Annotated in this window: 97 protein-coding genes and 1 pseudogene (2 of these 98 running past the window's edge); 59 read left to right on the forward strand and 39 right to left on the reverse strand. The window is 63.6% G+C overall.

The window, feature by feature from the left end; translation table 11 throughout:
* Positions 1-60, reverse strand: the 5' end (the start) of a protein-coding gene (locus tag FDT80_RS13095) for a tyrosine-type recombinase/integrase (protein WP_246039946.1). The gene continues 1,131 nt to the left of window position 1, outside the view; only the first 60 of its 1,191 coding nucleotides appear in the window; it begins with the start codon at positions 58-60; its stop codon lies beyond the left edge, outside the window.
* 148 nt (positions 61-208) lie between these two features.
* Positions 209-808, reverse strand: coding sequence for a hypothetical protein (locus tag FDT80_RS13100; RefSeq protein WP_138662761.1), 600 nt, complete (start codon positions 806-808; stop codon positions 209-211).
* Between the two features lie 135 nt (positions 809-943).
* Between FDT80_RS13100 and FDT80_RS13105 the strand changes: the two genes are divergently transcribed.
* Positions 944-1,909 (forward strand): hypothetical protein, encoded by a 966-nt coding sequence (locus tag FDT80_RS13105; RefSeq protein WP_138662762.1) that lies wholly within the window; start codon positions 944-946, stop codon positions 1,907-1,909.
* A 152-nt stretch (positions 1,910-2,061) separates the two neighbouring features.
* Here the strand turns inward: FDT80_RS13105 and FDT80_RS13110 are convergent, their stop codons facing one another.
* The gene (locus FDT80_RS13110; protein ID WP_138662763.1) at positions 2,062-4,905 is read right to left on the reverse strand and encodes a UvrD-helicase domain-containing protein; all 2,844 of its coding nucleotides are present in this window, start codon (positions 4,903-4,905) and stop codon (positions 2,062-2,064) included.
* Positions 4,906-5,612: 707 nt separating this feature from the next.
* Between FDT80_RS13110 and FDT80_RS13115 the strand changes: the two are divergent.
* A pseudogene (locus tag FDT80_RS13115) lies at positions 5,613-6,339 on the forward strand (IS5 family transposase).
* Positions 6,340-6,740: 401 nt separating this feature from the next.
* Here FDT80_RS13115 and FDT80_RS13120 read toward each other — a convergent pair.
* The 3 genes from FDT80_RS13120 to FDT80_RS13130 form a co-directional block, all read right to left on the reverse strand.
* Positions 6,741-7,816, reverse strand: a protein-coding gene (locus tag FDT80_RS13120; RefSeq protein WP_138662764.1) for an IS3 family transposase whose coding sequence is annotated in 2 segments (ribosomal slippage) — positions 6,741-7,567 and positions 7,567-7,816 — 1,077 coding nt in all. Because the reading frame shifts where the segments join, the coding sequence is not laid out codon by codon here.
* Positions 7,817-8,019: 203 nt separating this feature from the next.
* Positions 8,020-11,508: a hypothetical protein gene (locus FDT80_RS13125; protein ID WP_138662765.1), complete on the reverse strand. Its 3,489-nt coding sequence runs from the start codon at positions 11,506-11,508 to the stop codon at positions 8,020-8,022.
* Between the two features lie 57 nt (positions 11,509-11,565).
* Positions 11,566-14,415, reverse strand: coding sequence for a DUF3427 domain-containing protein (locus FDT80_RS13130; RefSeq protein ID WP_246039947.1), 2,850 nt, complete (start codon positions 14,413-14,415; stop codon positions 11,566-11,568).
* Between the two features lie 296 nt (positions 14,416-14,711).
* Between FDT80_RS13130 and FDT80_RS19210 the strand changes: the two genes are divergently transcribed.
* The gene (locus tag FDT80_RS19210) at positions 14,712-14,942 is read left to right on the forward strand and encodes a DUF6538 domain-containing protein (protein WP_342777651.1); all 231 of its coding nucleotides are present in this window, start codon (positions 14,712-14,714) and stop codon (positions 14,940-14,942) included.
* Here the strand turns inward: FDT80_RS19210 and FDT80_RS13135 are convergent.
* Positions 14,906-15,451 (reverse strand): YaeQ family protein, encoded by a 546-nt coding sequence (locus tag FDT80_RS13135; RefSeq protein WP_138662766.1) that lies wholly within the window; start codon positions 15,449-15,451, stop codon positions 14,906-14,908. The two genes, FDT80_RS19210 and FDT80_RS13135, sit on opposite strands and share 37 nt — an antisense overlap.
* A gap of 623 nt (positions 15,452-16,074) precedes the next feature.
* Between FDT80_RS13135 and FDT80_RS13140 the strand changes: the two genes are divergently transcribed.
* On the forward strand, positions 16,075-16,281 hold the full coding sequence (locus tag FDT80_RS13140) for a cold-shock protein (protein ID WP_138662767.1): 207 nt from the start codon (positions 16,075-16,077) through the stop codon (positions 16,279-16,281).
* 309 nt (positions 16,282-16,590) lie between these two features.
* Complete coding sequence (locus FDT80_RS13145; protein WP_138662768.1) at positions 16,591-16,977, forward strand: DUF6481 family protein; 387 nt, start codon at positions 16,591-16,593, stop codon at positions 16,975-16,977.
* Positions 16,978-17,084: 107 nt separating this feature from the next.
* On the opposite strand, the gene FDT80_RS13150 is transcribed toward FDT80_RS13145, so the two are convergent.
* The gene (locus FDT80_RS13150) at positions 17,085-17,636 is read right to left on the reverse strand and encodes a 2OG-Fe(II) oxygenase (RefSeq protein WP_138662769.1); all 552 of its coding nucleotides are present in this window, start codon (positions 17,634-17,636) and stop codon (positions 17,085-17,087) included.
* 358 nt (positions 17,637-17,994) lie between these two features.
* Complete coding sequence (locus tag FDT80_RS19095) at positions 17,995-18,132, reverse strand: hypothetical protein (protein ID WP_246039948.1); 138 nt, start codon at positions 18,130-18,132, stop codon at positions 17,995-17,997.
* A gap of 57 nt (positions 18,133-18,189) precedes the next feature.
* On the opposite strand from FDT80_RS19095, the gene FDT80_RS13155 reads away from it, so the two are divergent.
* The 6 genes from FDT80_RS13155 (at position 18,190) to FDT80_RS13180 (ending at position 23,025) form a co-directional block, all read left to right on the forward strand.
* Complete coding sequence (locus FDT80_RS13155) at positions 18,190-19,467, forward strand: sensor histidine kinase (protein WP_246039949.1); 1,278 nt, start codon at positions 18,190-18,192, stop codon at positions 19,465-19,467.
* Positions 19,464-20,072: a response regulator transcription factor gene (locus tag FDT80_RS13160; protein WP_138662770.1), complete on the forward strand. Its 609-nt coding sequence runs from the start codon at positions 19,464-19,466 to the stop codon at positions 20,070-20,072. The genes FDT80_RS13155 and FDT80_RS13160 overlap by 4 nt, the downstream gene beginning before the upstream one ends.
* Positions 20,073-20,163: 91 nt before the next feature.
* Positions 20,164-20,646 (forward strand): GlcG/HbpS family heme-binding protein, encoded by a 483-nt coding sequence (locus FDT80_RS13165; RefSeq protein WP_138662771.1) that lies wholly within the window; start codon positions 20,164-20,166, stop codon positions 20,644-20,646.
* Positions 20,647-20,653: 7 nt separating this feature from the next.
* A complete protein-coding gene (locus FDT80_RS13170) occupies positions 20,654-21,370 on the forward strand; it encodes an ankyrin repeat domain-containing protein (RefSeq protein WP_246039950.1) in 717 nt (238 codons plus the stop codon).
* Between the two features lie 232 nt (positions 21,371-21,602).
* Positions 21,603-21,920: an ArsR/SmtB family transcription factor gene (locus FDT80_RS13175; RefSeq protein ID WP_138662772.1), complete on the forward strand. Its 318-nt coding sequence runs from the start codon at positions 21,603-21,605 to the stop codon at positions 21,918-21,920.
* 100 nt (positions 21,921-22,020) lie between these two features.
* Positions 22,021-23,025, forward strand: coding sequence for a permease (locus FDT80_RS13180; protein ID WP_246039963.1), 1,005 nt, complete (start codon positions 22,021-22,023; stop codon positions 23,023-23,025).
* A gap of 308 nt (positions 23,026-23,333) precedes the next feature.
* Here the strand turns inward: FDT80_RS13180 and FDT80_RS13185 are convergent, their stop codons facing one another.
* A complete protein-coding gene (locus tag FDT80_RS13185; RefSeq protein WP_246039951.1) occupies positions 23,334-23,942 on the reverse strand; it encodes a BA14K family protein in 609 nt (202 codons plus the stop codon).
* 412 nt (positions 23,943-24,354) lie between these two features.
* On the opposite strand from FDT80_RS13185, the gene FDT80_RS13190 reads away from it, so the two are divergent.
* The 6 genes from FDT80_RS13190 to FDT80_RS13215 all read left to right on the forward strand — a co-directional run bounded on the left by FDT80_RS13190 (position 24,355) and on the right by FDT80_RS13215 (position 29,006).
* On the forward strand, positions 24,355-24,717 hold the full coding sequence (locus tag FDT80_RS13190) for a hypothetical protein (RefSeq protein ID WP_170311862.1): 363 nt from the start codon (positions 24,355-24,357) through the stop codon (positions 24,715-24,717).
* Between the two features lie 81 nt (positions 24,718-24,798).
* On the forward strand, positions 24,799-25,032 hold the full coding sequence (locus FDT80_RS13195) for a hypothetical protein (protein WP_138662774.1): 234 nt from the start codon (positions 24,799-24,801) through the stop codon (positions 25,030-25,032).
* Positions 25,032-26,492 (forward strand): TolC family protein, encoded by a 1,461-nt coding sequence (locus FDT80_RS13200; protein ID WP_138662775.1) that lies wholly within the window; start codon positions 25,032-25,034, stop codon positions 26,490-26,492. Before FDT80_RS13195 ends, FDT80_RS13200 begins: the two co-directional genes overlap by 1 nt.
* A gap of 17 nt (positions 26,493-26,509) precedes the next feature.
* Positions 26,510-27,871: a multicopper oxidase family protein gene (locus FDT80_RS13205; protein WP_138662776.1), complete on the forward strand. Its 1,362-nt coding sequence runs from the start codon at positions 26,510-26,512 to the stop codon at positions 27,869-27,871.
* Between the two features lie 56 nt (positions 27,872-27,927).
* Positions 27,928-28,683: a copper-binding protein gene (locus FDT80_RS13210; RefSeq protein WP_138662777.1), complete on the forward strand. Its 756-nt coding sequence runs from the start codon at positions 27,928-27,930 to the stop codon at positions 28,681-28,683.
* 65 nt (positions 28,684-28,748) lie between these two features.
* Complete coding sequence (locus FDT80_RS13215) at positions 28,749-29,006, forward strand: hypothetical protein (protein ID WP_138662778.1); 258 nt, start codon at positions 28,749-28,751, stop codon at positions 29,004-29,006.
* A 177-nt stretch (positions 29,007-29,183) separates the two neighbouring features.
* On the opposite strand, the gene FDT80_RS13220 is transcribed toward FDT80_RS13215, so the two are convergent.
* Positions 29,184-29,381: a heavy-metal-associated domain-containing protein gene (locus FDT80_RS13220; protein WP_138662779.1), complete on the reverse strand. Its 198-nt coding sequence runs from the start codon at positions 29,379-29,381 to the stop codon at positions 29,184-29,186.
* Between the two features lie 177 nt (positions 29,382-29,558).
* On the opposite strand from FDT80_RS13220, the gene FDT80_RS13225 reads away from it, so the two are divergent.
* From FDT80_RS13225 to FDT80_RS13240, 4 genes are all read left to right on the forward strand, one after another.
* The gene (locus FDT80_RS13225) at positions 29,559-30,038 is read left to right on the forward strand and encodes a DUF305 domain-containing protein (RefSeq protein WP_138662780.1); all 480 of its coding nucleotides are present in this window, start codon (positions 29,559-29,561) and stop codon (positions 30,036-30,038) included.
* Between the two features lie 24 nt (positions 30,039-30,062).
* Entirely contained in the window at positions 30,063-30,806 is a 744-nt protein-coding gene (locus FDT80_RS13230) for a glutaredoxin family protein (RefSeq protein WP_212733855.1), read from the forward strand.
* Between the two features lie 277 nt (positions 30,807-31,083).
* Positions 31,084-31,587 (forward strand): EF-hand domain-containing protein, encoded by a 504-nt coding sequence (locus FDT80_RS13235; RefSeq protein WP_138662781.1) that lies wholly within the window; start codon positions 31,084-31,086, stop codon positions 31,585-31,587.
* A gap of 776 nt (positions 31,588-32,363) precedes the next feature.
* Entirely contained in the window at positions 32,364-33,893 is a 1,530-nt protein-coding gene (locus FDT80_RS13240; RefSeq protein ID WP_138662782.1) for a hypothetical protein, read from the forward strand.
* A 57-nt stretch (positions 33,894-33,950) separates the two neighbouring features.
* On the opposite strand, the gene FDT80_RS13245 is transcribed toward FDT80_RS13240, so the two are convergent.
* From FDT80_RS13245 to FDT80_RS13270, 6 genes are all read right to left on the reverse strand, one after another.
* Positions 33,951-35,009, reverse strand: coding sequence for a TAXI family TRAP transporter solute-binding subunit (locus tag FDT80_RS13245; protein WP_138662783.1), 1,059 nt, complete (start codon positions 35,007-35,009; stop codon positions 33,951-33,953).
* Between the two features lie 27 nt (positions 35,010-35,036).
* A complete protein-coding gene (locus FDT80_RS13250; RefSeq protein WP_138662784.1) occupies positions 35,037-37,073 on the reverse strand; it encodes a coiled-coil domain-containing protein in 2,037 nt (678 codons plus the stop codon).
* Between the two features lie 200 nt (positions 37,074-37,273).
* Positions 37,274-38,821, reverse strand: a complete 1,548-nt coding sequence (locus FDT80_RS13255; protein WP_138662785.1) for an adenylate/guanylate cyclase domain-containing protein — start codon at positions 38,819-38,821, stop codon at positions 37,274-37,276.
* Positions 38,822-38,827: 6 nt separating this feature from the next.
* Complete coding sequence (locus FDT80_RS13260) at positions 38,828-39,193, reverse strand: response regulator (RefSeq protein ID WP_138662786.1); 366 nt, start codon at positions 39,191-39,193, stop codon at positions 38,828-38,830.
* Between the two features lie 20 nt (positions 39,194-39,213).
* The gene (locus FDT80_RS13265; protein WP_138662787.1) at positions 39,214-41,916 is read right to left on the reverse strand and encodes a response regulator; all 2,703 of its coding nucleotides are present in this window, start codon (positions 41,914-41,916) and stop codon (positions 39,214-39,216) included.
* Complete coding sequence (locus FDT80_RS13270) at positions 41,913-42,662, reverse strand: Tll0287-like domain-containing protein (RefSeq protein ID WP_138662788.1); 750 nt, start codon at positions 42,660-42,662, stop codon at positions 41,913-41,915. The genes FDT80_RS13265 and FDT80_RS13270 overlap by 4 nt, the downstream gene beginning before the upstream one ends.
* Before the next feature lie 378 nt (positions 42,663-43,040).
* Between FDT80_RS13270 and FDT80_RS13275 the strand changes: the two genes are divergently transcribed.
* On the forward strand, positions 43,041-43,547 hold the full coding sequence (locus FDT80_RS13275; protein WP_138662789.1) for a peptidase associated/transthyretin-like domain-containing protein: 507 nt from the start codon (positions 43,041-43,043) through the stop codon (positions 43,545-43,547).
* 2 nt (positions 43,548-43,549) lie between these two features.
* The gene (locus tag FDT80_RS13280; protein ID WP_138662790.1) at positions 43,550-44,164 is read left to right on the forward strand and encodes a ferric reductase-like transmembrane domain-containing protein; all 615 of its coding nucleotides are present in this window, start codon (positions 43,550-43,552) and stop codon (positions 44,162-44,164) included.
* A 36-nt stretch (positions 44,165-44,200) separates the two neighbouring features.
* On the opposite strand, the gene FDT80_RS13285 is transcribed toward FDT80_RS13280, so the two are convergent.
* Genes FDT80_RS13285 through FDT80_RS13310 form a run of 6 tightly spaced genes read right to left on the reverse strand, consistent with a single transcriptional unit; the run spans position 44,201 to position 49,532 of the window.
* Positions 44,201-45,070, reverse strand: a complete 870-nt coding sequence (locus FDT80_RS13285) for a DMT family transporter (RefSeq protein WP_138662791.1) — start codon at positions 45,068-45,070, stop codon at positions 44,201-44,203.
* Complete coding sequence (locus FDT80_RS13290) at positions 45,067-46,479, reverse strand: M20/M25/M40 family metallo-hydrolase (RefSeq protein WP_138662792.1); 1,413 nt, start codon at positions 46,477-46,479, stop codon at positions 45,067-45,069. Before FDT80_RS13290 ends, FDT80_RS13285 begins: the two co-directional genes overlap by 4 nt.
* A gap of 11 nt (positions 46,480-46,490) precedes the next feature.
* Positions 46,491-47,234 (reverse strand): SDR family NAD(P)-dependent oxidoreductase, encoded by a 744-nt coding sequence (locus FDT80_RS13295; protein WP_138662793.1) that lies wholly within the window; start codon positions 47,232-47,234, stop codon positions 46,491-46,493.
* On the reverse strand, positions 47,231-48,250 hold the full coding sequence (locus FDT80_RS13300; protein ID WP_138662794.1) for a ketopantoate reductase family protein: 1,020 nt from the start codon (positions 48,248-48,250) through the stop codon (positions 47,231-47,233). The genes FDT80_RS13295 and FDT80_RS13300 overlap by 4 nt, the downstream gene beginning before the upstream one ends.
* Positions 48,243-48,959: a creatininase family protein gene (locus FDT80_RS13305; protein ID WP_138662795.1), complete on the reverse strand. Its 717-nt coding sequence runs from the start codon at positions 48,957-48,959 to the stop codon at positions 48,243-48,245. The genes FDT80_RS13300 and FDT80_RS13305 overlap by 8 nt, the downstream gene beginning before the upstream one ends.
* A gap of 21 nt (positions 48,960-48,980) precedes the next feature.
* Complete coding sequence (locus FDT80_RS13310) at positions 48,981-49,532, reverse strand: MarR family winged helix-turn-helix transcriptional regulator (protein WP_138662796.1); 552 nt, start codon at positions 49,530-49,532, stop codon at positions 48,981-48,983.
* Positions 49,533-49,696: 164 nt separating this feature from the next.
* Here FDT80_RS13310 and FDT80_RS13315 point away from each other — a divergent pair, with 164 nt between their 5' ends.
* The 5 genes from FDT80_RS13315 (at position 49,697) to FDT80_RS13335 (ending at position 55,225) form a co-directional block, all read left to right on the forward strand.
* Complete coding sequence (locus tag FDT80_RS13315; protein WP_246039952.1) at positions 49,697-51,283, forward strand: ABC transporter substrate-binding protein; 1,587 nt, start codon at positions 49,697-49,699, stop codon at positions 51,281-51,283.
* A gap of 72 nt (positions 51,284-51,355) precedes the next feature.
* On the forward strand, positions 51,356-52,330 hold the full coding sequence (locus FDT80_RS13320) for an ABC transporter permease (RefSeq protein WP_138662798.1): 975 nt from the start codon (positions 51,356-51,358) through the stop codon (positions 52,328-52,330).
* Complete coding sequence (locus FDT80_RS13325) at positions 52,327-53,208, forward strand: ABC transporter permease (protein ID WP_138662799.1); 882 nt, start codon at positions 52,327-52,329, stop codon at positions 53,206-53,208. Before FDT80_RS13320 ends, FDT80_RS13325 begins: the two co-directional genes overlap by 4 nt.
* Positions 53,205-54,188 (forward strand): ABC transporter ATP-binding protein, encoded by a 984-nt coding sequence (locus FDT80_RS13330; RefSeq protein WP_138662800.1) that lies wholly within the window; start codon positions 53,205-53,207, stop codon positions 54,186-54,188. Before FDT80_RS13325 ends, FDT80_RS13330 begins: the two co-directional genes overlap by 4 nt.
* Positions 54,185-55,225 carry an ABC transporter ATP-binding protein gene (locus tag FDT80_RS13335; RefSeq protein WP_212733856.1) on the forward strand — a complete coding sequence of 347 codons (1,041 nt, stop codon included), beginning with the start codon at positions 54,185-54,187 and terminating at the stop codon, positions 55,223-55,225. The genes FDT80_RS13330 and FDT80_RS13335 overlap by 4 nt, the downstream gene beginning before the upstream one ends.
* A 165-nt stretch (positions 55,226-55,390) precedes the next feature.
* Here the strand turns inward: FDT80_RS13335 and FDT80_RS13340 are convergent, their stop codons facing one another.
* A complete protein-coding gene (locus FDT80_RS13340; protein ID WP_138662802.1) occupies positions 55,391-56,182 on the reverse strand; it encodes an enoyl-CoA hydratase/isomerase family protein in 792 nt (263 codons plus the stop codon).
* Positions 56,183-56,197: 15 nt separating this feature from the next.
* Positions 56,198-57,088, reverse strand: coding sequence for an alpha/beta hydrolase (locus FDT80_RS13345; protein WP_138662803.1), 891 nt, complete (start codon positions 57,086-57,088; stop codon positions 56,198-56,200).
* Between the two features lie 191 nt (positions 57,089-57,279).
* On the opposite strand from FDT80_RS13345, the gene FDT80_RS13350 reads away from it, so the two are divergent.
* The 14 genes from FDT80_RS13350 to FDT80_RS13415 all read left to right on the forward strand — a co-directional run bounded on the left by FDT80_RS13350 (position 57,280) and on the right by FDT80_RS13415 (position 71,259).
* Complete coding sequence (locus FDT80_RS13350; RefSeq protein WP_138662804.1) at positions 57,280-58,983, forward strand: class I adenylate-forming enzyme family protein; 1,704 nt, start codon at positions 57,280-57,282, stop codon at positions 58,981-58,983.
* A gap of 17 nt (positions 58,984-59,000) precedes the next feature.
* A complete protein-coding gene (locus FDT80_RS13355) occupies positions 59,001-59,426 on the forward strand; it encodes a hotdog family protein (protein ID WP_212733857.1) in 426 nt (141 codons plus the stop codon).
* Positions 59,427-59,441: 15 nt separating this feature from the next.
* On the forward strand, positions 59,442-59,975 hold the full coding sequence (locus tag FDT80_RS13360) for a hotdog family protein (protein WP_138662806.1): 534 nt from the start codon (positions 59,442-59,444) through the stop codon (positions 59,973-59,975).
* A 63-nt stretch (positions 59,976-60,038) separates the two neighbouring features.
* Complete coding sequence (locus FDT80_RS13365; protein WP_138662807.1) at positions 60,039-60,656, forward strand: TetR/AcrR family transcriptional regulator; 618 nt, start codon at positions 60,039-60,041, stop codon at positions 60,654-60,656.
* Positions 60,657-60,789: 133 nt separating this feature from the next.
* Entirely contained in the window at positions 60,790-62,418 is a 1,629-nt protein-coding gene (locus FDT80_RS13370) for a flavin-containing monooxygenase (protein WP_138662808.1), read from the forward strand.
* A complete protein-coding gene (locus tag FDT80_RS13375; protein ID WP_138662809.1) occupies positions 62,415-63,191 on the forward strand; it encodes an SDR family NAD(P)-dependent oxidoreductase in 777 nt (258 codons plus the stop codon). The genes FDT80_RS13370 and FDT80_RS13375 overlap by 4 nt, the downstream gene beginning before the upstream one ends.
* Complete coding sequence (locus FDT80_RS13380) at positions 63,181-64,041, forward strand: 3-hydroxyacyl-CoA dehydrogenase family protein (protein ID WP_138662810.1); 861 nt, start codon at positions 63,181-63,183, stop codon at positions 64,039-64,041. The genes FDT80_RS13375 and FDT80_RS13380 overlap by 11 nt, the downstream gene beginning before the upstream one ends.
* A 19-nt stretch (positions 64,042-64,060) precedes the next feature.
* The gene (locus FDT80_RS13385; protein ID WP_138662811.1) at positions 64,061-65,239 is read left to right on the forward strand and encodes an acyl-CoA dehydrogenase family protein; all 1,179 of its coding nucleotides are present in this window, start codon (positions 64,061-64,063) and stop codon (positions 65,237-65,239) included.
* A complete protein-coding gene (locus tag FDT80_RS13390) occupies positions 65,239-66,789 on the forward strand; it encodes a long-chain-fatty-acid--CoA ligase (RefSeq protein ID WP_138662812.1) in 1,551 nt (516 codons plus the stop codon). Before FDT80_RS13385 ends, FDT80_RS13390 begins: the two co-directional genes overlap by 1 nt.
* The gene (locus tag FDT80_RS13395; protein WP_138662813.1) at positions 66,782-67,582 is read left to right on the forward strand and encodes an ester cyclase; all 801 of its coding nucleotides are present in this window, start codon (positions 66,782-66,784) and stop codon (positions 67,580-67,582) included. Before FDT80_RS13390 ends, FDT80_RS13395 begins: the two co-directional genes overlap by 8 nt.
* Positions 67,579-68,346, forward strand: a complete 768-nt coding sequence (locus FDT80_RS13400; protein WP_138662814.1) for a crotonase/enoyl-CoA hydratase family protein — start codon at positions 67,579-67,581, stop codon at positions 68,344-68,346. The genes FDT80_RS13395 and FDT80_RS13400 overlap by 4 nt, the downstream gene beginning before the upstream one ends.
* Complete coding sequence (locus tag FDT80_RS13405) at positions 68,343-68,852, forward strand: TRAP transporter small permease (protein WP_138662815.1); 510 nt, start codon at positions 68,343-68,345, stop codon at positions 68,850-68,852. The genes FDT80_RS13400 and FDT80_RS13405 overlap by 4 nt, the downstream gene beginning before the upstream one ends.
* Positions 68,849-70,150 (forward strand): TRAP transporter large permease, encoded by a 1,302-nt coding sequence (locus FDT80_RS13410; protein ID WP_342777652.1) that lies wholly within the window; start codon positions 68,849-68,851, stop codon positions 70,148-70,150. The genes FDT80_RS13405 and FDT80_RS13410 overlap by 4 nt, the downstream gene beginning before the upstream one ends.
* Before the next feature lie 77 nt (positions 70,151-70,227).
* Complete coding sequence (locus FDT80_RS13415; RefSeq protein WP_170311863.1) at positions 70,228-71,259, forward strand: TRAP transporter substrate-binding protein; 1,032 nt, start codon at positions 70,228-70,230, stop codon at positions 71,257-71,259.
* A gap of 144 nt (positions 71,260-71,403) precedes the next feature.
* Here FDT80_RS13415 and FDT80_RS13420 read toward each other — a convergent pair whose 3' ends face one another.
* Positions 71,404-71,832, reverse strand: a complete 429-nt coding sequence (locus FDT80_RS13420; protein ID WP_138662817.1) for a YqaA family protein — start codon at positions 71,830-71,832, stop codon at positions 71,404-71,406.
* Positions 71,833-72,082: 250 nt separating this feature from the next.
* On the opposite strand from FDT80_RS13420, the gene FDT80_RS13425 reads away from it, so the two are divergent.
* A complete protein-coding gene (locus FDT80_RS13425) occupies positions 72,083-72,568 on the forward strand; it encodes a metallopeptidase family protein (protein WP_342777653.1) in 486 nt (161 codons plus the stop codon).
* 153 nt (positions 72,569-72,721) lie between these two features.
* Positions 72,722-73,630, forward strand: a complete 909-nt coding sequence (locus FDT80_RS13430) for a DMT family transporter (RefSeq protein WP_170311864.1) — start codon at positions 72,722-72,724, stop codon at positions 73,628-73,630.
* An 88-nt stretch (positions 73,631-73,718) separates the two neighbouring features.
* Here the strand turns inward: FDT80_RS13430 and FDT80_RS13435 are convergent, their stop codons facing one another.
* The 4 genes from FDT80_RS13435 to FDT80_RS13450 are packed head-to-tail and all read right to left on the reverse strand — an operon-like array spanning position 73,719 to position 77,944.
* Positions 73,719-74,336 carry an ABC-type transport auxiliary lipoprotein family protein gene (locus tag FDT80_RS13435; protein WP_138662820.1) on the reverse strand — a complete coding sequence of 206 codons (618 nt, stop codon included), beginning with the start codon at positions 74,334-74,336 and terminating at the stop codon, positions 73,719-73,721.
* A 4-nt stretch (positions 74,337-74,340) separates the two neighbouring features.
* A complete protein-coding gene (locus FDT80_RS13440; RefSeq protein ID WP_138662821.1) occupies positions 74,341-76,056 on the reverse strand; it encodes an MlaD family protein in 1,716 nt (571 codons plus the stop codon).
* Positions 76,056-76,874, reverse strand: a complete 819-nt coding sequence (locus FDT80_RS13445; protein WP_138662976.1) for an ABC transporter ATP-binding protein — start codon at positions 76,872-76,874, stop codon at positions 76,056-76,058. Before FDT80_RS13445 ends, FDT80_RS13440 begins: the two co-directional genes overlap by 1 nt.
* Positions 76,874-77,944 (reverse strand): ABC transporter permease, encoded by a 1,071-nt coding sequence (locus FDT80_RS13450; protein ID WP_138662977.1) that lies wholly within the window; start codon positions 77,942-77,944, stop codon positions 76,874-76,876. Before FDT80_RS13450 ends, FDT80_RS13445 begins: the two co-directional genes overlap by 1 nt.
* Positions 77,945-78,234: 290 nt before the next feature.
* On the opposite strand from FDT80_RS13450, the gene trxC reads away from it, so the two are divergent.
* Together trxC and FDT80_RS13460 are read left to right on the forward strand one after the other, a co-directional pair.
* Positions 78,235-78,657: a thioredoxin TrxC gene (gene trxC / locus FDT80_RS13455; protein ID WP_138662822.1), complete on the forward strand. Its 423-nt coding sequence runs from the start codon at positions 78,235-78,237 to the stop codon at positions 78,655-78,657.
* 429 nt (positions 78,658-79,086) lie between these two features.
* Positions 79,087-80,067 (forward strand): ribose-phosphate diphosphokinase, encoded by a 981-nt coding sequence (locus tag FDT80_RS13460; RefSeq protein ID WP_246039953.1) that lies wholly within the window; start codon positions 79,087-79,089, stop codon positions 80,065-80,067.
* On the opposite strand, the gene FDT80_RS13465 is transcribed toward FDT80_RS13460, so the two are convergent.
* A complete protein-coding gene (locus FDT80_RS13465) occupies positions 80,039-81,088 on the reverse strand; it encodes a hypothetical protein (protein WP_138662823.1) in 1,050 nt (349 codons plus the stop codon). The genes FDT80_RS13460 and FDT80_RS13465 overlap by 29 nt on opposite strands.
* A gap of 253 nt (positions 81,089-81,341) precedes the next feature.
* Here FDT80_RS13465 and FDT80_RS13470 point away from each other — a divergent pair, with 253 nt between their 5' ends.
* The 9 genes from FDT80_RS13470 (at position 81,342) to FDT80_RS13510 (ending at position 96,859) form a co-directional block, all read left to right on the forward strand.
* A complete protein-coding gene (locus FDT80_RS13470; protein WP_138662824.1) occupies positions 81,342-82,508 on the forward strand; it encodes a CapA family protein in 1,167 nt (388 codons plus the stop codon).
* Between the two features lie 70 nt (positions 82,509-82,578).
* Positions 82,579-84,354, forward strand: coding sequence for an SLC13 family permease (locus FDT80_RS13475; protein WP_170311865.1), 1,776 nt, complete (start codon positions 82,579-82,581; stop codon positions 84,352-84,354).
* Between the two features lie 190 nt (positions 84,355-84,544).
* Complete coding sequence (locus FDT80_RS13480) at positions 84,545-86,173, forward strand: acyl-CoA dehydrogenase family protein (protein ID WP_138662826.1); 1,629 nt, start codon at positions 84,545-84,547, stop codon at positions 86,171-86,173.
* Positions 86,174-86,369: 196 nt separating this feature from the next.
* Positions 86,370-87,386, forward strand: a complete 1,017-nt coding sequence (locus tag FDT80_RS13485; RefSeq protein WP_138662827.1) for an HlyD family secretion protein — start codon at positions 86,370-86,372, stop codon at positions 87,384-87,386.
* Positions 87,376-90,165, forward strand: a complete 2,790-nt coding sequence (rbbA, locus tag FDT80_RS13490; protein ID WP_138662828.1) for a ribosome-associated ATPase/putative transporter RbbA — start codon at positions 87,376-87,378, stop codon at positions 90,163-90,165. Before FDT80_RS13485 ends, rbbA begins: the two co-directional genes overlap by 11 nt.
* A 3-nt stretch (positions 90,166-90,168) precedes the next feature.
* Positions 90,169-91,293 carry an ABC transporter permease gene (locus FDT80_RS13495; RefSeq protein ID WP_138662829.1) on the forward strand — a complete coding sequence of 375 codons (1,125 nt, stop codon included), beginning with the start codon at positions 90,169-90,171 and terminating at the stop codon, positions 91,291-91,293.
* A gap of 160 nt (positions 91,294-91,453) precedes the next feature.
* The gene (locus FDT80_RS13500; RefSeq protein ID WP_170311866.1) at positions 91,454-94,993 is read left to right on the forward strand and encodes an ATP-binding protein; all 3,540 of its coding nucleotides are present in this window, start codon (positions 91,454-91,456) and stop codon (positions 94,991-94,993) included.
* Positions 94,994-95,023: 30 nt separating this feature from the next.
* Positions 95,024-95,281, forward strand: coding sequence for a DUF4242 domain-containing protein (locus tag FDT80_RS13505; protein WP_138662831.1), 258 nt, complete (start codon positions 95,024-95,026; stop codon positions 95,279-95,281).
* A gap of 141 nt (positions 95,282-95,422) precedes the next feature.
* The gene (locus FDT80_RS13510; protein ID WP_138662832.1) at positions 95,423-96,859 is read left to right on the forward strand and encodes an FAD-binding oxidoreductase; all 1,437 of its coding nucleotides are present in this window, start codon (positions 95,423-95,425) and stop codon (positions 96,857-96,859) included.
* A gap of 91 nt (positions 96,860-96,950) precedes the next feature.
* Here FDT80_RS13510 and FDT80_RS13515 read toward each other — a convergent pair whose 3' ends face one another.
* Positions 96,951-98,627 (reverse strand): thiamine pyrophosphate-dependent enzyme, encoded by a 1,677-nt coding sequence (locus tag FDT80_RS13515; RefSeq protein ID WP_138662833.1) that lies wholly within the window; start codon positions 98,625-98,627, stop codon positions 96,951-96,953.
* Positions 98,628-98,896: 269 nt separating this feature from the next.
* Here FDT80_RS13515 and FDT80_RS13520 point away from each other — a divergent pair, with 269 nt between their 5' ends.
* Positions 98,897-99,451, forward strand: coding sequence for a hypothetical protein (locus FDT80_RS13520; protein ID WP_138662834.1), 555 nt, complete (start codon positions 98,897-98,899; stop codon positions 99,449-99,451).
* 43 nt (positions 99,452-99,494) lie between these two features.
* Here the strand turns inward: FDT80_RS13520 and FDT80_RS13525 are convergent, their stop codons facing one another.
* The 6 genes from FDT80_RS13525 to FDT80_RS13545 form a co-directional block, all read right to left on the reverse strand.
* The gene (locus FDT80_RS13525; RefSeq protein ID WP_138662835.1) at positions 99,495-101,027 is read right to left on the reverse strand and encodes a tripartite tricarboxylate transporter permease; all 1,533 of its coding nucleotides are present in this window, start codon (positions 101,025-101,027) and stop codon (positions 99,495-99,497) included.
* 12 nt (positions 101,028-101,039) lie between these two features.
* Positions 101,040-101,471, reverse strand: a complete 432-nt coding sequence (locus FDT80_RS13530) for a tripartite tricarboxylate transporter TctB family protein (protein ID WP_138662836.1) — start codon at positions 101,469-101,471, stop codon at positions 101,040-101,042.
* 73 nt (positions 101,472-101,544) lie between these two features.
* Positions 101,545-102,537, reverse strand: a complete 993-nt coding sequence (locus tag FDT80_RS13535) for a Bug family tripartite tricarboxylate transporter substrate binding protein (RefSeq protein WP_138662837.1) — start codon at positions 102,535-102,537, stop codon at positions 101,545-101,547.
* A 132-nt stretch (positions 102,538-102,669) separates the two neighbouring features.
* Positions 102,670-102,840, reverse strand: coding sequence for a hypothetical protein (locus FDT80_RS18910; protein ID WP_170311867.1), 171 nt, complete (start codon positions 102,838-102,840; stop codon positions 102,670-102,672).
* Positions 102,837-103,877 (reverse strand): YeeE/YedE family protein, encoded by a 1,041-nt coding sequence (locus FDT80_RS13540; RefSeq protein WP_246039964.1) that lies wholly within the window; start codon positions 103,875-103,877, stop codon positions 102,837-102,839. Before FDT80_RS13540 ends, FDT80_RS18910 begins: the two co-directional genes overlap by 4 nt.
* 102 nt (positions 103,878-103,979) lie before the next feature.
* Positions 103,980-104,921: a sulfurtransferase gene (locus FDT80_RS13545; protein WP_138662839.1), complete on the reverse strand. Its 942-nt coding sequence runs from the start codon at positions 104,919-104,921 to the stop codon at positions 103,980-103,982.
* 445 nt (positions 104,922-105,366) lie between these two features.
* On the opposite strand from FDT80_RS13545, the gene FDT80_RS13550 reads away from it, so the two are divergent.
* The 3 genes from FDT80_RS13550 to FDT80_RS13560 all read left to right on the forward strand — a co-directional run bounded on the left by FDT80_RS13550 (position 105,367) and on the right by FDT80_RS13560 (position 114,657).
* The gene (locus tag FDT80_RS13550) at positions 105,367-108,348 is read left to right on the forward strand and encodes an NAD(P)-binding protein (protein ID WP_170311868.1); all 2,982 of its coding nucleotides are present in this window, start codon (positions 105,367-105,369) and stop codon (positions 108,346-108,348) included.
* On the forward strand, positions 108,349-111,453 hold the full coding sequence (locus FDT80_RS13555; protein ID WP_138662841.1) for an AAA family ATPase: 3,105 nt from the start codon (positions 108,349-108,351) through the stop codon (positions 111,451-111,453).
* Positions 111,454-111,525: 72 nt separating this feature from the next.
* Positions 111,526-114,657 carry an ABC transporter transmembrane domain-containing protein gene (locus FDT80_RS13560; protein WP_138662842.1) on the forward strand — a complete coding sequence of 1,044 codons (3,132 nt, stop codon included), beginning with the start codon at positions 111,526-111,528 and terminating at the stop codon, positions 114,655-114,657.
* Positions 114,658-114,675: 18 nt separating this feature from the next.
* On the opposite strand, the gene FDT80_RS13565 is transcribed toward FDT80_RS13560, so the two are convergent.
* Positions 114,676-115,343, reverse strand: the 3' portion of a protein-coding gene (locus FDT80_RS13565) for an MBL fold metallo-hydrolase (protein WP_281278397.1). Its footprint extends 82 nt past the window's final position; 668 of the gene's 750 nt are visible here — the last part of the coding sequence; its start codon lies beyond the right edge, outside the window; the stop codon is at positions 114,676-114,678.

A 115,343-nucleotide genomic window follows, 5' to 3' on the forward strand; every position in this document is an offset into this window, starting at 1 on the left:
CCGCTTAACGGCGGCAGGCTTCATAGCGTCGAGTGATTTGGTTGTCAGGGTCTGTGTCATGAGAACACTGTAAGACACCCAGAATCCGCGTGTCAGGGTATGGTTTGAAAAGAACTGACTTTATCTAAGAAGGATTGGGGCAATTTGCATAGGTCTTCTTGCGATTTAATCGAAAATTGTTTCGAAACACTTGATGAAGATACTCTCATCAATCAGCTTTTAGAACTAGGTGCAGCTGAGAATCCCCCTCGCTATCCAAAGGGCTGTTTCCCAAACCATCATACCAAAAAAGGCCGAGCAGCCCCAGCAGAAATACTATGCCCAGCAGAATGACCCTCTTAGTCCAGACAAAAACACTTTCTCCCCTTTTCACTCTAGTCCATTCAAATTTCAATAGTTCTTTAGCCGCTAGAACGAAGCGGCCTTCGACTTCCTTGATCTTCTCGGGGGTCAAAGAGTTGTTGTCCTGCGCCAACTTTTCGAACTCGTTCATTGAAGTCAGAAGTGCTTTTGCAGGCTTCTCCGTATCATTGACGCGAAGGGTGATGCCGTGGCTCGCCTCGTTCAACAACTTGTAGTTGGTAAGTAGAGCTGAGTTGTCAGCTTCTTCCCCTGATTTCCTGAGGCTCAAGATGTCACACACCGCGTTGATGCTGACGAGATAATCTACGACACATTTTCGCAGTTGATCGATCCAGACTTGCCGAAATTCGGATACTTTCTGTTCTTTCCCGATGATTAGCCCAAGCATCGATACTAGACCGGCAATCGCGGCGGCACCAACCGCACCAATACTGATTTCGTTCATTGTCGGTTTCCTTAAGTGACTGCAGGCCACACGCTGGGATTGAAAACGGAAATGGACATGACTATCAAGGGCCAACTTCACCGTGTGCGTATTGATCTAGCCATAGGTTACACGCCGAGCAAGGAACTATCATAGATGTCTGAAAAACTAACGTTTCACTTTGAAGGCGCCCTTGCCGATGAGCACCGCATGAATTTTTATGAGTCGGCGCGGTTTCAATATGCCGCTGCTCGTCTTCTTGTTAAGCTATCTCAGTTTCGAAACGCTGGAAAATTCAATAAAAAGATTTCCAGCAAGTCGAACTTTGACGTCAGGCTAGCCAGCCAATCAGATGGCTCATTCAACATCAATGTTGAAGATGCTGGCAGGGGTAAATCCGAAGATCAGTTTGTGGATGTGTCGTTGGGTGATTTGGTGGCTTATGTCAGCGAGCGTGTCATCGAAAAAATCGACGAAGACTCTCTGAAAGACGCTGGGATGATTGGCCGTCAGACAGACGCAGACCAAGCTCAGTCTCAAGTTGATGAGATCGCTGAAAGCGTAAACTTGGGTGACACAACACTTGACGCAGTGCCCGTGAAAATTCGTGACGTAATTAAGCGCCGTCTCGCTGAGGTTTCTAGAGAAGAAAGGATGAACGATAATTCGGATGCAATAAAGAAAATTGACTTTGCGCGTAGCCAGAAGTTGATTGCTATGTCTGCTCCATTGATAGGTGAAATGGCAACCGCCCTGCGGCGAAGCGCAGACACTCTGGAGGTATCTTCTTCGATATCTGGAAGCGCGAAACCAGTCTTATTTCTAGATCAAAATATGGCCGCAGAAATTGAAACATCCATTGTTGACAAAGAGATTACTGCACTCCTATGTGATGTAGTTCAATTTAATAAGGATAACGGCTGGGGAAAGGTGAGGATTGAAAACGGGGCAGTAACTGTAAGTTTTAGTATTCCTTATGACATCTTACCTCGTATCAAACAGACCTTAATTGATACGATGAAAAAAGATCAGGTCTATCTACAGACCTATTTTGTTCGTGATAGAGCCGGTGAAGTTATTCGTCTCATAGTTGCCGGAATTTTGCCGACCCCTGCAAACTGAAGTCAGCTCTTGTAACAAGGGTTCTAGATTTTTGGTTTGTGGTTAACTGCCCGCTAGATTTCACTTGGGAACCAATATCGTTGAGCTTGTCTGAAAAAGCCTAAAACATAGAAGTTGTCATCTATTCCGCTACAAATTGCGCGTCCTTTGTCTTAATCAACTTTGGGGGCTGAAATCTTCGCCTTTCCTTTGCAGCGTGGGTAGCTGACACAACCAAGAAACGGACCATATCTGCCCCTTCTTTCGACCAGCCACCCATCCTTGCAATTAGGACAGCTTGGGTACTCAGCGCCACAAGAGCATTTTCTCAAACCAGCAATTTCTTTCCGAACGGGCAAGCCTGTGCCGCAGGCGGTACACGCGTTCAACGAATTTCCGCAAAGGCTCGCATGTTCGCACCTGTACCAAGTACGCCCATCCTTCGTTGGGACGGGGACCAAATGCCCACCACATTCTCCGCATGGATGGTTGAATTCTTCTTTCTGGTGAGCGCCGACTGCACCGTATTCAGGATCATCCATCAACTCGGAAACAAAAGCTGATTGTTTCGACGCTGACCCCATCAAGGTGACTGATTTACGTGCACGGGTGAGAGCAACATACATAACGCGGCGTTCTTCGGCGTTTTCAAATGGCTCTGCTTCTGGCGAGACGAGACTTAGGAGCGGGTCATCAACGATTTCGGACGGAAAGCCTGTGCGTCCTCGAAACATATTCAGGATCACCACATGATCGGCTTCAAGCCCTTTAGATGCATGGATGGTGCGAAACGAAATTTCCAAGTCAGGGAACTCGCGACGCAACTGCGAGAGATTAGACGGAGCCAAATGCCGATATCGCCCTAGCAGCAATACTGATGCCCGTTTGCCTTGCTCTGCTGCGCCTTGCAAAGACTGAAGTACCTGCTTCAGCTTGCTTTTCTCATCGGTTTTGATCGTCGAGACAACTTTCAACGCGGGCACATCAGACGTGCCAGCTGGTATCACTGTCTTGTTCAACTGGGCCGGGTTTTGTAACACAAACCTCTTCGCAGCATGTGCAATCTGATCGACTGAGCGGAATGTTCTTCCCAGATCCACAGTGCGATGAACTCCTGATTGCCCGTCAAAGGCGCCCCCAAACTTGTCGCCGAAATTTCGCATGAGGTTGATGTCGGACCCGGCAAATCGGTAGATCGACTGCCAGTCATCGCCAACTGCGAAAATGCGTGCATCACTGTGTTGGGCTTTTAGAGCTTTGACCAAGCGCCCTCGGCTACGGGATATATCCTGAAACTCATCTACCAAGATGTGCTTGAACGGGCTGATATACTCCCCCGTCTCGGCATACTTGGTTGCCCGAAAGATCATATCTTCAAAGTCGATCCGTCCGTCTAACTGGTTTTGGTATTCCAAATAGACGGGCTCAAAGATGGACAGAAACGCCTTGGCTCGCTTGCCAAGTTTCAAGGTCCGCCCCTTTTCGGCGCATTCACTCAGTTGGTATCCACCTCCTTTGTAATGCTTCAAGAAGGTTCCAAGAAGCTGCACAAAACTGTCTGCTTGGTTTAGCTCCACCACCTTGTCAAAGAGCGTTTCTGGTGACCTTGGACTGACGGTCTCAAAGGGCGCAATTTTCTCCGCAAGCGCCTCAAGCAGCTGACCGTCTTCACGCTCATAACTGAACGTCTCGATCAAAGTTGTTTCATGTTCAGCGTGGACGCCACGTTTCCACTCCATACCCTCGAGATATTCTTCGCGATCAACGAATGGCGCTGTCGTCAGACGATAGGTTCCGTCTGCCGTTTTCGTACGACGAACCCCGAAATGCTCAAGGTAGATGCCGCTTTTTGATAAGCGGAAATCTGGGCAGTAATCACTGAAGCCACCTTCAGAAACCTTGTGCTCGTAGTTGGGTTCATACTCATACGCGATGCCGTTCTCATATAGCCAATTGGCAATCATCAACTCTTCTAAACTCTTGACCTGTTCGCCTTGAAGGGTACGAAGATCGAGCTTCTCAATGTAGGTGTAGTAGCTGTGCTTTTTCTTGAAATCCCACTCACTTCTCTCATCGAGCCGGGTGTGGGAGAACCAGCCAACAATGGACTTTGACACCTCAGAAGCCGTCTTGACCAAGGCCCTCAGAATATCTCGGATCAAGGCCAGATACGCCTTATCGTCGGTGGCATGTGCGGCCAGCGCTGGCTTGCTTCCTTCAACTGTTCCTATGATGTCATAGGCCAACGAATGAAACGTTCTGGCCTCCAACGGCTCACCGCACTTTGCCTCAATCCGTTCACTCATCTCTTTGGCGGCAGCACTTGCAAACGCCAACAGCAGAACCTCCTCAGGTCTGCGTGCACCAGACTTTAACAGGTAACCAGCTTTGGCCGTTATGACGCTGGTTTTTCCTGAGCCTGCGCCTGCCAAAACCAGTGTTGCATCTTCATCCGAAACGATTGATTCTCGCTGTTCTGGTGTCAGTGGGTTGCTTTCAAATGTTTCAAAGAAGTCAGACCACTCAAACAGTTGGCGTTCCTCGAATGCTGAGATCGCTTGCTGCCTAATCTGCTGGGCATGTTGCACAAACGACTGAGTTTTTTTGATTTGATCTCGATGGACATCCTCTAGAGCCTCCTGTGGTAGCTTTGAAAGAAGGCGCTGATCGAGACCACGAGCGCGTTCCAGTATTGGAGCCACCACGCAGGCAGCCGGATAGGCTACTGTGTTCGCAAGCCCTTCAATTTCCAAAAGTAACGCATCGATGGCCCTTCGGCTGATTTCAAATTCGGCTTGGTTGGCCGCTTCCCAGTCCGAGCGAATGCTATCCGAGAAGTCTACCGCATCTTTGAACCGCGCACCTTTGAGCAAATGAATAGGTTCGTCATCAAATTGGAGCCTTAGTGTAGCCCCCCAAAACCCACTCTCAACTGTTGGAGCCGAAGAAAGCTCTCTCAGCGTGCCAGTGGCCGCACGGCTAGCTTGGATGACAATCTCATTGCCATCATACCTCATGACTTTGGCATGCCTGCCAAAGGGGTTAAGAAGGAAGCCCACCAACGGTTTTGGCTGTAAACGGTTCAATATTAGGGAACTTTCAAATAAATAGAACAGAAGAGCTAGGTTCTCAGGATATCGACCAATGAGAGGACCTTAAAGCCGAAACCGGGAAATTTCCGACTAGCTTTATCTGATCGTACAGACGTTAGAATTGACCGCTGGGTGCGTTATGGGTGCCAAAAGCAGTGGGCTAGAGTGAATTGGGTTGGTTTACTCTGCGATTGATTGGAGACCACAGGGCATTGAAGCTAAAGACATTTAACGTCAGCTTGAAGCGGTTTGGGAAGAGATGCGCGGGAACCTAGGAAAATTGAAAATCCTCGTGTCGGTGGTTCGATTCCGCCCCCCGGGCACCATTTTTATAAATAAGAACCGTATGTTGCTGGTAGTCGCCGTTCCTCGGCGTTGTGTCAATTTTGAGATGGGTGTCGTATGGGTGCCATATTGCAGGTTTTGCAAATTTCATCCGTGCTATCGCAGTTTTGCAGAATGAGGTTTGGAGGCAAACTATTGAAAGTAATTAGGTAGTTCAGACTTCAAGCGGCCTAGGCTCAGGACCTATTAATCGGCTTGAGGCTACGCGGCCTGCATGATTCACCGTCCCCGAACCCAAAGGGGCTTGATGAGTAATTGATATTGGCTATTGGCTGAGCGAAGCTCAGATGGAGCGGCTGCGGCCCTATTTTCCGAAGAGCCATGGCGTACCACGCGTTGATGATCGGCGTGTCTTGATCGGCATTATCTTCGTCAATCGCAATGGTTTGCGCTGGCGCGATGCGCCGCGAGAGTATGGCCCTCACAAGACGCTCTACAACCGATGGAAAAGGTGGAGCGACATGGGCGTGTTTGCGCGGATCATGATCGGGTTGTCGGCAGAAGCCCCCGACAACAAGACGATCTCCATCGATGCGACTTACCTCAAAGCACACCGGATGGCCTCAAGCCTCGGGGTTAAAAAGGGGGGGCGTGGACGTCTGATCGGGCGAACTAAGGGCGGTATGAACACCAAGCTGCATGCTGTAACCGATGCACGTGGGCGGACCCATCCGGTTCTTCATGACGGCCGGTCAGGTCAGTGACTATACTGGGGCAAGAGCATTGCTGAGCAGTCTTCCGACCGCTGACTGGCTCCTGGGCGACCGGGGATATGACGCGGACTGGTTCCGCGAAGCCCTTGTCGACAAAAAGATAACGCCTTGCATCCCGGGTCGAAAGTCACGCGACAAGCCCGTCAAATAAGACAAGCGCCGCTACAGGAAGCGCAACCGGATCGAAATCATGTTCGGACGTCTGAAAGACTGGAGGCGCGTGGCAACCCGTTACGACCGAAGCCCAAAGGTCTTTCTCTCAGCAATAGCACTCGCTGCGACCGTGATCTTTTGGTTATGAGTCCAGAGCCTACGTTGAAGATGGGCTGCGGGTTTTTGTGGCCCAACTTTTCAAGTTTCCTCGGAACAAGTCTCTTTCGGTTATCTACTCTGGAACAGAGGTGGTATTTGCTGCCGATGGGACCGTTAATTTGTCAGATACTCCCTATGCTTATCTCTAAGATGCTGTAACCGAGAGCGACAAGGAGAGATTGACTAGAGATAAGCTTCGTCGAGACGCGCCGTTTGATCCCGAGACCATCAGGGATCGGGAGCAAAACGATCTGCAAACTGCAACCAAGTGCGTGGCAATAGCTATGTCTCTTGCAGGGCTACATGGTCGGCCAGAAATTACTTATCATGAACTGCTCCCCATTGAGTCCGCTAATTTAGGTTAGCTCTGTTCAGGTTTTGGTCTTCCTTTTACCGGTTAACATATTCCGTCGGTGTCATTCCAGCGAGGCTAGAATGCGGACGGTGGTGGTTGTAATCAGTGCGCCATGCGACCAATAACTTGCGGGCATGGCTTAGGCTGTCGAAGAGATGCTCATTCAAGCATTCGTCGCGCATCCTGCCGTTGAAGCTTTCGACGAACCCGTTCTGCATTGGCTTGCCTGGCGCGATGTAGTGCCAATCGACCTTGCGGTCTTCCTGCCATTTCAGGATGGCGTTTGAAGTCAGTTCGGTTCCGTTATCGCTGACCACCATGCAAGGGTAGCCGCGCATCTCTGCAATCCGATCAAGTTCACGAGCAACGCGTTCACCTGACAATGACGTGTCGACCACAGCGGCCAGACATTCGCGACTGAAGTCATCAATCACGTTGAGAATGCGGAACCGGCGGCCACAGGACAGGCTGTCAGACACGAAGTCGAGCGACCAACGCTGGTTTGGCCCCTGTGGGATTGCCATTGGGGATCTGGTACCCACCGCCCGCTTGCGACCGCTGCGTTTACGGACTGTTAACCCTTGTTCGCGGTAGATCCGGTATAGCTTCTTCCAGTTCACATGCCAGCCTTCTCGCTTGAGCAAGATGTGCAGACGGCGGTATCCAAAACGCCGTCGTTCAGATGACAACTCCTTCAATCGGTCTCGCAGATCAATATCCGCTGGGCGCTTCGACACACGCCGATAAACACGCGGGTCGATCCCAGCCAGGGCGCAGGCCCGCTTTTGATTGTATTGCTTCTCTTTCATGGCCCAGGTCGCAGCATTGCGTCGCGATCCGGGCCTCAAAAGTTTTTTCCCAGCATTTCCTTGAGCGTCGACACATCCATCATATGCTCGGCCAGCAACTTCTTCAGCTTGGCGTTCTCAGCTTCAAGCGCCTTCAAACGCCGTGCGTCGGACACTTCCATGCCGCCATACTTCGATCGCCATTTGTAGACTGTCGCATCGCTGATCCCGTGCTTGCGACACAGATTAGACGCGGCCATGCCCGCCTGGTGCTCTTTCAGGATGCCAATGATCTGCGCTTCGCTGAAACGGCTTCTCTTCATTGTCTGTCTCCTTCGTTGGAGAACAGGCTAACCTCAAATCGAGGACTTTTTAGGGGAGCAGGTCAGTAGACCCACACGCTCTGGGATAAAACAGTGCAACCTCTGTATTTTTTGTCTGCGACAGCAATTAGGTTGTAGGTTCCCCGCTACGATTGAAAATTGCGGCCTGAAGAAACGGAGGTTCAGGGCCGGTTTCCAAAAGATCATGCCGCTCCCTGTGGGTTTGCGAAGGACGTTGCGGCGTGAGGTTTGGCTTCAAAGATGACGGTCACTCGGCTGAGGATGTCTACCGGTTGCCCCTCTGACATTGCCGTGCATCGAGCCGAGAGTTCCTGCATCCTTTCCTGTACAGCTTCGCGCACATCGTCTGGCTGCTCTTGGAATGCCCGGTAGATCGCATCGATCCCCAGATAGTCTGGGATTTCGGCACCGGATGCACTTCTTTGGCTCACGGTTTCTTTTGCCTCAATCCAGAAAACATCAAGTTCATGCGCCCAGGCTTCTGCCAGCTTTTCCAAAGCCGGCAAGGTCAAGGAACCGAAGAGCTCTTGACCAGCGTAAGTAGTATCTTGTCCCGTCAGGAAGCTCGCGAGAGACGCAAGCAGTGAGACTGTTCGAGCAGGGCGGATATCCCAGTGCGTCAGGTGCGCAAGGGTGCTGCCAAGCCGGCTGAATGTCGCGGATATCTCAGTCAGGGCTGGGCGGTGGCCCTGCATATCCCGGCGCCGCGTCTCAGCATATGCGCTGGAAAGGAGGCGGGTTGCTTCGGTCTGGTCACCAATGATCTCTGCGCGCCCATCGATGTCACGCACTGCTAACAGGCGGGGCGGCAGGATGGTTGGGTCTTGCGGGGCTCCGGTGCGGCCCCCCAGAAGCAAGATTGTGGCTGGTTCAAGGGAGGATAGCAGGCATAGGTCGGCCCCCCAAAGGCCAAGCGGGTTTGCGGTTTGAATGCGTTCAAGAATATCTGTAGGCACCGAACGTCGGAGATTTTCAAGCAGGTCGAAATAGTTATTTGATCGGAGGATGCGAGGTTTCTTGATCTGTTCGAGCACCAGATCTGTCAGATCACCTGCAGAAAACTCGACCAGTTCCGAGGGCAGATCATCCGCACCGACACCCGACAAGAGTGCGATGCTGGCAACGCGTGCGCGTGCCTTGTGATCTGACGACAAAACAAGACCGGGAAGGTCGAATGTGTAGTAGTGAATGCGGGAGTTCGGGCTATCGATACGGTCGATCCGTCCCAGGCCTTGGATCAAGCTCTTCACATCGGAGGTGACACCGATGATCCCAAGCGCAGAGGCGATCTGGAGGTTAATACCCTCAGCCATCTGGAAGGTCAGGAACATGGCTCGTGGTTTCATCGGGTCGACGTGCCTACCGTCGATCCCGAAATACTCCTGCGCATCTGCACCGGATCGAATGTGGTGCAGCTTTTTTCCAGTCTGGATCCGCGCACCAGGCGCGACGACGAAAACCTCTGGCCCACGGCCTCGGTGCCCCGCAAGAAGCCTGGCATAGACCTCGAGCACGCCCACTCGCTCAGCAAGGAAGATCGCGTGACCATGCTTTCGAAGGATATCACGCATGACGCCAGCCCGCACTTCATCCATGCTGTCAAGGCTGGGGTGGTTCAGAAGCCGAGTGATCCGATCGCAAATTGGTGTTTGGCTGTCTTCGACTTCGCTGTCGACTTCTTCCGGCAGCGCGCCATCCGGCACTGCGATACGACGGGTGTTCTGCTTCTCTGCCCGTCGAAGATTTTCACCGATTGAAGCTCGCCCTCTTTGGTCAGCTTCGCTGTCGCGCTCACGTGCCCATTCCTCCCTTGCAAACGTTACCGATGCGCGCAACAGCGCGAGGAAGTTCCGTATGTGGATGCGCGACTTGTCGTGAAACTTGATCTCGGTTTGGCCCGCGCGTTGAGGATCGGCCGAAACGAGTGTGATCCCTGTCGTGATGCATTCGGCCAGCGCCTTGATCCGCTCGATGATCCGGCGCTGTTGATCGCTCAGCGCCGTATCTTTTCGGTGGCTTCGGATCGTTGGATATACGAAAGCGCCGGTCTTTCTGTCTGGACTTTCCCCGATGCAGTCGCGCTGGCGCCGGATAACGTATGGCGCGAGGGCGTCGGCCAAACCCTCCTGAAGCGCACTGATCTGCAGGCCGCCGGTCTCCAACTGGCGTTCGATGCTGTTGACCTCGACCTGAAGCGCTTCGGCGCTGTCAAACAGATCGTCCTGGACAGTCTGATCTTCGATCCGGCGGTTCACTTGGTCCAGGTGGCGCACGAGTTTTCCACGCTTTCGGACCTTCGCCATGTGTTGGTTGATCTGATCCGTGATAGCCGGAGGCACATAGATCGAGGCACGCTTTTCATGAAAGGCGAGCAAGCCGTCGAGACCTTGATTGCCCATGAGCGTAGCCGACAAACAGGCAGTCCAGATTGCCGGGCTCCGCTCGAAAACGAGCGACCGCGCTGAAGGGGCAAGATATCTGGAGCTCAGCCGGTGGCTTTCATCAACGATCATTGACGCAGACGAGCGAACCGCCCGGTTGATTTCTTGGAGTTCCGCGGCCTCTTCCTTAACCCGGCGTGACAGGTGGCTGTGCTTGATGGGTTTGAAGTTGGCCGGCGCATTCGTCGTCCAGTTTTTCAGAACACTGGCCGGTATCAGGGCAAGCGATCCAAGCCGCTGTTGATCCGCGCGCTCTCCCCAGGAAAAGACTGTCTGCCCATGGCTGACAGGCAAAACAGTTGCGAGGTGTTTCCCGATGTCTGTCTTGCCGGCACCCGTTGGCGCTTCGACAAAGGCAAAGCCGTGCTCATAGACCGTGCCTGCTGCCTCATAGACAAGATCGGCCTGGAAGGGTTGAGGGGGACGTCCTGCGCTGGTTTCGCCGGCGACTTGCCAGGACGTGAAGTTGGTGGCCTCGTGGACCGTTCTGGCTATAGCTTCTTCAGGCGTCACGAGGCGGATGAGTGAGCGCAGGATTTCCAACGCAGTTTCAGTCCAGTTGCGCCCCATTTCCCAATATTGCTCGGCGGCCGCGCGCCGCACGTTGGCAAGGTCGGGCCAGGTATTGGCATCGTCCATGAATTCCAGGTTGCGGCGAAGACCATTAATCGAGAAATTAGCGCTTCCCGAAAGCGCAGTTTGCTCGCCCACAAAGAGCTTCGCGTGAAGCATCGATGGCCTGCGTCCCAATTTTTTTTCAGCGAGTTCTGGATCGAAAATTCGGAATTGGATAATTCCACGCTCGATTGCGTCCATTGCAAGAACCGCGCGCAGGTCTGCCAAATCAACAACCGAAAAACCCCTTGCGCCAAGAAAATGCTGGCGTGCTTCTTCGGCCACTGACCGGCCGCCGCCACCTAAAACCTGTCGTGTTTCAGTATTGGAACCAAAGACAATGCGAATGCTGCCCTCTGGTCGTTTGCCAAGGTCATCGACCGTTTTGAGCAAGATAGTCAGAGAGGATAGGAAGTCCTGATAACCTGTCACGATCAAGCAGCGCGGTTCCTCTAGGACGGACTTGACCAGGCCATTAACAGAGCGGGTTGCATTGTCACCCCAGGCTTCATGTTCGTGCGGGGACGGCGCTTCAGACGTCTTCTCTTCTCGATCGGCATCGCCGGTTCGGGAGAAAAATCGGGAAATCAGTCCTTGCCGCTCCGTGTTTGTCATATGCCGATGTCTTCCTGTGCCTGAGCGGCAACGCTAAAATGGGCTTCTTCTAGGCAATTAATCCCGATTTGGAATTCCGAGCTCGGCCCAAAGCTCTCGCGGCGCTGGCGAAGTCAAATCCCATTGCACCTCAATCGGTTTTTCATCTTCCCAACTGACAAACTCTGGCTGTCCGCAATAGATAAACGGATTGACCTTTCCATTCACCTTATTACCGCGCCGGATGAATAAATGCACTTCATGACCTTCCTCACCGCTGATAATCCTGCCGTGTTTGCTGTCCTGTCGCGACTGGTTCTGGCTAAACCATTTCAGCCGTGACGGGCTGAGGAATGCATTTTCGTAGGTCAGGTCCTGGGTCGAGACATTGGCGAGAAGGATCATGATCTTCTTTTCGGGCAGCGCCTTCATCCCGGTGCGCCAGACGTTTTGTTTGTACTCTTCGCCAAAGAACTCGGCGATGTCAGGCACGTAATAGCGCTGCCAAAGCTCCAGAGTCTGTGGCTTGCCGACAAAGTTCACGGACGCCTCGGCGGCCTCGCGCACGATGGGCGTTTCCGCCAATCGCCATTCGACCAACTCGCGCACAAGCGGTCCCAACTCGCCGGAGGCGTCACGTCGCACCAGTCGAAAGCCGTCGCTGCCCTGCGCCAAGTGCGGGTTCAAGGTCAGCTCTGACGCTCCTTCGCTCGGCTGCCGTCCGGCTACCACGTCGCGCAAGCCGGTCAAGGCGGCGCGGGACAAAACCTTGGGCCGTTCCAACTCGCGTAACAAGCGCCCGTGGGTGGCGAAGGGACGTTCCGGCAATGGGTCGCCCATGTCCCGTACGAAGTCGAACCAGCCGCCGTGGCCGGAATCGCGGGGATCGAAACCGTTACGGAAAACTTCGACCGCGGTGGGACGGATACCGTTCCGGTCCCGGAAGTCGATATAGAAGGCTTCGAGCTCAACCGAGCCCTCTTTCGGGCGGAGGAGATTGCGCAAGATGTCGATGACCTCGAGCTCATAGGTAATCTCGCAGCCTTGGGGAATCTGGAATTCGCCGGTTTGAAGCGCCTCCAACTTGGTCGAGATCGAGCGATCCCCTGCGCCGGCCTGCAGAAGGGTCGCGACCTTGGTCAGAAAGCTGCGGTGGTTGCCGATATAGTCGATCACCTGAAGTACCTTGCCTTCGACACGGCGCAGGCCACGGCCGAGTTGCTGCAGCCAGATGATCGCGCTTTCGGTGGGGCGCAGCATCAGAACGGTACCAATTTCCGGCACGTCCACGCCTTCGTTGAACATGTCGACCGCGAAGAGGATATCGATCTCGTCGCGACCGAGCGCTGCCAGGGAACTCGCCCGCGGTGCTGAGCTTTTGCCCGAATGGACCGAAACGGCTTTCAGCCCGGCGGCGCGGAAATAGTCCGCCATATAGTCGGCGTGGCGCATGGAGCAGCAGAACCCGATTGCGGGGCCCCTTGCGCGATTACGGTATTGCTCCAGCGCGTTCAGCGCCCGCGCTTCGGTCGCTAAGGCTGCGTTCAGCGCAGCCGGGTCGAACTGACCGGATCGCCAGGGGATCTGCGCGTAATCCACATCGTCGGGCACGCCGAAGTAGTGAAACGGCGCAAGGTGGCCCGAGTCGATCCCGCGAAAGAGGTCGCATTCATAGACGAGGTTTTCGTCGCAAAGGCCAAGGAGGTCCGCGCCGTCTGTCCGGTCGGGAGTGGCGGTCAGGCCCAGAAGGAAACCAGGCGTGAAATGCTCGATCAGGTTCTGGTAGGTGCGGGCGGCAGCGTGATGGAACTCATCAACCACGATGTAATCGAAATGATCCCGGTCGAACTGGCGCAGATGCCCGACGCGGCCCAAAGTTTGGACCGACGCGAACAAAATTTCTGCGTCGGCTTCTTTCTCGGTGCCCGTGTAACGGCCCAGCTTGGCTTCAGGCCGAACCCTGCGAAAGGCTGCCATGGCTTGGGTCAGGATTTCGTCGCGGTGGGCGACGAACAGGATTCGGTCCGCCTTGGTATGGATCGTGTCGAAGGCCGCCAGCCAGGTCTTGCCGAGCCCTGTGGCCAGAACGACAAGCCCCGCGCGGTGGCCGTTGGATCGGCTCAACTCAAGCGCCTCCAGCGCCTCTTTCTGGACCGTGTGCGGTTCCAGTGGCGGGCCTTCCTCAGCCACAACGCGGGCGGTGAATTCGGGCATTGGCCGGGCCCGGCGGCGCTTGGAATAAGCATCGATCCACTCAGCCGTAAGTGGTTTCACTTCCGGACGTGCGAGAAGATCCTTATAGGCGGCGGCCACGCTGTCAGCCGCGTCCTCAGAATGAAGGTTCCATTCCACACCATCCGTCAGCGCTGATTGCGACAGGTTCGAGCTGCCGACAATCGCCGCCCCGCGCGCATCGGCGGCGCGGAATAGCCAGGCTTTCGGATGAAAGCTGAGGCCGCACGTCTCAAACACGAATAGCTCCGCACCCTCCAGGTCCAGCAGACGCGCCAAGGCTGTCGGGTCGGTGGTGTCGAGATAGTCGCCAACGACGACCCTGAGCTGTCCGCCGCGCGCCAGCAGCTCGCGGAACCAGGGCTCAAGCAGGGCCACGCCGCTGTCCATGGCAAAGGCAATCGCAAGATCGACCGATTGCGCGGTATCCAGTCGTTCGGCGAGCAGAGGCAAAAGCGGATCGCGGCCGCCGGTGGTCAGGCTGGCACCGGATGCTTCCCGCAGATGGAGATGGTCGTGATCGGACGAAGCGACGAAACCGGCTGTGCCTCGGCCAAGTGCCGCACCCACCTCGGCCAACATTGCCATCTGTTCCGGGCGGGTCAGGTCATCCCACGCGGGCACATGCCGAGGGGCGGGGATCAGTCCGGCCTCGCTGTGCATGCAGATCGGGCAGGTGAGGCGCGGGTCGGTCACACTCGTCCAAATCGTTCTTGTCTACTCAATCCAGTGGTAAGGATTGCCGCTGGCATGTCCAGGCGCCGGACATCGTGGCGCTGGCTCGAGCTGTTATTTTTGGCCTTAGTCTCCCCTCAAAAAAGTGGGACACAAATCCGAAAAGATCCAATAAACTTGGTGAAAGAAAAAAGTCCAGTCGGCTTTTAAGTTGTTGCAATAGAAATAACAAGTTATGCCGCCCCCGGGCACCACTATCTAAAGACAAGCTTATGTTTTTCTTCGGTTTTCATTGCTGAGAGCTGGAGGCGTAGACCATGCTGGAGAGCAAATCTGTCCCTTGTCCATTTGTAAAACAGGGCATCTTCTGTTTCTCGCGACGGGTCCCAATCGACCTTTCTCACCACTACAACGCAAGTCGGATCATTTATTCGCTTCGCACGAGGTCGGCAGGACTAAGGACGCGGCCACTAGGTAGCTCAACTCAGCCTATGCGGCGGCCGCCGCCGAATTACGCAGCGCTCTTCCATTTTGCGGGAGTAATGTAGACGATGCTATCGTCAACACTGACCATCACATCGCCATCCTGAATATTGATCTGGAGCTTCATCGCGCGGCTTGCCAGTTTTGCCAGCGCGGCTGTATCGGTCTCGGAAAAATTGATGACCTGAAGGTTGTCAAAGCGGGTGGTGCTGTTTTTGCTCTTCTCCCACCACATCTCCGCAGTCCTGCCGCCATAGGGATAGACAATCACTTTGGCGGCTTTGTTGCAGGATTGACGCATGACCTTTTCGCTTGGAAGTCCTAGTGCCACCCACACATCAAGCTCACCGCTCAGGCTTTTTTGCCAAATGTCTGGCTCGTCATCCGCTGAAAGCCCCTTGGTCATTTCCAGATGCTCATGGGCATTCAACCCAAAAGCGACCAGGCGCACCATCAGCCGTTCATCCGTCTCGGATGGATGCTTGGCAACGGTCAGTTTGTGGGTCGCATAATAGTGGCGATCCATGTCTGAGACTGAAAGTTCGACTTTATGAATGGTGGCATTTTGCGCCATGATTTGTCCCAAAACTTCAAAGATTACGATGCCTACTCCCTCCGGTGGCTTTTGGAAAGCACATACAAAGGCCATAAACGACAGGGGCCATACGAGCCAACCTTGATGCTGGTCGCATCGAACGGTCCAAGGCGCGTGCCAATCGCCAAGAGAACCCTGGAGTGGCCTGAGGCGCCGCCTATGAAAACGCTCCTGGCGTTAGAGAGCGGGGACAGTCAGGGACGTAACCGTCGAGAGCACATCCGCATAGCCGAAGCCCTACGTCTCGCGTCGGGCGTTCAATACCTGATCGACCAGATCTGGCAGCCGACAGATGAGTTGCCGTTGCAAGATAAAAATTTCGCGCCTGTGTGCTGCTTTTCAGTTTGCACAAATTGGACAAAATCCAAAGGCCGCGTCGGCCTCCCGTCCGTTCAATGCCGGTCAATATGCTTGTCCGCCGGACCAAATTGTGGTGGCCCGAGATGGTGCGAATAAAGCTTGCCTAATCTGGCGTGAGGTTCTATCCAGCCCGAGTTACGTTACCTCTATCGATGAATCTGCTCCTTACGGCTCAGTGTCCCGATCTAGCACTGACATAGCCGAACTGCCGCATTTCGTGGGCAGCATAAAGGAGAACTACGATGGCCAATGGCACCGTAAAATGGTTTAACTCTACTAAAGGTTTTGGATTCATCGCCCCTGAAGGTGGTAGCAAGGATGTGTTCGTGCACATCTCTTCGGTCGAACGCGCTGGTCTGACCGGACTGAATGATGACCAAAAAGTCACCTTCGATATCGAGTCCGGCCGCGATGGTCGCGAAAGCGCTACAAATCTAGCCTTGGCTTAAGGCTGTTCCGTTCACGGAACAAAGCGGACAGTTTGCGGCGGGCGGATCGGAAACGATGCGCCCGCTTTTTAACGTCCATGCAGGGGGTCAAGCTGTCCGCGCGCAATATTTCGCGCTTGACCTCAAACTATATCCGGTAGCACGCCGGGTGATCGCGAAGACTGGTCTCCTGATCCATCGCAATGACTCCTCATGTGGGTTGGGAGGACACCCGTTCGGATCGCCAGATGCCTGCACTAGCCGTCGTCCATCGATGCGGCGCGCACTCACCCTAGTCCCTGCACCACACACACGTGAGCAAAAAAACATATGAAGAATTCGGATCGAGATCGCTTTGACGGGCGCCTTATGACGGCGTCCAAAGCCAAACAGGACAGGCTTGAACGTTTCCAATCAGCAGCTGGTGACCCAGAGAGACTGGCAAAGCGCGCTAGAAGAGTTGAAGCAACTGTTACCCGCGAAGCGGAACGAAAGCTTAAAGCAACACAGTTGCGACAAGAAAAAGAAGACCTAGAGCGGCAGCAATCCGAGGATGACAAGCGCGAAACAGAGCAAGCCGCGGTACGCGAAGCGAAGCATGAAGCACAACTTGCTGAGACGGCCGATCAAATTGTCGCGCAAAATTCGGCACGTGAGGCGGAGCGCAAGGCAGAACGGGACCGACGCTATGCCGCGAGACGAAACCGCAAGCGCTAAACGGACCTGAAGGGCCCCGTTTCGGCGAAATAGATCGCCTTCTATTGGGCTGGCAACGGTTCGTCGCTTCGAAGGCCGTGAAGGTCATGAAGGTCGGCAGTGGGCCGTCACCGGAATGCTGGACCGTGCGCCCAAACAGTCATTGAATGCCGAGTGCCGCTTTTGACTGGCGTTACCTGATGAAGCGTGAAGCTTGGAAAAATGCTGACGCCCCCCTGAGCGCGACTGGCGGAGAGGATTTGTGCCCCGGGCATGATTTCCAGATTGCCGCCTTCGTAGGCCTCGGCATCGCTCAACTGCAGCACGAGGGTGAGCTTTCGCCTTTTGGAGGCCGGGCCGCCGCCGATATCGGAGTGCCACGAAAAATGCCCGCTTTCTGAGGACTTGTAGATCGCCACCTGAGGGCTTTCGGCAAACTCGCGCAAATCGAATTCAAACTGATCCCTGTTGGATCTCCGGACAAGATCAATCAGGCGCTCCATCACCCACTCCATACCAGCCACCTCATCAGTCCAGACCAGCTCTGATTTGCGAAGATTGTGATCTCTGTTTTGGCCGACCAGGAAAGCTTCATCCGTAGGCGCTTCGGAAATTTTCGTAATGATCAGCTCACACTCACTTTTGGTGAATGCATCTGGAACCGCGAATAGTGAAAGCATTCCGTCCATCCTCTGGATCTGCAAAAAGCCTTCTTCGGAGAGCGCGCAGGGTTGTGATAATTCTGCCAGCCGAAAGACGCTCGATCCAATCTCTTAGCATGCTTCCGTCGCCAATATGCGAAAGATTAATCAAATGATCTCTATGTGCTGCACGCTGTAGCTATGGCGGCTTGTGGTACGTCACACTGTAGCGGTGCTCGGCTCAATGGATGTCTGGTGTCTGTGGTGTGGTTTCTTCATTGTCCCTGCGATGCCGCTTCGAGTTGACCGTAGAAATACGGATTGGTGATTGCTGCGCCACCTGCGATGAAGGTGCATGACGTCTTCAAGCGCGCGCACCTTCTGGCGATACCTCGGGTCATGGGCTCTTGCCGCCACGGTTGCGCTGTGTGGGTTGGCGCTTGTCGAACGACAAAGTCTGGTGCGCGAACTGACCACAAAAAGTGCCACGCTCCACCGCCTGGCCTCTCAGCGCGCGGATCAGCATGATGCGCATTTGACGTCATTGTCCGCGATTTTCGTGGCGGGAGGGCGTGCGCGTCAGGATTTGTTGTTGGACGTAGCCGCGACGATCATGCGGTTTTATCCGCGCATTGCCTCGGTGAATGTGATCCCGTTTGACCCGTCAGACCCAATGATCCAAACGCTGCCCGGCCTTTCGGGCGCGGACGCGGCATTGGTGGTTCAACTGGCGCGCGGCTCTACCGGAGCCTTGCAGGTGCAGCAGATGCCGACCGCGCCTGATCACTATATCGTCGTGAAGCGCACGCCCAATACCGATGCCGCGCGGCACGGGCTGGCGCTGGTCGTCGATGCGCGCGCGTTGCTGGCGACCGATGATCCGTTTTGGCAAAAGCCGTCTGTGTCCCTGCGCTTGCTGACACCGGATGGCAAGACTGCCCTCGTGGGTCGCCCGGCACCGGACGCGGCAGGGTTTTCAAAGCTCCTTGGCAGCCAGTCGCAGCCTTTCATTTTTGAAACCGCCCTTGCCATTCGTCTTGCTGACCTGCTGCCCGTCGGGAAAGTCCTGACTGCAATCATAGCGGTCTCAGGTTTGTTTCTTCTGTCCGTCCTCGGCCTGAAGCAGCGCGCACGCACCAAAGACGCCGAAAGCCGCGCCAGGCTGAGCGCGCAGGAAACCCGGCTGGCCCATGCGTCGCGGGTCAATGCAATGGGTGAGATGGCAAGCGGCATGGCGCATGAATTGGCGCAACCGTTGACGGCCATCCTCAGCCAGGCGCAGGCCGGGCGGCATTTGGTGCGACGGGGGGATGTCAAACGCCTGGGCACGGTGCTTGATGACACCGTCGCGCAGGCGCAGCGGGCAGCGGATATCCTTGATCGTCTGCGGCGTTGGAGCAAACCGAACCGTGCACCGTCAAAACCATGCGCCCTGCATGATGCGGCAGGGTCCGTGCAGCGCCTGCTGGCCTTGGAAGCCAAAAGCCGCGATGCCACGATCACGCTGTCGCTTCACGCGGCACCGCTGTTCGTCGATGCCGATCCGGTCGAGCTTGAGCAGGTCGTATTCAACCTTGTCCGCAATGCGCTGGATGCCTCGGACGGGGCGTGGATCACGATCCGCACGGCGGTTGATGGCGGGATGGCGATCGTGGATGTCACCGACACCGGGCCGGGCGTGCCCGATGACATCAAGGCACGCATTTTCGAGCCCTTCGTGACCGGCAAGCCTGACGGTACGGGGCTTGGCTTGGCCCTGTGTCAACGCCTGGTCGAGGAAATGGGCGGCGATATCGTTCATCTGGCCGATGCGGCCCAGACGACATTCCGGTTGTCCCTGCCACTTTCAACCCGGGCGGTGGCACCATGAACAACCATGTTTATCTGGTCGATGACGACGAGGCGGTCCGCAGTGCCCTGACGCTGTTGCTTGAGACGGTCGGGCTGGATGTGCGCAGCTTTGCCTCGCCTGAAACGTTTCTGAACCAAGCGTCGGGCCTGACGCCGGGATGCCTGGTCCTTGATATCCGGATGCCCGCGATCTCGGGCCTGAAATTGCAAGAGAAACTGAACGCCCAAGGGATGACGTGGCCCACGGTCATCATCAGTGGCCATGGCGACATCGAAGCCTGCAGGCGGGCGTTTCGCAACGGTGCGATTGATTTCCTGAGCAAACCCGTCGACGAGCAGGATTTGATCGACGCGATCCAAAAGGGCCATGCGGAACTTGAGCGGCAACAACAAGCCCTGGCGGAACGCGCGGAGGCCGTGGCCTTGGTTGCGCAACTCTCAACCCGTGAACGAGAGGTCCTCGAGATGATCGCGAAGGGGCTGACCACAAGGCAGATCGCCGACGCGCTCGGCCTGTCGCCGCGCACGGTTGAAAGCCACCGCGCAGCGATTGCGGCCAAGGCAGGCACGTCTTCGGCGGCCGAGCTGACGCGATATTGGCTGGAGGCACAGGCCGACCCGTAGAACTACGGATATCCTTGCGGGGGCTACGAATGTCGCGACCCGGCGACCGGGGTTAGAACAGGCGCATCACTTCAGCAAAAGGAAATATCCGATGATCCGTACAGTGACACTTGCCGCCGCACTTCTGGCCCCCGTCGCGACGTTCGCGCAGGATTTGCCAACCGCCCCTTACCTTCCGCTGAGTATGGCGACACAAGCGGCACAGGCCGCCGTCGATGCCTGCGCCGCCGAAGGGCACAACGTCAGCGTCGCGATTGTCGCCCGCTCTGGCGTGACCAAAACGATCCTGCGCGCTGACAACGCAGGCCCGCACACCGTGGGATCAAGCACCGGCAAAGCCTTTACCTCTGCCAGCATGGGCCGCGACACCGCCGGATTGGCCGGTTTCATCGGGGCCAACCCTGAAAACGGTGGCCTGCGTGATATGGACAGCCGTCTTGTCATTCAGGCCGGTGGTCTGCCGATCAAAATCGGCGGGGCATTGGTGGGTGGCATCGGCGTCGGCGGCGCACCATCAGGTGCCATTGACGAGACTTGCGCGCGCGCGGGTCTTGACGTCATCGGCGCTGAGTAAATCAACCATGACCCGCCTCGTGATGGGGCGGGTCACCGCAATTGAAAGGTGGCCCCCTATGCTTCGTTCCTTGATCATCACAGCCACTTTGGCTGTCTGCGGCGCGGCCCATGCACAGACCGCACCTTCCGCATCCGACATTGCGCACTATTCGGGCCTGCATCTTGCCGCTCACGAAGGCCGGGTGGACGAGATTGACCGCCTGATCGCGGCAGGTGCCGACCTGAATGCCCGCGACAACGCAGGCCGGACACCCGCCCATGTGGCGGCCTTTGCCTCGCATGACGAGGCGGTCGCGGCGCTTGCCAAAGGTGGCGCAGACATGAATGCGCTCGAAAACCGGGTCTACGATGTTCTGACCATTGCTGCGGTGGCCAACGATCCTGAACTCGTGTCTTTGGCCATGGAACTGGGCAACAAACCGGACCTCATCACCAGCGTATATGACGGCACCGCCCTGATTGCGGCCGCGCATCTTGGCCATCACGAAGTCGTTGCCCGCCTCGTGGCAGGCGGCGCGCCGCTGGATCACGTCAACAACCTGGCATGGACAGCGCTGATCGAGGCTGTGATCTTGGGGGATGGCGGGCCAGACCACGTCAAGACGATTGAAATTCTTGTCGAGGCCGGAGCAGACAAAACCATCGGAGATCGCGACGGCGTCACCCCGCTTCAGCATGCGACGGAGCGTGGCTACGCAGACATCGTCAAGCTTCTCGACTGACCTTCAGCCATACGCGCCAATGCCGCGAAAGCGGCTGGGTCCGACCGCCCAAGGTGTCGAATGCTGCACGATGGAAGACCATCCGCGTTTCATGGGGTGATCGAGGCAAGGACGGGATCAAGTCGTGCCATGCTCCAAGCCTCGGGCTCCATGGGCGGCTGCTGAAGTCGAAGGCGCGACAAGGAAGTCGTTCCATCCTTTACAAAACTAGTTTTGTAGTTATATTTGCGTCATGACGACTCAAACATCTCACGCTCGTGCTCTTGCAGCTCTCGGTCATGACGCTCGCCTCGCGATTTTTCGGTTGCTTGTGAAGTTCGGGCCAGATGGCCTGCGAGTTGGTGAGATTGGCCAGCATCTCGAAATGGCTCCATCAACACTTGCTCATCATCTCAGCACGCTGGTGGACGCCGGGTTGGTTGTTCAGGAAAAAATCGGACGCGAAGTCTTCAACAAGGCTGATTTCGCAGCAGCGTCAAGACTTGCGGAATTCATCACATCGGAATGCTGCCAAGGCGTCTCACTTACTCGAAAGGAAGATGCAGCGTGATTTCACGATCGCTTTTTTCTTACCCAATAGAAACTATAAAACTGGATATATAGAAATGTCACTCGCATCACATCTACCCGAAAGACCACGTGCTGCTCTTATGCGGTTCGCGTCAGATCAACGCATCTGGCTGATCTCTGTGCTGATCCTGCTTCTGCTCGCCGTCTTCAGCCCACAACAGGCCATTCAAAGCGGGCAATTCGCCATTGCCGCCGTCTTCCATATTGCACCCTATCTCGTCTTCTCTATTGGCGTTGCTGCTTATGCAAATGCCTCGGGGGCCGACAATCTCATAGCCCGGGCCTTTACGGGTGCTCCGGCGGTCATGATCCTTCTGGGGGCGTTCGCTGGTGGCTTGTCGCCCTTTTGTTCTTGTGGAGTTATTCCGTTGATCGCGGCGCTCTTGACGATGGGTGTACCCCTCTCAGCTGTGATGGCCTTCTGGCTTGCTTCACCTATCATGGATCCATCGATGTTCTTCCTGACCTCCGGTGTCTTGGGCCTCGAGTTTGCAGTCGCCAAAACGCTGGCGGCAATTGGCCTTGGGCTTTTTGGCGGTACGGTCGTACATATGCTCAGTCGTAGCGGATCCTTGTCCGACCCACTGCGGGACGGGATCGGCAACGGCGGTTGCGGCGGCGCCAAGATACGCGCTCCCCACCCAGTCGCCTGGAGATTTTGGCTCGAAGAGCAGCGCCGCGGGAAATTCGTAGCGACAGCGCGGGACACGACCCTGTTTCTCGCCAAATGGTTGCTGCTGGCCTTTATCCTGGAAAGCCTGATGTTGGCCTGGATTCCGGCCGAGACAGTCAGCCGAGTTCTGGGCGGAACAGGCCTCGGCCCAATCATGACCGCAACCCTGGTCGGAGTTCCCGCATACCTCAACGGTTATGCCGCCTTACCGTTGGTTGGAGGCTTGATCGAACAGGGCATGTCGCCTGGTGCCGGCCTGGCATTCCTTGTCGCCGGTGGTGTAACCTCGGTCCCGGCGGCCATGGCTGTGTGGGCCTTGGCTAAAGCCCGTGTTTTCTTGCTCTACATCGGGCTGTCGCTCAGTGGCGCGTTTGCCACCGGACTGGTGTTTCAGCTTTGGCAAGCCGTCTGACCGGACAAGCGCCCAGGCAACTTGGATTGCCTGGGCTCAGACCTGCGATCAGCTATCAAGGCAATTGGCCCAGACATCAGAGCCAACTGACCACGACACCGATGGCACCCGGGGCCCGCACTTGTCTGCGCATTGAAAGGCAGACAGTGGTGCAGCCGCAGCGCAATGGCGGTTTGTCCCGCAATTCAGCCCCTGCACCGCTCAACCGGCTTGCCGTGCCGTCCCACCTTGAGGACCGCGTCGGCGAGGTCCATGCCTGACGGCACCGCTTTTCAGCGGCCTCGCCCATGCCTGTCCGCAGGCTTCGATCACAGCAGATCATACGGCGAATTGCAGTATCTCCGCGGCCCGTTGTACGGCTGGAATGTCTTGCTGACACGGCTGTAGCTGCGGTAGCGCCGATCGCACCAATTGTCGTGTGCGTTCATGTTGCCGGCGGGGATGTGATCCCAACTGCTGTAGCTCTGATCGTAGGGTCGTCTTTGCTTCTGTTGCTCCAGCAGCACGGCCCCAAGCGCGAAGGCTGCCAACGGAAACCACCAGCCGTCATTGTCTCGGCGATACCCGTGGCGGTATTTTCGTGACCCGCGATACCCGCGTTTGTAAGGATGACCTTTGTAATGGTGACGATCCCAGTCGCGATCCGCCCGGCGGCGATACCTGTCGCGCTCGGCGTGCCGACGTTTCCAATCACGCTCAGCGTGCCGGCCGCGCCAATCGCGATCGGCGCGGTATCCGTGGCGATGATCGGCCAGGATGATGTCCGGGTCGGCGAGGTCGGCGGCCTGACGAACCGAGATTCCCGCGGATAGGGACGGCGGTGGAACAAGGTTTGCGGCAGTGGCATCGGGCGCAATCATGGACAGAGCGATGAGGATTGCGGCGATGATTCGTGCCGTTTGGAACTTGGTTCGCATCTTGAAAGCTCCTCTTGATGAGACAGATTTCGGCGCCCTGGTTCCGGAGCAGTTCGATCTTTGGCCCCGTCGTTCGTGCAGTCTTTATCCGTACCCCGGACCGCACATTCGGAAGCCGGGCTCGCGACTGCATGGCCGCATCATAACGGGCCGCGTTTGGTGGCCGAGTGATGAATCTCAAAATCACCCGCCTGTTATTTCTGGTGACAACGACCGGACAGCATGGCTGACGCATCGATGTGAACGGCGCAACCCCGTAGGACGAGGGGGCAGGTCCGGACATCCGACATGGCATCGACCGCTCGGGTGCTCACGGAAATGTTGCCCCCCAACCGCAGCGGACCGATTGACATGCTGCGGGGCGTCAGACACTCCTTGCGGCATGGCACGAACAAGACCCTTGGACGCTTTGATGCGGACGATGACCAGCGTGGTCCTCGCCCTTGCCATAGTTCTGTTCCCGGCATCCGCATCGCATGGCCAAGCGGATGCGGGCGTGTCCCATCATGCCGCGTCGATCATGGCTCATGCCGAAGCGGGCATGGATCACGCCGCCGGGTCAGACGCGACAGGGCACGCCGCGGATATTCATGCCGCAGAGACGCCGGATCGCCAGACCGGCGATCGGTGTTGCCAGGACATGTGCTTTTCGATCGCGCTGATGGCCGCACCCGGCGCTGCGCCAAAGCGTGCGGCAAACCTGCACGAGATGCGCCCCGCGCGGCAAATGGTCTCTGCCAGGCCGTCGGGTTTTCTGCGCCCCCCAAATACCTGATCTGACCGCGGGCCGGTGACCGGCCTTTTCGTCGCGCCTTGACCTGCGCGAGCCAAGCAACCGCATTTTCAGGTATATCCCATGAAACCGATCCTTTTTGCCGGGGCATTGCCCTTGCTGCTGGGGGCGTGCGCATCCACGCCGACCCCGCTGCCCGACGTGGCTGGCCTGCAAGCGCCCGCCTTCGACCAGGGCGCCGTCACCCCGGTCGCCTACCGAAATCCGCTGGAGGGCTTCGAGAACCGTGCCGTCACCGGCCCAGAGGACTGGCGCCGTCTCAATCAGCGACAGGCACCCGGGCAGGGGGGGAACTGATGCCGCGTCGTCTCCTCCCGCTTGCCCTCATGCTGCCCGCCGTTCTGGCCGCCTGCGCCACGGCGGTGCCGCCCGAATTCACCGACCGCGATGCGGGGTTCGCCGTCGTCCAGTCGCGCACCACGCAGGCGATCGGAAAGCGCACCGCCTGGGCACAGTCGCAGGACCAGACCGAAGCCCTGTCGAAAGAGGTCCGCGCGCTGGTGCATCGCAAGACCATCAGCGCCGAAACCGCGGTTCAGGTCGCCCTGCTCAACAACAAGGGCTTGCAGGCCGCGTATACCGCCATCGGGCTGTCAGCCGCCGAGGCATGGCAGCAATCCACACCGGAAAACCCGGTGGTGTCGCTGGGCCTGATGGGCATCGGCGCGCCCGAGCTTGGCCTCTACCGGGCGCTGGAAAGCACCATCGCGGTGAACCTCCTGGACGCCCGCACCCGCAAACAGCGCGTGGCCCTGGCCCAGGCGCAGTTTCAGCAGGCGCAGCTCGAGGCGGTCAACGACACGCTGAGGCTTGCCAATGACACCCGCCAAGCCTGGATCAACGCCGTCGCCGCCTTCGAGACCCTGAGTTATCTCAGGCGCGCTGCCGAAACGGCGGATGCGGCCTCTGAACTGGCGGCGCAACTTGGCCGTACCGGGGCGCTGGGCAAGGCCGGACAGGCCAGGGAGCAGGCCTTCAACGCGGAACTGGCCGGTCAGGTCGCCAAGGCGCGGCTCGAGGCGCAGATGGCCAAGGAACGGCTGACCATGCTCATGGGGCTGTGGGGGGCGGACACGGATTACCGTGTTCCCGATGCCTTGCCCGGTCTGCCCGCAACGGCCCGCTTGAACGGCCCCGTCGAAGCCAGGGCCCTGTCGAGCCGGGTCGATCTTGAGGTGGCCAAACTGGCGCTGGCCGCCACCGCCAAGGCCTACGGCCTGACGGATGCCACCCGCATGGTCACGGATCTCGAGGTGATCGGCGGCGTCGAGGTCGAACGCGAAGCCGAAGACGGAGCGACCGAAACCGACGCCACCCCGCAGATCGAGCTGGAATTCGCGATCCCGATCTTCGACAGCGGCAAGGCGCGGCTGCGCAAGGCGGAACTGGCCTATTTGCAGGCGGCCAACGTGCTGGCCGAACGGGCGGTCAACGTCCGCTCCGAGGCGCGCGCGGCCGAAGCGGCCTATCGTTCGACCCATGCGATCGCACGCCACTACCGCGACGTGGTGCTGCCCCTGCGCCGCACCATCGAAGAGGAGGCCCTGCTGAGCAACAACGGCATGATCACCAACACCTTCGACCTGCTGACCGACACCCGCGACAAGCTGGGCAGCGAAATGCAGGCGGCCAATGCCAAGCGCGACTTCTGGCTGGCCGCGGCCAACCTGACGGCTGCGATCTACGGCGGCGGCAGCGGTGCCGGCGGCGCAGGCGGCGACATCGCCATCGCCGCTGGCGGCGGTGCGGGACACTGATGAAAAGGACATTTGAAATGATGAACAGACGTCAACTTTTGGGGGCCGGTGCGGCGGGGGCGACCACGCTCGTGTCAAGCCGGGCCTGGGGCCAGACCCTGAACATGGGGCTGCCCGAAGCGGCACAGATGGACAGCGCGGCGACCCAACCGCCGGTCCGACCGTCCAGCGGGCCGGATTACAATCCGGTCGTCACGCTGAACGGCTGGACCTTGCCCCACAGGATGAACAACGGGGTCAAGGAATTCCATCTTGTCGCCGAACCGGTGGAGCGCGAACTGGCCGATGGCATGACCGCCTACCTGTGGGGCTATAACGGCCAGTCCACGGGTCCGACCATCGAAGCGGTGGAGGGCGACCGGGTGCGGATCTTCGTCACCAACCGGCTGCCGGAACATACCACCGTGCATTGGCACGGCATGATCCTTCCCTCGGGCATGGACGGGGTTGGCGGGCTCAGCCATCCCGGCATCCCGCCGGGCAAGACCTATGTCTACGAATTCGACCTGATCAAATCGGGCACCTTCATGTATCACCCGCACGGCGACGAGATGGTGCAGATGGCGATGGGCATGATGGGCATGTTCGTGGTCCACCCCAGGGACCCGGCCTTTCGGCCCGTGGACCGCGATTTCCTGATCATGCTGAACGCCTTCGACATCGATCCGGGCACATATGTGCCGCGTGTCATGACGATGACGGATTTCAACCTCTGGACGTGGAACAGCCGGATCTTTCCCGATATCGATCCGCTGGTCGTCAATCGCGGCGACCGGGTGCGCGTGCGGGTCGGCAACCTGACCATGACCAACCACCCGATCCACATGCACGGCTATGATTTCAAGGTCAGCTGCACCGACGGCGGCTGGGTGCCGGAGGCCGCGCAATGGCCCGAGGTGTCCATCGATATCCCCGTGGGCGCGATGCGGGCCTTCGATTTCACCGCCGATCACCTGGGCGACTGGGCGATCCACTGTCACAAGTCGCACCACACGATGAACGCGATGGGCCACGACGTGCCGACCTTCATCGGCGCCGACAAGACCGCTCTGACCGCCAAGATCCGCAAACACCAGCCCGAATACATGCCCATGGGTACGGCGGGTATGGCCGACATGGGCACGATGGAGATGCCGCTGCCCGACAACACCATCCCGATGATGACCGGCTGGGGCCCCCACGGCCCGATTGAAATGGGCGGCATGTTCTCGGTCGTGAAGGTGCGCGAGGGCATCGGCGCGGAGGATTACAGCGATCCCGGCTGGTACGAAAACCCGCCGGGCGAGCAGGCCTACGAATGGACCGGCAAGCTGCCTGATTTCGCCTCGAACGACAGTCCCGAAACACGGCTCACGCCAAGACCCGCCTCAAAGGGCTGACCGCCCCGGGGGCGGCTCCGAACCACAATTGTCAAACCAAACAGGAAAGAAACAACATGAAACATCTTCTTATGACAACAACCGCCACCCTTGCGCTGGTCCTCGCGGCGCCCGTCTTTGCCGTCGGGGCGCACGATGCCGGCCACGACAAGGCCGGGGACCACGGCGCGGACCACATGGCGATGATGGTCGGCCAGCCTGGCACGGCGCAGGACGTGGACCGCACCATCGAGGTCGCGATGCGCGAGACAGACGACGGACGGATGATCTTCGAGCCGGCAATGTTCGACATCGAACCGGGCGAGACGATCCGTTTCGCGGTCGAAAACAGGGGCGAGCTTGAGCACGAGTTCGCCATCGACACGATGGCGCGCAATGTCGAGCACAAGGCGATGATGGCCGAGATGGACATGGAACACGACGATCCGAACTCCGTCCGGCTTGACCCCGGTGCCTCCGGCGAGGTGATCTGGACCTTTGCGAACGAAGGCGCCTTCGAAGTCGCCTGCCTGATCCCCGGCCATTATGAAAGCGGCATGCACGGGCCGATCACCGTCGGACACGGCATGCCCCACTCCGACGGCGCGACGCAGGTGTCGCTGACGTATTCGACCGGAACCGTCAAGAAAATCGACGCCAAGGCCGGCAAGGTGACCGTGATCCACGGTCCCTTGGCCAACCTCGACATGCCGGCGATGACCATGGTTTTCCGCGCCGACGAAACGGTTCTGGCCAAGCTGGCAGAGGGGCAGGAGATCGAATTCGTCGCGGATCGCGTCAAGGGCAAGCTGACCATTACAGCCGTCAAATGAAACCTGTTCGCCGGGCGCTGTTTCGCGCCCGGCGATCCGGAAACCGGCACAAGGCAGGACAGGACATGACGCAGAAACCCAAGACCCGGAGACACGTACCGGGATGGATGATCTTGATCGCCCTGTTCGGGCTTGTCGCCCTTGCGGGGTGGTTGATGCTGGGGGTTCGGGACATCACCGGCCACAAGAGCGCGCGCGCCGCCGCGGCGAACGGCGAGCCGTGGGCCGTCGTCGCACGACCCCAACCGATCGGCCCGGCGGCACGGCCCGGCGCTGTGGTCTGCAACGGCCCTTGCGCCGCGTGCCGGACAGGGGCGGCCTGAGCCGACCCGCGCCGGCGTCGCCGCCGGCCCGATCGGTACATGCGGCAGATCGACGGGCTCGCGCGGTGGGACGCGGGCACCAAAGCGGACTTTTCATTGCGCCACCGGGACAGCGCGACGCCGCGCCCGCCGCTGGCAGATCATGCATCCGTCGTACCGCGTGGGGCGGCGGCGGCCTCAGGCGACGCTGGCGCGATAGCCTCCGTCCTGCAGCGCCGCGATCAGCGCGGCATCCGTCAGTGCGCTTTCGACCGACACCTGGCGCGCGGCCAGATCGACAGAGACCGTCGCCGCCGGGTCTTGTCCGGCGATGGCCTTTTCGACGGCCGCCTTGCAGTGCCCGCAGCTCATGTCGGGGACGTTGAATGTGCTCATGATGCGCTCCTTGCCTTGACTCCACCGCCAGATGCGCCCGCTCCTGCGGCAAGGTCAAGCGCCGTCGCGCGGCGAAATCGGCCCTTTTCGGCAAAAATCGGAACCTTCCACGGCTGGAAGGGCGTTTTAACCATGGAACCCCTGCCGCGACGCCAAAAGCCGAAAAAGGATGATCAGATGACCGGATACACACGTTTCTTTGCCATGATCGCGACCTCGACGGTCGTGATGTACGGGCTGATGTACCTCAACACCTACGCGTTGGATCATGTCTTCTTTAGTCAGACCCGGATGTGGATGGCGATCTACATGGGGGCGGCGATGGCGATCGTCATGTTGTCCTACATGCTGGGCATGTACGCCAATCGCGGCCTGAACATCGCGATCTTCGGCGGTGCGGCGGTGGTGTTCGCCGTGTCTCTCTACCTGGTGCGCAGTCAGGACACGGTGGCCGATGTCGCGTGGATGAAGGCGATGATCCCGCATCATTCCATCGCCATCCTGACCAGCGAGCGCGCAACCCTCACCGATCCGCGCGTGCAAAGCCTGGCGCAGGATATCATCGATGCGCAGCGGCTTGAGATCGACGAGATGAAGGCCCTGATCGCCGATCTTGGGGGTGGACCCAGCGCCACGCCCGAAGTCGACGGCAAGTAACCCACACGTCCCGAGGAGACGCCGATGAAGGATACCCCCGCGAAGACCGCCACCCTCTACCGGATGGCGACGCCCGATCACACCTGTCCCTACGGTCTCAAATCCCTCGATCTGCTTCGGCGCGAGGGCTTTGATGTCGAAGATCATCCGCTGGAAAGCCGCGAGGCCACCGATGCGTTCATGGCGGAGCGCGGCGTGAATACGACGCCTCAGACCTACATCGACGGCGCGCGGATCGGCGGTTATGAGGCCCTGCAAAGACACCTCGGTCACGCGGTCAAGGACCCGGACGCCACCTCCTACCGGCCGGTTGTCGCCATCTTCGCCGTGGCGCTCGCCATGGCGCTGGCGACCAGCTGGGCGGCATACGGGACCCTGTTCACGGTTCGCGCGCTGGAATGGTTCATCGCCATCTCGATGTGCATTCTCGGCATCCAGAAGTTGCAGGATGTCGAAGGGTTCAGCACGATGTTTCTCAACTACGACCTGCTGGCGCAGCGCGTGGTCCGCTATGGCTACGTCTATCCCTTTGCCGAGGCATTTGCCGGTGTGCTGATGATCGCGGGCGCGCTCGTCTGGATCGCGGCGCCGGTGGCATTGTTCATCGGGACGATCGGCGCGGTGTCGGTCATCAAGGCGGTCTATGTGGACAGGCGCGAGTTGAAATGCGCCTGTGTCGGCGGATCGTCAAACGTGCCGCTGGGGTTCATTTCGCTGACCGAGAACCTGATGATGGTGGCGATGGCGGTCTGGATGCTGGCGAAATAGCGAAGGGGGCATCTGTTCGGCGGGTCCGGCGCCTGTGGTGTTGTCATGACGGCTCTGATGCCTCGGTCCGTGCCACCGGGCCGTCACACCGCCCGGTCAACGGGCCTGCTGAACGCAAGCCGCCCTTGGCTGATCACCCTGCAACCCGGTCGCCGAAACACGTTGCCGTGAATGCCGTCCTGCGGTCGGACCGCATGATCCACGTCAAAGGCCGCAGCCGCGGGTTGGGTATATTTCCCATCCCGGCGCATCGCCGGTCCATTACCGGAGAGACGACATGACATACTTGAAAAAACGCAGCTTTTCAGCCATCGCAGCAGCCTGCATTGCCGCAATCGCGGTGCCGGCGGCGGCGCATCCGACGCATATGCGGCATGGCCAGATGATGGGCGGCCCAATGGGAATGATGGAGGGTCACTACGGGATGATGGGCCCGCACGGAATGGGCATGGGCATGGCGCGCAGCTATGCCATGACCACCTTTGATGCGGATGGCGATGGCATGCTCAGCGCCGAAGAAATCACTTCGGGGATGCAAGCGGAACTCAAGACCTACGACGCTGACGGGGACGGCGCATTGTCCTTGGAGGAGTTCGCGACGATGCACGCGGCGCATACGCGGCCGATGACCGTGCGCGCCTTTCAGATGCACGATGCCGACGGTGACGCCAAGATCTCCGAAGCGGAGATCGCAGCAAGCGCCGCGATGATGCAACGCCGCATGAGCGAACGGCCGGTCGATATGCGCGGCATGGGCATGGGTGCGGTGGACGACGATTGAAGAGGATTTGCGTCTGGCGACCGCACCGCGCGCGCGGGACGGAAGGATCCTGCCTCATTCCATGCGCAAGCGCGCGGAAATAGGCATTCCGTTGTTGGTGGGGCCATCTCGGGATGACTGCCCGCTGCCGCCTTTGGCGTGATCGCGGCACGTCTCATGATCCTCGCCGCCGCACACCATGCTCTCTGCATAGGACTGCGTGTGGAACGGGGCGTCGGACCCGGCGCCGACCGTCACTGGCGCGGCGCCACCGTCCCGCCAAAGATCTGTCTGCCGGGGTCATCGGCGCGATCCGTCTGAGCAGGGCGCGTTCGACGGTGCGGTCCTGCGACGGTGCTCCGGCAGTCAGGCTGATTGAAATCCGGGCACCGGAGGCCGGTACTGCGGTGTGTAGCGCTGGCCCGCTGTTGGCCTTGGATGGCGGCGCACTGCGCCTGACCGCCGGTCCCCGTTCCTCGTATCCTTGCGGCGCACAGGACGTGCAGGACTGAACCCATCCGGGACGCGGCCGCGACGCATTCCAGGTCCGTCCATCGCATGTGCGGCTCGCGCGGTCATGTGCGGCATGGGCGGCGCGACTGGCCCGTCAACCGGCGATCCGCCTCGCAGACGCTCCGGTTTGTTGATCTATTACCGGTATCAGACCACTATGAAGGGGTATTCTTGCACATCGATCAGAGGGTTTCAGCGGCGGCCATCCGGGGGCTCGGGTGCTTTGGTGAGTGGTGACAGCAATGCACGGCCTCGGGAGCATGCCGCCGGAGTGGGGAGAGTCTATGGTGGGGGATGACCCTGGTGCGGCGCCGAAAGAAGCCGCGCCATCTTTCGGGGGTGCGGATTTCGTCTGGACACAGACGCACGGTCTGGCCGCCGAAAAGCTTGGCTTTGCCATCAGGAGCCGATTACCGGTCATCCTGATGATCGGCGCAGACGGGGCTGGCAAGACTCGGCTGGCGAGGGAGGTCGTCGAACATGGCCCCGAGGATCGGCAGGTTTTGTTCATCGCCGATCCGGCTGCGCTGGGGGATGATCCGGAGAGGTACATCCGTACCGTGATGCCAGGGGTGCCGGCGGCGCCGGTGAACGGCGGTCCGGGCCTGCCGGTTCTGGTGATCGACGACGCGCACCGGCTCGACCCGGCGACGCTGGTGCGGCTTGTCGATCTGGCGGAACCGGAGACCGGCGCGCCCGGATCCCTTCGGCTTGTCCTGATCGGTCCGCGCGCGTTCAGCGACACCCTGAGCGCGGTGCGCCCGCACGCGGTCGGCCCGATGATCGACCTTCCGGAACTTGGCAAGGCGGACATCGAGACGTTCGTCAGGGCGCTGATGCGGCAGCCCGGCAATGACAAACCACCGCCCGACAAGGAGGAGATGGAGCGGATCGCCAAGATGTCGCTGGGCAATCCGCGCCGCATTCTGCGTCTTATGGGGCGTCGGGGTGTGGACGAGGCGGCCGCGACCCCGGTCCGGGGGCCTGATCGCGCCGGGCCCTCTGTGCGCTCTGGTGGGGCAGCGACGGCCAAGGCGCGGCTGTTTCATCCTCTGGTCGTTGTGGCGGGTCTGAGCCTTTTGGGGATGCTGGGCGTCGGCGGTGCCTATACCTATTTCGGGCTTGGCGGCATGGCCCCCCCGGCAATGGCGCCCCCGACACCGGCCGATCGCGCCGCCCGCGACCTTGCCCAAAGGCCCGTGGCCGTCCCCCCCGCGCCACAAGGCGAAACCGCCGCGCCGCGCGCCCTGATCGCCCCGGTCCAGGCGATACCGCCCTCCACCGACACGGCAAGGCTGTTCTATCGTGCGGGCGTCGAACTGGCCGCGAGGGACAGTGCGGCATCGGTCGCGGCCTTCGCCCATGCCGCGTTGCTGGGGCATGAAAAGGCGGCATATTTCCTGGGCCAGATGTACCAGACGGGCGAGGGCGTGCCGCGCAACGAGGTTTTGGCGCGGGCCTGGTATGCCAGCATCGCCGACAGCATGCCGCGCGCCGCGCAGGCGCTCGCGGCGCTGCCCTTGGTCGATGGTGTGCCACGCTCGGACACGGCCCCCGCCGTGTTGCATGCCGAACTGCGCGGGTCTGCGCAATTCGTCGTGGTGTGGTCGGATGCGGCGGTCGTGCCGGGGGCGCGATATGCCGTCGAATTCGCGGATCGAAACCGCTCGGTCCTGGAAACCGTGACGGCCACGGTGCCCGCCCTGCGCCTGCGGACGCATTTCGCCGCCGACGCGTTCCGCGTCGTGCGCAGCCTTGGCGACACGCGCCATGCCTCCGACTGGTTTGTCGTGCCCAAGCTGGTCAACAGATAGATCCGCCGCCCGGCGCGCGCCCGTCCCGGCGATGATCCAACGGGCTGATCGATGGGGTCAGCACCCGCCCATGGCTTCGCAGATCCTCTGCCGATAGACGGCGTTCGCCTCGCTCTCCATCGGCGATTGCCGGGCTTGCTGCGCCACCGCCGGCGGTCTGCATTCAAGCGCATATGCGGGGTCCAACCCTTGGTTGACACACTCAGATATGTCCCAGCCCGGCGGAATGTCGGTCAGTTCGACGGTTTTCCATTTCGGATGACCCGTCGTCTGAAGTCGGTCGAAATTGGTCAGGACGATATTGACCAGATCCGACACCGCCTTGCAGCTTTCGCGGTGGTAGGCGTTGCGCTGCGGCGTGTAGTCGAAGGTCATCATCACCGCCTTGACCGCGACGAGATCGACTTTCTCTTGCTGAAACGGATAGGTCCCGGCGGGAATTTCGCTCTCGACATAGACCGCTCTCAGGGTGCTGTCCGTCAATGGCAGAAGGTGAAAGCGGCTGCTGTCGATCTCGTCGGTTTGAAACAGTTTGGTGGGGGCGCCCGCGACATAAAAGAACGCATCGATCTGACCGTCGAGAAGGGCCGCGAGCGAGGCCGTCGCGTCAATCGTCAAGCGCTCCGCGGGGCGGACCTCCGCAAGGTCGAGAACCAGCGAAGAGGTGAGGAAGGTGCCGCTGTTTTCACTGCCGATGGCGACCTTGCGGCCATTCAGGTCGTTCAGCGAGGTGATCTCGCGCCTGGCCAGCACGTGCACCTCTTCGTTGTAGAGCGGAAACGCGATGCGAACGCCGAAGATCGCGCGCGCGATTTCAGGATCGTTCTGCGAGAAGGTGCGCAGGTATTCCAGCACGTCGCTCTGGACGATACCGAACTGCGTGTTGACCCGGTTTCGCACGCCCAGAAAATTCTCGAGCGATCCCGCACTTTCGTTGATCGTATAGGTCAGGCCGCATTCGCCCGCGATTTGGCTGATGTCGCGCCCGATCTGGATATAGGTGCCCGACGGACCACCCGTCAGCACGTTCTTTTTGAATTCCTGCGCGGTCGCCACCCCCGTCAGCAGGATCGCAGCCAGACACACGGTGGATACCCATCTGAAAAACCGTTCCATATCTTCCCCCATCCTAAGAAATCTGCTTCAGCAGCCGCCAAATTCGCGCACCAGATAGACCAGCGTTTGCCGGTTGATCCGGTCCGACACCGTACGCAGCGCATCGACCGGGCAGGCCCCGTTGCTGAGCGCCTGCGCCACCTTTTGCCGGTCGCCCGCGGGTGCATCGCGCAACACCGGGGCCGCATCGACAATGGCCAGGTACACGGCCAGATCGGTCTCGCTTGCCACGGGCGCCGTCGACGGCGCGCCGGTGCCGGGGCTCGCCTGCGCGGCGGGCGACGCCTCGGACTGATCCGCCAGTGACGGACTGTCCGACCGCAGCGCCGCGCGTTGCTCGGCAAGGATGCTCACCGCGCTTTCCAGATCGGTCTTTTGCCCGGTCAGCGCCGCAATCTGCCTGTTGATCGCGTCGCGCATGTCGGTCAGCTCACCCAGCGTCTCACGCAGCGCTTCGACCCGGGTCTGATTGTCCTCGAGCGTCGCATCCAATGCGTCGATCCTGCCGCTGGCCTCGGTTATCCGCTGCTCAAGCGCACTTTGCTCCTGGGCCTTCTCAGCGACCGTTCGGTCCAGGGTGCGGCGCCTGTCTTCCAGGGATGCGATTTCGGTCAATAGCGATTGTTGCCGCGCCGCCAGGGCTTGTGTTTCGGATGTGAGTTCGCCCCGCCGCGATTCCTGTTCCTGCGCGGCCTGCGTGTTTCGTGCCGTCAGATCGGACTGCTCCTCTTTGGCGGCTTCGATGTCCTGTCTGATCCGGGCAAGGGCCGTTTCGGCATCCGATCGTGCCGCCTCGATCGCTGCAACGTCGGAATTCGCGCGCTCCAGCGCGGTCCGTTTGGCGGCGATCGCCTTTTCAAGCTTGTCCAGATCGTGCAACGCGGCCTGCGCCTGATCTATCTCGCCGGTCTTGGCCGCCAGTGTCTTCTCGGCCTGTGCGATTTGTTCGGACACGGCGCGCAGGCGGTCTTCGTCGGCGGCGATCTGCCGCTTCAGCGCCGCGGCGCGGGGGGCCGCCTGCGCCGTGATCTCGTCTGCCTTGCTCCCGGCCGATGCGATGATCTCTTCAGCCTGTTGCAGGTCCGCCTGTTTTGCCGCAAGCGCTGCGTCGAGCGCGTCCGCTTTCGCCCGCCGCTCCGCGAGGGCCGCTTCCGCCTCGCGCGTGCGGGTCAGCATATCCCCCAACGCGGCCTGTCGCATGCTCAATTCGGAGGAAAGCGCCGCGATGCGTTCCTCGACCTTCAGGGTCTTCTCGGCGGCCTGTGCGATGCGGGCGGACAGGGTCTGATCCTCCTGACGCAGGCGCGCGATCTTGGTCTCGAACGTCGTGTGTGCGGCGGTAACCCGGTCCAGTTCGGCACGCCGGGCGGCCAATGCTTCCGTCGCGGTGCGGGCTACCGATTGGGCCGTGTCGCGCTCTGCCATGGCGGCATCGCGCGCGGTTTTCAGGGCGGCAAGCTCCTGTTGGACGGCCTCGACCTCGGCCTGCGCCATTGCCTTGGCCTTGTCCATCGCGGCGAGGGTCGTTCGCCTTTCGGCATCGAGCGCGTTGACGACGCCCGCTAGCTCCCGTTGGCGGGCCGCCGCCTCATCGATCGCCTGTTGCAGATCGGCGAGTTCCGCGCGGCGCGCAGCCAGCGTCGTCTCGGTCTGCGCGATCTTCGCCTTCAGATCGTCGAGAAGTTCCGACGCCTCGACCGGTGCCTGCCGCTCGGCGGTAATCTTGTCGCGCAAGGTCTGCAACTCCGCGCTCAAAGCCTGCTTGCGGGCGGCGAGCCTGTCCACTTCGGCGCGGTCCGCCTCCTGTGCGGCGCGCAACGTCTCTGCCTCGGACCGGATGTCGTCCAACTGCGCGCCGGCATCGTCGAGGGCGGCCTCGAGACCGGATTTCTGCGCGCGCAGTTCGTCGATTTCGTCTTCGAGCGACAGGATCACCTGGCGCAGCCCCGCGGGGTCCGACGCGGGCACGTCGGAGAGGCTTGTCTGAGCTTGCGAGGCGGTTGGTTCTGCGGAGAGTAGAGCCGTAACAATAACTAACAACGCAGATACCTTGAAAATCTGCATATCCAGTGCCCTTGGAAGGGAAAAACGTGATCGCTACATGGTTTGAATCTACCAAAATCGGCGGCTTCTGTCGAGCGGCGCGGCAAAGCGGACACCCGTGGCATCCGCCTGCCGGGCCGGTCGCGGGCGCGCGCGCAGCGGTCGTCGTCGCCCGGCGGCAAGTGCGCGCGGCTTGGGCGAAACCCTGCAACGCCTGACCCTCAGACGATGAAATACGATGTGACCTTGCCGATGCCCTTGACGGTGTGTTCGCGTTCTTCCACCGTCTCGAGGTAGGTTCCCAGCGCGTCTTTCGTCGCTTTCGAGATCTGGATCTTTCCGGCGATCCCGGTGGATTCAAGCCTGCTGGCCAGATTGACGGTCTCGCCCCACACGTCATAGATCGAACGCTTTCGGCCGATCAGCCCTGCGATCACCGGACCGGAATGGACACCGATGCGAATTTGCAGTCCTTCCTTGCTGACTGCGCCGTCCGACATGGTTTTCAGGATGTCGCGGGCGAAATCCACGGCGATCCTCGCATGGTCCTCGCGCTGCGCGGGAATGCCGGACACCGCCATGTAGGCATCGCCGATGGTCTTGATCTTTTCGATGCTGTGCCGGGTGGCCAGATCGTCGAAGGCGGTAAAGATGTTCGACAATTCCCGCACCAGATCGCCCGCCTCCATCCGGGCGACCAGCGGGGTGAAATCGACGATATCGGCGAACACGATGGTCGCGCCGACGAACCGATCCGCGATCTGGGCCTCGCCCGCGTTCAGGCGCTGGATGATCGGGGCGGGCAGCATGGCATGCAGCAACGCATCCGCGCGGTCCTTTTCGAACTTGATCTCCTTGGTGAAGGCGCGTTCACGGGCGCGCCAGTGCGATCGTTCCAGACATGAATCGACCCGGGCGTGCAGCAGAACGGGGTCGATGGGTTTGGGCAGATAGTCATCGGCCCCGATGCTGATGCACCTCGCGATGGCGCCCGTCTCGTTCAGGCCCGACACCATGACCACGGGAATTTCGCGCCAATCGGGGTCGGCCTTGATCCGCTCCAGAACTTCGATGCCGTTCGTGTCGGGCATCAGGATGTCTAGCAGCACAAGATCGAACCGCTCCTCGCGCAGCGCGATGTAGGTTTCCCTTGCCGATCCGACGGCGCGCACGCTGCGGCCCCTGCGCTCCAGCAGGCGGGTCAGGATATCGCGGTTCGCCGGCTCGTCGTCGATGACGAGGATATGGCCCGTCAGATGCTGCCGGCCCGTATCGGAAATCGACAGGCTTTTCTCCAGACCGGCGGCGATCTGCTCCTCCTCGCCAAGGCTCAGGGCATCGTCGGTGCCCGCCTCGGGGTCGAACACCGCGTCGATCTGCACGGGCAGGCGGCGTGCCTCGTTCACCATCGCCCTGATGTCGCTGAGCGCCGAGGCGGGCAGGGCCCTCTCGAAATCCTCGAGCACCATTTCGCTATAGCCCAGGATCGCATTGATCGGCGACCGCAGTTCGTGGCGCAGCCTGGCCTGCGAGGCCTCGTCGGTGGCAATATCGTTCGACCGTGCGCTGAGCGATTGCACCATCTCGACCAGCCGGGCCGCCGCCAGTCCGATCCTGTCGAGATCGGCCAGGGCCTCTGCCGGGCCGACGCGGCGCACCTCTTCGATCAGCAGGGCGTGATAGCCTGAAATCGCCTCTGACGGTCCCATCAGCTTTTGGGAAATCCGTGTGGCGAGTGCCAGCTTATCTCTGTGTCGCTGCGGTGCCATGCATCCCTATCTGCCCAGCAGCCTGGTCATGATCTCCAGCAGGCCGGGCAATTCGATCGGTTTGGTGTAGAAATCGTCGCATCCGGCGGCCAAGGCCTTTTCGCGGTCGCTTGCCATCGCATGCGCGGTCAGCGCGACCACGGGAATGCCGCCGGTGTCCTCATGCGCCTTGATCTGGCGCGTGGCCTCCCATCCATCCATCACCGGCAGGCTCATATCCATCAGGATCAGGTCGGGCCTGATCGCGACGGCCTGTTCGAATCCCGCCTGGCCATCGCGCGCGACCGCGATTTCATAGCCTTTCCGCTTGAGCCGGCGCGACAGCATGTCGAGGTTCATGTCGTTGTCTTCCACGATCAGGATCGTTGCCATTCCGAAGTGTCCAATCTGTGTTAGGTCGCGTGCTGAATGTGCCGCTTGAGCGCGTCGAGCAGATCGCTGCGACCGGTTTCCCCCTTGCTGATCACCTCGCCGGCATGGGTCTTGAGCCATCCCATTTCCTCGCGCGTGAGGTCCTTGGACGTGAGGACGATCACCGGTAGATCCACCAGATCGTCCATCGCACGCACCGCCTTGAGGACATCGAAGCCATCGACATTTGGCATCATGATATCGAGCAGCATCAGGGTGGGCCGGTTCGTCCTGAGCAGGGCCAGCGCGCGTTTGCCGTCGGCGGCTTCGCTCACGCTCCACCCCTCGCGCGTCAGGATCCGTCGCAGCAGGTTCCGCGTGGCGGCGTCGTCATCTACGATCAGGACGTTCTTGTCGCGCGACCCGGCAACGCTTTCGAGTGTCCGGATCAGGGTCTCCGGCTCAACCGGTTTGGTCAGATGTTCGACCGCGCCAAAGGCCAGCCCCATGTCGCGATCGGCCAGAATCGTGGCAAGGATCACGGGCGTTTCGCACAGCACCGGGTCGGATTTTATTTCCCTGAGCACGGACCAGCCATCCCGCTCGGGCATGATGATGTCGAGCAGGATCGCATCGGGCGCATGGTCACGCGCCATCCTGAGGCCGGTCGCGGCGTTTTCGGCCATAAGGACGTCGTAGCCGCCGCTGCGCACAATGCGGGCCAGTTCCGCGCGCGACGCGGCCTCGTCATCCACGATCAGGATCCGCCCGAGCCCCGAACCGCCGGGTGCCGCGTCCTGCGCGCGTGCGGCGGCGTCCCGCGATCCGAACGCCGCAGGAATTTCGAACGAAAAGGTCGATCCGACGCCTTGCTTGCTTTCGACCGTGATCTGACCGCCCATCATCCGGGTGAATTGCTGGGCAATCGCAAGGCCAAGCCCGGTGCCGCCGAAATTCCGTGTCGTCGATTGATCGGCCTGCACGAACGCCTGGAACAGCTTCTCGCTCTGCTTTGGCGTCATCCCGATGCCGTTGTCGCGCACCGCGAAACTGAAACAATCGGTCTGCGCCCGGCGCACCCGTGACACGCTCAGTTCGATCCTGCCGTTCGTCGTGAACTTGGCCGCGTTGGACAAGAGGTTGAACAGGTTCTGCCGCAGCTTCGTCTTGTCGGTCTCGATGATGTCGTCCTTCAGGTCGATGGTCAGGACAAGTTCGTTGCCGTTCTTGGCCACCAGGGGCATGACGGTGCTGCCCACCTCCTCCAGCAACGGGCGCAGCGCGAAGGTCTCGGCGAAGACCTCCATCTTGCCGGCTTCGATCTTCGACAGGTCCAGCACGTCGTTGATCAAGGTCAGCAGGTGCCGGCCCGAACTCATGATCTTTTCAAGATCTTCCGTAGCGTTTTCCAATCCCATGTCCTGCGCGTCTTCGGACAGCATTTCGCTGTAGCCGATGATGGCATTCAGCGGGGTGCGCAATTCGTGGCTCATCGAGGCGAGGAACTGGCTCTTGGCGGAACTGGCCGCGATGGCCTGTTCATTGGCGGCCTCCAGTTGCGACTGCTTTTCCTTCAGGTCGGAAATGTCGCTGTAGACGCCGACGGTGCCGCCATCGGGCGTCTTGCGCTTTGACACCTGTATCCACGCGCCGCCGATCCGCACCTCCTGCCGGCTTCCGTCCAGAACCCTGTGGCGATCCATCTTGTCGCGGATCCACGCCTCACCGTCCATGCCTTGGGTGTCCACCACCCCTCGGGCCACCTGAAGTTCGAGGATCTGCCGGAACCCGGTACCGGGTTCGAGGATGTCGGCGACATGGGAAAAGATGTGGCGAAACCGCTCGTTGACCAGCACCAGCCGGTCTTGGGCATCGAACAGCGCAAAGCCGTCGGGGATCGTTTCGATCGCGGTCAGGATGGTGTTGCGCTGCGCGCGGGCTTCCTCCTCCAGAACCCGCCGCTCCTCCTGGCTGTCGCGCAGCGCCCGCAGCGCCTGCGACATCCGGCCCAGTTCATCCCGGCCTTCGGGCGGCAGATCGACATCGCGATTGCCCCGGATCAGGCCGGTGATCGCGGTGTTGATCGCATGCATCGGCACAACGATCGACCGCAGCGCCCGCCAGGTCAGCAGCGCGCCCGCGATGACGATGACGGCGCAGGCGGCGATGGCGCGGTTCAGCGCCGACCGCGCGGCCTCGGTCGCCTCTTTGCTGGTCTGGTCCGCCCGGCTCGACAGATCCGCGACAAGGCGCGTCAGCGTCTCGTCCACCGCGTCGCTGGCCGACCGCGCCTGCGCCAGCCGCGTGTTGCCCAGCACCCTGTTGCCGTCGGTATAGGCATCCGCCGCCTTCAGCGCGGTGGTATAGTAGGCCTCGGTCTGGTCGCGGACGGTCGCGGCCGCCTCGGGCGCGAAGTCCTCCAGCGCCTCGAGGCTCCGGTCCAACTTGGCCCTCGCCTCGTTGGCGCGCCGCTCCGACAGGGTTAGCAAACTGACCGACAGATCCGTCATCCAATAGCGCATTTCGCCAAAGTGGCGATCGGCGGCGCCCGCGATCTCGAGCCTGTGGAACCCTTCGTTGGCGCCCTGGATCCGGCTTTGGTTGCGGATCAGATCATAGGCCATCACCATCGTGCTTGCGACCAGCGTCAACAGCAGCGCCGCCGACAGCGACCCGATGCGCACCGGGATCGTGTTCTCCGACAGCCATCGCCAGCGCGTCTTGACGTCGGCCTGATCGGTCATTTGTACAAGGTGATGCTGATGGCCCCGGCAAGTTCTCCCAGGCGTCCGCCTTCCTTTGGAAAGCCGGTGACGTCGGTTTCCCCGGCGGGCGACCCGTGACAGACAAGACAGGATTGGGAATAATATTCGGGGATGAGCATTCGGAACGCCGGTTGCCCCGACACGGTCGTTTCCTCGAAAAAGGCGTCGCCTACCGGCCAGCCGGGTGTCTTGAACTTGTCCTCGATCACCCCGTTCTCCCAATCGTCGGGACGCGCCTTGCGGTTGCGCACAAGCGCCTTCGGGGCCGTGACTTTGACCACCGCCTCGGTCGCCATGTCGGCGGCGAATTTCTCGTTCACCAGGCGCGCGAACACCGCCGGGATGAACCCCTTGAATTCCAGACCTTCGGCGTTGATGATTTCCTGGTTCTCCTCGATGACCTCGATCATCGCGTTCAATTGCGTCTCGATCAGCCTGCGGGTCTCGGGGTCCGATGCTTCCTCCAGCGGCGGCTCGCCGTTCTTCTGGACGTAGGTGGCGATCACCTGGCGATAGAATTCCTCGCCGGTCAGGCCCTTGTCGCCGATCCCCGCGTTGTTGATCAGCGACTGATTGTTGGACACAACATTGCGCCCCGCGCGCAAGACGGCGGCCAGACGATTGCCCGTCTCGACATCCTGCGCGCTTTGCGCATGCCCCGGATCGGGACTGCCGAACCACAGCGCGGCAAGAATGACGGGCAAGACACCCCCAAAGACCTTCATGGCAAATACCCCCTGCGACAAATCTTCAAATAAAAATGGATGCGCAAGGATAGCAAAATGAGGGCGATCTGTCTGGATCAATCGAAGACTGGCACGACAGCCGCGCAAGACTTTGCAGACCTTGGGAAAAACACGTGACGGCGGGCGGCGTGCCGGGGGCCACGGACCCGCATTGCGCGCAAAACCCATGCCATTCGCGCGCCCACGCGCGCCCGGATCGGCCTGACCGCGCGATCACAAAGTTGTGGGGCCCGTCGCGCCCCGCGTCACTTGCCCAAGGACCGCACCCGGATAGATATTGATATGGACTGTGCAGCTAGGGCCGGGATCGGCCCCAGGTGCAAGATGGTTTCAACAGTTCACACAGGAGAGACCGACATGATCCCACACCCAATCACACGCCGCCGCCTGTTGGTCGCGGGCGCAGCCACCGCGGGGGCCGCCTTGGTCACCGGCGGCTCGGGTCTGTTTGCCCCGGCACGCGCGCAGGGCGTCGCGCCGACGCCGACGATGCGCGGCGGATCGAACAACTACCGTCCCGGCGCGCCGATCGTCGACCGCATCGGCGGCGGCGGCTTTTGGATGACCGGCAGGGTGCGCCGCGCGGGCGACGGTGCCCCGTTGCAGGGCGTGCGCATCCAGATCTGGGCTCACACGACCGAAGGGCACGAACGCGATCCGCACAGCCACGGCGCCACACTCACCGGTGCGGACGGCGTGTTCCGGCTGGAGATGCCGCAGATCGTTCCCGCCTTTGGCCAGCCGCATGGTCATCTTGCCTATGACGGGGACGGAGAGCCGTTTCAGACCGTGTTCCTGCGCCCCGTGATGCCGCGCGCAAGCGATACGACCCTGCATGCGGATTTCGTGCTTCAGCCGGCCTGATCATGAAGCCGGCCATCCGCGCGATCCTGATCTGGGCCGTCCTCGGGGGGGCCATCGCCGTGCCGATGGCGGTCGCCATGACCAGTCCGCTGCTGGCGTGGCGGGACCCGATCTATATCGGGGCCGGGGTGGCGGGGGTGGTCGCGCTGGCCCTGATCCTCGTGCAGCCTCTGCTGGCGGGCGGGTATCTGCCGGGGCTGCCCCTGCGGCGCGGACGGCACGTGCATCGTTGGACCGGCAGCCTGCTGGTGGCGGCCGTGGTGGCGCATGTCGCGGGCCTGTGGCTGACCAGTCCGCCCGATGTGATCGACGCGCTTCTGTTCACGTCGCCAACGCCGTTTTCGGCCTGGGGCGTCGTCGCGATGTGGGCGCTCTTCGCTGCCGCCCTGCTGGCCGGGCTGCGTTGGCCGCTGCGCATCCGGCCACGGTTTTGGCGGCTCGGTCATTCCGCACTCGTGGCGGTTGTCGTCCTGGGCAGCGTCGCGCATGCGATGCTGGTCGAAGGCACGATGGGCACGGCATCCAAGGCGGTGCTGTGCGTGCTCGCGCTGATGGCCACGGCCAAGGCATTGATCGATCTGCGCGCCTGGGTACTGGTGCGGCGACTGCGAAGCTGAGCGCCGCGCGCCGCCTCTGAACAGGGCGGCCATGGGTCAGGGCGCGGCGTGAGGGCGGCGTTCATTCGCCAAAAGGCCGCAGATCACGATGATCCCTGCGCCGGCCAGCTCGCGGGGGGTCGCGACCTCGGCAAAGACGACGTAACCGATCGTCAGCGCAAACAGGATCCGCGCATAGGGAAACGTGGCAAGCCCGGACACTTCGCCAAAGCGATAGGCCTCGACGGTCAGCAGCATCCCCAGCGTGGCAAGAGACCCCGCCACGAGCAGCAGCGCCACATCGCCCATCGGCAGGTTGGTCCAGCCCGCCACCGCGCCTGGCAGCGTCCCGAGACTTGCCACCAGACCGATCCAGACCATGATGGTCGCGGTGTGTTCGGTGCGCGCCAGCACCCGGTTCTGAAAAATCAGGATCGCCGCCGCCAGTGCCGAGCCAAGACCCAAGAGCACACCCGGCTTTACATCGAAGCTTTGCGCGCCGCTGGCGAGGACCACGCCCAGAAACCCGAAAGCCGTGGTCGCCGCGCGCATCATCCCGATCTTTTCGCCAAGAACGACGGGGGCCATGACGACCACGAAAAGCGATGTGCTGAAGGTCAACGTCGTCGCAAGCGCCAGGTCGAGGGTCTGAAAGCTGGCATAGTAAAGCCACCAGCAGACCAGGCTGGTCAGCCCGCGCAGCACCAGCATCGGCCAGTTGCCCGAGCGAAACAGCGTCGGGCGGCGGCATCCGATCCACAGCGCGACGATGACCAGCTGACAGGCGGAGCGGAAAAAGATGATCTGGGCAAAGGCGACCTCCGGCGACAGGAACCGCAAAACGCTCACGTCCGCCGTGAACACGGCCGCGGCCAAGAGCAGCAGAGCCGCGCCGTAGCGGTTGTCGACAGGGGCCTGTCCGCTCATGCGCGGCGATACGGGGCAAAGTCGGCGACCTGCGAAAGCGCGATCTGCCGCAGGATCTGCACCCAGGCGGCAAGGCCCTCCGCGATCGAGGAAACCCTGAAGAATTCATTGGGCGCATGAAAGTTTTCGTCCGACAGCGCGAAGGAGAACATCACCGTATCGAGACCCAGCACACGGTCCACGATCTCGGTCAGCGGCAAGGAGGCGCCGATCCGGACCCTGAGCGGGGTCTGGCCCGTGGTATGGCGCAAGGCGGCGATGGCCGCGGCCAACAAGGGGTGATCGGGCGGCAGGGTGTAGGCGCCGGTCGCACCGGTGTCGCCAGATACCTCCAGCGTGGCATGGGCCGGAAGCAGTGCCTCGAGGTGCGCGATGACCGCCTGCTTCGCGGCCTCCGGATCCTGCCCCGGAACCAGGCGCATCGTCAGCTTGGCAAAGGCTTCGTGCGGGATCACGGTCTTGGAGCCGGCCCCGGTGTAGCCGCCCCACATGCCATTCACATCCAGCGTTGGCCGCATCCAGAGCCGTTCGAGGGTCGAATACCCGGCCTCGCCGTGCGGCTGCGCCGATAGCGGCGTGAAAAAGCCGGGGTCGCTGAACGGGATCGCGTCCAGGCCGTCGCGTTCGGCCGCTGTCGGCTCTGCCACGCCGTCGTAGAATCCCGCCGCCGCGATGCGCCCATCGGGGTGGTGCAGGCCGGCCACGAGCGTGGACAGCACATGCAACGGATTGGCGACGATCCCGCCGTACCGCCCCGAGTGCAGATCCGGCCCGGCGGTCCGGACCCGGATTTCGAAACCGGCGTTTCCGCGCGATCCGACATTCACCGCCAGCAGGTCGGGCCGCCACCGCGCGCCATCGGCCGACAACACCGCATCCGCGGCCAGAAGCGCGCGGTGCCTGTCCAGAATGCCGGGCAGGGATGGCGAACCGGTTTCCTCTTCGCCTTCGATCAGCAGCTTGACGTTTACGGGCAGCTTGCCCTCGACCGCGACAAAGGCGGCCAGCGCCTCGAGCGCGATCAGCATCGGCCCCTTGTCGTCCGACACGCCCCGGCCATAGATCCGGCCATCCCGTTCCTCCGGCTCGAAAGCGGGTGACTGCCATTCGTCCATCGGATCGGGCGGTTGCACGTCGTAATGGGCATAGACCAGGATGGTGGGCTTGCCGGGGGCGTCCTGGCGTTGCGCGAAAATTGCCGGCTGTCCGGTTCGTGTGGCCGGCGTCAGTCGCTGGCGGTCTTTGAACCCCATCGCGTCGAGCCGGGCCTCGATGATCCGGCGCGCGTCCTCCATGCCCTGTGCCATGGCCGGGTCCGCGCCGACGGACGGGCAGGCGGCCAGTGCCTTCAGCGCATCGACGAGATGTCTCTGGCGATCAAGCGCATGCGCGAGGACTTGGTCGGTCATGGCGTGTCTCTTCAGGTTATGCCGCCATCGACGCCGAGGATCTGGCCGGTGATCCAGCCGGCGTCGTCGGAGGTCAGAAAGGCGGCGGCGGCGGCGATGTCTTCGGGCGTGCCCAGCCTGCGGGTATGGATGCGGCCGATCAGCTGTGCCTGGCCATCCGGGCCGTAGGCTTCCCACTGGCGGCGCGTGGCGGGGTTGGACAGGACAAACCCCGGCGCGATGGAATTCACCGTGATCCCGTGGCGGCCCAACTCAAGGCTCAGCTGTTTGGTCAGCCCGACCAGCGCGTGCTTGGCCGCGGTATAGGCGTGAATACCCGTCAGGCTGGGCCGCAGCCCCGCGCCGGAGCTGATCGTAACGATCCGGCCCCAGCCCGCGGCTTTCATCGCCGGCACCAGCGCCTGCGTCAGATAGAGCGTCGCATCCACGTTGACGGCGAAAATGCGGTGCCAGGCATCTGGCTCGACGTCCTCCAGCGGGGTGCCGACCTGGTTGCACACGCCGCCTGCCGCATTGACCAGCATCGCGGGCGCGCCGTGATCGGTGACAAGGCGGTCGCGCAGCGCCCGCACGGCCCCCGGATCGCCAAGATCGGCGGCGATGGCTGGCAGGCCCAGCCGGTCGGCCGCCGCGTCGAGCGCGCCGCCCGGCAGATCGGTCACGACGACCCGCGCGCCGTCCGCCGCCAGGCGTGCGGCGATGGCCGCCCCGATGCCGCCGATGACGCCGGTGACCAGGGCGGTGCGGGCGCTCATCCCAACACCCTGGTCAGTTCGTGGAAGGTTTCTTGCGACATTTCGCGGCGCCCGTCCTCGATGTCGTGGATGAGGTCGACCAGCCTGCGCAGAAGCGGCGTGTCGATGCCGTGGCCCGCCGCGATCTGCGCCACCGCGCCGACCTGCGGGTCGACTTCGGTCTTGCGTTTGCGCACCGCCAGATCGCGATAGATACCGGTATGGGTCTTGGCGGTCGTGGAATTGAACAGCGCCAGATCGGCAAGGCACTGGCGGGCGGCGGCGTCCTCCGAACCCGGCAGGAAGGCGGAGGGCTCAAAGCCGTTGAAGGGCCGCGGGGTGACACCTTCGGCCACGGCGGTGCGCATCACCTCGCGCGCCAGACCGATCAAGGCAGGACCCCGCGCCGGATCGGCGAAATTGACGGTCATGCTGTCGTGGGTCAACGCCGTGGCGAACAGCATCGCGCCATACCCCAGCTTGCCCCAGAGATAGGCCCAGATGTCGTCGGTCAGGACGGCGTCGGGCTCGAAGATCTGCAGCAGGTCGAACATCTCGGTGGTGCGTGGCCGCGGGCTGCCGTCGATCTCTCCCACCACGACGGCGCCGCGGTTGCCGAACAGGATACGGCCCGGCCCGATCCAGTCGGCCCCGTAGTTGACGAAGGCGCCCATGGTGCGCCCGGCGCCGACGGCGTGGGCGATCACCCGTTCGTTCAACCCGTTCTGCGCCGACAGCACGAAACCATCCTCGGCCAGGTGCGGCATCAGCTGCGCCAGCGCCGCTTCGGTCGCCTGCGCTTTGACGGCAAGCACGATCCGGCCATAGCGCCCCTCGAGCTGGTCGGGCGTGACGCAAGGCACGGTCTGGGTGAACGTCTCCACGGGTCCTTCGATGGACAAGCCGTCGGTCGAGCAGGCCTGCGCATGGTCGGCCACGATATCGACCATCTGCACCGGCACACCGGCCCGCGCCCAGTAGGCGCCCAGAATGCCGCCGATGGCGCCCGCGCCCCAGATCAGAACCGGTTCAGCCATTGCCAAGCTCCGGCCAGGGGCCTTCTAGCGCGGCGCGAGTCTCCGCCACGCCGGTGTCCCATATCGCCTGCATGTCCTCGTTGGGACGCTGCCAGCGGCCGCCGAACGATCCGTCGCCAAGCACCTCGCGCGCCAGCGCGGGCGCAGAGGCCTTCATCAACGCCATGTCCACCATCGGTTTCTCGCCCTCCGGAGCAGGGGCATGCGCAAGCCGCGTCCAGGGGAAATTCTCCATCCAGTTGGCGTGCGATCCGGTCGTGTCGATGGATTGCGCGGTGGCCCAGGTCTGGGGCGCGTTCCACCAATTGTGAAACTTGATCGAAAGATCGCCATGCTCCGCCATCAGTTCCTGCGCCAGGGCGCCCACCGGGTTGTTCCCGCCGTGCCCGTTGACGATCAGGATGCGGCGGAAGCCGGCGCGCCGCAGCGACGCGACGATGTCGCGGATCACCGCCATCAGCGTCTCGACCCGCAGGCAGATCGTACCGGGATAGGCGTTGAAGTAGGGCGCAAGCCCGTAAGGCATGACCGGAAAGACCGGAACATCGAGCGGCCGCGCCGCGTCGCCGGCGACCTTTTCGGCCAAAATCATGTCGACACAGAGCGACAGTTGCGCATGTTGTTCGGTCGAGCCGATGGGAAGGATGCAGCGCGGATCGCGGGCGGCGGCCGCCTCGACGTCGCGCCAGTTCATATCGGCCACATTCATGTCACTGTCCTTTCCGTTCGTTCAGTTTGTGGGTCCTGCTTCGGGCGGCAGACCGCCGGCCCAGTCGTTTGCGGCGATGACGACCTTCGACATCAGCTCAAAGAGCATCTGGCGTTCGCCCTGCGACAGGGCCGTCAGCATCCGCTGCTCCTGCGCCGCAAAGGCGGGCAGCGTCTCGTTGAACAGCGCCCGGCCCTTGTCCGACAGATGCAGCGCCTGCTTGCGCCCGCCGCCAGGGGTCTTGCTGCGCGCCTCGATCAAGCCCATCAACTCAAGCCGCTTGATCGCACGGCTGAGCGTGTTCTTGGGAAACCCCGATGTGCGCGAGATATCACGCGCGCTGCCGCCATCCGCCAACGCCAGCGAATACAGCACGACATACTCGGGCCGCTTGAGCCCGTAGGTGTCATGTATCCAGTTGTAGAGCGGCGTGTTGTAAAGCAGCGCCAGGTAGTTGATGCGAAACGTGAAGGGGCAGGGGTTGTCCCATAACTTCGCCTCCAGCATGTCGGGGCCCGGCCCGTTGTCGGGTTTGCCGAAGTCTTGATCACACGCGGTCTGCGGGCCCGACATATCTGCGCTAATCCCCTGCTTCAGCAACATTAGTTCCAAAATGAACTTGACTGACACAATATCTAACCACAATCTGGAAAAGCAAGTTCCAAATGGAACTGTATGCAAGATTGAAAAATTTGGGATGGGGTCAAGGCCTCTTCCATCAACGGGAAGGGAAAATTATGAAACACCAGAAATTCCTTGCGCCTCTTGCGTTCGCGCTGGGCCTGACGTCGGCGGGCGCTGTGACGGCGCAGACCTTGACGATGGGCGTGCGCGGCGGACCTGAATCGATGGATCCGCATTTCTCGGCCCTGGGGCCCCATGCCGAAGCCGCCAAGCATATTTTCGACACACTGGTCTGGTCGGGCGACGACCTGCAGATCGAGCCGGGGCTGGCGACCAGTTGGGAGGCGGTGGACGAAGACACCTGGGAGTTCAAGCTGCGCGAAGGCGTGACATTCCACGACGGGTCCGCCTTTGACGCCGAGGACGTGAAATTCTCGATCGAGCGGATCCCGGTCGTCACCGGCCCGACGACCACGGCGATCTACGTGCGCCGCGTCTCCGACGTCGAGATCATCGACCCCTACACGTTGCATATTCATACCGACGGCCAGGCGGCGACCCTGCCGAACGACTTCATCCGCCTGTTCATCGTCTCGTCCGAAGCGGCGGCGGACTATTCCACGCCCGAGACGGCCGCGGAGGGCTTCAACTCAGGCGCGGCCACCATCGGCACCGGGCCCTACAAATACGTCAGCTGGGAGCCGAAGGGCGATCTGGTCCTGGCGCGCAACGACGATTACTGGCGCGGCATGGGTGCGTGGGAGACGGTGGTGCGCAAGGAGATCCCCAACGACAGCTCGCGGCTTGCGGCGCTCAAGGCGGGGCAGGTGGATGTGATCAACTACGTCTCGTCGGTGGATTACCTTGCGCTGGAACGCGATCCCGACATCGATGCCATCAAGGGCGACAGCGTCTATATCATGAATCTGCAACTCGATCAGCGCGAAGACACCCCGTTGGTGCGTGCCAAGGACGGATCGGACCTGGATGAAAACCCGTTCCGCGACCTGCGTGTCCGGCAGGCCATCGACCATGCGATCGACCGCGAAACCATGGTCGACATCGTGCTCGAAGGTCTGGGCAAACCGGCGAACCAGATGATGCCCGCGGGCTTTTTCGGCTCGTCCGAGGACATTGCCATGCCTGCCTACGATCCGGCGATGGCACAGGAGCTGCTGGCGGACGCGGGCTATCCGGATGGCTTCGAGGTCGATCTTTATTGCACCGCCGACCGCCTGCCGGGTGATGGCGCGATCTGCCAGGGACTGGGCCAGATGCTGACCCAGGTCGGTATCAAGACCAACGTGAACGCGGTGTCCAAGACCGTGTATTTCCCCGCGCAGGCGCGGCTTGAATATTCGATGTTCATGAACGGCTGGGGCACGCTGACCGGAGAGGCGTCCTACACCCTTGGCGGCCTCGCACATTCCAACAACCCGGAGGTCAAGCTGGGCGCCTACAACCGCATCGAGTACAAGAACGACGATGTGGACACCCTGCTGCAGACCGGCGCCAAGATGATGAACCCGGACGAACGCCGCGCGACCTACGAGGAGGCGATGGAAAAGGTGATGGCGGACAAGGCCTACATCTCCATCGTGCAGCTTCAGACGGTCTGGGGGTCCAAGGCGGGCACGGTCGAATTCACGCCACGCTTCGACGAGGACACGCTGGCGTTCTTCATCAAGCCGGCATCCTGATCCACCACATGACCATCTCTCCGGGCGGCCGCTGAACGCCGCCCGGACGTCGTTTGCCCCAAGGGAGAACCGATGCTCGGTTTCGTCATCCAGCGATTCATTCAGGCCGTGGGCGTCATGGCCGTGATGTCGGTGATCGTGTTCTGCGGTGTCTATGCCATCGGCAACCCGATTGACATCGTGATCCCGCCAGAGGCCACGCAGGACATCCGCGAGGACGCCATTCGCAGGCTGGGATTGGATCAGCCGCTCTACCGGCAGTACTTCATCTTCATGTCCAACCTTCTGCAGGGCGACCTGGGCCGTTCCTTCGTCTACAACATTCCGGTTCTCGACCTGATCGGCGGGCGCCTGCCCGCGACGCTGGAACTGGTGCTGATTTCGGTCATTTCGGCGACGTTCATCGGCGTGACCCTCGGGATCTATGCGGGGTATCGGCCCGAAAGCTGGTTGGCCAGAACGATCATGGCCGTCTCCGTCCTCGGGTTTTCGGTGCCGTCCTTCTGGGTCGGTCTGATCCTGATCCTGACATTCGCGGTGAACCTGGGCTGGCTGCCGGCCGGCGGACGCGGTGACACGGTCATGATCGCCGGAATCGAATGGTCCTTTCCGACGCTGAACGGGCTTTCGCATATCCTGCTTCCGGCCATCAATCTTGCGCTCTTCAAACTTGCGATGATGATCCGTCTTGCGCGGGCGGGCACGCGCGAGATCATGCTGACGGACACCATCAAGTTCGCCCGTGCCGCGGGCCTGTCCGAAGCCACGATCCTGCGTCGCCATCTGCTCAAGCTTATCTCCATCCCGATCATCACCGTCTTCGGGCTCGAACTGGGATCGACCCTTGCCTTTGCCGTGGTGACCGAAACGATTTTCAGCTGGCCGGGGGTGGGCAAATTGATCATCGACAGCATTGCCGTGCTCGACCGGCCTGTCATGGTCGCCTACCTGATCCTGGTCGCGTTCCTGTTCGTGACGATCAATTTCGTGATCGACCTGGTGTTCGCCCTGATCGACCCGCGCGTGCGCAACGGGGTGTCGGCGTGAACGACGCAAGCACCCCCCTGCGCCGGTTCTGGGCCGAATTTCGCGAGAACAGGATCGCGGTGGTCGCGCTGGCCGTCGTGGTCCTGATGATCCTGCTGGCGATCTTTGCATCGCTGGTGTCGCCGCAGAACCCCTATGATCTGGCGAACCTGTCGCTGATGGATTCGCGCCGACCGCCGGGCTTTGTCGGCTCGGGCGGATACACGCATCTTCTGGGCACCGATCCGCAGGGGCGCGACCTGCTGTCTGCGATCTTCTACGGGCTTCGGATTTCCATTCAGATCGGGCTTGCCGCGGGCTTCGTATCCCTCACGATCGGGACCGCGCTGGGCATTCTCGCCGCCTACAAGGGCGGCCGGATAGAGGCGCTGGTCATGCGGCTGGTCGATCTGCAACTTTCGTTTCCGGCGATCTTGCTTGCCCTGGTGATCGTGGCGCTTCTGGGGCAGGGCAAGGTCCAGCTCATCGGGGCGCTGGTGGCCGCGCAGTACGCGTATTTCGCGCGCACCGCCTATGGCGCCGCCAAGGCAGAGCGCGGCAAGGACTATATCGAGGCGGCGCTGGCCACCCCGCTGAGCGCGCGGCTGGTGGTCATGCGCCACCTGCTGCCCAACTGCACCCCGCCGCTGATCGTGGTGGCGACGGTGCAGATTGCCAATTCGATCTCACTCGAGGCCACGCTGAGCTTTCTGGGGCTTGGCCTGCCGGTGACGGAGCCGTCGCTGGGCATGCTCATTTCCAACGGCTTTCCCTACATGATGAGCGGTCGCTACTGGATATCGGTCTATCCCGGCGTGGCGCTGATCATCCTGATCGTCGCGATCAATATCGTCGGCGACCAGGTGCGCGATCAATTCAATCCGAGGCTTCGCAAATGACCGATCCCGTCTTGAGCGTCGAAAACCTGTGCACGCATTTCTTCACCCGCGCGGGGGTGGTCAAGGCGGTCGACGGCGTGTCCTTCGATCTCGCGCGCGGCGAGATCATGGGCCTGGTGGGTGAAAGCGGCTCCGGCAAGACGGTGACAGGCTTTTCGCTGCTCGGACTGGTCGATCCGCCGGGGCGCATCGTGCGGGGATCGGTGCGTCTGGCGGGAACCGAACTGACGACCCTGCCGGACGCCCGGTTGCGCGCCCTGCGGGGGCGCGAGATTTCGATGATCTTCCAGGATCCGATCGCGACGCTGAACCCGATGCTGACCATCGGCCAGCAGATGAAGCTGGCCATCGACGCCCACGAACGGCTGAGCCGGCGGGCCGCCACGGCCCGCTCCACCGAATTGCTGACCCAAGTGGGCATTCCCTCTGCCGCGGCGCGGCTGCGGGCCTATCCACACGAGTTTTCCGGCGGCATGCGGCAGCGCGTGGCGATCGCGATCGCCCTGTTGCACCGCCCCGCTGTGATCGTCGCGGATGAACCGACCACGGCGCTCGACGTCTCCATCCAGGCGCAGATCCTGCTGCAGATGCGCGACCTGGCCCGCGAAACCGGAACCGCGATGATCTGGATCAGCCACGACCTTGCCGTGGTGTCCAGTCTCGCCAGCAAACTTGCGGTGATGTACGCGGGCCGGATCGTCGAGCAGGGCCCCACCGCGACGCTTTTGCGCGATCCGCGTCATCCCTATACGGCGGGTCTGATCGCGTCGCTGCCTGCGATGACCAAGCCGGGAACACCGTTGACGCAGATCCGCGGCACCACGCCGTCGCTGCTGTCCCTGCCGCCGGGATGCCCGTTTGCGCCCCGCTGCGGCAAAACCACGGATCGCTGCCGCGAAGAGCCCGCCCTGACCGAGGAGAACGGGCGCGGATGGCGCTGTTTTCACCCCGAAGGCAGCAATCAGGAGGTCCCGGCGTGACTGACTTTCTGAGTGTGGACGACGTGAGCCGGATCTTCGGACCCAACCTGTCGCTTGGCGAAAGGATCGCGGCCAGATTGGGCGGCAAGGTCGAAACCCGGTCGGTCCGGGCGGTGTCGGATGTATCGCTGTCGGTCCGGAAGGGCGAAACCCTCGGGCTGGTTGGTGAATCGGGTTGCGGAAAATCGACGCTCGGTCGGGTGATCGCCGGAATCCTGCCGCCGACGACGGGCCGTGTTGCCATCGACGGCGCGCCGGTCATGGAAAACGGCACCAAGGTGACGACGCGCGTGCAGACCGTGTTCCAGGACCCTTTCGCCAGCCTCGATCCGCGGATGAAGGTCGGCGATACCGTGTCCGAGGGGCCGATCGCGCACGGGCTGACCACCCGGGGCGGCGCGCGGGCCTATGTCGCGCAGTGGTTCGAGCGGGTGGGCCTTGATCCGGTATGGGTGGATCGCTATCCGCACCAGTTCTCGGGCGGGCAGCGCCAAAGAATCGCAATCGCCCGCGCGTTGGCGATGCAGCCCGACGTGCTGATCTGCGATGAACCCGTCGCATCGCTGGACGTGTCGATCCAGGCACAGATCATCAACCTGTTTTTGGAACTGACGCGCGATCTTGGGCTGACATCGGTTTTCATCAGCCACGACCTGTCGGTCGTGCAGCATGTGAGCGACCGTGTCGCGGTCATGTACCTGGGGCGCATCGTCGAACTCGGGCCCGTGGCGCAGGTCTTTGGGACACCGGCGCATCCCTATACGGCGGCCTTGTTCGGCAGCGTGCCGAAGCTGGTCCTGGACGCGGATGAACTGGTGCGCTTCAACGCCATCGACGGCGAGGTGCCGTCGCCGCTCGCGCCGCCATCGGGCTGCTATTATCACCCGCGCTGTCCGCTCGCGACCCGCACATGCCGCGAAACGCAGCCGCGCACGCAGCCGGTGTCAGACCTGCGCGCGGTTGCCTGCCACCATTTCGACGCGCATCTGAAGGCACGGTCTTCGGACGCGCAGGCGGGCCGCGCGGTCAAGACATAGGCCAGGCGGTGCCCGGGCGGTCGGGTCGCGGGCCGTGCCGCTGTGCGTCACCGCCTTTTACGTCCGGGCGGCGGCCTGGGCACGCCGCGTCTTTACGACAAGATGAACGCCGCGGGGCCGGTGGATCCGGTCGACGCAGCCCGGAGTGCGCAGCCCCTGGGCTGGCTACCGGCCCGTGAACTTCGGCGTGCGGCCCTCGGCGAAGGCGCTGACCGCTTCGCTGTGATCCGAAGTCGCGTTCGACATGTTCTCCATCGCGAGGCAGGCATCCATGATGCTGGCGGCAAGTTGCTTCAGGCCGATGTTGATCGACACCTTGGTTGTCCTGATGGCCACGCCCGCGCCGCCGGCCAGTCGTTCGGCAAAGGCGTTCACGCGGTCATCGAGGTCTTCGGCCGGGACGGCATGGTTGATCAACCCGATGCGTGCGGCCTCGGACGCGGTCATCAGATCGCCCGTCATCAGGTATTCCTTGGCCCGTGCGTATCCGATCAGTTGCGGCCAGATCACGGCACCGCCGTCGCCCGCGGTGAATCCGACGCTGACGTGGGGGTCGCCGATCTTGGCGGTCTCGGCGGCAAAGATGACATCGCAAAACAGCGCCAGTGTCGCCCCGAACCCGGTGGCATGGCCGTTGAGCTTGGCAATGACGGGCTTCTCGCAATCCAGCAGCGCGTTGATGATGCGCTTGGCTTCGCGTGCGGTCTGGCCAAAACCTGTGTCGATCATTTCCTGCATCCACACGATGTCGCCGCCAGAGGAAAACGCGCGCCCCGCGCCGGTGAACACGATCACGTCCGAATGCGGATCGTCGGCCGCGTCGTGGAACACCGTGCACAGTTCGCGGTGCATGAGCTTGTCCACCGCGTTCAGCTTGTCTGGCCGGTTCAGCGTCAGCGTGAGGATGCGGCCCTGGCGGGTGGCCTGGATCGTCTGATACGGGGGGAAATCGGTCATCGGAGGAAGCTCCTGTTACATCGCGGCGGAAATGTCGCGGGCCATGTCCTTGAGCGCGGTGCCTGCGATGGGGGTGATGTGTGGCAGGGAAATGAACGCATGGATCATGCCCTTGTAGACCCTGAGCCGTGTCGGCACGCCCGCGGCGCCCAGCCGGTCGTGCAGGTCCGCGCCTTCGTCATGCAGGATGTCGCATTCCGCAAGCCCGATGCTGGTTGGGGGCAGGCGCGACAGTTCCTTGTCCGCAAGCGATGGCGCTGCGGCGTCGCCCAGATAGCAGGTCCAGAACCAGAGCATGCCGTCACGGGTCAGCAGGTGGTTGTCGGCATATGCGTGCTGCGACGCGCTGGCGCAGGCCGGGTCGAGCGGCGGATAGAACAGGCCCAGGTGGCGCAGCGGCAGGTCCGTGGCCAGGGCGGTCATCAGGGCGAGATGTGCGCCCGAGCTGTCGCCGCAAACCGCGATCCGCGCCGGATCCAGCCCCTCTTCGGCGCCGTGGCGGTGAACCCAGTCCAGCGCGCAAGAGCAGTCGTCCGGTGCGGCGGGATAGGGTGTCTCGGGCGACAGCCGGTAGGCCACCGACAGGACCGCGCACCCCGAATCGAGCGCCAGCGACCGGCAGATGCTGTCATGGCTATCGAGGCTGCCCCAGACCCAGCCGCCGCCGTGAAAGAAGACGACCACGGGCAAATCGCCCCCGGCGCGCGGCACATAAAGCCGGCAGGCGATGTCACGGTCGCCCGCGGGTATCCGCAGGTCGCGCAACTCATGGACCTGGCGTTTCGGGGCCAGTGCAAGGCGGTCGTCGGCGGCCGCCCGCGCTTGGTCCAGCACCGCGCGCGGCAGCGGCCGTACATGGTTGCGCGGATCGGACAGCAACTCGGCAAAGCAGGGATCGACGGTCATCTCGGGCTCTCAGTGCTTCCTTGGGGTGCGCGTCTCGGACGTACGCGGCGTCTTGAGGACAATGAAATACGCGCTAGTAGGTTTTTCTTGCTTTGAGGAAAGGTAGCTGGCAATCTGTCCCAAGTAAAGCCTTGTTGCAGGTCGCCCGATATGCGGTCGGCAAGGCATTCGGGCCAGAAAGGAGTGCTGCGATGCTGGAATCTGTCGCGGATCGTCGTGCGGCGACGCTGGAGAGAGTTCCCCACTGGACGCCCCGCTGTCTGCATATGCTTCTGGACGAGGCCGCGCGGGAATTCGGCGCGCGCCCCTACGTCGTGACCGACGACGCGACCCAAAGCTATAGCGACATCGCCGCACGGTCCAAGGCGGTTGCCGGCGGGCTGCTGGCCTGTGGCGTGAAGCCGGGCGACCATGTGGCCGTGATCATGGCGAACTTCGCGGAATTCGTGGTGTTGAAATACGCGATCTCGCGGGTCGGCGCCGTTTGCGTACCGATCAACTTTCTGAACCGGCGCGACGAAATCGGCTATGTGCTGACGCAATCCGATGCCGCGTACCTGGTCACGATGGACCGGTTTCGCGGCCTCGATTACCTGACGGCGCTGGACGAATTGGCGCCGGGCTGGGATGTGCAGGGCGGTGGCAGCGATTTCCCGCAGCTGCGACAGGTCATCGTGATGCCGACCGGCGATGGCCCTTCGGCCAGCGATGCGACCCTGTTTTCGGCGCTCGAATCCGATCACCCGCCGTTCGACGGCATCTCCGATCCCGACCCGCAGTCGGTCAGCGACATCATCTACACCTCCGGCACCACCGGATCGCCCAAGGGCGTGCTGATGACGCACGAGATGTTGTTGCGCGCGGCCTTCGGAAGCGTCTATGCCCGCGCTTTCGACGATGGCTGGCGTGTCACCTTTTCGCTGCCGATGTATCACGTCTACGGCTATGTCGAAGGGATGCTGACCGTTCCCTTCGTCGGCGGCGTGATTGTTCCGCAACTGGCCTTCGACCCGGTGGCCACCCTGGACGCCATCGACCGGCACAAGGCCGACGACGTGCTGTTGGTGCCCACGATGACGGTTGCGTTGCTCGATGTGCTGCGCAAGGCGCCGCGCGCCCTGTCCAGCCTGCGCGCGGTGATTTCCTCCGGCCAACGCTCGCCCGCGTGGATCTGGGAGGATATCGACAGGCTGCTGACCCCGCAGGAGGTCACGACGGGCTACGGCATGACCGAAGTGACCGCGACCATGGCGATGACCCGGCCCGAAGACCCCAAGAGCCGCCGGACCTCTACCAATGGCCGCATGCGTGACGTGGGCCCGGCGGGCGACCCGGCGACCGGGCGGCTGACCGAATTCCGCATCACGGACCCCGATACGGGCAAGGCCCTGCCCGATGGCGAGGTGGGCGAGATCATGGCCCGTGGCCTGTGCGTGACGGCGGGATACTACAACAAGCCGGACGAAACCAAAGCCGCATTCGACGCGGATGGCTGGCTTCATACCGGCGATCTGGGGAAATTCGATGGCGACGGTTACATGTTGCTCGTCGGGCGGCTGAAGGAGACCTACCGCTGCGGCGGCGAACAGGTGATGCCCACCGAGATCGAGGATCTGCTGGTCACTCATCCATCGGTGCTGCAGGCGCATGTCGTGCCGGTTCCCGACGACCGCATGGGGGAAACCGGGGCGGCATTCGTCGTGTTGCGGGACGCGCCCGCGGTGACCCCGGACGCGCTGACCGCCTTCTGCATGGACCGGCTCGCGCGGTTCAAGGTGCCGAAATACATGCTGCCCATCTCTGCTGACGACCTACCGACGACCCCATCGGGGCGTGCTCGCAAATTTCTGCTGAGCAAGCGCGCGATCGCCGATCTGGGATTGAGCGAGCAATGATACAAAGGACCAGAAACATGCCTCAGGACATCCGCATCACCCGCGACACACCGATCGGTTTCGAACTGACCGGGGTCAAGAAGAAGGCCGCGATCCAGCTTATGGGCTCACGGCTCTGGGGCCGGTTCAACCCCAACCACTGGGACCCCGTCTATGCCGCCGAAACCGGCCTCGACGCGCCGATCCAGACCGGCGAGATGTCATCGGCCTACCTTGCCGAGATGTGCGTCAACTATTTCGGCCCGTCGGTGTTCACCGGGGCGCGGATGCAGTGCAAATACGTCGCGTCCACCTATGCCAACGAGGTCATCACAACCTACGGCGTGGTGCGCGAAAAGACCCCGAAGGGCGATGGATTTCGGTTCAGGGTCGAAATCTGGGCGCAAAACGAGGCGGAAGAGAAAAAGACGACCGGCTTCATCGAAGCCGATGTCGATGTCTGAAAAAAGGAAAACACCATGACGCCGACCCCCAAGACAGACAGCCTGCGGCCCATGACGCAGGTGCAGATCGACCAGGAACGCGCCTTTGTCAAAAGCCTGGAAGAAGAATGTGAAACCTATTGGGACATGGTCAGCATCGGCGACGTTCTGTCGCGCGATCTGGAAGTCACACCCGAGCTCGTCATCCTTTATGCCGACGCGGTCGAAGACTATAATCCCTGGTACGAAGGCTGGCGCATGAACGAATGGCGCATCACGGGCGCGTCACCCTTTGGCGGGGCCATCGTGCCGCCGCTGATGATTTCGCATTTCGTGCTGTCGGTGCAGTTCGATCACACCAAGCCGTTCGCCATCGGGTCGATCCACACCTACCACGACACCGAAATTCTTGCGCCGATCCCGATCGGTGCGACCATCCGGATCACGACGACGGCGACAGACAAGTTCATCAAGCGCGATCGCCGGTATGTCCGCCATGAGGTCAGCGTCAGCGATGTGCGTGACGACACGCTCTACATGCGCGAAGTCCGCGATATCCTTTCGCTCTAGGCACCCGGCGTCATTCATGTCACTAGACCTTCACAGCAAGATCCAACCCGGACAGGACACTGCATGGTCATTGCCAAGAAACCCATGAAAATCCGCGAAGAGGTTGCCGCGCTCAAGCGCGAACGGACCTTGGACACGGCAGTCGACCTGTTTTACGAGAAGGGCTATGTGAACGCCACGCTCGACGATGTCGCCGACCGGCTGAGCGTGACCAAGCCGTTCATCTACGCGAATTTCGGATCAAAGAACGAGCTTTTGTCGGAAATCTGCCTGCGCGGCGTCATGGCCGCAAAACAGGCGCTGGACGATGTGCTGGAATTCGATCTCGGACCCGGAGAAACGCTGCGCCTGTTCATCACGCGATATGTCGCCGCGATCCTCGAGCATCAGAAGAACATCGCGGTCTACACCCGCGAGGAAAAGAACCTCGGCACCGCCGAGGCGCAAAAGCTCGCGGCGCTGCGCAAGGCCTTCGTGGCCAAGCTGACATCCATCCTGGAGCAGGGCGTCGCGTCGGGCGAATTCGATGTCAGGGACCCGAACATGGCGGCGCTTGCGATCATCGGATCCGTCAGTTGGTCAACCTTCTGGTATCATCCCGACGGCCGGCTGACGATCGCTGACATCACCCAGAATATGACTCACCTGCTGATGGGGCTTGCCGGTCTGAAACGCGCCTGAGCCTTTGACCGGCAAAAACGGCACGACAGAATTTTGTTGAAAAATACTGACCAGTATAATAACGTAATTGCAAGGACCAATAAGGACTGGCGCGTTCGCTTCGTGCCGCCGAAGTCACGGGGAGGGTGCTTCGTTGCAAAAGTTTGACGCGATTATCGTTGGTGCCGGCTTTGCCGGATTGCGAGCGCTGTACCGCCTGCGAGAGATGGGCAAATCCGTGCGCGTGCTCGAGGCTTCGGGCGGCATCGGCGGCGTTTGGTACCACAACGGTTATCCCGGCGCGCGGTGCGACGTCGAAAGCTACGACTACTCCTACAGTTTTTCGCCAGAGCTCGAGAAGGAGTGGCGCTGGTCCGAGCGCTACGCGACCCAGCCCGAGATCCTGCGCTATATCAATCACGTCGCCGACCGATTCGACTTGCGCAAGGACATCGACCTGAACACCCGGATGGACCGCGCGACCTATGACGAGGACACCGCGCGCTGGACGATCGAGACCGGCAAGGGCGAGACGATCTCGGCGCAATACCTGATCATGTGCGTCGGGCAATTGTCGACGACCAAGGCGCCGGAATTCCCCGGACAGGACGACTTCGCCGGTGAGATCATCCACTCGGGTGTCTGGCCCGACCGCGAGGTGACATTCGAGGGCAAGCGCGTCGGCATCATCGGGACCGGCAGTTCGGGCATGCAGATGACGCCCGTGGTCGCACGCGCCGCGGACCACCTGACCGTGTTTCAGCGCACCGCGAACTTCAGCGTTCCGGCGGCCAATGCGCCCGTGTCGGACGAGGAGGACCGGAAGGTCAAGGCAAACTATGCCGAGCGCCGTCAGCAGGCGTTGAATTCGCCGACCGGGCTTGGGTTCAAGCCCAACCGCCAGTCCGCCCTGGACGTAGACGATGCCGAACGCGAAAAGGTCTACGAAGCGGCCTATCACCGGCTCGGCTTCGGCTTTGCGCTGGCCTATCACGACATCCTTCTGTCCAAGCCCGCCAATGACACGGCGGCGGAGTTTCTGCGCCGCAAGATCGGCGCGCTGATCGACGACCCCGAAACGCGCGACAAGCTGGTGCCAAAGGACCACGCCTTTGCCGCGCGGCGGCCATCGGTCGACAGCGGCTATTTCCAGGCGTTCAACCGCGACAATGTCGAACTTGCCGATATCCGTGCGCATCCGATCGTGGAATTCACGCCCGAAGGCCTGCGCACCGAGGACAAGCTGCACAAGCTCGACATGGTGATCTTTGCAACCGGGTTCGACGCTTTCACCGGATCGTTGCTCAAGCCCGAGATCAAGGGCCGGGGCGGTATGCAGCTCCGCGAAAAGTGGGCGGCGGGACCGGTCACGCAGCTTGGCATCGGCGTCGCCGACTTCCCCAACCTCCTGATCGTGGTGGGCCCGGGCAGCCCGTCGCTGCTGAGCAACGTGATGGTGTCCATCGAGGAACAGATCGACTGGATGTCCGATCTGGTCGCCCATGCGGACGCGCAAGGCATCGTCGAAATCGAGGCCGAGCGCGCGGCGGAGCAGGCCTGGGTCGCGCATGTCAACGAGCGGGCGCAAGAGACGCTCTACATGACGGCGGCGTCCTATTACAACGGCGCCGAAGTCGCCGGAAAGCCACGGGTTTTCATGCCGTATTCGGGTGGTATCCGAAACTACCGCCGGATCCTCCAGCAGTGCGCCGACGACGGCTACAGCGGGTTCGCCTTGCGGCGCGCGCCGCAAAAACAGGCGCGCGGACAGGTGGGCGCATGAGTTTCGATTTCACCGGCAAGACGGCTGTCGTCACCGGGGCGGCGGGTGGCATCGGGCGCGCGGTGTGCCTGTCGCTGGCGCGCGCCGGTGCGCGCGTCGTCGCGGTGGATCTGTCGGCGCAGGCCGGAGAGCAGACCGCCGCCTCGGTCCGCGACGCGGGTGGAGAGGCGATCTTTGTCGCGGGCGACGTGGCGCGGCCCGATGATCACGCCGCCTATGTCGCGGCCGCGACGCAAGCCTGGGGCGGCATCGACATCTTCATGAACAACGCCGGCTGGCAGGGCGACATCAAGCCCGTCATCGATTACCCGGTCGAGGTCTTCGACAAGGTCATGGCGATCAACGTGCGCGGCGTGTTCCTGGGGTTGCAGAATGTGCTGCCCGTGATGATCGCCCAGGGCTCGGGCGCGGTGGTCAATACCGCCTCGCTGGGCTCCTACATCGGGACACGCAACCTTGCCCCCTATTCGGCCAGCAAACACGCCGTGATGGGCCTGACCAAATCCGCCGCGCTGGAGGTCGCCCGCAAGGGCGTGCGGATCAATGCGATATGCCCCGGCCCCGTCGATACCGAAATGCTGCGCGATATCGAGGCGGGCCAGTCACCGCAGGACGCCGAGGCGCTGCGCGCCAAGCGGGCCGCCTCTATCCCCGATGGCCGCTATGCGGAGGCCGAAGAGGTCGCGGACCTGATGCTGTACCTTGTGTCCGATCACGCCCGCCACATCACCGGCCAGGGCATTCACGTCAACGGAGGAGCATATGCCATCTGAGCGTGGATCAGTCGCCATCGTCGGCGGCGGCACGATGGGTGTCGGGCTGCTGTATGTCTTTGCCGCCGCGGGATACGACATGATACTGGTCGAGCCCGACACGGCCAAGGCCGCGGCCGCGGCCCGCCGCCTGCAAGACGCCGTCGAAATCGGTCTGGCGCGTGGCAAGCTGACCGAGGCGCAGGCACGGGCGATCACCCAGGGGTATCGCCGCATCGACGCGGCAAAGGCGCTGCCCGAGAATGCCGCGCTGGTGGTCGAAACCGTGCCCGAGCGGCTGGAGCTGAAGCACGCCGTGCTGGCCGATATCGCCGCGCGCCGTCCTCGGATCATCGCGACCAACACCAGCGCCCTGTCCATCGACATGCTCGCCGCGGCGGTGTCCGATCCGACGACTTTCGTGGGCATGCACTTCTTCAACCCGGTCTGGTCGCTGCCGCTGGTCGAGATCGTGCGCGGCGCCGCCACGAGCGAGGCGACCCTGGATGCCGCGCGCGCCTTTGCCGGAACCATCGGCAAGTCGGCGATCACCGTGACGGACACGCCGGGCTTTGCGACCAGCAGGCTGGACCTCATCGCCGCGATGGAGGCGATCCGCATGGTTGAGGCGGGGGTCGCATCGGCCGAGGACATAGACCGCGCGATGGTGGTGGCCTACCGGCACCCCATCGGGCCGCTGCGCTTGAGCGATATCGTCGGACTGGACGTCCGGCTCGACATCGCCCGCAGCCTGAGCGCGTCGCTTGGCCCGCGCTATGCCCCGCCGCGCCTGCTCGAGGAAATGGTGGAACGGGGCGAGCTGGGTCAGAAGACCGGGCGTGGATTTTTCGATTGGACAGAGGCGGCATGACATGGATGGTGGACACAACATGGGTTTGACCCTTTTTCAAGGCACACTGGTGGATACGCAGGAGCACCACGCGATGCTTCGCGAGAATGTCGCCAAGCTGGCCGGCGGTTTTGGCCGCAAGTATTTTCAGGACGCCGTGAAGGAGAACCGCAAACCGACGGAGCTTTGGGATGCGCTGGCCGAGGGCGGGTTCCTCGGTGTGCATGTCGCCGAAGAATACGGCGGCAGCGGCGGCGGGCTTGCCGATTACAACGTTATCGTCGAGGAAGTGGCCGCGCAGGGGTGCCCGATCCTGTCGCTGGTCATCGGATCGATCTGCGCGCCGATCATCGAACAGCATGGCTCCGAGGCGCTGAAACAGGAATGGCTGCCCGGTCTGGCCAGCGGCCAGAAGCGTCTGGCCTTTGCCATCACCGAACCCGATGCCGGAACCAACACGCACAAGATCACGACCACCGCAAAACGCGATGGCGACGGCTGGTCGATTTCGGGAACCAAATACTGGACCTCCGCGGTGGACGAAAGCGAGGCCATCCTGGTGGTCGCGCGCGGTGAGGAACGGGACGACAAGGGACGCGGCAAACTGTCGTTGTTCATCGTGCCCGCGGATGCCAAAGGCCTGACCCGGACGCCGATCGAGACGGCCTTGCAGGTGCCGGAGACGCAATTCACCATGTTCTTCGATGATGTGAAAATTCCCGCCGACGCGATCATCGGTCAGGAGGGGCAGGGCATGCGCCATCTTTTCGCGGGGCTGAACCCCGAACGGGTCTGTGCCGCCGCGATCAACAACGGCATCGCACGCTATGCCTTGCAGAAGGCCGCGCAATACGCGACCGACCGCAAGGTCTGGGACGTGCCGATCGGCGCGCATCAGGGCGTGTCGCACCCGCTGGCCAAGGCCTATGTGGCGGTGCAGCAGGCCCGCCTGATGACGGCGCGCGCGGCGGAGCTGTTCGACCAGGGGTCGCCCGAGGCGGGAGAAGCCGCCAACATGGCCAAATTCGCCGCCGCCGATGCGTCGCTGGAAGCGCTGGATCAGGCGATCCAGACACATGGCGGCAATGGCATGGCGCTGGAATACGGGCTGGCGGACCTGTGGTTTATCGCCCGTCTGCACAAGACGGCCCCGGTCAGCCGCGAGATGATTCTCAATTTTCTTGCCCAGCACAGCCTCGGGCTGCCCAAGAGCTATTGATGATGCACTCCGCGCAGGACCATAGCACGGAGATGGGCACCTTTGCCGAGGTGATCCGAACCCATGCCGCAACGCGCGGAGATGCCCCCGCGCTCAGCTTCGAGGGCCGCACCCAGACCTTTGCCGAGCTTGATGCCGCAAGCTCGCGGGCGGCGAACATGCTGCTGGCTCAGGGCGTGGTCAAAGGCGACCGCGTCGCGATCCTGACCCGGAACCGACCGGAATATTTCGAACTGATCCTGGCCTGTTCCAAGATCGGCGCCATCGTGGCCGGGCTGAACTGGCGCCTGGCGCCGGTCGAAATCGCCGCAATCCTGAAAGGCTGCGCGCCCAGGGTCGTTCTGACCAGCAGCCAGGACGCCGGATTGCTGGTCAAGGCGCCCGGCCACGTGGTGGTGAGCCTCGACACCGATTACCCCGCCCTGCGCGATGCGGCCCCGGCCGACGATCCCGGCCACCGCGGTGCGCCCGAAGAGCCTGTCCTGCTGCTCTACACATCTGGAACCACGGGCCTGCCCAAGGGCGTGACGCTGACCAATCGAAACATGTCCTATACCTACAGGCTTGCCACCGAAAGCTGGGGCATGTCGCCCGACAGCGTCAACCTGGTGGCGATGCCGATGTTTCACATCGGCGGCTGTGGCTATGGGTCGTCCACCTTCATGGCGGGCGGGCACACCGTATTGATGGCCGAAGTCGATGTCGCCCGCGCCATCGAACTGGTCGCCGCGCATGGCGTGACGCACACGTTCCTCGTGCCCACGGTGGTGCAGTCGCTGTTGAACGTACCTGGGATCGAGCAAGCGGACCTGTCCAGCATGCAACTGCTGATGTACGGTGCCGCCCCCATCGGCGACGTGCTGCTGAGCCGCGCGATGGAAGTGCTGCGATGCCAGTTCATGCACGCCTACGGCATGACCGAAGCGGCGGGAACCGTCGTCGTGTTGCGCCCCGAGGATCACGCGCTCACGGGGCCCAAGGCCGCCTTGCTGAAATCCTGCGGGCGCGCCCTGCCGTGGGTGGATTTGCGCGTGATCGACCCCGATACGCAGACCGACGCCGGCGTGGGCAAGCCCGGAGAGATCTGGCTGCGCTCGCCGATGATGACGCGGGGCTACTGGAACGCGCCCGACGCCACCCGCGAGGCGATCACGCCGGACGGTTGGTTTCGCACGGGCGACGCCGCCTATCTGGACGGCGACGGCTATGTCTACCTGTTCGACCGCTTCAAGGACATGATCATTTCGGGCGGGGAAAACATCTATCCCGCCGAGATCGAAAACGTGCTGAACGCCCACGAAGGCATCCGCGAGTGCGGTGTCATCGGCGTGGCGCATGAAAAATGGGGGGAAACCCCGCTGGCGGTGGTTGTCCCGAAGGACGGCGCTCAGGTCAGCGCGGAAGGGATCATCGCCTTCTGCCGCGATCGGCTGGCGCATTACAAATGCCCCACGCGGGTGGAATTCGCCGACACCTTGCCCCGCAACGCCTCTGGAAAGCTGCTCAAGCACGAGATGCGCAAGGCATACAAGGGGCCGGCCGATGCTTGATAACGCGCAGCCACCGACGGCCCTTGGCCTCTTGCGCCGCTGGGTGGTGGATTACTTCAACCGCCATGACGCCGCGGCCTGCGCCGACTTCATCGTGCCGGACTACAGCCTGCACATCGGCGATACCGTGTTTCGCGGGCGTGATACCGAATGGCTGCCGGCGGTGGACGTGCAGATGAAACTGTTTCCCGGTCTTGCGATGACGGTGCATCAGACCCTGTCCGGCCCGGACTGGGCGGCGGCCTATTTCAGCGAGCATGGCGCAAGCAAGGGCCGCGCGGCGGTCTGGTCCGGCATCGCCATCTACCGCACCGACGGGACGCGGCTGGTCTCCTGTGTCGCGCAGGAAGACTACATGACGCGCCAGCGCCAGTTGAAATCGGGCCTCGCCGATCCGGCGGAGCCGCCCGCCGTGGCCCCCTGGGACGGCGCGGAAGGCACGCCCGATCCGGACGCCGAAGCCGTCGTGCGGGATTGGCTCGGCGCCGATTGGCCGTTGGATCATCCCGCGATCCGGGTCGATGACGAACACATCACCGGCACGCCGCTGCGGTTCGCCACGAGGTCGGTCGATGTCCGGTCGCTGCACTCCGCAGATGGCCATGTGGTGTTTCACGCGGTGTATCACGGCCAGTACCAGGGCGGCTTGCCCAAGGTCGATCCGACCGGGCAGGCGGCGCATCTGCATTGCAACGGCATGTTGCGCGTCGAGGATGGCAAGGTATCGTCGGGCCGGATCATCCGCGACCGGCTCGCCCTTCGGGTGCTTTTGCGCGAAAGAGGCGGCCAATGACCGATGCTCCCGTTCTGATCGCGACCGAAGGTGCCACGCTGATCATCACGATCAACCGGCCTGCGGCCCGCAACGCCATCGACCGCGCCACCACGCTGGCCATCGCCGAGGCCATCGACACGCTGGAGACGGACGACAGGCTGCGCGTCGGGATCCTGACCGGTGCGGGCGATCATTTCTGCGCCGGGATGGACCTCAAGGCGTTCCTAAAGGGCGAGCGGGTGGAGATCGAGGGCCGGGGACTTGCCGGTCTGACCGAGCGGCCGCCGCGCAAACCGCTGATCGCCGCCGTGGAAGGCTACGCACTGGCCGGCGGTTTCGAGATCGCATTGGCCTGCGACATGACCGTGGCCTCGCAAACCGCGATGTTCGGCATTCCCGAGGTGCGTCGCGGGTTGATCGCGGGGTCCGGCGGACTGCTGCGCCTGCCGCAGCGGATTCCGCGGCAGATCGCGCTGGAATACGCGCTGACGGGCAATTTGATGGACGCGGCCACCGCGCACCGCTGGGGGCTGATCAATCGCCTGACCGAAAGGGGCGGTGCGCTGGACGCGGCGCGCGCGCTGGCGGCCGAGGTCACCGCCAACGCGCCGCTGGCCGTGGTCGCCACGAAGCAGATCATGGCATCGGCACACAATTGGCCGGCACAGGACGTCTGGCCGCGCCAGAATGCGATCCTCGAGGCCGTCATCGCGTCGGACGACGCAACCGAAGGGGCCCGCGCCTTCGCCGAGAAACGCAAACCCGATTGGAGTGGCAGATGATTGTGCGCCTGTTTTCACTGATTGCCGGATCGCTGGCGGCGCTTGCGCTGCTGGGCATGGCCTTGCTGACGCTGTTCGACGTCGTGGGGCGCAACCTGCTGCGCCAGCCCGTGCCCGGGGCGACCGAACTGACGGAAATCGGGTTGGTTGCGGTGACCTTCCTGCTTTATCCGCTGATCGCCTATCGGCAATCCCATATCTCTGTCGATCTGTTCGATGACTTCATGAGCCCCGCCGTGCGGCGCATCCTCGGCGTTATCGGCAACCTGCTGGGCGGCGCGGTGTTCGCGGTCTTTGCCTGGCAATTGTGGAAACAGGCCGACCGGTTGATGGGCTACGGCGACGTCACGTCCTACCTGCGCCTGCCGCTGGGGCCCTTCGTCTATTTCATGGCGATCGCCAGCGGTGCCACCGTGATCGGGTTTGCCGTGGCGGCCATCGCCACGGCCCTCGGGCGCGACACCACCGACGACACGGGCCAGATCAAATCGCCGGGGTACGAATGATGCTGAGCGCGGGTTTGGGATTTCTCGCGGCGCTCGTCCTGATCTTTCTCAGGGTGCCGATCGCCATTGCGCTCGCCGTTGTCGGGTTCACCGGCTACGCGATGCTCAACGATGTGGCGCCGGCCTTCAGCGTCATGGGGCTGACCGCGATGGGATCGACGATGTCCTACAATCTTGCGGTGGTGCCGTTGTTCATCCTGATGGGCAACCTCGTCGCCGGCGCGGGGATCAGCCAGGAACTTTACCGCGCGGCCCAGGTCTATGTCGGGCACCGGCGCGGCGGCCTGGGGATCGCCACGATCCTGTCATGCGGGGGCTTTGCCGCCGTCTGCGGGTCAAGTGTGGCGACGGCCGTCACGATGGGGCGGGTGGCGATCCCGTCGATGCGGTCCTACGGCTATGCCGACAGTCTGAGCACCGCAACCGTCGCCGCCGGCGGCACGCTGGGCATCCTGATCCCGCCCAGCATCATCATGGTGATCTACGGCATCACCACCGAAACCCATATCGGCAAGCTGTTCGCGGCGGGCATCGTTCCCGGACTGATCGGCATCGCGGGCTACGCCGCCGCGGTCAACTGGGTGGCGCGCCGCCATCCCGACCGCGCGCCGCGCGCCGATACCGCGACGCGGGCCGAACGCCTGGACGCGCTGAAAAACGTCTGGGCCGTCTGCGCGCTGTTCGCGCTGGTGCTGGGCGGCATCTACGGCGGTTTCTTCACCGCGACCGAGGCGTCGGGCATCGGCGCCTGCGGGGCCCTTGCCTTTGCGCTGATGCGGCGGACGCCCCTGCGCGAACTCGTCGAGATCATGCGGGTGTCGGCGGAAACGACGGCGGTGCTTTTCGCGCTGATCATCGGCGCGTCGATCTTTTCGGAATTCGTCAACCTCACCGGCGCGCACCAGGGGATCCTGTCGGTGGTGCGCGATGGCGCGCTGTCGCCGGTGATGGTGATGGTGGTGATTTGCCTGATCTACGTGCTGCTGGGCTGCGTACTCGACAGCCTCGCGATGATGCTGCTGACGCTGCCGATGTTCTTTCCCATCGTGGTCGGCCTCGGGTTCGATCCGATCTGGTTCGGCATTCTCGTCGTGATGCTGGTGGAGATCGGCCTGATCACGCCCCCCATCGGAATGAACCTCTTCGTGCTGAAATCCATCCTGCCCGACGTGCGGCTCATGACCATCATCCGCGGCGTCGTGCCCTTCATTGCCGTCGATATCCTGCGCATTTTGCTGATCGCGCTGATACCGGCGCTCACGCTCTTTCTTCCGGGATTGTTCTTTGGCTCCGGTTGAAACCCATGTGCAGGCCCGCACGGGATCACGGCCTGCAACGGATGACGAACGATCCTATTCAGACTGGGAGGAATGAAATGCTACACACCACACTGAAAAGCCTGACGGCGGGCGTTTTCGCGGCGACCTGCGCTTTTGCGTCCAGCGCCACGGCGCAGGACACCGTGCTGAAATATTCGTCGTGGTTCCCCGAGAGCCATTCGACGAACACCGTGCTGAAGGCATGGATCGAAGACGTCGAAGCGGCGACCGAGGGCCGCGTCACCGTCGAATACCTGCCGAAGACCGTGCAGACCCCGCGCGACCAGTTCGACGTGGTCGTCGATGGGCTTGCCGATATCGTCATCGTGCTTCCGGGCTATACTCCCGGTCGTTTCCCGGTGCTCGAAATCGGTGAACTGCCACTGCTCGTGTCCACCGACGAGGCGACGCTGGCGCCGGCGTTCTACACGCTCTACGAGACGGAAATCGCACCGGCCGAGCCCTTCAAGGGCGCGCAGGTTCTGACGACCTGGGCCTCCGCCCCGACGCATATCGCGACCAAGCCCGGCCCGATCACGTCGATGGAGCAGATGAAGGGCCTGAAAATCCGCGCACCTTCGGCCACGGCGGGTCTGGTGGTGGATGCAATGGGCGCGGTGACCGTGCAAAAGCCCGTGACGGAAATCTACGAGCTTGCCTCCAGCGGGATCGTGGACGGCACATTCTTCAGCTACGGGCCGATGATCTCCTGGAAGACCAAGGACATCTTTCAGAACGTCACCGTGATGCCCGGCGGCATGGGTCAATCCGTGATCGCGGTGCTGATGAACCAGGGCAAATTCGACAGCCTGTCCGAAGCTGACCGGACCGCCATCATGGAGGTCTCGGGCGAGAAGCTGGCGCGCGCGTTCGGCGCCGCGTGGCAGAATGACGAGGACGTAGCGCTTGCCGATCTGGGTAACCTGACGGTGGTCGAGGCGTCGGATGAATTCCTGGCCGAGTTCAAGCAGGCCATCGAGCCCGTGGAGGCCGCCTGGGTGGAAAAGGCCAAGGCAGCCGGCTTGGCGGATCCTGCGTCGACGCTTGCCAACTTCCGCGCGTTGCTGGAAGCCGCGCAAACCAACTGAGGCCCGTCGCCTTTGTGACGCGTGGCGCGGTTTTGGCCGCGCCACATGCGTTTGTGGCAGCCCGCGTGCGTGACAGCGCGCACAGACCCTGGTCTGCGGATCGCCGCGCCCGGTCAGCGGGCCGCTCGGCGACAATCGCCCACCCTACAGGATTTCCATCACCACCGCGGCCAGCACAAGATACCGCGTCCCCTTGGCAAGGGTGACGAGGCAGAGAAACGGCACAAGGGGTTCGCGCATCAGCCCCGCGACGACGGTTATCGGATCGCCCACCACGGGCAACCAGCTGCCCAGAAGCGACCACCGTCCGTACCGCCGATACCACCCTTGGGCGCGGTCCAGCTGACGCTCCGATCCGGGGAACCACCACCTGTCCCTGTAGCGCAGAACATACCGCCCCATGGACCAATTGATCACGGAGCCAAGAACATTTCCGACCGTCGCGACAAGGATCAGCAGGGATGCGGGATGCTGCGCGGCGGCCAGCAACCCCGCCAGGACGGCTTCGGACTGCATCGGCAGCAGGGTCGCCGCGACCAGGGCGGAAGCGAAGAGACCGATATAGGCGATCATGGGCCACTCATGCCGCGAATTGTCCCTCGTGTCAGAATGACCCGCAGCGGCGGCGTCTGTTGCGTGGGCGTGCAGACGGCGACAGCCGCTGATCTCCGCACGTCATATCCTGCGGATGGCCCGACATGACAAGCCCAAAGACCTCATCGCGCCCCGGCGCCCCTGGCCCTGGCCGCGCCGGAACGGTGCATCCCAACCCGTCGGATCGCCGGGGTCCGGTGGCTTTGCCGTCCGGCGTTGGCTGGCAAGGGTGGTTGCAGCCACGGGCGGTTGGGGCGATCGCAAGGCCGCATCGCTGCCGTTGCATTTCGTCCTTTCCAAGGCGATCGGGACGACCCATATCTGTTGTATGCGCCACGACCTCCACCATTTCGAAAGGATCGCTCGCGAAACCGTCGCATCGTTGCCGGACGCGTTCCGGCCCGCGGCGGAGCATGTCCTTTTGCGCATCGCCGACTGGCCCGAGCCGGGAATCCTGGCCGACCTCGGTATCGAGGACGCCCGCGATTTGACGGGCCTGTACGAGGGTATCCCGATGACCGAGAAATCGGTGTTCGACATGGCCCCGCAGCCGGACGTCGTATGGCTTTTCCGCAAACCGATCCTGGCCGAGTGGCGCGAGCGCGGCGATGTCGATCTGAACGATTTGATCGCCCATGTGGTGATCCATGAATTCGCCCACCACTTCGGGTGGACCGACGAGCAGATCGGCGTCATCGACCAGTGGTGGCTTTGACCCCCGGCAGGGTCGCGGCGCGGTTCATCACTCCCGAATGCTGCCATGTCAACGCGGGCACCGGAAATCCTCGTGGTTCTGCCTTTCGGCTGGTGCGTCCGGGTGCGATGATGTTTGGTCCTTGCGATGATCAAAGGGCGAAAGGCCGGCAGAATGGATATTCCCGGAGCACGGGCACTTGGATTGGCCGCGGCGCTTGCCACGGTCACGATCTGGGCGGCGTTTATGCTGGTCACGCGATTCGCCGTGCAGGGCAGTTTCACCGTCGAGGAGCTCTTGATCCTGCGTCTCGTGCCCGGCGCCGTGGTCATGGCCCCGGTGATGTGGCGGTTGGGCGTGATGCCCAAGGGCCTGTCGTGGCCACGCGCCGCCATGCTGATGGTTGGCGCCAGCGCGGTCTTTCCCTACGTCGTGTCAAAGGGGCTGGCCTATGCGCCCGCGTCCGACGGCGGCGCGCTGGCGCCGGGAATGCTGCCGTTCTGGACGGCGCTGGCCGCCTATGCCCTGGCAGGCGAAGTTCCCGGTCCGCGGCGCAGGCTGGGGCTGGCGATCATTCTGGCCGGTGCGATGGTCGTGAGCCTGTGGCAGATCTTTCTCGGGGCGGCGGACGGCGCGTGGAAGGGCCATTTGATGTTTCTCACCGGGTCGGGCTTCTGGGCCGTCTATTCCGTCATCTTCCGCCAAAGCGGGCTCAGCCCCTTGCGGGGGCTTGTGATCGGCTTGTTCTGGGGCACGCTGCTGGGCTCTCCGTTGCTGCTTGCGACGGGAAACGTGCGCTTTGCCGGTGTCAGCGCGGGCGATATCATCGTGATGACCGTGATCCAGAGTTTCGTCATCGGTATTCTGGCCATGTTCCTGTTCGGCTATGCCGTGCAACGCCTGGGTGCCGCGCAGACCGCCGCCTTCGGCGCATTGACCCCGATCCTCGCGTTGTTGGGGGGCGTGGCGTTCCTCGGCGAAACCGTCACCCCGCTCAAGGTGCTTGGCGTCTCGCTGGTGGCCGCGGGGGTCTTTCTGGCGTCAGGTGTGCTGAGCAAGCGACCGTCGGCGCTGGCATCGTGACACCTTGCGAGGTCGCTGACCCGAAGCGCGGTCAGCACCGGCGGGGTGCGCCGCGCGGCATGTGACGCTTGGCTGGCGGCGGGCGGCATCACACGCGCTGCACCACCCAATCGGATATTGCCGGCAACAGCGCATTCAGAACCGCCTGGAAGGCGGCGACGATGCTGGCGGGATCATCACCCGCGGCCGGCACGGACTGGGAAAAGCCGCGCGTGGCGACCACCCGCTGATCGCGGTCATTGACGACGGTCAGGGTCATGTTCACCTCAGCCACAAGGGCGTCATCGGCCCCTGCGTTCACCTGAAAGGCGTCGATCCGGACCAGCAGGGCGCTGTCGGGCACCGGCCCGCCGTCGCTGCGCCCGACATAGCCCACGCGGCCGGTGCCGGAAATGCTGCGCACCAGCAGGGATTGCAGGACCAGCGGCAACTCGTCGCTCCATCTGGCGTCGGGCAGATAGGTGACGGACACGGCATCGGGCTTGACCATGATCCGGTCCGTGGCGATGGCGGCGGTCGCCTCGGGGCGCGCCACCAGCACCGTGCGACCGGTGCGCCGCCCGTTCGTGGCACCCGGCGCCGGCGCAAGGTCATAGGTGTCGAGCGGGCGTGCGGCCGTGTTCAAGGCCGAGACCGCGCCGCACCCGCCAAGGGCGGATAAGGCCCCGGCAAGGGCGGCACGGCGGGTCAGGTGAAGGCTGCGCATGGCATTATCTCCGATATTCGGGCACACGATTGTCGAGCAGGAAGCGCGCGGGATCGCGTTCGATCCGACGCACCAGCGCGTTAAGGGCGCTGACCAGGTTGCGCGCGTCGCTTCCGAACCGGGTCAGCTCGGGCAGCCCGGTCTGGGCGAAGGTTCCGATCGCGGGCGCACTGGCGGCGACCGCGCCCTCGATCTGCGCCACGACGCCGTCAGCGCGGTTGATCAGGGCGCGCAGGTCGGCGGCGATGGCCGGGACATCGCGGGTCACGTCCTCGATCGCCAGGCTGATCCGGTCCGACGCGGTGCGGATATCGGACAGGACCGGCCCCAGGTCCGTGTCGATCGCATCCGTGGTCGCATCGAAGGCCGCTTCTGCCGATGCCAACGCGGTTTCCGATGCGGTCAGCGCGCGATCGACGGTGTCGAGGGTCGTTTGCGCCCTCTGGAACAACGCACTGGCCGAGGTCAGCGCCTGCTGTGCATCGGTCGCCAGCGGATCGAACCGGCCTGTCAGCCCGGTCAGATCCTGTGCCACCCGATCCACCGCGGCAGAGGCGGTCGCCACGCCAGTGCGAATATCGCTGACGACGTTCGGAACATCGTCGCGCATCACCGCCTCGATCCGGGCGAGCGTCGATTTCGCATCGCTCAGCACCGCGCGGGCTTCGGCCACCAGAAGGGTGCCGTCACCGTCCACCAGCGTGTCGAAACTGTCGGAGGCTTCGGTCACGGCATCGAAGGCCTGGTTCGCCTCCACCAGCGTTTGCTCCAACTCAGCCAGCCGCGCATTCAACAGATCGGCGGTTTGCGAAAAACCGTCCAGCGTGGCGCCCGATCTTTGCCGGATATCCGTGACAGCCGCATTGATCGACGTCACCGATTGCGACACCCGCGCCAGTATAACGGGCAGTTGTTCGCGCAGGATGATCTCGGCCTGCCGGAACGCCCCGCCGGCATTGTCCATCGCCGTGGTCGAGGTCGTCAGCGCGGTATCGGCCGTATCAAAGGCTTGCCGGGCCGAGGCCAGCATCTCGTCCGCGCGCGTCAGCGTCGTCGAAACAGCCGCCCCGATACCGTCGAGCCTGTCGGTGAAGCGGGTGATCTGCACAGTGGCATCCCTGACCGTTTCGGTCACGGTCGAGAAATCGGTCAGCGCCTCGTCCAGCCGCCCCGAGGAGTTGGCAAGATTCCGCAGGATGTCAGCAACGTAAGCCTGGTTTTCCGGCCCCGTCAGCGCCTGGAACTGATCCAGCAGGCGGGTCGCCTCGTTCAGGAGGTCGGGCGCCTCTTCGACCAGTGTCTGCACCGTCGATCGGCGGGATGCGATGATCGGCAGGCCCCCGTCGGGCGCCGTCAGTTCCGGCGACCCTGGCGTGCCCCCCGACAATGAGATGGAGGCGACCCCGGTCACCCCCTGCGATTGCAGTTGTGCGACCGTGTTTTCGCGGATCGGCGTCGTCGCGTCGATCTCGACGGTGGTGAACACCTTCGACGGGTCTTCCTCGTAGATCCGCAACCCGATCACCTTGCCGACCGAAATGCCGTTGAACAGCACGTCCCCCGACGGGTCCAGCCCCGAGACATCGTCGAACAGGATGCCGTAGGTCGCGTATTGGCGGTCGATCTCGACACTGGCGAGCCAGATGAAAAACCCCAGCGTCCCGAGGATACCCATCAGGGTGAATGCGCCGATCAGGATGAAATTGGCCCGCGTTTCCATTACGCCCTCCCATCCGGGCGTGCCGAAGCCGTGGCCGCGCGGGCACGGGGCCCATGGAAATATTCCTTTACCCAGGGGTGATCGACATCCAGCATGTCGCGCATCGTCCCAACCGCGAGCACTCGTTTGTCGGCCAGTACCGCGACCCGGTCGCAGATGGCGTGCAGGCTGTCCAGATCATGCGTCACCAGAAAGACGGTCAGCCCAAGCGCCGCCTGAAGCTGTTTGATCAGCGTGTCGAATGCCGCCGCCCCGATTGGGTCAAGCCCGGCCGTGGGTTCGTCGAGGAACACGATCTCGGGGTCGAGCGCGATGGACCGTGCGAACCCGGCGCGTTTGCGCATCCCGCCCGACAGTTCCGACGGATATTTTACCTGCGCGTTTTCAGGCAGGCCGACCATGCGCACCTTTATCCCCGCCAGCGTTTCGCGCAGCGCGTCGTCCAGGTGCAACTGCTCGCGCATCGGGGCCTCGACGTTCTGGCGCACGGTCAGCGAGGAAAACAGCGCACCGTCCTGGAACATCACGCCCCAGCGGCGTCGCAGCCGTCGGTAGTCGTCATCCGAGGTGTCGCGCACGCTCTGGCCCAGCACCTCGATCTGGCCCTCGGCGGGGTTGAGCAACCCGACGATGGCACGCAGCAGCACCGACTTGCCGGTGCCCGATCCGCCCACTACGCCGATGATCTCTCCGCGCCGCACATCCAGGTCCAGACCGTCATGCACGGTATGGGTGTCAAACCGGGTCACAAGGCCGCGCACCCTGATGATGGTCTCGGGCGCGGGGGGCGGGGTCGTTTGGGCATCGGGTTCGGGCATCATACCCCCACAATTGCGAAAAAGATCGAAAACAGCGCGTCCATCACGATCACCATGAAAATCGACAGCACGACGGATGTCGAGGTCAGCCGCCCCAGCGATTCCGCGTTGCCGCCCACTTTCATCCCCTCGTAGCACCCGATGATCCCGATGATCAGCGCAAAGAACGGCGCCTTGATCATGCCGACCCCGAAGTGCCAGACATCGGTGTTGGACACCAATCGCGACTGGAACACCGCAGGCGATACGCCAAGTTCGACCCATGACATCGCCGCGCCGCCGATCAGCCCGGAGATATCCGCGATGAACCCCAGAACAGGCAGCATCAGGATCAGGGCCAGCACCCGCGGCACCACGAGGATGGTAACAGGGTCGAGCCCCAATGTCCGCATGGCGTCGATTTCCTCGCGCATTTTCATGGAGCCGATGGCGGCGGTAAAGGCCGACCCGGAGCGCCCCGCGACGATGATCGCGGTCAGTAGGATGCCCAGTTCGCGCAGAACCGAGATCGCGATCAGATCGACGACAAAGACCTCTGCGCCGAACTGGCGAAGCTGCGCCGCCCCCTGAAACGCAAGCACCACGCCGATGAGGAACGCCATCAGCGCCACGATGGGCACCGCGTTCAGCCCGACCTCCTGGCAATGGTGCACCAGCGAGGTGAGCCGCAACCGGCGAGGCCGTATCACGATGCCCGCAATCGTGGCGACCGTCTGACCCAGAAACGAGGTCAGTTCGACGAAGGTGCGCCACCCGCGAACCACCATCCGCCCGAAGGCCTCCAGGCGGTCGGCCAGCGTGCGCGGCGGAAGCACGGCGGCCTCTTCGGGTGGCATGTTGCGGCGCACCGTCTCGATCAATTGCGCCTGCGCGTCGCTCGCGCCCTCGATCTCGACCGTGGTCCCCGCCGCCGCCGCAATGCCGCGCTGCATGTCGATCAGGAACCATGCGCCTGCTGTATCGACATGGCTCAGCGCCGATATGTCGATGACCGAAGCCCCGCGCGCACTGTCAAGGATGGCGGCCCGGTCAAGGCCCTCGACCGCATCGATCCGCAATTCGCCCGACATCGACACCCGTGCGCCCGATGCGACCACGTCAAGGGACTTCCGTGCTATGTGGGCGTCATCATTCAATCGATATCACCACGGGCAAAATGGGTGGTCGTGCCGGACTATCGAACATATTCGACAGGTCCTCAAGCAGACCGATCGGTTATCGGGTCCTGCGCAACCTGGCCGTCCGTCTTGGCGAATGCGCTGGGCGATGGCACCGCGCTGCTCGCGGCCCTCGCGCAGGGCGGGCTTGGATCGTCCGGGATCGCGCATATATCGGTGATGGACGATCGGGGAGCGTGAGAATGGCTGGACTGAAGCTGACGTGTCTGCACTGCGGTCAGGTGAACCGCACACCGAAGGAGCGGCTGGATGCCGCGAAATGCGCGACTTGCGGCGCCCGGCTGGCGACGGGAAAGGCGATCGACGTCGATCTGGCCACCCTGCAAAAGGCCGCGCGCAACGACGATCTTGCACTGGTCGTGGACTTCTGGGCGCCCTGGTGTGGTCCTTGCAAGATGATGGCCCCGCAGTTCACGCAGGCGGCGGGACAGCTCAGGGGGCAGGCCCGGCTGGTGAAAGTGAACACCGAAGACCACCCAAAGGCCAGCGCGACATACGGCATCCGCGGCATTCCGACCCTGATCGCATTCAAGGGCGGCCGCGAGGTCAAGCGGCAGGCCGGGGCGCTGCAAGCGCCGCAAATCATCGGTTGGGTGCCTGTCTGAGGGGCTGCGCAGGGCATCGCGGCGCGGGCCTTGCCCGATCGCAGCCGTGCCGGTCAGGCAGGTTAGGGTCCTGCGGATGGGCCCCGAACCGAACACCTTGACGTCCCGGCGGGCGGTCGGGGCCGCGCAAGCCCGGCACGAACGCCCCGTCACCCGGCGCGGCGTCGTGACGGAACGGTGGCTTGCATTGATATCTCTCAACACCTGCGATCACGAACGCGCCTAGGGTGCCGACCTTGCGGGCGACCACGGCGGCCCCGCGTGGCAGGACATGACCATGACCCCCACACCGCGATCCAGGGCGTTCGACTTTCGGCGGCACAGCGGTGCGGCGCCGGATCGCCGATGCGCAGGGCGGACCCCGGCGCGACCGGGGGCCCCTGTGCGGGGCGATGCGGCATCGCCCCCGCCGGGCACAGGGTGATGGGATTGCCCAAGGTTTTCGCGCTCGGCGCCACGCGCGGCCTTGGCGAGGCGGTGTCCGCAGCGCTGGGCCAGCCGCTTGCGCCGCTCGAAGAGCGCGGTTTCGAGGATGGCGAGCACAAGGCCCGCCCGATGGTCAGCGTGCGCGGCGTCGATGCCTATGTCATCCAAAGCCTGCATGGTGGCCCGGACGAAAGCCCGAATGACAAACTTGCCCGGCTGCTGTTCTTCATTGCCGCGCTCAAGACGAACGGGGCGGCGCGGGTGACGGCCGTGGTTCCCTATCTGGCCTATGCGCGCAAGGACCGCCAGACCAAGCCGCGCGACCCCCTGACCGCCCGCTACGTGGCCCAGTTGATCGAAGCGGTGCACACCGACCGCGTGTTGACGCTCGAGGTGCACAACCCGGTGGCCTTTCAGAACGCGTTTCGCTGCGAGGCGGTCGCGCTGGATTGCCGGGGCGTGCTGCTGGAGCGTGCCGCGGCGCTGGCGGGGGAGGGGGCGGTCACGGTGGCCTCACCGGATCCCGGCGGGGTCAAACGGGCGCAACTGTTCCGCGAGGCGCTCGAGACGCGGATCGGTCGTTCGGTGGGGTTCGCCCTGATGGAAAAGCGCCGCAGCGCCGGCGTGGTCAGTGGCAGCCTTCTGGCGGGCGACGTGCAGGGCGCGCGGGTGCTGGTCGTCGATGACATGATCGCCTCCGGCGGCACCATGGTCCGCGCGGCGCAGGCGGTGCGGGCGGCGGGCGCGCGCGATGCCTGGGCCCTGGCCGCGCACGGGCTATTCACCCAGGGCGCGCAAGCGGCGATCGCCGACCAGGCGGTCGCGGGCTGGATCGTCACCGACACGGTGCCGCCCTTTCGTCTGCGGGGCGATCCCGTCGCCGACCGGATCGAGACGATCAGCGCGGCGCCGCTCTTTGCCGATGCGATCCGCCGGTTGAACGGCAATCTGCCGATCATCGATCTTCCGGCCGCCGGGTCCTGAGGTCGGCCTGATCGGCCAAGGCAAGATACCGCCGGGCCAGCGGGAGCCACCTGTGGGGCGTTCGCACGACGGCTTCGGTCCGGTGCAGAAGCGCCAGCCGCGCCCTCAACAACGCCCGGTAGCGCCAGTAGAACGCCAGCACCGCGTGGGGCGGCGCATCCGCCAACGCCGTCGAAACCAGATCGTGCAGCGCGCCGTATATCCAATGCGCACCCTTTTGCGCGCATTCCAGTCCCAGAAAGGCGATCTCGTCGAAGGGGTCCACCATGCGCAGCGCACGGTTGAATTCAAGACAGTCGATGATCGCGGGCGGGGCGGTCAGAAACACATGCTCGGGGCGCAGATCGCCGTGGCCCTCGACGATCCGGCCGGCATCGACGCGGGCGCGCAGGGCGGGACGGACGGCCTTGAGCGCGCGATCAAAGCCGCGCAGCGCCCCGGCCGCGCGCTCGGGGTCAAGCCCCAGCGCCGGATCCGCGAGCACGGCGCAGGTGCGCGCATGCTGCGCCTCGAACCGGTCTATGTAATCCGAAGCTGACAGCCGCTCGGACGGCAGCGCGCGGTAGAACAGGCTCAGCGCGTCGGCCACGCGCCTGATGTCGCCCGGCTTGACCCCGTCCCTGGCGATCATCGCGCTGAGTGTACGGTCCGCGGGCAATTGGCGCATCTCGACCAGCCAGTCGACGATGCGGCCCGCGCCCGACAGCGTCAGCTCCCCGCCCGGTGCCATCCGCAAGGCGCGCGCGCCAAGATAGACATCCCGAGCAAGACGCCGGTTCAGCCGGACCTCCTGCGCGACCATCCGGGCGCGCTTGTCCAGCGTGCTGAAATCCAGGAAATCCTCCCTGATCGGTTTTTTCAGCTTGAACACCCGCTCCCCGGTCAGAAACACCCAGGACATATGCGTCTCGACCGTCTCGATGGTGGCGGGCAGGGGCGCATGGATCGCAGGATCGGCCAGGCTGCGAACCTTCTGCTCGAGTGTCGGAGTACCCTGCAAGTCTGCGGCGCGCGTTTGCATCTGGCTCGGCCCTGTCTTTGCGGCGATTAGACAGGATCGCGCGCCCGCCGTCCTTGACGCGGGTCAACGCGCGCACGCGGGCGGGGGGTAATCTTTGCGGGATGGAAACGGATGCGGATTTACCGGACGATGGGCCATCTTGCGGCGCGGCGATTGCGGTGTCGGGCGATGGCGCATGCCGTGACGGGCCCCGGTGCCGCGCGACCGGCGCGCCGGGCTGCGGCCTTGCGGGCCCCGTATCGGCGTCGGCGCGATGATCGGTGCGGCAAAGGATGCAGCGCGGTCGTTGCGCATGTTCCTTGCGGGCGACGTGATGACGGGCCGCGGCATCGACCAGGTGTTGCCGCATCCCGGCGATCCCCGGATCCACGAGGAGTTCATGACCTCGGCAGAGGGCTACGTCCACCTGGCCGAGCGCCGGTCGGGGCCTCTTCCGCGCCCGGTTCCCTATGCCCATGTCTGGGGGGACCTGCGCGATGAACTTGCCCGCCGCAGATGCGATCTGCGCCTGATTAACCTTGAAACAGCGATCACCCGCGACGGCGTTCCGGCCCCCAAGGGCATCAACTACCGGATGCATCCGGACAATATAGGGGTCCTGACCCTTGCCGGTATCGACGGCTGCATCCTTGCCAACAATCATGTGATGGACTGGGGGCGGGCGGGGCTCGTGGATACGCTCGACGCGCTCGGCGATGCCGGGATCGGCACTGTCGGCGCGGGCCGCAATTCTCAACATGCGGCCGCGCCCCTGGTTGTGGACTGCGCAGGGCGGGGCCGTGTCATCACCGTTGCCTTCGGCGCCGAAACCAGCGGCGTGCCGGGTGACTGGGCGGCGGGCGATACCCTGCCGGGGATCGAGGTGCTGCCCCAAGACCCCGAGGAGACAGTGGCGCGTGTCCGCGACCGGGTCGCGCCACTGCGCGGGCCGGGCGACGTGCTCATCGTCTCGATCCACTGGGGCGGGAATTGGGGCTTCGAGGTGCCCGACGATCAGCGCGCGTTGGCGCATGCGCTGATCGACCACGCCGTAACCGACGTGGTTTTCGGCCATTCGTCGCATCATCCCAAGGGCATCGAGATCTATCGTGGCAAGCTGATCCTTTATGGCGCCGGCGATCTGATCAACGACTACGAGGGGATCGAGGGCTACGAGCAATTCCGCGGCGACCTCGCGCTGGCCTATTTCGCGGAGGTGAACGCCGGTGACGGCCGCTTGGCCGGGCTCGACATGGTGCCATATCGCCGGCGCGGTTTCCGGCTTTGTCGGGCCAAGGGCGAAGCGGCCGCGTGGCTGGCTGATGCGATTGGGCGCCGCTCTGTCGTGCCGGCACCGGGCCTGACCCGCAGCGCGGACGATGTGCTGCGCATCGGGCTCGCGCCGGGGGCCGGATCGGCGCGCTCGGTCGAAAGCCGATGATGCCGGCCCGCGGGCGCACCAATGCCGCCGGCCGCGACGAGGCGCGCCGCCCAGACCCGCGCAGGGCCACATGACACCGGAAATCGCTCTGCTGCTGGTGCTTTTTGTGGGCGTGGTCGTCATGTTGGCGAGAGAGACGCTGCCGGTTGAGCAGGTCTCGCTGCTGCTGGTGGCGGTTCTGGCGGCCAGCGGCGTGCTGGATGCCGACGTGGCGTTGCAAGGGTTCGCCAGCGAAACCGTGGTGATGTTGGCCTGCGTCATGGTGCTGTCGCGGCGGCTTGCTGATTCGGGGTTGATCGGGTTGATGTCGGAACGTCTGGCACGGGGCGCGGGCATGGGGCAGCGGCGCACGCTTGCGTGGCTGATGACCGTATCCGCAGGGGTGTCGAGCATCCTGACCAATACCAGCACGACGGCGGTTCTGATCCCGGCGGTGTCCGACATCGCGCGGCGGGCGGGGGTCCATCCGGGGCGCTTTCTGATGCCGGTGGCCTTTGCGTCCATGATGGGCGGATCGGCGACATTGATCGGAACCTCCACCAACCTTGCGGGCAGCGGCGCGATGGCCCGGCTCGGGCTTGAGCCGTTTGGCGTGTTCGAATTCGCCGCCGTCGGAGTTGCCATCAGCCTGGCGGGGATCGCCGCGATGACGCTGCTGGGCCACTGGCTGTTGCCGCGCGTGTCCGACACGCAAGACAGCGCCGCCGAAGGGGGTAAGGCGTTCATGGCCACGCTGGCCGTGCCCGACGGCGCGTCCAGCATCGGCAAGACGATCGGCGATCTTGGTCTTGGCGGCTTTCGGGTCAACGCCCTGGCGGTCAGCCGCGAAGGCGGTCGGGTGTCGGCCGATTCCAGGCGGAAATTGCGGGCGGCGGACCGGATCATCGTGCGCGCGCCGCGCGGCGCGCTGATCGACGCGGCCAGCGACCCGCATCTGGGTCTGATCCTGGCCGACACGACGCCTGGGCAGATCCGCGCGCCCAACATTCTGGTCGAGGCGATCCTGATGCCGGGCGCACGCTGGATCGGTCAAAGCCTCAGGTCCATGCGCAGGAGCCTCCGGCCCGACCTGCACGTTCTCGCGCTGCACCGGAGGGACCAGACCGCCCCAGCGCTGATCGGTTGGATGCGGCTCAGGACGGGCGATGTGGTGTTGCTGTCGGGTCCGCGCGACGCGATCGATGCGCTGGACCGGGATCCGGACCTGTCGTTGCTGGAGCAGCCGGAGCCCGCCCCCCCGACGCAGGCCGAGGGCAAGTGGACGCTGGTGGCCCTGATCCTTGCCATCGTGGCGGGAACCACCGGGCTGCTGCCGCTGTCGGTGGCGCTGCTGCTGGCTGTGCTGACGCTGGTATTGTCGGGGCGCATGTCGCTGGCCGACACCTTCGGGATGATAAGCTGGCGTGTGCTGATCCTGATCGGAGGCATGTCCAGCTTCGGGGTGGCGATGCTCACGTCCGGCACCGCGTCGTGGCTGGCTGGGTCCGTGCTGTTGGCGCTGGGCGGGCTGGGCCCGGTGGCGCTGCTTCTGGGGCTGGGGCTGCTGACGGTCGTCTTGACGCAGCCGATGTCGAACGCCGCCGCGGCGCTGACGGTGCTCCCGGTGGCGATCGAGGTGGCCAGCCAGTCGGGCGCCGACCCGCGGCCCTTTGCCGTCATGGTGACGCTGTCGGCGTCGCTGTCCTTCATCGCACCGTTCGAACCTGCGCTGCTTTTGGTCTATGGGCCGGGGAGTTACGCATTTCGCGACTTCCTGCGCGCGGGTATTCCGCTGACTCTGCTGTCGCTGGCGATCCTGCTGCTGCTCGTCCCGGTCTTCTGGCCGCTGGAGGGGGTCGCCCCCTGAGTGGTCGGCCCAACCGGCCCGCGCCAACCGGGAACGCTTGCGGCGGGGCGCAGGGCGGCCACGGCGGCGCGCGAAGGCGATATTGTCTTTCGTTTCTGCGACCGATCAACCCGCGGCACCGCCCCGAGTGGTACAATGCCCCGGACGGCACCCGCCGACATCCGGTGCCTGCCACATCCAGGAGGGTCCCATGGCGACTGTCGATCCTGCCGCCGATCTCGGCACGCACGAGGTGCGAAACCAGCCGCCCGACGCCGGTGACCGCGACCTATGGAACACCGACCCGGCCCTGCGGGACATGGCGGCCGCCGTCGGTGCGCAAGGCGATCTGCTGGCGGGCTACGGCAAGTCCCTGGGACAGGCGTCGCTGCGCCGGGCGGCGCGCGATGCCAACCGCTACCCGCCCGAACTGTGCCTGTTCGATCGCGGCGGGCGGCGGTTGGACGAGGTCCGGTTTCACCCGGCCTACCACCGGTTCATGCAGATGTCGGTCGCCGCCGGGTATGCGGCGGTTCCCTGGGAGCAGGTGCCGGGCGGTCACGCGACCCATGCCGCGATGGTGTACCTCGCCAGCCAGGTGGAGCCGGGCCATTGCTGTCCGCTGACCATGACCTATGCGTCGGTCCCGGTCATTTCGGCGGCGGACGGGCTTGCCGGCGAGTGGCGGCCACGGCTGCTGTCGCGGCGCTACGACCCGTCGGTCCGGCAGGTGACCGAAAAACAGGGCGCGACGCTGGGCATGGCGATGACCGAAAAACAAGGCGGCTCCGACGTCCGCACCAATACCACCCGCGCCGATCGGGACGGCGCCGCATGGCGGTTGACGGGGCACAAGTGGTTCTGCTCCGCGCCCATGTCCGACGGGTTCCTGACGCTTGCGCAGACCGGCAGGGGGCTTACGTGCTTTCTCGTGCCAAGGTGGCTTGACGGGGCGCGCAACGGCATCCGTCTGCAACGGCTCAAGGACAAGCTCGGCAATAGATCCAACGCCTCTGCCGAGATCGAGTACGATCGCGCATATGCCCACAGGATCGGCGCGGACGGGCAGGGCGTGCGCACGATTGTCGAGATGATCCACCACACGCGGCTCGACACCGCGATGGCACCCGCGGGCCTGATGCGGGCGGCCCTGACGGAGGCGCATCATTGGGTCTCGCATCGCACCGCCTTTCAGAAACGCCTGATCGACCAACCGCTGATGCGCACGGTGCTGGCCGATCTGGTGCTTGACTGGAACGGATCGCTGGCGCTGGGCCTGCGGGTCGCGGGCGCGTTCGACGGCACGACCGCGCAGGACCGGGCCTTTGCCCGGATCGGGGTCGCGCTGGCGAAATTTCTGGCCAACAAGCTGTGTCCGGTGGTCGTGTGCGAAGCGATGGAGATCATGGGGGGCATGGGCTACGTCACCGACACGCCGCTGCCTCTTTTGTACCGCGAAGCGCCGCTGAACGGGATCTGGGAGGGGTCGGGCAATGTCATATGCCTCGACGTTCTGCGCACGCTTGCCAAGGATCCTTTGGCGGGCGCGGCCCTGACCGCGGAACTGGACGCGGCCAAGGGGGGCGATGCGCGATACGATGCGGCGCGTGAGCGCCATCGTGGGCGCTGGCCAACCGTGCCGCCAGAGGCCGAGGCCCGCTGGTTCGTGGAGGCCACGGCGCTGCTGCTGACCGCATCGGTCCTGATCCGTCATGCGCCCGCCGACATCGCCGAGGCCTTTGTCGCAACGCGGCTCGCCGATGACAGGGGGCGCGTGTGCGGGGCCGTGGGCGCCATCGACGCGTCCGGCATCCTGGCGCGGATCGCCCCAGGGGTGTGACGCATGGCCCAAGGGACAGGCGGGCGCATCGGCGCGGTGCCGGCCCCCGGCCAGGCCGCGCGGCAATTGGCATGACGTGGATCAACACCGCTGCGCCGCAAACATGAAATCATGCGCTCACACCTGTGGGCGACAACCCAGGCACTTACGCCGGTGGGCGACGCGGCTTTGGGCGGCAGGATTGAGGATCAAGCGGATGGCACCGAGACAGATCGCTGTTGGCGCCTTGACGATATTGATCGTGATCGCGGGTTTTTTCTACTGGAATTCCCGGAATTCGGACACGCTGCCGGACGGGATCGCTGCCGGAAACGGCCGGATCGAGGCGGCGCAGGTCGATATCGCGACGAAATTCGCGGGCCGCGTTCACCGCGTGCCGGTCCGCGAAGGCGATCTGGTCGATCCCGGTCAAGTGGTCGCGGAAATCGAGATTTCCCAGCTTCGGGCGCAATTGCACCGCGCCGAGGCCGAAGTGGCCAGCGCCCAAAGCCGTGTTGCGGCCGCCAAGGCGCAGGTGACGATGAGCAAGGCGCAGCTTTCGCTGGCCGAACAGGAGCTGAACCGCACGGCGAGCCTGCTCGACCGGGGGCACGCCACACAGGAATCCTATGACATCCGCCTGACCGAGCGCACTGTCGCCATGTCGAATGTGGCGTCGGCGACGGCCAATCTCACCGCTGCCGAACGAGGCGTCGATGCCGCGCAGGCCGCGGTCGAAGAGATCGAGACGCAGATCCAGGACAGCGTTCTGACCTCGCCCGTTCTGGGCCGCGTGCTCTACCGTCTGGCGGAGCCCGGAGAGGTGCTGCCGGCGGGTGGCAAGGTCATGACCGTCGTCGACCACGGCGATATCTTCATGGAGGTCTTTCTGCCGTCATCGCAGGCCCATCTGGTCACCGTCGGCAGCGAGGCACGGGTAAAGCTGGACATTTCCGAGTTCGGCATTCCCGCCACGGTCAGCTTCGTGTCGCCGGACTCGCAATTCACGCCCAAGCAGGTCGAGACCCGCACCGAACGCGACAAGCTGATGTTCCGGGTCAAGGTCCGCATCGTGCCCGGGCTCGTGCGCCACAATATCGAGCGCGTGAAGACCGGGCTGCGCGGTGTCGCCTACGTCCCCCTGGACGGCTGGCCCGAACCGGACTGGTCCACGCTTCTGCCGCCCTTGCCGCCAGAGGCGCTGCCCGATGAGGCATTGTCCGATGGCACCTGAACCGACAGGGCAGGGACCGGCGATGGTGGCGCGGATACGCGGCCTCAGCCACAGCTACAAGACCGTGACGCCGCTTGACAACATCTCGCTCGATCTGGTCCGGGGGCAGATGATCGGGCTGGTCGGGCCGGACGGGGTTGGCAAATCCACGCTGCTCAGCCTGATCGCGGGGGCGCGCAAGCTTCAGACAGGCCGGCTCGAGGTGCTGGGCGGCGATATGGCGTCGCGGGCCCACCGCAAGCGCATCAGCCCGCGGATCGCCTACATGCCGCAGGGGTTGGGGCGCAATCTCTACGAGCCGCTGAGCATCGCGGAAAACCTGGAGTTCTTCGGCAAGCTCTTCGGTCTCGGGGCCGCCGAGCGGACATCGCGGATCGACCGACTGACCGAAGCCACCGGTCTGCGCCGCTATCTGTCGCGACCGGCGGGCAAGCTTTCGGGCGGCATGAAGCAGAAGCTGGGGCTGTGCTGTGCGCTGATCCACGACCCCGAACTGATGATCCTCGACGAACCGACGACCGGCGTCGACCCCCTGTCGCGCCGCCAGTTGTGGGAACTGATCGACGCGATCAAGGCCAAGACCGCGGACATGACGGTCCTTGTCTCGACCGCCTACATGGACGAAGCCGAACGGTTCGACCGGCTGATCGCGATGGATCTTGGGCGGATCCTGGCGGAGGACACCCCTGCCGGGTTGAAAGCCCGCACCGGATCTGAAAGCATCGAACACGCCTTCGTGCAACTGCTGCCTGCCAGCGCGCGCGCTCAACACAAGGCGCTGACGATACCGCCGCTCAGGACCGGCGACGACGACACCGCCATCGTGGCCGAAGGCCTGACACGGCGGTTCGGCGATTTCACCGCCGTCGACAACGTCAGTTTCCGCATTCGCGTGGGCGAGATTTTCGGGTTTCTGGGCTCGAACGGCTGCGGCAAGACGACGACGATGAAGATGCTGACCGGCCTTTTGCCCGCGTCGGAGGGGCAGGCCTTCGTCTTTGGCAGGCCAATCGCATCGAGCACGAATGAAACCCGCAAGCGGGTCGGGTTCATGTCGCAGTCCTTTTCGCTCTATGGTGAGTTGACGGTGACGCAAAACCTGCGGCTGCATGGCCGCCTGTTCCACCTGACACCCGAACGGACCCAGGCCCGGACCCGCGAGCTGATCGCACGTTTCGGGTTGGACAGCTACCGCGACACGCTGGCTTCCTCTTTGCCGCTTGGCATTCGCCAGCGGTTGTCGCTGGCCGTGGCGATCATCCACGAGCCCGAAATGCTGATCCTCGACGAGCCGACATCCGGCGTGGACCCCGTGGCGCGGGATCAGTTCTGGGAGCTGTTGGCCGAATTGTCGCGCCGTGACGGGGTGACGATCTTCATCTCGACCCATTTCATGACCGAGGCCATGCGTTGCGACCGGATTTCACTGATGCACGACGGCCGCGTTCTGGTCCAGGACACCCCCGCCCGTCTGGTGGAGCGCATGGGCGCGCCCGATCTCGAGGCTGCGTTCATCAGCTACATCGAAGAGGACATGGGCAAGACCGGCGATCCCCGCGACACCGTCAAAATCGGCGACCGCGCGCACGAGGCATTGGGGGCGACCGCCATTGGCCCCGCGCGGCCCCGGGTGGCCGGACCGGGCGCGACGATGCGCAGCCTGAACCGGACGTTGGCCTTCAGCCACCGCGAGGTTGTCGAGGTCCTGCGCGATCCCGTCCGCCTTGGCTTTGCCTTTCTGGGCAGCATGTTCCTGCTGCTGATGATCGCGTTCGGCATTTCGCATGACGTCGAAGACCTGAAATTTGCCGCGCTCGACCTGGATCAGACCCCAGAAAGCCGGGCGTATCTCACGCATTACTCCGGCTCGCGCTATTTCGTCGAATGGCCCGAGTTGCGCAGTCAGGAGGACCTGGAAACCCATCTGGCGGCCAACGACATCACGCTGGCGCTGGAAATTCCGCCGGGATTTGGCAGGGATGTCAAGACATCGTCCAGACCCGAAATTTCCGCCTGGATCGACGGTGCGAACACTCAGCGCGCCGGAACCATCGAAGGCTATGTATCCGGCGCGCATTCAAGGTATCTCGACCAGCTGATGCGCGATAGCGGGCGGGCGCTGCCGGACTTCGAACTGGTCGAGGTCGAGCCCAGATACCGCTACAACCCGTCGTTCGAGAGCATCTTCGCGGTGGGCCCATCGGTGCCCGCCATCCTGCTCATGCTGTTCCCCGCGATCCTCATGGCGGTCAGCATCGTGCGCGAAAAGGAGATTGGCACGATCACCAACTTTTATGTCACGCCCACCAGCCGGGCCGAATTCCTGATTGGCAAGCAACTGCCCTATGTCCTGATCGGACTGGTCAATTTTTTGTTCATGTCCCTGCTGGTGGTGCTTGTCCTGCAGGTGCCGCTGAAGGGCAGCATGGCGGCGCTCACGCTGGGGGCGCTGCTCTATGTTACCTCTGCCACGGGGTTTGGCCTGATCGTGTCGACTTTCACCCGGACCCAGGTCGCCGCGGTGTTCGCGACGGCGATCCTGTCCTTGCTGCCGTCCACGCAGTTTTCGGGAATGATGCAGCCGATTTCCACGCTGGAGGGCGGTGCCCGCGTGATCGGGATGCTTTGGCCGACGGGCTATTTCGTCCATCTCAGCGTCGGGGCCTTCACCAAGGGCCTGATGCTGGGCGATCTGCTGCGCGATCTGGTCTTCTTGCTGATCTATGCACCGGTGTTCACCATTTTCGCGGCCCTCCTGCTCAAGAAACAAATGGATTAGGCGATGCGCCAGCTTACCAATATCTTCTGGCTCGGCAGCAAGGAATTGCGCAGCTTCTTCAGCGACATGGTGATGTTCGTCTTTCTCATCTGGTCGTTCACCTTTTCGATCTACAGCGAAGCCACGGGCAGCGCCGAGGACGTCAACAACGCCTCGATAGCAGTTGTTGACGAAGACCGCTCTGCCTTGTCGCGCCAGATCGCCACGGCGTTCTATCCGCCCTATTTCCGCCCCGCAGAGGAGATCGCCGCGCGCGACGTCGATGTCAGCATGGATCAAAGTCGGTACATGTTCGTGCTGGTCATACCGCCCGGTTTCGAGCGCGATGTCAGGCTGGGGCGCAAACCCGCGTTGCAACTCAATATCGATGCCACGGCGGTCGCGCAGGCGGCGCAGGGCGCAGGCTACCTGCAATCGATCATCGAAGGCGAGATCATCCATTTCACCCAGCACTTCGGAGAGGAGTTTGAGCCGCCGGTGGCCCTGACGATGCGGCGGGCGTTCAACCCCAACGGGGCCGACGAATGGTTCCTGGCGATCAATGCGTTGCTCAACAACCTGTCGATCCTGACCATCGTGCTGACCGGGGCCGCCTTGTTGCGGGAACGCGAACACGGCACGATCGAACATCTGCTGGTGATGCCCCTGACGTCATTCCAGATCGCGATGGCCAAGGTCTGGGCCAATGGCCTGGTCATCCTGACGGCCTTTACCCTGTCGTTGCTTTTCGTCGTCGAAGGTCTGCTGGAGGTCCGGATCGCGGGGTCGCGCGCGCTGCTGCTCCTTGGTGTGACCACCTATCTGTTTGCCGCCGCGGCCATCGGGATCCTGCTGGGCACGGTGGCGCGCACGATGGCGCAATTCGCGCTGCTGATCCTGTTGACGATCGTGCCGATGATGATGCTGTCGGGCGGCATGAGCCCGATCGAGAGCCAGCCAGATTTCATCCGGCCTTTCACCTGGCTGCTGCCGTCGCGCCATTTCATGGAATTCGCCCAGGCGGTCGTTTTCCGGGGCGCCACGTTCGCGGTCGTCTGGCCGGTGCTTATGAACATGGCCGTTCTTGGGGCGGCCTTCTTTCTGGTCAGCTTGCTGTTGTTCCGCCGCTCCATTACCGCGCAGCGGTAGCGAACGAACCCAGCGCCGGACAGGCCGCCGCGCCCGCCAGTGTGCGCCGCCGACATTGGGCCGTCGCATCGGGCCCGGCGTTAAGGGGCTGTGCAGACACCCGGCGATGCTTTAAAACTGGGGTGGATCACCCGATGGGGGGTATTCCGCGACAATGGGCATGACGATCGACACCTGGCTGGACGGCCTCGGTCTTGGCCAGTATTCCGAGCCCTTTCGCACGCATGACATCGACCTGCGCGCCTTGCCCCACCTCACCGAAGAAGACCTGCGCGAGATGCAGATCAGCCTTGGGCACAGGCGGATCATTCTGGCCGCCATCGAAGCCTTCGCGCAGACCGTCACGGCGCAATCCGTCGCGGGCGGACAGACGCATTCCCCGGTCCGCACCGATGCGGAGGCGCCGCAAACCTCCCCTGCCGAACGCCGCCACCTGACGGTGCTCTTTGCCGATCTGGTCGGCTTCACCGAAATGACCAACCGCTTCGACCCCGAGGAAATGCGGACCCTGCTGCAGCGGTATCAAGATACCGTGGCGGGCGAGGTGTCGCGCTATGGCGGCTATGTGGCGAAATACCTCGGCGATGGGCTGTTGGTGTTCTTCGGCTGGCCGACGGCCTACGAGGATCACCTGTACCGCGCGGTGAAATCCGCACTCGAGGCGATCAAGCGCGTGCAGCAGATCCTTGGGCCCGATGGCCGCCCGCTGGCCTCTCGCATCGGCGTGGCCAGCGGTCCTGTCGTGGTCGGGGATTTCATCGGCAGCAACTCCTTCGAGGAAGGCGCCGCCACCGGGCGGGTTCTGAACCTTGCGGCGCGGATACAGGCACATGCTGATGCGAACACGGTCGTTCTGCCTGCCGAGACCCGGCAGCTCATCGCGTCGGCGTTTGAATTTTCGGACCTGGGGCCGGTCGAATTGAAAGGCTTTGACGAGGTGCAGCCGCTGGTTCAGGTGGTGGCCGAACGCGACGCGGAAAGCCGGTTTCGCACGATCTACGGCGATGCCGACCGCGAGATCGTGGGCCGGCAGACCGAACGGGATCTGTTGCAGCAGGCCTGGGCCCGCGCCCGTTCGGGGGCCGGCGAAGCGGTGGTGCTGGTGGGCGAAGCCGGCATCGGAAAATCGCGGCTTGCCGAAGAGTTCCTGGCCAAGGACGTCGATGCCGACGCCGCCCATGTCATCCGTTGGAATTGCTCGCCCTATTTTTCGAACAGCCCGTTTCACCCGGTGGCGGATCGAATGTCGCGCGATGCCGGGATCGGCCCGGGCGATGACGACACCAGGATCGCCGACCGGCTGAGCCGGGCATTGGCCGAGCGCGGCGTGATCGACACCAAGATGCTGCCCGTCTTTGCGGCGCTGGTGACGCCGGCGTCGGATCTGGCGCGGCCGGTGACCTCGCTGGCGCCGCAGGAGCAGAAAGACCTCACGACCCAGACCCTTGTCGAGGCCATCAGGGCACAGACGCAGATCAAACCCGTCTTGCTGGTGGTCGAGGACGCCCATTGCATCGACCCGTCAACCCAGCGCGTGATCGAACGCGTGATCGCGACCTGTTCCGACATCCCGCTTCTGGTGCTCGCGACCCACCGCCCGGAATGGGTCAACACCTGGGCCGACATGACCGCCGTTGTCTCGACCCTGCAACTGCGAAAACTGAGCCAGGACCACGTGAGCGACCTGATCGCAGCCATTCTGGGGCAAGTGCCGGACAAGGCGATGGTGGATACGGTCCTTGCGCGCACCGATGGCGTGCCGCTGTTCGTCGAGGAAGTCGTCCGGGCGATGCAGTCTTCGGGCGATCTGGCCGCGGCCGAGGTGCCCTCGACGCTGCAAGGGGCCATGATGGCGCGCCTCGATGCGGTGCCGCCCGCCGCCAAGCAGGTGGCCCTGACGGCGTCGGTGCTGGGGCGGGAATTCGAACCGGCCGTCCTGTGCGCGGCGATGGGCATGCCGAGGCCGCAGATCGCGGGCCACCTCGAAGAGCTGCGTCGCGCCGGGCTGGTGTTCGAAAGCGGTCAGGCCGGCGATGTCTATGTCTTTCGCCACGCCCTGATCCGCGACACGGCCTATCAGTCGATGATGACGGCGACGCGCAGGGACCAGCACGCCCTCGTGGCGCAGGCGCTGCTGACCGTTCGGCCGGCCGAAATCGAACGCGCGCCCGAACTCGTCGCGCGCCACCTGACCGAAGCCGATGACCATGCGGCGGCGTTCGCGCACTGGCGGGCGGCCGCGGAAAAGGCGCTGGCACGCTCCGCCAGCGAGGAAGCCGTCTCGCATGCGCAGGAACTGCTGAACGGCAGCGCGCACCTGGGCGACGACGCGCTGGAGCAACGTGTGATCGCGCATATCCTCGTCGGCCGCAGTTATGAAAGCATCGGTCGCTTGCCGGAGTCGCTCAAGGCGCTGTCCTGGGCGGCGGAGGCCGCCCGCGATGAATTGCGGGATACGCTTTTCGCCGAGGCCGCCTACAGGTTTACCGAAGCGGCCCTGATCGCGGGCGAGCGTGTCGAGCTGGCGGACACGCTGTGCCAGCAGGCCATCGAGCATCTGTCGCCCGATGATGAAAGGCTGCGGTGCAGGCTGCTGAGCCAACTGGCGCGCTGCGCGATGCACCGGGGCCATTTCTCGGACGGGGCGCGCTACAGCCGGGAGGCGGTGGCGCTGGCTGAAAGGCTGGGCGATCTCAAGGCGCAGTTCGCGGTCCGGATGTCGCGGTTCTTTGCCCCGTTGAAGGCACGCGACCCCCAGGAGGTGCGCGACTGGAAGCAGCAGTTGGCCGAGATGCAGGCCATCGCCGACAAGCTGGACGACATCGACCAGGGGCGCGACCGGTCGATCAATTTCTATATCTGCGCGGAAATGGGCGACCGGGCAGGCGCCGAAGAGGCGCTGGACCGACTGGACGAGGTCGGACAGGCGCGCAACCACCTGCAACTGCATTGGGTAGAACGCCACGGGCGGGCGATGATGGCGATCCTGGATGGTGACTTCGCGGCGGCGGAGGCGTTCGCGCAGGAGGCGCTCAAGGTCGGGCGGATGACGCATGGTGCGCATGTCGAGGGCGTCTATGGCGTGCAGTTGTTCACCATCCGCCGCGAACAGGCCCGCCTGCACGAAGTGGCCCCGATCATCAAGCGGCTGATGGACGACATGCCCGGCGATCCGGCGTGGAAGCCCGGTTTCGCGGTCATCGCCTGCGAACTGGGGTATCACGATGCCGCGCGCCGGATCCTTGGCGAATTCGACGAGGCGGGGTTCAACCTGCCCATGGACGCGATGTATTCCACGACGCTGACCTACCTGTCGGAGGTCTGCATCGGCACGCGGGACGACCGGCTGGCGGCGCGCATCTACGATCTGTTGCTGCCCTACAGGGACATCACGATCACGGCGGGGGTGGCCACCGTCTGCAATGGCGCCGCGGCCCGGCGGCTTGGCGGGCTTGCGGCGATGCTGGGCGATTGGGACACCGCGCGCGAGCATTTCGAAGCCGCGCTGCAACTGGACAGCCGGATGCGCGCCAGCCCCTGGATCGCGCACACCAAAGCCGACTACGCCCGCGGATTGCGTGCGCAGGGCCGCGCGGCGGATATCACCCTGGCAGAGCGGCTTGAAACGGAAGCGTTGGAGATTGCCGCCAAATCGGGTATGGTCGCGTTGACGTCAAAGTTGGTGGGGCATCTTCACTGACTGCGGCAACCAGTCTCAGACGGGGTCGGAATGCCAAGATTTATCATTGAGCGCCAGTTTGCCGAGCAGCTTGACCTCGACGACGAGGCCAGGCTGAGCATCAAGGCGATTAACGATGCAGAAGGGGTCGAGTGGATTTACTCGTTCCTGAGCGCGGACAAGCGCAAGACATACTGTCTTTACGAAGCGCCCGACGAAGCGTCGCTGCAGCGTGCGGCGCGCAAGCTGAACATCCCGGCCGATGTCATCACTCCTGTCGACCGGATCGATCCCGGCGTCTTCGCCTAAGCCTTTCTGCCGGGTATTGCCCGGGTTTCGAACCAGTTCCGATCGCGTTCCGATTGCTTCAGCCAGCGGTTTTCAAGCTGGATTTTTCGTTTACGGGCAAGTCAGGCAAGAATCCTCAATTTCAAATTGAAGGATATCGCTATGTTTCGCATTAAAATACTGGACGGTGGCCATTCCGATATGTCGTCGGCCGAGATCGAGCCGCTTGACGCAGCACTTCGGGGCGCGATCCATGCGCCGGGCTCGGCCGAGTATGAGACCGCCCGAACCCTGTGGAATGGGATGGTCGACCGCAAGCCCGGGCTTGTCGTCCGGGCCATGGGTGCAAGCGATGTGCAGCTTGTCGTGAATTTCGCGCGCGATCACAACCTGCTGCTGGCGGTCCGCTCCGGCGGCCACCAGATTGCGGGCCATGCCGTTGCCGACGGTGCGCTGCTGCTGGATCTGTCGCGCATGTCCTCGGTGCGGGTCGCCCCGAGCGAGCGGACAGCGGTCGTGGAACCGGGCGCGCTGCTTTCGGACGTGGACAAGGAAACCCAGGCCCATGCCCTGACCGTACCGCTGGGCATCAATTCGACGACCGGGATCGCCGGTCTGACGCTGGGCGGCGGGTTCGGCTGGACCACCCGGAAATTCGGCATGACCGTCGACAACCTGCGCGCGGCCGACGTGGTCACAGCCGATGGCGCCATCGTCACATGCAGCGCCGACGACCACGCGGATCTGTTCTGGGCGATCCGCGGCGGCGGTGGCAATTTCGGCGTCGTGACCGCGTTCGAATTCGATCTGCACCCGCTTGGGCCGCAGGTTCTGTCCGGTCTCATCGTGCACCCTCTGGACCAGGCGCCGGACCTGTTGGCCGCCTTTGCCAAGCTGACCGACACCGCCGAGGATGACCTGACGGTCTGGGCGGTGCTGCGCAAGGCGCCGCCCTTGCCGTTCATTCCCGAGGACTGGCACGGCAAGGAGGTGCTGATCTTTGCCGCCTGCTATGCGGGCGACATGGCCGAGGGCGAACGCGCCATGGCCGAACTGCGATCGCTGGGCGATCCGATCGCCGACGTCATCGGCCCGCATCCCTTTGTCGGATGGCAGGCCGCTTTCGATCCTCTGCTGGTTTCCGGTCAGCGCAACTATTGGAAAAGCCATGACTTCGAAAGCCTGCCGCAGGCCGCGATACGCGAACTGGTGGCGGCCGCCAACAACCTGCCCGACCCCGCGACAGAGATTTTCATCGCCCATGTGGGCGGCGCGATGGCGCGGGTTGCGGCATCGGATACCGCCTATCCGCAACGCGCTTCGCATTTCATCATGAACGTGCACACCCGCTGGGCCGAGCCGGAGAAGGACGCAACCTGCATTGGCTGGGCGCGGGACTTGTTCGACACGATGGCGCAGTATTCGACCGGGGGCGTCTATGTGAATTTCATGCCCGAGGACGAGACCGCGCGCCTGCCAAATGCCTATGGCGGCAACATCGACCGGCTGGCGCGGATCAAGGCGCATTACGACCCCGGTAACCTCTTCCGGCTCAACCACAACATCCAGCCCGCGAGCGTACCGCAAGCCGCGGAATGATGGCATCATCCCGCCGCTTGCACCCGCCCGGACCCGTGCCGCGCCGCGTGTGATTTCTACCGCGCCGCTGCCGGGCCGGGCCTGGCCCGGACTAATTCGTGCTCTGCGCGCTCAACGCCGCTTCGCGCATCTGGGTCAGGGTGACCCGCGGGGTCAGCACTTCGGGCGATATGTCGAGGTCGAGCAGCGCACCGCTGTCCGAGGCCAGCGCGCGGTCGAACGCGGCGGCAAAATCCTCGGTCGCGCCGACGCGCTCGGCGTGGAAGCCGTAGGCCTTGGCCAGGGCCACGAAGTCCGGGTTCACCATCGTGGTGCCGGACACGCGCGCCGGGTAATGCCGTTCCTGATGCGCACGGATCGTGCCATAGATTCCGTTGTTGAGCACCAGTATGATCGGCTGCGCACCGGCCTGCCGCGCGGTGGCGAGTTCCTGGCAGGTCATCTGGAAATCACCGTCGCCCGCGAAACACACCACCGTTCGGTCCGGGCAGGCGACCTTGGCCGCGATCGCGGCCGGCACGCCATAGCCCATCGCCCCCGACTGCGGGGCGAGCAGCCGCGCCTTGGACCCGTAGGAAAAGAACTTGTTGGGCCAGACGGTGAAATTGCCGGCGCCATTCGTCACGATCACGTCCTCGGGCAGCACCGCGCGCAGATGGGCGGTGACCTTGCCCATGTCCACCGGCGAAGTCAGATCCGGCAGGTCGAACCCGGCCTCGTAGGCCGCGCGCGCATCCGCCCGCCAGCCCGACCAGCCGCCCGTGACCGGCGCCATCTCGGCAAGGGCGGCGGCAAAGGCGTTGGGCCCGGCCTGGATCCCCAGTTCGGGCTGGTACACCTTGCCCAGCTCCAGATCCGAGCCATGCACGTGGATCAGCCGCTGTTTGGGCAGCGGTACGTCCAGCAGCGTGTAGCCTTCGGTCGAGTTTTCGCCAAAGCGGTTGTTGACGGCAAGGATCACATCCGCATCCGCCAGCAGCGTCCTGACCGATGCCACCATGCCGACCCCGGCCTCGCCGCAGAAGGTGGGCGAGGTGTTGTCGAACTGGTCCTGATAGCGGAACACCGACACAACGGGAATGTCCGAGCCTTCGGCGAACTGCTGCAACGCCAGGCTGCCCGCCTGCGTCCAGTTGCAGCCGCCATAGAGGATCACGGGGCGCTGGGCCTGTGCGAGGACGGCGCGCATCTTGTCCAGCGCGGCGGGGGCCGGGGCGGGCTCCGCGATCTCCGCCGGACCGCGCAGCGGCGCGGCGTCGGTCCGGCTGGTCAGCACGTCCTCGGGCAGGGCGACGACCACCGGGCCGGGCCGCCCGGTCGTGGCGGTTTTCCACGCCCGCGCCATGATTTCGGGAATCCGGTCCACGTCGTCGATCTCGACCGCCCATTTCGCCATCGTGCCGAACACGGCGCGATAGTCGATTTCCTGAAACGCCTCTCGGCCCTTCATATCGGTGCCGACCTGTCCCACGAACAGGATCATCGGCGTGCTGTCCTGCATCGCGGTGTGCACCCCGATGGAGGCATTGGTGACACCCGGCCCGCGCGTCACCATGCAGATGCCGGGCGTGCCCGTCAGCTTGCCGTAGGCGGTGGCCATGAAAGACGCCCCGCCCTCGTTGCGGCAAAGTACGAAATCAAGCGTTCCTCGGGTGTCGTGCAGGGCATCCAGAACCGCGAGATAGCTCTCGCCCGGCACGCCAAAGCTTTTCCGGGCCCCGAGCGCCACGAGACAGTCGACAATGAGTTGCCCCCCATTGCGCATCATGTCCGCGCCCCGGTGATGATGCGTCCTTGTGCCAGGGCAAAGCCGCTGGCCGCTGGCGTGACATGCGTCGGTGTCATGTGGTGTATCTCCTGACTGTGGGTGGATGTGCTGTCGGGTCTGGGTGTGAGACACCACGAAACGCGTGCGGATGGCAAGGGATGCCTGTCCGGTGGTGCGGGCGCCGCCCGCGCGGCGAAATGCGCCGATATGACCGCAATCATATGTGCGGCGCAATTTGTCGCCTAGTGTCCGCCAAAAAGGAGACAACGATGAAAAGATTTTTCCTGACCAGTCTCGCGACCTGCGCCGTGTTGATCTTGGGCCCCGACCCGTCGCGGGCACAAAGCTCCGGCCACGGAGCCCATGCGCATGTGGCGCAGGCCCCCGGGACCGGTCTGAGCGAGCCGGGACAGGGCGCGTTCGCCGCGCTGGCCGAGGTGATCGCGGAGCTGCGCCGCGACCCCGACACGCAGTGGGACCGCGTCGATATCGGGGCGCTACGCGATCATCTGGTCGATATGGATATGCTGGTGACGGCGGCCGAGGTCACGCAGGCCGGCATCGTCGGCGGGCTGGAAATGCGGATCTCGTCCCTCGGGGCCGGGGGCGCGGCCGCCGGGCGCATGGTGCCCGCCCATGCCCCTGTTCTGGCCGCTGAAACCGGGTGGCTGTCGCAGGTCGCGGCGCAGGGCGACGCGATTGTCTGGCGCGTCACGGGCGACGCGCGCCAGATCCGTGCGTTGGGCTTTTTCGGGCTGATGGCCCTGGGCGATCACCACCGCGCGCATCATCTTGCGTTGGCGTCGGGGCGTCCGGGCCACTGATCCTGGCCCGCCCCCTCCCGCGCGCGCGCGGGCCTGAGCCGGATCAGTCGCGCAGCGCGCCTTCCGCGTCCATGCGCATCCGCCGCTTCATCGCCTTGCCGACAACGATCGGCAGGACGAACCCGATGGCCGCAATCGTCCAGAGCGCGATCGACAGGGGCGAATCGATGAGCGTGCCCCAGTTGCCGTTGTCGATGGTGATGGCGCGACGCAGGTTGGATTCCATCGCGTTGCCCAGCAGCGTGCCAAGGATGACCGGCACCAGCGGCACATCGAGCTTGCGCAGCACCCAGCCCAGAACCCCGAATCCGATCATGACCAGCAGATCGAAGCTGGAGCCCGAAATGCCGTAGATACCGACGAAGGACACCATCGCCACCACCGGCATCAGAATGCGGGGCGGCACCAGCAATACGCGGGTAAAAAGCCCCACCATCGGTATGTTCATCGCCAGCAGCATCACGTTGGCGATGAACAGGGCCGCGATCAGCCCCCAGACGACATCGGGGTTTTGCGTGAACAGCAGCGGCCCCGGCGTGATGTTGAGCGACAAAAGCACCGCGAGCAGCACCGCCGTGGTGCCCGACCCCGGCACCCCCAGCGCCAGCATCGGCACCAGCGCACCGCCCGCGGCGGCATTGTTGCCCGCCTCGGGTGCGGCCACCCCGCGCGGGTCGCCGGTGCCAAAGGTGCCCGCCTTGTCGACCAGGCGCTTTTCCACCGAATAGGAGATGAAGGAGCCAAGCGAGGCGCCCGCACCCGGCAGCACGCCTGCCAGGAACCCAAGTCCGGTGGACCGGATCATCGTCGGCAAGCAGGACCGGATCAGGCCGAGGCTGGGCGTGATGCGGCCGATCTTGACCTTTGGCGGGGCCGCGTCGGCATCGGTGCTGCGGTGCTCAAGAAAGATGAACACCTCCGACAGGGCGAACAGCCCGACGATCGCCACCAGGAAATCGATTCCGTCATACAGGTGCACCTCGCCGAAGGTGAAGCGCGGCACACCGGTCTGCGTGTCCACGCCCACCATGGCCAGCCCCAGACCCAGCGCCGCGGCAAAGGCCGACTTCGCCTGGTTGGTCGATGACACCCCGCCAAGGGTGGCAAAGGCCAGCGTGAACAGGGCGAAATATTCCGCCGGGCCAAAGAGCAGCGCCACCTTGACCAGTTGCGGCGCCAGAAGGACCAGCCCCCATGTCGCGAAGAACGCGCCGAAGAAGGACGCGACGCCCGACAGCGCCAGCGCCTCGCCCGCGCGTCCCTGCTGCGCCATCGGGTAGCCATCGAGGCAGGTCATCATCGCGGGTTCGTCGCCCGGAATGTTGAGCAGGATCGAGCTGATCCTGCCGCCATACATCGCGCCGTAATAGACCGACGTCAGCAGGATCAGCGCGGGCGTCGCCCCCAGCCCCAGCGTAAAGGCCAGCGGGATCAGGATCGCCACCCCGTTGGACGGCCCAAGACCGGGCAGGGCGCCCATGACCGTGCCCAGAAAACAGCCCAATACCGCCAGCAGCAGGTTCTGCCAGGTCAGCGCGATGAAAAATCCGTCGCCCAATGCCGAAAGCGTATCCATGTCGGGTGGCTCCTAAAATCCCAGGGGGCCCCGGGCCAGCGACAGGCCGAGGATCAGGTGAAACACGGTGTAGATACCGCCGGAGGTCAGAACGCCCACGACCACCGACCACAGCGGCGCGGTGCCAAGCCGCCACGTCAGGTAGGTCGCGGCCAAGGCGGTGGCGATGACGAACCCCAGTTCGGGAAGGGCCACCGCATAGACACATAACACCGCCACGGCCATCCCGATCTCGGCCAGCCGCCCGACCGGGGGCCAGCGCGGATCGGGGTCGGGGCGGACCACGAAATACAGCGAGGACAGCGCCAGAACCACCGCGATGATCAGCGGAAACGCCTTTGGCCCGACCGCATCGCTGAGAAAGCTTTCCTGGATCAACGTCGCGCGCCAGGCAAAGATCGCCGCGACGCAAAGCCCGACGAGACCGAAAATCCTGTCGCTCATGCCTGTGTCCTTTTGACGGGGTGCGCACGCCCGGTGCCCTGGTGCCGCAGGGCACAGGGCGTGCGACCGGGGTCTACTGGATGATGCCGATCTGGCGCGAGATTGCTTCGATCTGGGCGACGGAGTCGGCCACGAAGGCTTCGAATTCGGCCCCCTGCAGGCTCAGCGGCGCCAGGCCGTTCGCCTCCATGATCGCCTTCCAGTCGTCCGAGGCGTAAAGCGTTCCGATCCTGTCCACCCAATAGTCGTAGGCGGCGTCTGACATGCCGCCGGGCGCATAGAACCCGCGCCAGTTCGCGCCGATCGCGTCCACGCCCTGTTCCGTCGCCGTAGGGATATCGGCGAATTGACCGCCCAACCGTTCTGGCGCCAGCACCGCGAGCACCTTGACGTCGCCGCTGTCCATGAACCCCTTGGCTTCGGACAGGTCGCCCGTAAAGGCCTGCACCGATCCGGCCAAAAGCTGGGTCACGGCCTCGCCTCCGCCGTCGAAGGCGATGTATTTGACGACGCGCACGTCATCGATGCCATAGGCGTTGGTCGCGATGAGCACCTTGAGGTGATCCCAACCGCCCACCGCCGACCCGCCCGCGACCGAGATCGAAGTGGGGTCGATCTTGATCTTCTCCAGCAGTTCGGGCAGCGTCGAAATCTCGCTGTCGGCGGCGACGGCGATCACGCCGTAATCCGCCCCCACGGACGCCAGCCAGCGGACCTGGTCCATCGTGTTGCCGGGATAGGCGCCCTGCGCCAGCCGGGTGGCCGTGGCCGAAGACGCCGCCACGATCAGATCGTTTTCGTCGTTGCGCTTGTTGACGACTTCGGCAAAGGCCACACCGCCGCCGCCGCCCGCAAGGTTCACGACCTGCATGGTGGACGGAATGAGCCCCTGATCCTGGAGCGATTTGCCGACCTGGCGACAGGTGAAGTCCCATCCGCCGCCGGGGTTGGCGGGTGCGATGCATTCGGGGTTTTCGGGCGTAAAGCCCTGCGCCTGCGCGCTGAACGCGCCGCAGGTCACGATCGCGGCGACGGCAAGGGCGCGGCGGGTTAAAGTCAGTGTCATGAAATATCCTCCCGGTGGTGAATGCCGCGCGCAGACCAATCCGTCCGTCACGGTCCCGAACCTACAGGCTACGCGGCTCTGGCCGACCTGTCACCAAATCTGTGTGGGAGATCGCGAGAAAACGCGTGCCGCTCAGAGCGGCGGCACGGCGGCGCAATGCGCGCCCCCGGCGGCCTGGCCTGACCCCAGCGCCAGGGCGGGTGGGGCCTTGTAGGGATTGAGGGCCGCGCTGACCGAGAGATCCGCGAAGACCAGGGCCAGCACGAAGAGAAACACCATCAGCGCGACGGGCTTGCGGGTCATGCGCGCGCCTCCAGCCCAAGGGCGGGGCGCATCCGCACGCCCCAATACGACCCCGCAAACGCCGCGACGAACCAGACCCAGCCGTGCAGACTGCCGGTGGACACCCCGCTGAAGAATGCGCCGACGTTGCAGCCAAAGGCCAGCCGCGACGAATAGCCAAGCAGGAATCCCGCGACGATCGTCACGCCCCAGGCCAGGGCAGGCAAGCGGGGCAGGCCGGCGGACAGGCCGCCGCGCCACAGGCTGACCAGCAGCGCACCGCCGATGAGGCCGAGGTTGGTCAGCGAGGTCACGTCGGTCAGGATGCTTTGGCCGAGGCGTTCGACATTGGTCGGCGCGGCCCAGAAAGCCGACGCCGACAGATCCGCCCCCAACGCCTGCGCGCCTTTGGCGGCCCAGAGCCCGAGACCATAGACCACGCCCCAGGGCTGCCCCGAGATCACGAGGTTTCCGACCGCGAAGAGCGCGACGAAGATCGCGGCAAGCCACAGCCGGCGCGGGATACGCGCCGCGCCGGGCGCCGCGAGCCAGATCGCCATGCCCGCGACGGCTGCCAGCCCCAGCAACGTGATGGCAAGCCCCGATGTGCCCGAAAAGGCCACCACCGGCGCGGTGCCAAGGCCGATCCACCAGTCGATGTGATAGGCCCCGGCAAAGCTGCCGATGGCGAAAAACGGCAAGGCCACGGCCCCCACCGGATTGCCCGAGCCCGCGTTGATCAGCGTGCCCGACCCGCAGCCCAGAACAAGCTGCATGCAGATGCCAAAGACAAAGGCGCCGCCGATCATCGCCACGCCGACGGGGGCATGGGCGCCGGTCAGTTCGCTCGTGTTGGCCGCCAGCAACGGAAAGGCCACAACCGCCACAAGGCCGATGGACACAAGCTGCGCCAGCAGGCCCGCGGGCTCGCGCCGCACGATCATTGCGCGCCACGGCCCGGCAAAGCCGAACCGCAGCCCCTCGAGCGTGATGCCAAAGCCCAGACCCACCAGAAGCAACGCGCCGAACCGCGCACCCGCCGCCAGTGCCACCGCCATCACGACCGCAAGGCCGACGGCGATCAGTGCTCCGCGTTCGAGAACGGCGGATCTTTGGACGGGTGCGGTGTCGGTCGTCGGAGTCATTGCGTCACGCGGTCCTCAAAAGATGCTCTTGACCTGATTCCACAGGTTGCGCAGCGGGCCGGGAACATTGGCCATCTCGTGACCCGCATTCGACCAGCCGACCATCGATTCCGGAAACAGCTTCACGTCGTCGATGCCGGCCAGTTCGCTCAGCGCGAACCAGTTGGTCGCCGCCCAATGCCCGGTGTTGCAGAACGATACCAGACGATCGCCATCCTGGAACCCGTTGTCACGCGCAAGCGACGCGGCAGCAGAGGCGTCGATCAGCGTGGGGTCGTCCGAGAACCAGTTCGAGTGGGTGAAATACTGCGATTGCGGCAGCGTTCCGGGGCGGGCGGCCGCCGGATGCGCCTGATTGCCCGACCAGAAGGATTCCGGGCGGGCATCGACAAGCTTGGCCTCGCGGTCGCCGTTCACGATGGCCAGAACGTCGTCGGTCGTGGCAAGCCATTGGTCTGAAAAGCTGACGGTGATGGTGCTGGGCGTGGGGGCGGGCGCGTCAACGGTGGTGGCCAGCTTGGCCTGCGTCCAGCCGTTCATGCCGCCGTTCAGAATGGCAAGCTGGCTGACGCCGCTGGATTTCAGCGTCCAGTAGACGCGCGCGGCGGCGCCGAAGTCAGTCTCGTTGCTGCCTTGGTGCACGATGACCGTCGGGCGGTCGGTGGTCACGCCAAGACTGCGCAGCACCTCGGTCAGCTTGTCTTCGGAGGGCAGTTGACCGGGGTTGTCCTGCGGTCCGCGAAACAGGCCGTAGGGGGCGGAGACGGCACCGGGAATATGGCCATCCTTGTAAGCGTCGCCGCGGATGTCCAGCACCAGCGGCGCGGTGCCGTCGAACTGCCCGGACAGCGCGTCAGGCGTGATCAGCGGGCCAAAAGGCGCATGACCATCGGCCGCGGCAGGAGCGGCCAGCGCGACCATCGTGGCGCAGGCGGCGATCAGGGAGACGTGTTTCATGTTCAGAACCTTTCGCTAGGTTGATGTCGAGCAGCGTCCTGACCCGATCGGGCCGGGGGTTCAAGGGGGTATCCCGCGCTGCGGTCTGAGCCTGATCTAGGGGCCAGCGCCGCGAAATCATCGGCAATCGCGCAATCGGAACCGGGTGTTCGCCCCTGCGACCGAAACATGGAACAACGTTCTGCCGCGCCCCGCCCGCACGGAACGCTGTTCGGGCGTGTTTCGCCTCCTGGCGCGCGCGTGAAATCCGCGTGTCAGACGGTTTTTGTCGTTTCGTTTTCGGCGCTTGTGATAAAAAAGTTGCGATAGGGTGACTTTGCGTTAATCTGGTCGAGCCTTTTGGTGGGGGACCAACGGCATACAAATATTCAAAGTCGTCTGTATTTAAGCACTTAGTGATTGCGCGTTGGGCCCTCCAACCCTCGATATTATGCGGGAGATCACCGTGAGCGGACAACCCAAGAAGATTGCGATCCTCGGAGGTGGCGTCGGTGCGATGACCGCTGCATTCGAATTGACGTCCACACCGGAACGCCGCGCGGCGTATGACGTGACGGTCTATCAGATGGGGTGGCGGCTGGGCGGCAAGGGCGCAAGCGGGCGCAGGATGGACGACGGCGCGCGCATCGAGGAACACGGCCTGCATGTCTGGTCGGGATTCTACGACAACGCCATCAAGCAGATGAAGGACTGCCTGGCCGAGTTGAAGGACGCCAACGAGGAGGCGGTGTATCACAGCTTCGAGGAGGCGTTCATCGCGCACAACAACATCGTGCTGGGCGAGGACGAGCAGGGCGGCTGGTCGTTCTGGCCGCTGGACGTGGAAACGAACCCCGCCACGCCCGGCAGCGACGGCGTGGCGCTGAGCGCGTGGGACTATTTCCTGGAATTGTCCAGGTATATCCGGGATCTCCTGGCCAAGGGCCCCGGCACCCTGTCGCAGTCGCGTCATCCCACGGCGGTCCTGCCCAAGCATGTGGCCACCCATGTGGCGGCCCAGACCAACGTCGATCCCGAGCATCCCGCCGCCAAGGTGCCCGAGCTTCTGCACCATCTGGCCCATCAGTTGCCGCGCCAGCCGCACAAGCATTCCGGCAAGGATCTGGAGGCCCTGCGCACGATGACCCGCGCGCTGCACACCGACGTGAAAACCGCGCGCGCCAAGGCCGTCGGTGGCGGAGAGGCGCTTTCGGCCGACAAGGAGCGGATGCAGCTGGTGCTCGACCTCGGGGTGACGGCGATGCGTGGGATGATCACCGACGAGGTGGCGCTCTACGGGTTTGACGGCATCGACGACCGTGAAATCTCGGAATGGCTGACGATGCACGGCGCGCGGCCCGAAACCGTCAACAGCCCGCTGGTGCGCGCGGTCTACGACTATGCCTTTGGCTTTCGCAACGGCATCACGGATCCGGCGCATCGTGGCATCGGCGCGGGCACTTTCCTGCACGGATCGCTGCGGCTGTTTTTCACCTACAAGGGCTCGATCTTTTTCAAGATGCGCGCCGGCATGGGCGACACGATCTTCACGCCCTATTACAAGGCGCTCAGGAACCGGGGCGTGAAGTTCAAGTTCTTCCACAAGGTGCGCGATCTCAAGCTTGACGGCGCCGGCAGGCTGATCGACGAGATCGTCGTGGACCAGCAGGCCACGTTGAAGAACGCGGACTACGACCCTTTCGTGCGGGCGGCGAATTACGACTGCTGGCCCAGCGAGCCGCTTTATGACCAGTTGGAGGAAGGCGACGCGCTCAAGTCGCAGAAGGTGCGGCTTGAAAGCTCGTGGAGCGATTGGGCCCCGGTGGCGACCCATACCCTCAAGCGCGGCACCGATTTCGACGAGGTCGTCTTGGGGATCAGCCTCGGGGCGCTGCCGCATGTGGCGGGTGATCTGATCGCGGCCGATCCGGCATGGCGCAAGATGGTCGAGCGGGTGGAAACCGTCGCGACGCAAGCCATGCAGCTATGGCTCAAACCCACCTCGGAAGAACTTGGCTGGGATCATGGCGACCGGATCCTGACGGCCTATGCCGACGCGATGAATACCTGGGCCGACATGACCCACTTGGACGCGGCCGAGGAATGGCCGGCCACCGACAAGCCCGGCAGCATCGCGTATTTCTGCGGCCCCCTGCCGGATGTCGATCCCCTGCCGCCCTTCACCGACACCGGGTTCCCCGCCCGCGCCGATGCGGATGTGCGCGAGAATGCCCTCAAGTGGATGAACGACCACGGGCCCGAACTTTGGCCCAATGTCTTCAAGCAGGACGGCTCGGGCTTTGATGAAAGCAAGTTGATCAGCCTGCAGACCCCCGCATCGGGCAAGATGTGGGACACGCAGTATTTCCGCGCCAATTTCGAACCGACCGAGCGCTATGTCCTGTCGGTTCCGGGATCGACCGATGCGCGCCTGCGTGCGGACCGCTCCGGCTTTGACAACCTGTGGCTTGCGGGCGACTGGACCTATACCGGCATCAATGCGGGCTGCGTCGAAGCGGCCGCCATGTCGGGTCTGCGCGCGGCAGCCGGGTTGACCCGGTCGCCGGTCGACATCATCGGCGAAGTGGCCAACCCGGTGCCGGGCCATGGTCATCATGGCAGCGCTCCGGACGTTCCGATGGCGCCGGTGCTGAAAACCATCCGTCCCCAGAATTCGGCCTGGCCGTGGAGTTCGGTCTACGGCATGGCGCAAACCACCGGGGCCACCGTCATGGTGCCCTTCGCGCGCCAGACCGTCGCCGCGATGCTGCCCAAGGGGCTGCAACTCGCGCCGCAAACGCTGACCGGGCCGCAGGAACACCCGGTGATCCTGCTGTTCGCGCGCCAGCGCGATGTGCGGCCCAATCAACTGCCTTTCGGGATGAATTACAGCGAATTCATCTGTGCGGTGCCCTGGGTCCAACACACTGATCCCGCGTTGCAGGATCTGCCGCCGCTGATCGTGCCGACCAGGCTCTACCTCGACAGCTTGCCGCCCATCCTGCTGGGCATCTATGGCTATGGGTTTCCCAAGGTGCGCGCCGCGATGACGGTGGATATGGACACCTACGTCATCCGCGACCCGAAAACCGACGAAGAGATCATCTCGTGTTCGTTCGACCGCACGGGGCCGCAGGACGCCGCCTATAAATTCGAGATGTTCAATCAGGCGCGGCCGGGTTATGAAATGGCAATGGTGACGCGAAACCGCGTCGGTCAGTGGCAGTATTCGGTTTACGATTTTTCGCTGGGTCAATCGCTGCTTGAGCCATTGGACATGCAAATCCGCATCTCGTCGGATCACCTGGGACTGCCGCGCGGCACCATCAAGCCGCCCAGCATTGCCGCCTCGCCCTTCGGGGCCGTGTTCCTGACCAGCGATGCGACGATCAATAACCCGTTGCAGTCTTATCACCTGCGCCAGGTTCTCAGAGAAAAGGCCACCTAGATGACGATCGACTGTTCGGGATGTGGCGAAACGCTGCCAGACACGGCGCGGTTCTGCAGCAGTTGCGGTGCCCGGGTCGTCGAACGCAGCGCCGTGCATTCGCGGTTCATGTCGGTCCTGTTTTGCGATCTGGTCGCCTCGACCAACCTGACGTCCACGCTGGGTGACGAGGTCATGTTCGACATCGTCACCCGCTACCAGACCATATGCAACGACGTGACCGCGGAATTCGGCGGTTACGTGGCCAAGTACATGGGCGACGGGATGCTGGCCTATTTCGGCTACCCGGAGGCGATGAAGAACAGCGCCGCCGCCGCGGTACGCGCCGGTCAGGAAATCATCGCGCGGACCCAGGCCCTGACACTTCCTGGCGGGCGCGAACTGTCGGCCAATGCAGGTGTGGCCACCGGTTGGATGGTGGTCGGAGAGGCCAACGCGGGGTCGCCCGCGGCCGAAACGATGGCCATCGGCGGCACCGTGAACCTTGCCGCGCGGCTTCAGGCCGAGGCAGGAACGGGCGAGGTCATCGTCTCTGCCGAGACCGGCCAGCGGCTTGATCCGTCCCGTTTCGAATTGTTCCCGCTGGGGGCCCGCAGCGTGCGCGGCTTTGATGCCCCGATCGAGATCTGGCGCGCCGCGGAAGCGGACGAGGATGCGCCCAATGCCGTCTTTGTCGGGCGCACGATGATGCGCGCGCAACTGGACGCAGCCTGGCGGCACACCCTTGAGCATGGCGTGACAGTCGTCGAGATCGTCGCCCCCGGCGGCTTTGGCAAAACCGCGCTGGCCCAAAGCTTTCTCGAGGCGACAGGCAGCGAAAACAACGTCTTTGTCCTGCGGTGCGAACAACACCGCCGCGACCAGAGCTATGCCAGCTTTCGCCCCTTCGTGATGACGCTGGCCGGGCTGAACCGGGCCGCGCCCAAGGATGCGCAAAAGCAGCGGCTGACCGACTGGGCGCGTCCCGAGGCGGCGGCGGGCCTGTCATTGCTGTGCGATCTCGACCCGAGCCCGATGCCGCCGCTGGTGCGCAACGAGACGATCAAACAAGCCCTGCGCGGGATGCTGGACAAGGTCCTGCCCGAGGGCCCGTCGATTCTGCTGGTCGAGGATGCGCATTGGCTGGACGCGGAAAGCGCGCAGCTTCTGGCGGAACTGCCCGACCGTTCGAGCCACCGAAATCTGATGCTGCTTTCGACCCGCCGGCCCGAAGGGGCGCGCATCGACTACCCCGACACGACCCGCATCGAACTGGGCCCGATCACGGACGCGGACGCGATGGGCATCGTCGCGACCATCGACAGCGCCAACACGATCAGCGACGAGCTGCGCGCCACCATCGTCGAGCGGGCGGGCGGTGTGCCGCTCTATCTCGAACACATCACGCGCGCGGTCGTGGAGCGCCCCGACAGCGCCCCTGCCGACGCGATCCCGCTGACCATGATCGAAGCCCTGATCGAACGTTTCGATCATCTGGGCGATGCCAGCGATCTGGTGGAATCCGCCGCCGTCCTGGGGGCCGAGGTCCGCCTCGACGTTCTGGCCTCGATGCTGGGGCTGACGGCGGAGCGGGTCTCCGAACAGGTGGCCAAGCTGATTTCACGCGGTCTTTTCTCGCCCGGCGGCGATGGGACCGTTGTCTTCGATCACGCGCTCATTCGCGATGCGGTGATCGAGACATTGCTGAAATCGCAGGTCACAAAGCTGCATCAGCGCGCCCTGACGGCCTATCGAAACGCCGCGCCGGAGCGGCTCGCCTCCGATCCGGTGACCGAGGCCACGCACCTGATGGGGGCGGGCCAGCCGGCCGAGGCGATCCCGAAGCTCGTGACCGCCGCGCAATCGGCGTTGATGCGCGGCGAGATCGCCGAGGCCGTGCGCCTGCTGAAATGGGCCGAAACCGGGCTGGACACGCTGGCGGCGGGGTCGGACCTGCGCAACGAGCTGGAGATCATGGTGAAGTTTTCACTGGGCCTGGCACTGGTGCAGCACCGCGGATTTTCGGACGCCGCCGTGGCAGAGGCCTACGAGCGCGCGCTCGATCTGTGTCTGGCCACCGACAAGACCGGCGAGGCGGAATTCCAGATCGCCTGGGGCATCTGGGCGCATTACGTCGTGACCGGCGATGTCGACCGGGCCGAAAGCCTTGTGCACCGCATGGACGAATTGGCGCGGGCGGAACCGGCGCTCGAGGTGCTGGCCGCCTCGGCGCGGTCGATGTACCAATGGAACCGTGGCCGCCTGGCCGATCAGCTCAAGACGGCCGAGCAGGTCAGGGCGCTTTATCAACCCGATCTGCACCGCATGCATGCGGTCACCTATTCGATGGACAGCCTCGAGATGTCGCTCCTGTTCCTGACCCACGGGCGCTTCATCGCCGGCGATCTGCCCGGCTGGCAGGCGACCTACACGGCCGCGATGGAGCATGAGGCCTTTCTCGATCTGCCGGTTCTTGCGCCCTACGTGCAGATCTATTCGACAGCGCCGAATACCTACGCGTTGGCCGATCACGACTATCGCCCCAAGTTGCAGCGCGCCGTGGAACTGGCCGCCGAGATGGGGCAGCCCTTCTGGATCGTCGCGGGCGGCATCTGGATGGCGCATGAACGGTTCCGTACCGCGGGCGCGGAGGCCGCGATCGACGATCTGGAGGCCGCCGCGGCCCAGATGCACGGCATCGGTCTTGAACTTGGCCGGGCCTATCACGAGGTGGTTCTGGCGCAGGCCCGCGCCGAGGTGGGGCGCCACGACGACGCAGCCGACGCGCTGGCGCTGGCGCGGGCCACGATCGACGCGGGCCGCGACCGGATCTATGCGCCCGAGGTGATGCGCATCGGTGCGGAAATCAGGCTACTGCGCGACCCGGACGCCACGGAGGCGGTCGCGGCGGAGCTTGCACAGGCCGCAAGCATGGCCGCTGAAATCGGCGCGGGGGCGTGGTCCGCGCTGATCGCGGCCTCGCAGGCGCGGCTGCGTGCCCGTACGGATGGCCGCCCGGCGGCCGAGGCGTGGCTGACCCGCAGGCTGGATCAGCTGACCCCCTCGGGGTCGACCGATCACCCGGCCTTTGTCAGCGCGCGGCAAGCTTTTGACAGGCCGATCTAACGCCGCCGCCCGCAGGGCGGCCCGCAACACGGCACCGGGCCTGGTCCGGTGCCAGGGACGAAAGGGGAAAGGATGGCGATAGAGCAGTCCTTGTTTGCGTTCATCTGGACCCATTCCAAGAAGGCCCAGCTTGGTCTCTTGGCGGTTACGGCGGCGCTTTTCCCGCTGCTCTACCTGACGCTGGAACTGCCCAAGCGCATCATCAACGACGCCATCGGCGCCAGCGGGACTCCGACCGAAATCGCGGGGGTGCAATTTGGCCAGGTCACGCTGCTGGCGATCTTGTGTACCGCGTTTCTGCTGGCGGTGATCGCGCACGGCCTTTTGAAGATGCGGATCAACACGATGAAGGGCGTCGTGGCCGAACGGTTGCTGCGTCGGTTCCGCTATGCGCTGATCGGTCGGATCATCCGGTTCCCGCGGCCCTACTTTCAGCGCACGTCGCAGGGCGAGCTTGTGTCGATGGTCACCTCCGAAGCCGAGCCGCTGGGCGGTATGATGGGGGACGCGCTGGCGCAGCCGGTGCTGCAGGCCGGTCAGATGCTGACCATCCTGGGGTTCCTGTTCATCCAGAGCCTGTGGTTCGGGCTGGCGGCGATGGCGCTGATCCCGGTGCAGGCCTGGGCGATCCCGCGCCTGCAACGGCGGATCAACGTGCTCAACAAGGCGCGGGTGCAACAGGTGCGCCGGCTTGCCTCGCAGATCGGAGAGACGGCGGCAGGCGCGGACACCCTGCGCCGCAACGGGGGCTGGCGCAACCGCATGGCGATCATCTCGGCCCGCCTGGGGCGTCTTTTCGAGATCCGGCTGGCGATCTATCGCAAGAAATTCTTCATGAAGTTCCTCAACAACTTCCTAACACAGATCACGCCCTTCATGTTCTTTTCCATCGGCGGCTACCTGGTGATCCGGGGGAATGTGTCGCTTGGCGCGCTGGTCGCGGCGCTGGCCGCTTACAAGGATCTCAGCTCGCCGTGGAAAGAGCTTTTGACCTATTACACCCAGGCACAGGAAATGTCGCAGCGCTGGTCGATCATCACCGAACGCTTTGCGCCGCGCGGAATGATCGACGAAACCCTGTTCGATGACCCGGACACCGCCGCCGACGCGGCCACCGACGAGGCCCTGACCGGGGACATCGTTCTTGAAAACGTCTCGGTGCATGACGCCAACGGCGCGGCGGTGCTCAAGGATCTGTCGCTGCGACTGCCGGGGGGGCGCAGCATCGGCATCGCGGCACCCAGTGCCGAAGACCGCCGCGCCCTCGCCGAGCTTGTCACCCGCGAGATCACGCCGACCGAAGGCACGCTCAAGCTGGGCGAGCGTCCGATGAATTCGATCCGCCAAAGCGTGATCGCCGCGCGTATCGGCTATGTCGATTCGCGGCCTTTCGTGTTCCAGGGCAGCTTTGGCGACAACGTGCTGATGCCCCTGAAATCAAAGCCCGCGACCCCGGCGCCCGCCCCCTTTGCACGCGAAGCGGCCCTGTCCGGCAACAGCATCGACCCGGTGGCGGCAAGCTGGCTTGACCCGGCGCGCGGCGATCTGGCCACGCAGGAGGCGGTCCGGGCGCGCTGGCTTGCGCTGATCGAGGAGATCGGCTCGGCCGAGGCGCTTTTCAACCGCGGGCTGGACCTGAGCTTCAATGCCGAAAGGCATCCCGACCTGGCCGCGCGGCTGGTGGCGCTGCGCCCCAAGCTGCTGTCCCTGCTGCGCGAGGAAGGTCTGACCGACCAGATGATGCGCTTCGACGTCACGCAATACGCGCCCGCCCTGCCGGTCATGGACAACCTGCTGTTTGCCGTACCGCGGTCGAAATCGACGCTGGCCGCCCTGACCGGACAAGAGGGGTTTCAGGATCTTTTGCGCCAACTGGGGCTGCATGACACCATGCTGAGCCTGTCGCGCGACGTGATGAACATGCTGCGCCAGACTTTCGGGATGGACGGCACCGACCACCCGCTGTTTCGCAAGCTGGGGCTTGAACCCGCGCTCTATGAAATGCTGGTGGAGCTGTCCCAGCGCCCCGTGGCGAACGGGTCGTCACGCCGGCGCACGCCCGACCTGGGGCTGCTCATGTCGGTGCCCTTCCGCATTTCGGCGCAACAGATCGGGCCCGCCTTCTCGGACGAGATCAAGCAGCGCATCCTGACCCTGCGCGCCGCGCATGCCGAGGATTTGCAAGCGCGGCTGATCGACGAATACGTGCCGCTGGACCCGGACGAGTTCGCGCCGGGGCTCACGGTTCTGGAAAACGCGATGTTCGGCAAGGCCGCCGACACCGTGGGCACCCGCGCCGACCGGATGCGCGGCCTGATCGCCCAGACCCTGCGCGAGTCCGGGCTGGCGCCCGCGGTGACGGCATTGATCTACGATCTGCCGACGGAATTGGGCGGTGCGAACCTGCCCAGTGTCTTTGCCGAGGCGCTGTCGCTGAGCCGGGCGGCGATCAAGGCCCCCGATATCCTCGTGCTTGATACTGCGCTGGCCACCCATGATGCAGATGTGCGGCGCAGCGCGCACAGCCGGTTGCGCCGCCTGTTGCCCGACGCCACCATTCTGGTGCTGGAGCCGCAGATCGACGACATCGACGCCTTCGATGCCTATGTCGAGATCGAGCAGGGCCGCGTCGTCGACAGCGATATCGTCCAGTCCGACGATCACGACAACGCCGCCAGCGCCGATCTGGCGCGCAAGCTTCAGGCGCTGGAAAAGACGCAGCTGTTCTCGGGGCTGGACCGCAAGCAGTTGCGCCTCTTGGCGTTTGGCGCGCGGTGGTACACCGCCAAGGCGGGCGATGTGATCTTTCACAAGGGCGACGATGCCGCCGATGGCGCCTATCTGCTGCTGGAGGGCGCGGCGGCGCTCTATCGTCCGGGGCCGCGCGGCGCACAGGTCGAGGTCGCCAAGGTCGCTCCCGGTACGGTGGTGGGCGAACTGGGTCTGATCACGGACGAGCCGCGCCGCCTGGCGTTCCGTGCCAACAGCGATCTGACGATCCTGCGCATCGGCGCGTCGGAATTCCTGGCGGTGGTCGAAAACGATGCGGCCACGGCGCTCAAGCTGCTGAGGGTGGCGGCCGGGTATCTGTCGGATCGCTCGGCGCGCCGCCAGGAGCGGACCGATACAGCCCCTGCGCCACAAACCCCGCCGCCGCCCGGCCATGCGACCGACCGTGCGCCGGCGTCGCACGACAGCGAGTGACGCCGCCGTCGCGGTCGATCAGAAGCGGATGACCATCCCCTCGAAGGCCCGCTCGACCATCGGTGTATCGGTGGCCGAGATCATGTCGGGACCAAGATGCGTCACGATCAGCCGCTTGGTGTCCAGCCGCGACAACTGGCGGCACAGCGTGTCATAGCTCAGGTGGCCATCAAAGCTCTGGTCGTGGCGGTCATTGCAGTCGCAGATGAACAGGTCCGAACCCGCGCTGATATCGATCAACGCATCGGTCCAGCCGGTATCGCCCGAATAGGCAATGACGATTCCTCCGCCACTGATCCGAAGCGCCGTCGCGGGTTCCGGCCCGGCGGAGTGCCTGACCTTTTCCGAGCGGACGGTCCGGCCGGCGATCTGACACTCCTCGCCGGGTGGAATTTCGACCAACTGCAGGTCCAGCCCCCATCCATCGGCCCAGATGTCGGGAAAGACGCAGTCCGACAAGGCGCGCAGCCGCTCGGAAAAGCCAGGCGGCCCCGCGATCGTCAGCGGTGTCTCTGGGTTCGAGATAAACCGGCGATGCGACAGCAGGTAGGGCAAGCCGCCAAAGTGGTCGCCGTGCAGATGCGTCAGATAGACTGCATCGATGCTGGCCGGGTCGACGTTCTGGGCCTTGAGGGCCGTCATGCTGGAGGCGCCGAAATCGACGACAAAGCGCCCCTGCGCGTCAT

It is taken from the genome of Sulfitobacter sabulilitoris (genome assembly GCF_005887615.1).
Lineage (GTDB): Bacteria > Pseudomonadota > Alphaproteobacteria > Rhodobacterales > Rhodobacteraceae > Sulfitobacter_E > Sulfitobacter_E sabulilitoris.

What these genes read in the sequence shown, in the direction of transcription:
- FDT80_RS13100 (WP_138662761.1), bottom strand. Translation starts at nt 808, where the DNA reads ATGAACGAAATCAGTATTGGTGCGGTTGGTGCCGCCGCGATTGCCGGT.
- FDT80_RS13105 (WP_138662762.1), top strand. Translation starts at nt 944, where the DNA reads ATGTCTGAAAAACTAACGTTTCACTTTGAAGGCGCCCTTGCCGATGAG.
- FDT80_RS13110 (WP_138662763.1), bottom strand. Translation starts at nt 4,905, where the DNA reads ATGAGGTATGATGGCAATGAGATTGTCATCCAAGCTAGCCGTGCGGCC.
- FDT80_RS13125 (WP_138662765.1), bottom strand. Translation starts at nt 11,508, where the DNA reads ATGACAAACACGGAGCGGCAAGGACTGATTTCCCGATTTTTCTCCCGA.
- FDT80_RS19210 (WP_342777651.1), top strand. Translation starts at nt 14,712, where the DNA reads ATGCTGGAGAGCAAATCTGTCCCTTGTCCATTTGTAAAACAGGGCATC.
- FDT80_RS13135 (WP_138662766.1), bottom strand. Translation starts at nt 15,451, where the DNA reads ATGGCGCAAAATGCCACCATTCATAAAGTCGAACTTTCAGTCTCAGAC.
- FDT80_RS13140 (WP_138662767.1), top strand. Translation starts at nt 16,075, where the DNA reads ATGGCCAATGGCACCGTAAAATGGTTTAACTCTACTAAAGGTTTTGGA.
- FDT80_RS13145 (WP_138662768.1), top strand. Translation starts at nt 16,591, where the DNA reads ATGAAGAATTCGGATCGAGATCGCTTTGACGGGCGCCTTATGACGGCG.
- FDT80_RS13150 (WP_138662769.1), bottom strand. Translation starts at nt 17,636, where the DNA reads ATGCTTTCACTATTCGCGGTTCCAGATGCATTCACCAAAAGTGAGTGT.
- FDT80_RS19095 (WP_246039948.1), bottom strand. Translation starts at nt 18,132, where the DNA reads ATGCGCATCATGCTGATCCGCGCGCTGAGAGGCCAGGCGGTGGAGCGT.
- FDT80_RS13160 (WP_138662770.1), top strand. Translation starts at nt 19,464, where the DNA reads ATGAACAACCATGTTTATCTGGTCGATGACGACGAGGCGGTCCGCAGT.
- FDT80_RS13165 (WP_138662771.1), top strand. Translation starts at nt 20,164, where the DNA reads ATGATCCGTACAGTGACACTTGCCGCCGCACTTCTGGCCCCCGTCGCG.
- FDT80_RS13170 (WP_246039950.1), top strand. Translation starts at nt 20,654, where the DNA reads ATGACCCGCCTCGTGATGGGGCGGGTCACCGCAATTGAAAGGTGGCCC.
- FDT80_RS13175 (WP_138662772.1), top strand. Translation starts at nt 21,603, where the DNA reads ATGACGACTCAAACATCTCACGCTCGTGCTCTTGCAGCTCTCGGTCAT.
- FDT80_RS13180 (WP_246039963.1), top strand. Translation starts at nt 22,021, where the DNA reads ATGCGGTTCGCGTCAGATCAACGCATCTGGCTGATCTCTGTGCTGATC.
- FDT80_RS13185 (WP_246039951.1), bottom strand. Translation starts at nt 23,942, where the DNA reads ATGCGAACCAAGTTCCAAACGGCACGAATCATCGCCGCAATCCTCATC.
- FDT80_RS13190 (WP_170311862.1), top strand. Translation starts at nt 24,355, where the DNA reads ATGCGGACGATGACCAGCGTGGTCCTCGCCCTTGCCATAGTTCTGTTC.
- FDT80_RS13195 (WP_138662774.1), top strand. Translation starts at nt 24,799, where the DNA reads ATGAAACCGATCCTTTTTGCCGGGGCATTGCCCTTGCTGCTGGGGGCG.
- FDT80_RS13200 (WP_138662775.1), top strand. Translation starts at nt 25,032, where the DNA reads ATGCCGCGTCGTCTCCTCCCGCTTGCCCTCATGCTGCCCGCCGTTCTG.
- FDT80_RS13205 (WP_138662776.1), top strand. Translation starts at nt 26,510, where the DNA reads ATGATGAACAGACGTCAACTTTTGGGGGCCGGTGCGGCGGGGGCGACC.
- FDT80_RS13210 (WP_138662777.1), top strand. Translation starts at nt 27,928, where the DNA reads ATGAAACATCTTCTTATGACAACAACCGCCACCCTTGCGCTGGTCCTC.
- FDT80_RS13215 (WP_138662778.1), top strand. Translation starts at nt 28,749, where the DNA reads ATGACGCAGAAACCCAAGACCCGGAGACACGTACCGGGATGGATGATC.
- FDT80_RS13220 (WP_138662779.1), bottom strand. Translation starts at nt 29,381, where the DNA reads ATGAGCACATTCAACGTCCCCGACATGAGCTGCGGGCACTGCAAGGCG.
- FDT80_RS13225 (WP_138662780.1), top strand. Translation starts at nt 29,559, where the DNA reads ATGACCGGATACACACGTTTCTTTGCCATGATCGCGACCTCGACGGTC.
- FDT80_RS13230 (WP_212733855.1), top strand. Translation starts at nt 30,063, where the DNA reads ATGAAGGATACCCCCGCGAAGACCGCCACCCTCTACCGGATGGCGACG.
- FDT80_RS13235 (WP_138662781.1), top strand. Translation starts at nt 31,084, where the DNA reads ATGACATACTTGAAAAAACGCAGCTTTTCAGCCATCGCAGCAGCCTGC.
- FDT80_RS13240 (WP_138662782.1), top strand. Translation starts at nt 32,364, where the DNA reads ATGGTGGGGGATGACCCTGGTGCGGCGCCGAAAGAAGCCGCGCCATCT.
- FDT80_RS13245 (WP_138662783.1), bottom strand. Translation starts at nt 35,009, where the DNA reads ATGGAACGGTTTTTCAGATGGGTATCCACCGTGTGTCTGGCTGCGATC.
- FDT80_RS13250 (WP_138662784.1), bottom strand. Translation starts at nt 37,073, where the DNA reads ATGCAGATTTTCAAGGTATCTGCGTTGTTAGTTATTGTTACGGCTCTA.
- FDT80_RS13255 (WP_138662785.1), bottom strand. Translation starts at nt 38,821, where the DNA reads ATGGCACCGCAGCGACACAGAGATAAGCTGGCACTCGCCACACGGATT.
- FDT80_RS13260 (WP_138662786.1), bottom strand. Translation starts at nt 39,193, where the DNA reads ATGGCAACGATCCTGATCGTGGAAGACAACGACATGAACCTCGACATG.
- FDT80_RS13265 (WP_138662787.1), bottom strand. Translation starts at nt 41,916, where the DNA reads ATGACCGATCAGGCCGACGTCAAGACGCGCTGGCGATGGCTGTCGGAG.
- FDT80_RS13270 (WP_138662788.1), bottom strand. Translation starts at nt 42,662, where the DNA reads ATGAAGGTCTTTGGGGGTGTCTTGCCCGTCATTCTTGCCGCGCTGTGG.
- FDT80_RS13275 (WP_138662789.1), top strand. Translation starts at nt 43,041, where the DNA reads ATGATCCCACACCCAATCACACGCCGCCGCCTGTTGGTCGCGGGCGCA.
- FDT80_RS13280 (WP_138662790.1), top strand. Translation starts at nt 43,550, where the DNA reads ATGAAGCCGGCCATCCGCGCGATCCTGATCTGGGCCGTCCTCGGGGGG.
- FDT80_RS13285 (WP_138662791.1), bottom strand. Translation starts at nt 45,070, where the DNA reads ATGAGCGGACAGGCCCCTGTCGACAACCGCTACGGCGCGGCTCTGCTG.
- FDT80_RS13290 (WP_138662792.1), bottom strand. Translation starts at nt 46,479, where the DNA reads ATGACCGACCAAGTCCTCGCGCATGCGCTTGATCGCCAGAGACATCTC.
- FDT80_RS13295 (WP_138662793.1), bottom strand. Translation starts at nt 47,234, where the DNA reads ATGAGCGCCCGCACCGCCCTGGTCACCGGCGTCATCGGCGGCATCGGG.
- FDT80_RS13300 (WP_138662794.1), bottom strand. Translation starts at nt 48,250, where the DNA reads ATGGCTGAACCGGTTCTGATCTGGGGCGCGGGCGCCATCGGCGGCATT.
- FDT80_RS13305 (WP_138662795.1), bottom strand. Translation starts at nt 48,959, where the DNA reads ATGAATGTGGCCGATATGAACTGGCGCGACGTCGAGGCGGCCGCCGCC.
- FDT80_RS13310 (WP_138662796.1), bottom strand. Translation starts at nt 49,532, where the DNA reads ATGTCGGGCCCGCAGACCGCGTGTGATCAAGACTTCGGCAAACCCGAC.
- FDT80_RS13315 (WP_246039952.1), top strand. Translation starts at nt 49,697, where the DNA reads ATGAAACACCAGAAATTCCTTGCGCCTCTTGCGTTCGCGCTGGGCCTG.
- FDT80_RS13320 (WP_138662798.1), top strand. Translation starts at nt 51,356, where the DNA reads ATGCTCGGTTTCGTCATCCAGCGATTCATTCAGGCCGTGGGCGTCATG.
- FDT80_RS13330 (WP_138662800.1), top strand. Translation starts at nt 53,205, where the DNA reads ATGACCGATCCCGTCTTGAGCGTCGAAAACCTGTGCACGCATTTCTTC.
- FDT80_RS13340 (WP_138662802.1), bottom strand. Translation starts at nt 56,182, where the DNA reads ATGACCGATTTCCCCCCGTATCAGACGATCCAGGCCACCCGCCAGGGC.
- FDT80_RS13345 (WP_138662803.1), bottom strand. Translation starts at nt 57,088, where the DNA reads ATGACCGTCGATCCCTGCTTTGCCGAGTTGCTGTCCGATCCGCGCAAC.
- FDT80_RS13350 (WP_138662804.1), top strand. Translation starts at nt 57,280, where the DNA reads ATGCTGGAATCTGTCGCGGATCGTCGTGCGGCGACGCTGGAGAGAGTT.
- FDT80_RS13355 (WP_212733857.1), top strand. Translation starts at nt 59,001, where the DNA reads ATGCCTCAGGACATCCGCATCACCCGCGACACACCGATCGGTTTCGAA.
- FDT80_RS13360 (WP_138662806.1), top strand. Translation starts at nt 59,442, where the DNA reads ATGACGCCGACCCCCAAGACAGACAGCCTGCGGCCCATGACGCAGGTG.
- FDT80_RS13365 (WP_138662807.1), top strand. Translation starts at nt 60,039, where the DNA reads ATGGTCATTGCCAAGAAACCCATGAAAATCCGCGAAGAGGTTGCCGCG.
- FDT80_RS13375 (WP_138662809.1), top strand. Translation starts at nt 62,415, where the DNA reads ATGAGTTTCGATTTCACCGGCAAGACGGCTGTCGTCACCGGGGCGGCG.
- FDT80_RS13380 (WP_138662810.1), top strand. Translation starts at nt 63,181, where the DNA reads ATGCCATCTGAGCGTGGATCAGTCGCCATCGTCGGCGGCGGCACGATG.
- FDT80_RS13385 (WP_138662811.1), top strand. Translation starts at nt 64,061, where the DNA reads ATGGGTTTGACCCTTTTTCAAGGCACACTGGTGGATACGCAGGAGCAC.
- FDT80_RS13390 (WP_138662812.1), top strand. Translation starts at nt 65,239, where the DNA reads ATGATGCACTCCGCGCAGGACCATAGCACGGAGATGGGCACCTTTGCC.
- FDT80_RS13395 (WP_138662813.1), top strand. Translation starts at nt 66,782, where the DNA reads ATGCTTGATAACGCGCAGCCACCGACGGCCCTTGGCCTCTTGCGCCGC.
- FDT80_RS13400 (WP_138662814.1), top strand. Translation starts at nt 67,579, where the DNA reads ATGACCGATGCTCCCGTTCTGATCGCGACCGAAGGTGCCACGCTGATC.
- FDT80_RS13405 (WP_138662815.1), top strand. Translation starts at nt 68,343, where the DNA reads ATGATTGTGCGCCTGTTTTCACTGATTGCCGGATCGCTGGCGGCGCTT.
- FDT80_RS13410 (WP_342777652.1), top strand. Translation starts at nt 68,849, where the DNA reads ATGATGCTGAGCGCGGGTTTGGGATTTCTCGCGGCGCTCGTCCTGATC.
- FDT80_RS13415 (WP_170311863.1), top strand. Translation starts at nt 70,228, where the DNA reads ATGCTACACACCACACTGAAAAGCCTGACGGCGGGCGTTTTCGCGGCG.
- FDT80_RS13420 (WP_138662817.1), bottom strand. Translation starts at nt 71,832, where the DNA reads ATGATCGCCTATATCGGTCTCTTCGCTTCCGCCCTGGTCGCGGCGACC.
- FDT80_RS13430 (WP_170311864.1), top strand. Translation starts at nt 72,722, where the DNA reads ATGGATATTCCCGGAGCACGGGCACTTGGATTGGCCGCGGCGCTTGCC.
- FDT80_RS13435 (WP_138662820.1), bottom strand. Translation starts at nt 74,336, where the DNA reads ATGCGCAGCCTTCACCTGACCCGCCGTGCCGCCCTTGCCGGGGCCTTA.
- FDT80_RS13440 (WP_138662821.1), bottom strand. Translation starts at nt 76,056, where the DNA reads ATGGAAACGCGGGCCAATTTCATCCTGATCGGCGCATTCACCCTGATG.
- FDT80_RS13445 (WP_138662976.1), bottom strand. Translation starts at nt 76,874, where the DNA reads ATGCCCGAACCCGATGCCCAAACGACCCCGCCCCCCGCGCCCGAGACC.
- FDT80_RS13450 (WP_138662977.1), bottom strand. Translation starts at nt 77,944, where the DNA reads ATGTCGGGCGAATTGCGGATCGATGCGGTCGAGGGCCTTGACCGGGCC.
- trxC (WP_138662822.1), top strand. Translation starts at nt 78,235, where the DNA reads ATGGCTGGACTGAAGCTGACGTGTCTGCACTGCGGTCAGGTGAACCGC.
- FDT80_RS13465 (WP_138662823.1), bottom strand. Translation starts at nt 81,088, where the DNA reads ATGCAAACGCGCGCCGCAGACTTGCAGGGTACTCCGACACTCGAGCAG.
- FDT80_RS13470 (WP_138662824.1), top strand. Translation starts at nt 81,342, where the DNA reads ATGATCGGTGCGGCAAAGGATGCAGCGCGGTCGTTGCGCATGTTCCTT.
- FDT80_RS13475 (WP_170311865.1), top strand. Translation starts at nt 82,579, where the DNA reads ATGACACCGGAAATCGCTCTGCTGCTGGTGCTTTTTGTGGGCGTGGTC.
- FDT80_RS13480 (WP_138662826.1), top strand. Translation starts at nt 84,545, where the DNA reads ATGGCGACTGTCGATCCTGCCGCCGATCTCGGCACGCACGAGGTGCGA.
- FDT80_RS13485 (WP_138662827.1), top strand. Translation starts at nt 86,370, where the DNA reads ATGGCACCGAGACAGATCGCTGTTGGCGCCTTGACGATATTGATCGTG.
- rbbA (WP_138662828.1), top strand. Translation starts at nt 87,376, where the DNA reads ATGGCACCTGAACCGACAGGGCAGGGACCGGCGATGGTGGCGCGGATA.
- FDT80_RS13495 (WP_138662829.1), top strand. Translation starts at nt 90,169, where the DNA reads ATGCGCCAGCTTACCAATATCTTCTGGCTCGGCAGCAAGGAATTGCGC.
- FDT80_RS13500 (WP_170311866.1), top strand. Translation starts at nt 91,454, where the DNA reads ATGACGATCGACACCTGGCTGGACGGCCTCGGTCTTGGCCAGTATTCC.
- FDT80_RS13505 (WP_138662831.1), top strand. Translation starts at nt 95,024, where the DNA reads ATGCCAAGATTTATCATTGAGCGCCAGTTTGCCGAGCAGCTTGACCTC.
- FDT80_RS13510 (WP_138662832.1), top strand. Translation starts at nt 95,423, where the DNA reads ATGTTTCGCATTAAAATACTGGACGGTGGCCATTCCGATATGTCGTCG.
- FDT80_RS13515 (WP_138662833.1), bottom strand. Translation starts at nt 98,627, where the DNA reads ATGATGCGCAATGGGGGGCAACTCATTGTCGACTGTCTCGTGGCGCTC.
- FDT80_RS13520 (WP_138662834.1), top strand. Translation starts at nt 98,897, where the DNA reads ATGAAAAGATTTTTCCTGACCAGTCTCGCGACCTGCGCCGTGTTGATC.
- FDT80_RS13525 (WP_138662835.1), bottom strand. Translation starts at nt 101,027, where the DNA reads ATGGATACGCTTTCGGCATTGGGCGACGGATTTTTCATCGCGCTGACC.
- FDT80_RS13530 (WP_138662836.1), bottom strand. Translation starts at nt 101,471, where the DNA reads ATGAGCGACAGGATTTTCGGTCTCGTCGGGCTTTGCGTCGCGGCGATC.
- FDT80_RS13535 (WP_138662837.1), bottom strand. Translation starts at nt 102,537, where the DNA reads ATGACACTGACTTTAACCCGCCGCGCCCTTGCCGTCGCCGCGATCGTG.
- FDT80_RS18910 (WP_170311867.1), bottom strand. Translation starts at nt 102,840, where the DNA reads ATGACCCGCAAGCCCGTCGCGCTGATGGTGTTTCTCTTCGTGCTGGCC.
- FDT80_RS13540 (WP_246039964.1), bottom strand. Translation starts at nt 103,877, where the DNA reads ATGGCGGTGGCACTGGCGGCGGGTGCGCGGTTCGGCGCGTTGCTTCTG.
- FDT80_RS13545 (WP_138662839.1), bottom strand. Translation starts at nt 104,921, where the DNA reads ATGAAACACGTCTCCCTGATCGCCGCCTGCGCCACGATGGTCGCGCTG.
- FDT80_RS13555 (WP_138662841.1), top strand. Translation starts at nt 108,349, where the DNA reads ATGACGATCGACTGTTCGGGATGTGGCGAAACGCTGCCAGACACGGCG.
- FDT80_RS13560 (WP_138662842.1), top strand. Translation starts at nt 111,526, where the DNA reads ATGGCGATAGAGCAGTCCTTGTTTGCGTTCATCTGGACCCATTCCAAG.